The sequence below is a fragment of the Actinoallomurus sp. NPDC052274 genome (assembly GCF_040679475.1).
GTDB classification, from domain to species: Bacteria; Actinomycetota; Actinomycetes; order Streptosporangiales; family Streptosporangiaceae; genus Actinoallomurus; species Actinoallomurus liliacearum.
Genome location: NZ_JBFAUT010000040.1, coordinates 1 through 80,947, shown reverse-complemented (window position 1 = coordinate 80,947; position 80,947 = coordinate 1). Strand labels below are relative to the sequence as shown.

The 80,947-nt window shown below is 70.2% G+C and carries 76 protein-coding genes and 2 pseudogenes; 50 read left to right on the top strand and 28 right to left on the bottom strand.

The window, feature by feature from the left end; translation table 11 throughout:
• Nucleotides 1–852, top strand: an 852-nt coding sequence (locus tag AB0K82_RS29185) for an MBL fold metallo-hydrolase (RefSeq protein ID WP_364403045.1), incomplete at its 5' end; no start/stop codon positions are given.
• A gap of 309 nt (nucleotides 853–1,161) precedes the next feature.
• On the opposite strand, the gene AB0K82_RS29180 is transcribed toward AB0K82_RS29185, so the two are convergent.
• A complete protein-coding gene (locus tag AB0K82_RS29180; protein ID WP_364403042.1) occupies nucleotides 1,162–2,160 on the bottom strand; it encodes an LLM class flavin-dependent oxidoreductase in 999 nt (332 codons plus the stop codon).
• A 128-nt stretch (nucleotides 2,161–2,288) separates the two neighbouring features.
• Here AB0K82_RS29180 and AB0K82_RS29175 point away from each other — a divergent pair, with 128 nt between their 5' ends.
• The 3 genes from AB0K82_RS29175 (at nucleotide 2,289) to AB0K82_RS29165 (ending at nucleotide 4,500) form a co-directional block, all read left to right on the top strand.
• A complete protein-coding gene (locus AB0K82_RS29175; RefSeq protein ID WP_364403039.1) occupies nucleotides 2,289–2,777 on the top strand; it encodes a nitroreductase family deazaflavin-dependent oxidoreductase in 489 nt (162 codons plus the stop codon).
• A 182-nt stretch (nucleotides 2,778–2,959) separates the two neighbouring features.
• A complete protein-coding gene (gene holA, locus AB0K82_RS29170; protein ID WP_364403037.1) occupies nucleotides 2,960–3,919 on the top strand; it encodes a DNA polymerase III subunit delta in 960 nt (319 codons plus the stop codon).
• Between the two features lie 77 nt (nucleotides 3,920–3,996).
• Nucleotides 3,997–4,500: a hypothetical protein gene (locus AB0K82_RS29165; RefSeq protein ID WP_364403034.1), complete on the top strand. Its 504-nt coding sequence runs from the start codon at nucleotides 3,997–3,999 to the stop codon at nucleotides 4,498–4,500.
• A 158-nt stretch (nucleotides 4,501–4,658) separates the two neighbouring features.
• Here AB0K82_RS29165 and rpsT read toward each other — a convergent pair whose 3' ends face one another.
• Nucleotides 4,659–4,928, bottom strand: a complete 270-nt coding sequence (gene rpsT / locus AB0K82_RS29160) for a 30S ribosomal protein S20 (protein WP_364403031.1) — start codon at nucleotides 4,926–4,928, stop codon at nucleotides 4,659–4,661.
• A 209-nt stretch (nucleotides 4,929–5,137) separates the two neighbouring features.
• Between rpsT and lepA the strand changes: the two genes are divergently transcribed.
• Together lepA and AB0K82_RS29150 are read left to right on the top strand one after the other, a co-directional pair.
• Entirely contained in the window at nucleotides 5,138–6,958 is a 1,821-nt protein-coding gene (gene lepA, locus AB0K82_RS29155; protein WP_364403028.1) for a translation elongation factor 4, read from the top strand.
• 67 nt (nucleotides 6,959–7,025) lie between these two features.
• Nucleotides 7,026–7,880, top strand: coding sequence for an LLM class F420-dependent oxidoreductase (locus AB0K82_RS29150; protein ID WP_364403025.1), 855 nt, complete (start codon nucleotides 7,026–7,028; stop codon nucleotides 7,878–7,880).
• 23 nt (nucleotides 7,881–7,903) lie between these two features.
• Here the strand turns inward: AB0K82_RS29150 and AB0K82_RS29145 are convergent, their stop codons facing one another.
• Complete coding sequence (locus tag AB0K82_RS29145; protein ID WP_364403022.1) at nucleotides 7,904–8,722, bottom strand: MBL fold metallo-hydrolase; 819 nt, start codon at nucleotides 8,720–8,722, stop codon at nucleotides 7,904–7,906.
• 88 nt (nucleotides 8,723–8,810) lie between these two features.
• On the opposite strand from AB0K82_RS29145, the gene AB0K82_RS29140 reads away from it, so the two are divergent.
• From AB0K82_RS29140 to hemW, 3 genes are all read left to right on the top strand, one after another.
• Nucleotides 8,811–9,368: an ABATE domain-containing protein gene (locus AB0K82_RS29140; RefSeq protein WP_364403019.1), complete on the top strand. Its 558-nt coding sequence runs from the start codon at nucleotides 8,811–8,813 to the stop codon at nucleotides 9,366–9,368.
• A 223-nt stretch (nucleotides 9,369–9,591) separates the two neighbouring features.
• A complete protein-coding gene (locus AB0K82_RS29135; protein ID WP_364403017.1) occupies nucleotides 9,592–10,053 on the top strand; it encodes an ATP-binding protein in 462 nt (153 codons plus the stop codon).
• Nucleotides 10,054–10,158: 105 nt separating this feature from the next.
• Nucleotides 10,159–11,367, top strand: coding sequence for a radical SAM family heme chaperone HemW (gene hemW / locus AB0K82_RS29130; protein ID WP_364403015.1), 1,209 nt, complete (start codon nucleotides 10,159–10,161; stop codon nucleotides 11,365–11,367).
• 9 nt (nucleotides 11,368–11,376) lie between these two features.
• On the opposite strand, the gene AB0K82_RS29125 is transcribed toward hemW, so the two are convergent.
• The 4 genes from AB0K82_RS29125 to AB0K82_RS29110 all read right to left on the bottom strand — a co-directional run bounded on the left by AB0K82_RS29125 (nucleotide 11,377) and on the right by AB0K82_RS29110 (nucleotide 14,785).
• On the bottom strand, nucleotides 11,377–12,267 hold the full coding sequence (locus AB0K82_RS29125; protein ID WP_364403012.1) for a DUF4870 domain-containing protein: 891 nt from the start codon (nucleotides 12,265–12,267) through the stop codon (nucleotides 11,377–11,379).
• Nucleotides 12,268–12,275: 8 nt separating this feature from the next.
• Nucleotides 12,276–12,902 (bottom strand): DUF4870 domain-containing protein, encoded by a 627-nt coding sequence (locus AB0K82_RS29120; protein WP_364403009.1) that lies wholly within the window; start codon nucleotides 12,900–12,902, stop codon nucleotides 12,276–12,278.
• Nucleotides 12,903–12,994: 92 nt separating this feature from the next.
• Nucleotides 12,995–13,816, bottom strand: coding sequence for a DUF3097 domain-containing protein (locus tag AB0K82_RS29115; RefSeq protein WP_364403006.1), 822 nt, complete (start codon nucleotides 13,814–13,816; stop codon nucleotides 12,995–12,997).
• 162 nt (nucleotides 13,817–13,978) lie between these two features.
• On the bottom strand, nucleotides 13,979–14,785 hold the full coding sequence (locus AB0K82_RS29110) for an MBL fold metallo-hydrolase (protein ID WP_364403003.1): 807 nt from the start codon (nucleotides 14,783–14,785) through the stop codon (nucleotides 13,979–13,981).
• 135 nt (nucleotides 14,786–14,920) lie between these two features.
• On the opposite strand from AB0K82_RS29110, the gene hrcA reads away from it, so the two are divergent.
• Both hrcA and dnaJ read left to right on the top strand, forming a co-directional pair.
• Nucleotides 14,921–15,934: a heat-inducible transcriptional repressor HrcA gene (gene hrcA / locus AB0K82_RS29105; protein WP_364403001.1), complete on the top strand. Its 1,014-nt coding sequence runs from the start codon at nucleotides 14,921–14,923 to the stop codon at nucleotides 15,932–15,934.
• On the top strand, nucleotides 15,935–17,065 hold the full coding sequence (gene dnaJ / locus AB0K82_RS29100; RefSeq protein WP_364402998.1) for a molecular chaperone DnaJ: 1,131 nt from the start codon (nucleotides 15,935–15,937) through the stop codon (nucleotides 17,063–17,065). It begins immediately after the preceding gene.
• 48 nt (nucleotides 17,066–17,113) lie between these two features.
• Here the strand turns inward: dnaJ and AB0K82_RS29095 are convergent, their stop codons facing one another.
• Nucleotides 17,114–18,676: an MFS transporter gene (locus AB0K82_RS29095; protein WP_364402995.1), complete on the bottom strand. Its 1,563-nt coding sequence runs from the start codon at nucleotides 18,674–18,676 to the stop codon at nucleotides 17,114–17,116.
• A 65-nt stretch (nucleotides 18,677–18,741) separates the two neighbouring features.
• Here AB0K82_RS29095 and AB0K82_RS29090 point away from each other — a divergent pair, with 65 nt between their 5' ends.
• A complete protein-coding gene (locus AB0K82_RS29090) occupies nucleotides 18,742–19,731 on the top strand; it encodes an Lrp/AsnC family transcriptional regulator (RefSeq protein WP_364402992.1) in 990 nt (329 codons plus the stop codon).
• Complete coding sequence (locus tag AB0K82_RS29085) at nucleotides 19,728–20,459, top strand: 16S rRNA (uracil(1498)-N(3))-methyltransferase (protein WP_364402989.1); 732 nt, start codon at nucleotides 19,728–19,730, stop codon at nucleotides 20,457–20,459. Before AB0K82_RS29090 ends, AB0K82_RS29085 begins: the two co-directional genes overlap by 4 nt.
• 8 nt (nucleotides 20,460–20,467) lie before the next feature.
• Here the strand turns inward: AB0K82_RS29085 and AB0K82_RS29080 are convergent, their stop codons facing one another.
• Nucleotides 20,468–21,115 carry a hypothetical protein gene (locus AB0K82_RS29080; protein ID WP_364402986.1) on the bottom strand — a complete coding sequence of 216 codons (648 nt, stop codon included), beginning with the start codon at nucleotides 21,113–21,115 and terminating at the stop codon, nucleotides 20,468–20,470.
• Complete coding sequence (locus tag AB0K82_RS29075; RefSeq protein ID WP_364402983.1) at nucleotides 21,115–21,654, bottom strand: SigE family RNA polymerase sigma factor; 540 nt, start codon at nucleotides 21,652–21,654, stop codon at nucleotides 21,115–21,117. The genes AB0K82_RS29080 and AB0K82_RS29075 overlap by 1 nt, the downstream gene beginning before the upstream one ends.
• Nucleotides 21,655–21,967: 313 nt before the next feature.
• Between AB0K82_RS29075 and AB0K82_RS29070 the strand changes: the two genes are divergently transcribed.
• The 8 genes and pseudogenes from AB0K82_RS29070 to era all read left to right on the top strand — a co-directional run bounded on the left by AB0K82_RS29070 (nucleotide 21,968) and on the right by era (nucleotide 27,974).
• The gene (locus tag AB0K82_RS29070; RefSeq protein ID WP_364402981.1) at nucleotides 21,968–22,318 is read left to right on the top strand and encodes a histidine triad nucleotide-binding protein; all 351 of its coding nucleotides are present in this window, start codon (nucleotides 21,968–21,970) and stop codon (nucleotides 22,316–22,318) included.
• Between the two features lie 116 nt (nucleotides 22,319–22,434).
• Nucleotides 22,435–23,142, top strand: a pseudogene (locus AB0K82_RS29065) (PhoH family protein); the annotation flags it as partial.
• A pseudogene (locus AB0K82_RS29060) lies at nucleotides 23,131–23,958 on the top strand (phosphate starvation-inducible protein PhoH); the annotation flags it as partial. The pseudogenes AB0K82_RS29065 and AB0K82_RS29060, both read left to right, overlap by 12 nt.
• Before the next feature lie 153 nt (nucleotides 23,959–24,111).
• Entirely contained in the window at nucleotides 24,112–24,564 is a 453-nt protein-coding gene (locus AB0K82_RS29055) for a PhoH family protein (RefSeq protein WP_364403053.1), read from the top strand.
• A gap of 4 nt (nucleotides 24,565–24,568) precedes the next feature.
• On the top strand, nucleotides 24,569–25,051 hold the full coding sequence (gene ybeY, locus AB0K82_RS29050) for an rRNA maturation RNase YbeY (protein WP_364402979.1): 483 nt from the start codon (nucleotides 24,569–24,571) through the stop codon (nucleotides 25,049–25,051).
• The gene (locus tag AB0K82_RS29045) at nucleotides 25,018–26,358 is read left to right on the top strand and encodes a hemolysin family protein (RefSeq protein WP_364402977.1); all 1,341 of its coding nucleotides are present in this window, start codon (nucleotides 25,018–25,020) and stop codon (nucleotides 26,356–26,358) included. Before ybeY ends, AB0K82_RS29045 begins: the two co-directional genes overlap by 34 nt.
• Nucleotides 26,359–26,660: 302 nt before the next feature.
• Complete coding sequence (locus AB0K82_RS29040) at nucleotides 26,661–26,999, top strand: cytidine deaminase (RefSeq protein WP_364403051.1); 339 nt, start codon at nucleotides 26,661–26,663, stop codon at nucleotides 26,997–26,999.
• Between the two features lie 51 nt (nucleotides 27,000–27,050).
• Nucleotides 27,051–27,974, top strand: a complete 924-nt coding sequence (gene era, locus AB0K82_RS29035) for a GTPase Era (RefSeq protein ID WP_364402974.1) — start codon at nucleotides 27,051–27,053, stop codon at nucleotides 27,972–27,974.
• A 177-nt stretch (nucleotides 27,975–28,151) separates the two neighbouring features.
• Here the strand turns inward: era and AB0K82_RS29030 are convergent, their stop codons facing one another.
• The gene (locus AB0K82_RS29030; protein ID WP_364402972.1) at nucleotides 28,152–28,787 is read right to left on the bottom strand and encodes a hypothetical protein; all 636 of its coding nucleotides are present in this window, start codon (nucleotides 28,785–28,787) and stop codon (nucleotides 28,152–28,154) included.
• 153 nt (nucleotides 28,788–28,940) lie between these two features.
• On the opposite strand from AB0K82_RS29030, the gene AB0K82_RS29025 reads away from it, so the two are divergent.
• From AB0K82_RS29025 to leuA, 3 genes are all read left to right on the top strand, one after another.
• Complete coding sequence (locus AB0K82_RS29025) at nucleotides 28,941–29,555, top strand: zinc-ribbon domain-containing protein (protein ID WP_364402969.1); 615 nt, start codon at nucleotides 28,941–28,943, stop codon at nucleotides 29,553–29,555.
• Nucleotides 29,556–29,836: 281 nt separating this feature from the next.
• On the top strand, nucleotides 29,837–30,604 hold the full coding sequence (gene ddaH / locus AB0K82_RS29020) for a dimethylargininase (protein ID WP_364402967.1): 768 nt from the start codon (nucleotides 29,837–29,839) through the stop codon (nucleotides 30,602–30,604).
• 297 nt (nucleotides 30,605–30,901) lie between these two features.
• Nucleotides 30,902–32,611 (top strand): 2-isopropylmalate synthase, encoded by a 1,710-nt coding sequence (gene leuA, locus AB0K82_RS29015; protein WP_364402964.1) that lies wholly within the window; start codon nucleotides 30,902–30,904, stop codon nucleotides 32,609–32,611.
• A gap of 84 nt (nucleotides 32,612–32,695) precedes the next feature.
• On the opposite strand, the gene AB0K82_RS29010 is transcribed toward leuA, so the two are convergent.
• From AB0K82_RS29010 to AB0K82_RS29000, 3 genes are all read right to left on the bottom strand, one after another.
• Entirely contained in the window at nucleotides 32,696–32,950 is a 255-nt protein-coding gene (locus AB0K82_RS29010; protein ID WP_364402961.1) for a protealysin inhibitor emfourin, read from the bottom strand.
• Entirely contained in the window at nucleotides 32,947–33,984 is a 1,038-nt protein-coding gene (locus tag AB0K82_RS29005; RefSeq protein ID WP_364402959.1) for a M4 family metallopeptidase, read from the bottom strand. Before AB0K82_RS29005 ends, AB0K82_RS29010 begins: the two co-directional genes overlap by 4 nt.
• A gap of 106 nt (nucleotides 33,985–34,090) precedes the next feature.
• A complete protein-coding gene (locus AB0K82_RS29000; RefSeq protein WP_364402956.1) occupies nucleotides 34,091–34,534 on the bottom strand; it encodes a hypothetical protein in 444 nt (147 codons plus the stop codon).
• Between the two features lie 117 nt (nucleotides 34,535–34,651).
• Here AB0K82_RS29000 and recO point away from each other — a divergent pair, with 117 nt between their 5' ends.
• Nucleotides 34,652–35,470, top strand: a complete 819-nt coding sequence (gene recO / locus AB0K82_RS28995) for a DNA repair protein RecO (protein ID WP_364402954.1) — start codon at nucleotides 34,652–34,654, stop codon at nucleotides 35,468–35,470.
• A 15-nt stretch (nucleotides 35,471–35,485) separates the two neighbouring features.
• The gene (locus AB0K82_RS28990; RefSeq protein WP_364402951.1) at nucleotides 35,486–36,310 is read left to right on the top strand and encodes an isoprenyl transferase; all 825 of its coding nucleotides are present in this window, start codon (nucleotides 35,486–35,488) and stop codon (nucleotides 36,308–36,310) included.
• 130 nt (nucleotides 36,311–36,440) lie between these two features.
• On the opposite strand, the gene AB0K82_RS28985 is transcribed toward AB0K82_RS28990, so the two are convergent.
• From AB0K82_RS28985 to AB0K82_RS28960, 6 genes are all read right to left on the bottom strand, one after another.
• Nucleotides 36,441–36,623, bottom strand: a complete 183-nt coding sequence (locus tag AB0K82_RS28985) for a hypothetical protein (protein WP_364402949.1) — start codon at nucleotides 36,621–36,623, stop codon at nucleotides 36,441–36,443.
• Between the two features lie 373 nt (nucleotides 36,624–36,996).
• Complete coding sequence (locus AB0K82_RS28980; RefSeq protein ID WP_252815575.1) at nucleotides 36,997–37,365, bottom strand: transcriptional repressor; 369 nt, start codon at nucleotides 37,363–37,365, stop codon at nucleotides 36,997–36,999.
• Nucleotides 37,362–38,183 carry a metal ABC transporter permease gene (locus AB0K82_RS28975; RefSeq protein WP_345362286.1) on the bottom strand — a complete coding sequence of 274 codons (822 nt, stop codon included), beginning with the start codon at nucleotides 38,181–38,183 and terminating at the stop codon, nucleotides 37,362–37,364. The genes AB0K82_RS28980 and AB0K82_RS28975 overlap by 4 nt, the downstream gene beginning before the upstream one ends.
• Nucleotides 38,180–38,935, bottom strand: a complete 756-nt coding sequence (locus tag AB0K82_RS28970; protein WP_364402947.1) for a metal ABC transporter ATP-binding protein — start codon at nucleotides 38,933–38,935, stop codon at nucleotides 38,180–38,182. The genes AB0K82_RS28975 and AB0K82_RS28970 overlap by 4 nt, the downstream gene beginning before the upstream one ends.
• Nucleotides 38,932–39,822, bottom strand: coding sequence for a metal ABC transporter substrate-binding protein (locus AB0K82_RS28965; RefSeq protein ID WP_364402944.1), 891 nt, complete (start codon nucleotides 39,820–39,822; stop codon nucleotides 38,932–38,934). The genes AB0K82_RS28970 and AB0K82_RS28965 overlap by 4 nt, the downstream gene beginning before the upstream one ends.
• A 59-nt stretch (nucleotides 39,823–39,881) precedes the next feature.
• Nucleotides 39,882–40,169 (bottom strand): DUF6703 family protein, encoded by a 288-nt coding sequence (locus AB0K82_RS28960; protein ID WP_364403048.1) that lies wholly within the window; start codon nucleotides 40,167–40,169, stop codon nucleotides 39,882–39,884.
• A 48-nt stretch (nucleotides 40,170–40,217) separates the two neighbouring features.
• On the opposite strand from AB0K82_RS28960, the gene AB0K82_RS28955 reads away from it, so the two are divergent.
• The 9 genes from AB0K82_RS28955 to AB0K82_RS28915 all read left to right on the top strand — a co-directional run bounded on the left by AB0K82_RS28955 (nucleotide 40,218) and on the right by AB0K82_RS28915 (nucleotide 46,941).
• Nucleotides 40,218–40,499, top strand: coding sequence for an antibiotic biosynthesis monooxygenase (locus tag AB0K82_RS28955; RefSeq protein ID WP_345362298.1), 282 nt, complete (start codon nucleotides 40,218–40,220; stop codon nucleotides 40,497–40,499).
• A gap of 123 nt (nucleotides 40,500–40,622) precedes the next feature.
• Nucleotides 40,623–41,801 carry a glycoside hydrolase domain-containing protein gene (locus AB0K82_RS28950; protein ID WP_364402941.1) on the top strand — a complete coding sequence of 393 codons (1,179 nt, stop codon included), beginning with the start codon at nucleotides 40,623–40,625 and terminating at the stop codon, nucleotides 41,799–41,801.
• 197 nt (nucleotides 41,802–41,998) lie between these two features.
• A complete protein-coding gene (locus tag AB0K82_RS28945; protein ID WP_364402940.1) occupies nucleotides 41,999–42,448 on the top strand; it encodes a hypothetical protein in 450 nt (149 codons plus the stop codon).
• 13 nt (nucleotides 42,449–42,461) lie between these two features.
• A complete protein-coding gene (locus AB0K82_RS28940) occupies nucleotides 42,462–43,799 on the top strand; it encodes a WXG100 family type VII secretion target (protein ID WP_364402939.1) in 1,338 nt (445 codons plus the stop codon).
• Entirely contained in the window at nucleotides 43,747–44,895 is a 1,149-nt protein-coding gene (locus AB0K82_RS28935; RefSeq protein ID WP_364402936.1) for a S8 family serine peptidase, read from the top strand. Before AB0K82_RS28940 ends, AB0K82_RS28935 begins: the two co-directional genes overlap by 53 nt.
• Complete coding sequence (locus AB0K82_RS28930; protein WP_364402935.1) at nucleotides 44,892–45,272, top strand: YbaB/EbfC family nucleoid-associated protein; 381 nt, start codon at nucleotides 44,892–44,894, stop codon at nucleotides 45,270–45,272. Before AB0K82_RS28935 ends, AB0K82_RS28930 begins: the two co-directional genes overlap by 4 nt.
• 13 nt (nucleotides 45,273–45,285) lie before the next feature.
• A complete protein-coding gene (locus AB0K82_RS28925) occupies nucleotides 45,286–45,960 on the top strand; it encodes a hypothetical protein (RefSeq protein WP_364402933.1) in 675 nt (224 codons plus the stop codon).
• An 18-nt stretch (nucleotides 45,961–45,978) separates the two neighbouring features.
• Entirely contained in the window at nucleotides 45,979–46,572 is a 594-nt protein-coding gene (locus AB0K82_RS28920; protein ID WP_364402930.1) for a hypothetical protein, read from the top strand.
• A 36-nt stretch (nucleotides 46,573–46,608) separates the two neighbouring features.
• Nucleotides 46,609–46,941 carry a hypothetical protein gene (locus AB0K82_RS28915; protein ID WP_364402928.1) on the top strand — a complete coding sequence of 111 codons (333 nt, stop codon included), beginning with the start codon at nucleotides 46,609–46,611 and terminating at the stop codon, nucleotides 46,939–46,941.
• Between the two features lie 535 nt (nucleotides 46,942–47,476).
• Here AB0K82_RS28915 and AB0K82_RS28910 read toward each other — a convergent pair.
• The gene (locus AB0K82_RS28910) at nucleotides 47,477–48,112 is read right to left on the bottom strand and encodes a hypothetical protein (protein ID WP_364402925.1); all 636 of its coding nucleotides are present in this window, start codon (nucleotides 48,110–48,112) and stop codon (nucleotides 47,477–47,479) included.
• Nucleotides 48,113–48,791: 679 nt separating this feature from the next.
• Between AB0K82_RS28910 and AB0K82_RS28905 the strand changes: the two genes are divergently transcribed.
• Nucleotides 48,792–49,013, top strand: coding sequence for a hypothetical protein (locus AB0K82_RS28905; RefSeq protein ID WP_364402922.1), 222 nt, complete (start codon nucleotides 48,792–48,794; stop codon nucleotides 49,011–49,013).
• Nucleotides 49,014–49,247: 234 nt separating this feature from the next.
• Nucleotides 49,248–50,636: a glycine--tRNA ligase gene (locus AB0K82_RS28900; RefSeq protein WP_364402919.1), complete on the top strand. Its 1,389-nt coding sequence runs from the start codon at nucleotides 49,248–49,250 to the stop codon at nucleotides 50,634–50,636.
• Between the two features lie 59 nt (nucleotides 50,637–50,695).
• On the opposite strand, the gene AB0K82_RS28895 is transcribed toward AB0K82_RS28900, so the two are convergent.
• Genes AB0K82_RS28895 through AB0K82_RS28885 form a run of 3 tightly spaced genes read right to left on the bottom strand, consistent with a single transcriptional unit; the run spans nucleotide 50,696 to nucleotide 54,424 of the window.
• Nucleotides 50,696–52,039 carry an MFS transporter gene (locus AB0K82_RS28895; RefSeq protein ID WP_364402916.1) on the bottom strand — a complete coding sequence of 448 codons (1,344 nt, stop codon included), beginning with the start codon at nucleotides 52,037–52,039 and terminating at the stop codon, nucleotides 50,696–50,698.
• Nucleotides 52,040–52,050: 11 nt separating this feature from the next.
• Entirely contained in the window at nucleotides 52,051–53,616 is a 1,566-nt protein-coding gene (locus AB0K82_RS28890; RefSeq protein WP_364402913.1) for an AMP-binding protein, read from the bottom strand.
• Between the two features lie 28 nt (nucleotides 53,617–53,644).
• Nucleotides 53,645–54,424, bottom strand: a complete 780-nt coding sequence (locus AB0K82_RS28885; RefSeq protein WP_364402911.1) for an enoyl-CoA hydratase/isomerase family protein — start codon at nucleotides 54,422–54,424, stop codon at nucleotides 53,645–53,647.
• 117 nt (nucleotides 54,425–54,541) lie between these two features.
• Between AB0K82_RS28885 and AB0K82_RS28880 the strand changes: the two genes are divergently transcribed.
• Together AB0K82_RS28880 and secD are read left to right on the top strand one after the other, a co-directional pair.
• On the top strand, nucleotides 54,542–55,435 hold the full coding sequence (locus AB0K82_RS28880) for a LysR substrate-binding domain-containing protein (RefSeq protein WP_364402909.1): 894 nt from the start codon (nucleotides 54,542–54,544) through the stop codon (nucleotides 55,433–55,435).
• Nucleotides 55,436–57,597: 2,162 nt separating this feature from the next.
• The gene (gene secD, locus AB0K82_RS28875; protein ID WP_364402906.1) at nucleotides 57,598–59,757 is read left to right on the top strand and encodes a protein translocase subunit SecD; all 2,160 of its coding nucleotides are present in this window, start codon (nucleotides 57,598–57,600) and stop codon (nucleotides 59,755–59,757) included.
• Between the two features lie 184 nt (nucleotides 59,758–59,941).
• Here secD and AB0K82_RS28870 read toward each other — a convergent pair whose 3' ends face one another.
• Nucleotides 59,942–61,825 carry a glycoside hydrolase family 15 protein gene (locus AB0K82_RS28870; RefSeq protein WP_364402904.1) on the bottom strand — a complete coding sequence of 628 codons (1,884 nt, stop codon included), beginning with the start codon at nucleotides 61,823–61,825 and terminating at the stop codon, nucleotides 59,942–59,944.
• Nucleotides 61,826–62,042: 217 nt separating this feature from the next.
• Here AB0K82_RS28870 and ppdK point away from each other — a divergent pair, with 217 nt between their 5' ends.
• The 6 genes from ppdK to AB0K82_RS28840 all read left to right on the top strand — a co-directional run bounded on the left by ppdK (nucleotide 62,043) and on the right by AB0K82_RS28840 (nucleotide 70,425).
• The gene (gene ppdK / locus AB0K82_RS28865; protein WP_364402901.1) at nucleotides 62,043–64,703 is read left to right on the top strand and encodes a pyruvate, phosphate dikinase; all 2,661 of its coding nucleotides are present in this window, start codon (nucleotides 62,043–62,045) and stop codon (nucleotides 64,701–64,703) included.
• A gap of 33 nt (nucleotides 64,704–64,736) precedes the next feature.
• A complete protein-coding gene (locus AB0K82_RS28860; protein ID WP_364402899.1) occupies nucleotides 64,737–65,702 on the top strand; it encodes a YdcF family protein in 966 nt (321 codons plus the stop codon).
• 39 nt (nucleotides 65,703–65,741) lie between these two features.
• A complete protein-coding gene (locus tag AB0K82_RS28855; RefSeq protein WP_364402897.1) occupies nucleotides 65,742–66,161 on the top strand; it encodes a PPOX class F420-dependent oxidoreductase in 420 nt (139 codons plus the stop codon).
• Between the two features lie 283 nt (nucleotides 66,162–66,444).
• Nucleotides 66,445–68,079 carry a cellulose binding domain-containing protein gene (locus AB0K82_RS28850; protein ID WP_364402895.1) on the top strand — a complete coding sequence of 545 codons (1,635 nt, stop codon included), beginning with the start codon at nucleotides 66,445–66,447 and terminating at the stop codon, nucleotides 68,077–68,079.
• 84 nt (nucleotides 68,080–68,163) lie between these two features.
• Nucleotides 68,164–69,744 (top strand): cellulose binding domain-containing protein, encoded by a 1,581-nt coding sequence (locus AB0K82_RS28845; protein WP_364402893.1) that lies wholly within the window; start codon nucleotides 68,164–68,166, stop codon nucleotides 69,742–69,744.
• Between the two features lie 267 nt (nucleotides 69,745–70,011).
• The gene (locus AB0K82_RS28840) at nucleotides 70,012–70,425 is read left to right on the top strand and encodes a hypothetical protein (RefSeq protein WP_364402890.1); all 414 of its coding nucleotides are present in this window, start codon (nucleotides 70,012–70,014) and stop codon (nucleotides 70,423–70,425) included.
• A gap of 106 nt (nucleotides 70,426–70,531) precedes the next feature.
• Here the strand turns inward: AB0K82_RS28840 and AB0K82_RS28835 are convergent, their stop codons facing one another.
• Complete coding sequence (locus AB0K82_RS28835; RefSeq protein ID WP_364402888.1) at nucleotides 70,532–72,172, bottom strand: M48 family metalloprotease; 1,641 nt, start codon at nucleotides 72,170–72,172, stop codon at nucleotides 70,532–70,534.
• A gap of 76 nt (nucleotides 72,173–72,248) precedes the next feature.
• Nucleotides 72,249–72,752, bottom strand: a complete 504-nt coding sequence (locus tag AB0K82_RS28830) for an NUDIX domain-containing protein (protein ID WP_364402885.1) — start codon at nucleotides 72,750–72,752, stop codon at nucleotides 72,249–72,251.
• Nucleotides 72,753–72,796: 44 nt separating this feature from the next.
• On the opposite strand from AB0K82_RS28830, the gene AB0K82_RS28825 reads away from it, so the two are divergent.
• The 4 genes from AB0K82_RS28825 (at nucleotide 72,797) to AB0K82_RS28810 (ending at nucleotide 76,892) form a co-directional block, all read left to right on the top strand.
• Complete coding sequence (locus tag AB0K82_RS28825; protein ID WP_364402882.1) at nucleotides 72,797–74,125, top strand: deoxyguanosinetriphosphate triphosphohydrolase family protein; 1,329 nt, start codon at nucleotides 72,797–72,799, stop codon at nucleotides 74,123–74,125.
• Nucleotides 74,126–74,204: 79 nt separating this feature from the next.
• A complete protein-coding gene (locus tag AB0K82_RS28820) occupies nucleotides 74,205–75,440 on the top strand; it encodes an FAD-dependent oxidoreductase (protein ID WP_364402879.1) in 1,236 nt (411 codons plus the stop codon).
• A 69-nt stretch (nucleotides 75,441–75,509) separates the two neighbouring features.
• Nucleotides 75,510–76,370 carry an RNA polymerase sigma factor SigJ gene (gene sigJ / locus AB0K82_RS28815; protein WP_364402877.1) on the top strand — a complete coding sequence of 287 codons (861 nt, stop codon included), beginning with the start codon at nucleotides 75,510–75,512 and terminating at the stop codon, nucleotides 76,368–76,370.
• A gap of 81 nt (nucleotides 76,371–76,451) precedes the next feature.
• Complete coding sequence (locus AB0K82_RS28810; protein WP_364402874.1) at nucleotides 76,452–76,892, top strand: carboxymuconolactone decarboxylase family protein; 441 nt, start codon at nucleotides 76,452–76,454, stop codon at nucleotides 76,890–76,892.
• 61 nt (nucleotides 76,893–76,953) lie between these two features.
• On the opposite strand, the gene AB0K82_RS28805 is transcribed toward AB0K82_RS28810, so the two are convergent.
• On the bottom strand, nucleotides 76,954–78,216 hold the full coding sequence (locus tag AB0K82_RS28805) for an ABC transporter ATP-binding protein (protein WP_364402872.1): 1,263 nt from the start codon (nucleotides 78,214–78,216) through the stop codon (nucleotides 76,954–76,956).
• Nucleotides 78,217–78,603: 387 nt separating this feature from the next.
• On the opposite strand from AB0K82_RS28805, the gene dnaG reads away from it, so the two are divergent.
• On the top strand, nucleotides 78,604–80,947 hold a 2,344-nt coding region (gene dnaG, locus AB0K82_RS28800; protein ID WP_364402869.1), incomplete at its 3' end, for a DNA primase.

Here is an 80,947-nt window from a genome sequence, read left to right as displayed (position 1 = left end):
CGGCCGGGCGCGCGCCGCGTCGCCGCGGCCACCGCGGTCGGCGCGGCGGTGGTGGTGATCGGCGGCCACGCCTGCGCGCCAGGCTGGCCGCCGCGCGGCTGGCTGGTCGTGACCTGCGACGTCGGCCAGGGCGACGGGCTCGTGCTCGCCGCCGGCCCCGGCCGGGCCGTGGTCGTCGACACCGGTCCCGATCCCCACTCGATCGACCGTTGCCTGCGCGCCCTGCGGATCCACGCCGTGCCGTTGCTCGTGCTGACCCACCCGCACGCGGACCACGTCGGCGGGGTGCCCGGCGTCCTGCGCGGCCGTGCCGTCGGGACCGTTCTGATCAGTCCCGACAGCGAGGGGGAGGAGCGGCGCCTGCTCGTCGGAAGACGCGTGGTCCCCGCCGGGATCGGCGACGTCTGGTCCGCGGGATCGCTGACCCTGCGCGTGCTCGGCCCGCTCATCACGCTTCCCGTGTCGACCCGCGACCCCGGAACCGAGGTGAACAACGCCAGCGTGGTGCTGTTCGCCCAGTGGCCGGGGCTGACGGTGCTCCTCGGCGGAGACGTCGAGGTCGAGGCTCAGCGGATGCTGCTCGCCGCCGGAGTGCCGCAAACGGACGTCCTCAAGGTCCCCCACCATGGCTCGTCGCACCAGGACCCGGACTTCCTGGCCGCCGTGCACGCGCGGATCGCGGTGACCTCGGTCGGCGCGCACAACGACTACGGGCATCCGGCGCCGTCGACGATGTCCCTGCTCGCCCACCTGCACTTACGCGCCTACCGCACGGACCGCGACGGCGACGTCGCCGTCGTCCGCTCCCGGAGCGGCCCCGCGGTGGTCACCCGGCACGCCGGTCATCGCTGACCGGCGCGTTGGCCGGGCAGCACGGCCGACCGCAGCCCACTGGTAAGGGCGCGCACGCTCAACGGCGGATTCGTCATACCGGTCGGTCGAGTCGGCGACCGGGAGGGCTTCCGGCCATGTCCGAGGCGTACCGAATGCTCGGCGATCGTGGTCCGGGGAAGGGCGAGAAGCCCACATGTCGGCGCCACGGGCGAGGGCCTTCCCGAGCATCCGGTACGGCCTGCACGACCATCCCGCGCGGAAACAACGGACAAATCGACCAGCTTCGCAGGATGCGGCGACCGGTGGCCTGGTCGGTCGGGTCGTTGGTCAGCCGGCCTGCAGGATCTCCTTGACCAGTTCGTACGAGTGGAGGCGGGCGGAGGGATCACCGACGTTGGTCGAGATCATCAGCTCGTCCGGCTGGGTGCGGTCCAGCAGGTCGAGCAGCCCCTTGCGCACCGTCTCCGGGCCGCCGATCACATGGGACTCGGTGATCGTGCCGATGGCCTCGCGCTCCTGAGGTGTGTACGGATACGCCTGTGCCTCCTCCGGCGTCGGCAACGGCCCGGGCTTGCCGGTCCGCAGCCGCAGCATGGACAGGCCCATGGGCGCGGCGAGCCGTTCCGCCTCCTCATCGGTGCCGGCGCAGACCACGGCGGCGGTCACCATGGCGTGCGGCCGGGACAGGGTCTCCGACGGCTGGAAGGTCGAGCGGTACAGCTCCAGGGCGGGCTCGGTGAACCGCGCGCTGAAGTGGTGGGCGAACGCGAACGGCAGACCGAGCGCGCCCGCGAGCTGCGCGCTGTAGCCGCTGGAACCCAGCAGCCAGACCTCCGGCGGGTTCTCGGCGGCGGGCACCGCCCTGATCCCGAGCGACGATCCGCCGAGGAACGCCCGCAGCTCGGCGAGGTGGCGCGGGAAGTCCTCGACGTTCAGGTCAGCGCTCCGCCGCAGCGCGTACGCGGTCGCCTGGTCCGTACCGGGTGCCCGGCCGATGCCGAGGTCGATCCGCCCGGGGTGCAGGGCCTCCAACATGCCGAACTGCTCGGCGACGACCAACGGCGCGTGGTTGGGCAGCATCACCCCGCCGGAGCCGACCCGCAGGGTCGACGTCGCCTCCGCCAGATGCGCGATCAGCACCGGGGGCGAGGAGCTGGCGATCCCCGGCATGTTGTGGTGCTCGGCGACCCACAGCCGGTGGTAGCCCAGGCGTTCGACGGCCCGCGCCAGGTCGACGCTGGCGCGCAGCGCGGCCCCGGGGGTCGTATCCGAGCTCACCGGGACGAGATCGAGCACGGAAAGCGGCAGTTCATGAAGTTCGGACACCTTCGAACAACCCGCGGCGGAAAGAAGGGATTCCCGCTGCGGCCCGGATCACACGGGGGACCGGCCGATCCCGATCGGGCGAGCCGTCCGGTGTGCGGGGACGTGCTGATCGGCGGCATCATTGGACAATGCCCCGAGGAATCTCCAGTGCCCCCCGACCGCACGGGTTCCTGCGCCGTGTGGTTCGCGCCCCTCTTTGGATCTATCACCGGAACCTCGGCTTCCTGCTCGGCAAGCGTTTCCTCTACCTCGCCCATCAGGGACGACTCAGCGGGCTGCGCCGCGAGACCGTCCTGGAGGTGGTGAAGCTCGACCATGAGGCGGGCGAGGTCATCGTCTTCTCCGGCTGGGGCAACCGCGCGGACTGGGTGAAGAACCTCCGGGCGGGCCGGGCGCTGGAGCTCCGGATCGGACATCTTCGGTTGCTGGAGCCGGAGCACCGCTTCCTGCCCGACGAGGAGCGGCGCGCCGTACTCGTCGAGTACAAGGACGCCCACCCGCTGGCCTGGCGGACCCTCGCGCGTCTGCTGGGCCTGCCGAAGGATCCCAAGAACGACGACATCGGTGATCTGCGGGCCGTCGCCTTCCGCCCGAGCGGCTGGGACCAGTCGCACTGAGCCCACCCGGCTTTGCCGCGAGCCCATCGAATTCGACGCGCGCCGAGCGGCGATGACGCGGGCAGCGGACGGCGGACCGGACGGACACCGGACCGGACGGATGGCGAATCGGACGGACAGCGGACCCGACGGACGGCGGCGGATGGGCGATGCCGGGTCTCAGGCCGTGGCATGCTGCATGCGTGTCTTCCGAACGCCTAACCCTGATCGTCGGCGACGAGGAACTGCTCGTCGACCGGGCGATCGGCGACGTCGTCGCCGCGGCCCGCGCTCGCGAGGCCGACGTCGAGGTCCATGAGCTGACCCCCGCCTCCCTCGCGCCGGGCGCCCTGGCGGAGCTGACCTCGCCGTCGCTGTTCGGCGGTGGGCGGGTGGTCGTCCTGCGTTCCGCCCAGGACTTCGGCAAGGACCTGGCCGCGGAGATCGGCCGGTACGCCGCGAACCCCGCCGACGACATCGACTTCGTCGTCGTACACGCGGGTGGTGCCAAGGGCAAGGCGCTGCTCGACGCGCTGACCAAGGCGGGTGCCCGCAAGGTCACCTGCCAGAAGATCACGAGGCCGGGCGATCGCGTCGGGTTCGTCCGCGCGGAGATCCGCCGGGCGGGCGGGAGCATCGGGGAGGACGCGGCCCGTACCCTCCTCGACGCGGTCGGCACCGACCTGCGGGAGCTGGCCAGCGCGTGCAGTCAGCTCGTCGCCGACACCGGCGGGAAGATCACCGACGAGGCGGTCGGCCGGTATCACCGGGGACGCGCGGAGGTCAGCGGGTTCACCGTCGCCGACCGGGCGGTGGAGGGCAAGCTCGCCGAGGCGCTGGAACAGCTGCGCTGGGCGCTGGCGACGGGCGTCGCCCCGGTCCTCATCACCAGCGCGCTGGCTCAGGGCGTACGGTCGCTCGCCAAGGTCGGTGGCGCGCCACGTGGCCTGCGCGGCGCCGGGCTGGCCAAGGAACTCGGCATGCCCCCCTGGAAGATCGATCGGGTGCGTGCGCAGCTGCGCGGCTGGGAGCCGGCGGGGGTGGCGCGGGCGCTGCAGGTCGTGGCCGAGACCGATGCCCAGGTCAAGGGCGGCGGCGCGGATCCGGCGTACGCGCTGGAGAAGGCGATCGCGCAGATCGTCGCCGCCCGCGCTGGACGCTGAGGCTCTTACCGGCCGGTCTTCCCCGCCGACGGGATAAATCGGTTTGATCTCATTCGCCGGTACTTCACCCTTGCTCCATGAACAAGACCAAGGAACCGCGCCTCGGCGTCGACTTCGGTCGGGTGATCCAGGGAGGCGTCACGGAAGCGGGGGAGGAGGACACGACCTTCCTCGGCGGCGGCCTCGAACAGGCGCTGCGCACGCCGGCCACGTCGGGGACGTTCGAGGTGCTGCCCCGGCTCGTCGCCCGCTTCGGCGGACGGGCGTGGGTGATCTCCGAGTGCGGCGAAGGCGTGCAGCGGCGGACGCTGCAGTGGCTCGACCACCATGACTTCTACCGGCGCACCGGCATCGCACGCGGCAACGTCCGCTTCTGCCGCCGCCGCGCGGACAAGGCCGGGCACTGTACGGAACTCGGCATCACCCACATGATCGACGACCGGCTGGGCGTGCACGCCGCGTTGCGCGACGTCGTGCCGCACCTCTTCCTCTTCGGGCCCCAGCCGGCCGAGCCGCCCGGCTGGGTACGGCACGCCCTGACCTGGGCGGACGTGGAGGCGATGATCGACGAATGCGACTGACCCCGGCGGCTCCCGTCCCGGATCGCGCGGCGAGGGCCGCTGCGGTGGCCGGTCGAGCCCGGCCGACGGGAGGAAAGCACGACAAGCCGACGGGAGGAAAGCACAACAACGCCGTGCCCCGGCGAGGGGACACGGCGTCGCTGACGCGTCGGTGGGCCTTACTTGGCCTGCAGCTCGGCGGCGCGCTTGGCGATCGCCGACTTGCGGTTGGCCGCCTGGTTCTTGTGGATGACGCCCTTGCTCACGGCCTTGTCGAGCTTGCGCGAAGCGTTACGCAGCTCGGCGAGGGTGGCCTCGGCGTCGCCGGACTCGGCGGCCTCACGGAACTTGCGGATCGCGGTCTTCAGCTCGGACTTGACCGCCTTGTTACGCAGGCGAGCCTTCTCGTTCTGCTTGTTCCGCTTGATCTGGGACTTGATGTTCGCCACGAAAGAAGCCTCAGGTCTTAAGTCGATGGATTGGGGGCGCGGGACCTGTCGCGCCCACACGCAGTGGAACAGCCTACCAAGGTTTCTCAGCGGCCCCAACACGGCCGTCCGGCGCCGCCCCTGCCGGAGCCCCGGGCCGTACGGCGAGAGCATGGCACGGGGCATGGGACCATGGAAGACGCTGAATCCGTCACGTCCTGAGGAACCCGGTGCCGCCCGTACCGAACCAGACCGATCCCGCGGTGATTCGCAACTTCTGCATCATCGCGCATATCGACCACGGCAAGTCGACCCTCGCCGACCGCATGCTGCAGCTCACCGGCGTGGTCGAGGAGCGTCAGATGCGCGCCCAGTATCTCGACCGGATGGACATCGAGCGCGAGCGCGGCATCACGATCAAGAGCCAGGCCGTGCGCCTGCCGTGGAAGGACCACGTCCTCAACCTGATCGACACGCCGGGGCACGTCGACTTCTCGTACGAGGTCTCGCGGTCGCTGGCCGCGTGCGAGGGGGCCGTGCTGCTGGTCGACGCCGCGCAGGGCATCGAGGCGCAGACGCTGGCCAACCTCTACCTCGCGCTCGAGGCGGACCTGCACATCATCCCGGTGCTCAACAAGATCGACCTGCCCGCCGCGCAGCCGGACAAGTACGCCGAGGAGTTGGCCGGCATCATCGGCTGCGACCCCGCCGAGGTGCTGCGCGTGTCGGGCAAGACCGGCGAGGGCGTCACCGAGTTGCTCGACAACATCGTCGCGACCGTTCCGGCGCCCGTGGGCGACTCGGACGGTCCGGCCCGCGCGCTGATCTTCGACTCGGTGTACGACACCTATCGCGGTGTCGTCACCTATGTCCGGGTGATCGACGGGCACCTGTCGCGGCGCGAGAAGAGCCTGATGATGTCCACCAAGGCGGCGCACGACACCCTCGAGGTGGGCGTGATCTCGCCCGAGCCCAAGCCGGTCACCGGCCTCGGCGTCGGCGAGGTCGGTTACCTGATCACCGGGGTCAAGGACGTCCGCCAGGCCCGGGTGGGCGACACCGTGACGATCGCGTCCGCGCCCGCCGCGGAGGCGCTCGGCGGTTACCAGGATCCGAAGCCGATGGTGTTCTCGGGCCTGTATCCGGTGGACGGCGACGACTACCCCGAGCTGCGCGACGCCCTCGACAAGCTGCGCCTGAACGACGCCGCGCTCGTCTACGAGCCGGAGACCTCTCTCGCGCTGGGCTTCGGGTTCCGCTGCGGCTTCCTCGGCCTGCTCCACATGGAGATCGTGCGCGAGCGGCTGGAGCGGGAGTTCGACCTGTCGCTCATCTCCACCGCGCCGAACGTCGTGTACCGCGTGGTCATGGAGAACGGCGACGAGCATCGGGTCACCAACCCGAGCGAGTTCCCCGAGGGCAAGATCGGCGCGGTGTACGAGCCGATCGTCAAGGCGACGATCCTGTCCCCGAGCGACCACATCGGCGCGATCATGGAGCTGTGCCAGGGCCGCCGTGGCGTCATGCTCGGCATGGACTACCTGTCCGAGGACCGCGTCGAGATCCGCTACACCCTGCCGCTGGCCGAGATCATCTTCGACTTCTTCGACCAGCTGAAGTCGCGGACCCGCGGATACGCCTCGCTCGACTACGAAACGAGCGGGGAGCAGGAGTCGGACCTGGTCAAGGTCGACATCCTGCTGCAGGGCGAGTCGGTCGACGCCTTCAGCCAGATCGTGCACAAGGACAAGGCCCGCGAGTACGGCCTGATGATGACGGCCAAGCTCAAGGAGCTCATCCCGCGCCAGCAGTTCGAGGTCCCGATCCAGGCGGCGATCGGCGCGCGGGTCATCGCCCGGGAGAATATCCGGGCGATCCGCAAGGACGTCCTGGCCAAGTGCTACGGCGGTGACATCTCCCGCAAGCGCAAGCTGCTGGAGAAGCAGAAGGAAGGCAAGAAGCGGATGAAGACGATCGGCCGGGTCGACGTCCCGCAGGAGGCCTTCGTCGCCGCGTTGTCGACCGGCACGGCCGCGGAGAAGAAGAAGTAACCGCGTCTCGGATCGTCTCCTCCGGGGCAGGCTGGATCTGAGTCAGCCGAGAATTCTGGAGGAGACGATGGTGGACGTCGGCCGGGTGGGGATCTGGAGCATCGGGTTCCGCAACGACGATCCGAGCGCCGCGAACGAGATCCGCGACGCGGCGGCCGAGCTGGAGGAGCTCGGGTACGGCGCGATCTGGCTGGGCGGCAGCCCCGGCGTGCACCACGCCGTGCCGCTCCTGGAGGCGACCTCCCGGATCGTGGTGGCGACCGGGATCCTCAACATCTGGGAGTACGACGCGGCCGACGTCGCGGACCGGCAGAAGGCGGTGTCCGCCGCGTACCCGGGCCGGTTCCTGCTCGGCCTGGGCGCGAGCCACCCCGGCCTGGTCAAGGCCTATGACAAGCCGTACTCCGCGATGACGCGGTATCTCGACGGCCTCGACGCCGCCGGCTCGCCGTCCGCGGAGCGGGTCCTGGCCGCGCTCGGCCCGCGCATGCTGGAGCTGGCCCGCGACCGTACGGCGGGCGCCCACCCCTACCTCGTGACCCCGGAGCACACGGCTCGGGCACGTGAGGTCCTCGGCCCGGATCGCCTCCTCGCCCCGGAGGTCAAGGTGGTGCTCGACACCGATCCCGAACGGGCACGCGCCACGGCCCGGCAGCACCTAGACTTCTACCTGAAGCTGCCCAACTACACCAACAACCTGCTGCGGCTCGGCTTCACCGAGGACGACTTCGCCGACGGCGGCAGTGACCGGCTCGTCGACGCGGTCGTCGCGTGGGGCGACGCCGAGGCGGTACGGCGGCGCGTCGCCGCCCACCGGGACGCGGGCGCGGACCACGCCGCCCTCCAGGTCCTGAACGGAGATCCAAACGGACTGCCCCGGGCGCAGTGGCGCGAGCTCGCCACCGCGCTCGACCTGCGCTGACCCGTAAGATCTACGCTGATCCGTCAGATCCGGGCCGATTCGCCCGGATGGAGCAGGACGAGCCGGTCGGTCAGGCCGACGCGGTCGAACGCGCCGGTCAGCGCCTCGGCGTTCTCGGTGAAGTGCCGCCAGCCGTCGAAGTGCACGGGCACGACTCGACGCGCCCGCAGGATCTCCGCGGCGGCCGCGGTCTGTTCGCTGTTCAGGGTGAGCAGCGCGCCGTCGAGCACTCCCGGACGCGCGGCGCCGGCGAACATCACCGCAACGTCCACCGGAGCGAACCGCGCGGCGATCCGTTCGACCAGCTCGAGCGAGGCGTTGTCGCCGCTCACGTAGACGGTCGGCAGGTCCGGGCCGGTCAGTACGAAGCCGGTGACCTCTCCGGTGACCGGCTCACAGCCGTCCGGCCCGTGCCTCGCCGGAACCGCCGTCACGGTCAGGTCGCCGGCGCCGGGCCGCCGGACGGTGTACGAGCTCCAGGGCGCGAGGCCGGTGGCGGTCCCGCCCAGGCGGGCGGCGCCGCTCGGAGTGGTGAGTACGACCGGCGCCGTCCGCAGGAACTCACGGCCGGAGTGATCGAGGTTGTCCGGGTGCTGGTCGTGTGAGAGCAGGACGAGATCGACCTCGCCGACGGCGGAGGCGCCGATCGCCGCAGGCGCGATCTTGGTGAGCGTCGCGCCGGACGGGCTGCGGTACTCACCCGGAGGGTCGAAGGTCGGATCGGTGAGCAGGCGCAGGCCGCCGATCTCCAGGACGGCCGTCGGGCCGCCCACGGCCGTGACCGCCAGACCGAAGTGCGGGCCGGACGCGGTGCCGCTCTGGACCGACCGTATGTTCGCCATTACTCCTCCTCATGGAAAAACCGGCAACTTGCCATGAGGTGGAGCCTAGAGGCTCTCATGGAGAAGTGCAACGGATACCATGAGATACATGAGCGACGATGGGATTCCCGGCGAGCGGCGCTTTCCTGCGTTGGCACTCGTCAACACCCGTATCCAGCGGTCCGGGGTGCCCGAGGACGTCCTGGCGGACCCGGCCGCCGTCCGCGACTGGCTCGCCGAGCGCGGCCTGATCTCCGTCGACGCCCAGGTGGACGAGACGCAGGCGGCCGCGGTGCGCGCGTTCCGGGAATCGCTGCGGGTCCTCCTGTCGGCGTGGGAGAGGCGTTCCGCGCCGCCGCCCGGGGACCTGGCGGTGCTGAACGCCGCGCTGACCGCTCCCGCGGTGGTGTGGGACGACGGCGGGCCGAGGCGCGTACGGCGGCCGGTTCCCGATGAGATCCAGGGCGCGCTGGCCGACCTGGCCGCGAACGCCGTCGACCTGCTCACCGGGGAGAAGGCGGCGTCGCTGGCCGCTTGCGGGGCCCACGGGTGCATCCGGTTCTTCGTCCGGGCCCACGCCGCACGCCAGTGGTGCTCCAACCGGTGCGGCGACCGGGTTCGTGCCGCGCGTCACTACGCCCGCCGCCGCTCGGCCGCCGGCTCCTGACCTACGACGCCGCGGGCCGTCTCGGCCGGCTGAGTCCGTCAGAAGGCGGGCGCGGCGCGTGAGGGAATTCACGGGGCAGCGGCCCGGCCGGTGCGTCGGCCGTGGCCGCGGCGGGTTCCGGGTCGTCCGAAGCCGCTGTCCGGAATCTCCGGCTTGTGGATGTTCGGGTTGCGTCATCCGATAAGGGGAATGGGTCGTGTCCGCGATGACCTAGGGAGGATCAGTGGACGCGGCCATGGCAGGGCCGGAGACGTGCGACGGCGACCCGCGGGGGCTCGACCGCGGCGCACCGGCCGAAATGACCATCATCGGGGCGATCACCCTTCCGGGTACGGAACGTTCGGTCGCCGACGGGCGCCGGTTCGTCCGGGAGACGCTCGGTGGGCGGCACCCCGCGGGCGACGCGGTGAAACTCAGCGTCAGCGAACTCGCCACCAACGCGGTCAAGCACACCGCGAGCGGTACGGGCGGCCAGATCACCATCAGGCTCGCCGCCGCCGACAACGCCGTCCGCGCCGAGGTGACCAACGACGGGGCCACCGGCCCGGAGCCACGGCTCGCGAACCGGCCGGAGGTGGACGCCGAGCACGGCCGGGGGCTGATCCTCATCGACACGGTCGCGGACCGGTGGGGCGTGACGCGAAGCGTCGACCGTACGACGGTCTGGGCGGAGTTCTCGTACTGACGACCGCGTCCGACGGTGACGCATCGCGGGCCTCCGGCCCGCTCGGCACCGGTAGAGCCCGGTGCGCCGTCAGAGGCACCCCCGCGCTGACGGCAGACTTGAGACGTGCCCTCGACCCTGCCCGACGGAGACCCGGTCCCGAACGACGGAGCGTTGCCCGCCAGTGCCCTCGACGGCCTCGGTGACCGCCCCTTCGGCTTCTACGTACACGTGCCGTTCTGCGTGACCCGCTGCGGCTACTGCGACTTCAACACCTACACCGCGACCGAACTGCGCGGCGCCTCCCGGGAGGCGTACGCCGACACGGCCATCGCGGAGATCCGGCTGGCCCGCCGCGTGCTCGGCGACGCCGACCTGCCCGTCCAGACGGTGTTCGTGGGAGGCGGCACGCCCACCCTGCTGCCCGCCGACGACCTCGGCCGGATCCTCGACGCGATCGACAAGGAGTTCGGCCTGGCGGCGGCCGCCGAGGTGACGACCGAGGCCAATCCGGAGACGGTCGATCCCGGCTACCTCGCGCGTCTCCGCCAGGCGGGCTTCACGCGGATGTCGTTCGGGATGCAGAGCGCGCGCCAGCACGTGCTGGCCGTCCTCGACCGTACGCACACGCCCGGCAGGCCGCAGCAGTGCGTCCGGTGGGCCCGGGAGGCCGGCTTCGAGCACGTCAACCTCGACCTCATCTACGGCGCGCCGGGGGAGAGCGCCACGGACTGGCAGGCCAGCCTGGACGCCGTCCTGGAGGCCGGTCCCGACCACGTCTCGGCCTACGCGCTGATCGTCGAGGAGGGCACCCGGCTGGCCGCGCAGGTCCGCCGGGGACAGGTCGCCGCGCCGGACGACGACGCCATGGCCGACCGCTACCTCGCCACCGAACGGACCCTGAGCGCCCACGGCCTGCACTGGTACGAGATCTCCAACTGGGCGGCGGACGAGGACGCCCGGTGCCGCCACAACCTCCTGTACTGGACCGGCGGCGACTGGTGGGGGATCGGGCCGGGCGCGCACAGCCACGTCGGCGGCACCCGCTGGTGGAACGTCAAGCACCCCGCCGCGTACGCCGACCGCCTCGCGTCCGGCGTCACCCCCGCGCACGCCCGCGAGGTCCTCGACACCGCCGACCGGCGGTTCGAACGCGTCATGCTGGAGCTGCGGCTGGCCGAGGGATGCCCGCTCGACCTGCTCGACGACGCCGCCGTCCGCCGCGCGGTCGCCGACGGACTCCTCGTCCCCGAGGCGTACGACGCGGGCCGCGCCGTGCTCACGCTGCGCGGACGGCTGCTGGCCGACGCGGTCGTCCGCGACCTGACCCCGTGAGGCGGACCGTCACCGGACGATGGGCCAGCAGAGCCACTTCGGGATGACGTACACCTCGCCTTTGTTCGCCCGCAGCGCGGCGATGATGAGAAAGACCACGTGCGCGACGCCGTACGCCAGCATCGCCGGGATGGCGACGATCGCGCCGATCCCGAGCGTCGCCAGGGAGACGACGAAGCCCGCGAGGATCACGAGGAAGCTGGTCACGGCGAGGTTCAGCGCCTGCGCGCCGTGAAAGCGCAGGTAGGGCGAGTGGTCCTTCCGCGCCAGATAAACGACGAGCGGCGCGACGAAGCCGACCGCGAACTGCCCGATGTAGGCGAGCATCGCCCACGTGGTCTCGTCGACCGCCGCGAAGCCCTGGCGCGGCGGCCCGTAGCCGTACGGGACCGGCGGTCCCGCGTACGGCGGCCCGGGTCGGTTCGGCGGCGCGCCGTAGGGCGGCGGTTCGGGCGGTCCGCCGTACGGCTGCGCCTCGGGGCCGGGCCGCGGCCCGGCCGGCGGGCCGTACGGGCCGGTGTGCGGACCCGGCTGTGCCCCGGCCGGTCCGCCGTACGAGCCGGAGTGGGGGCCCGGCTGCGGGCCGGTCGGCGGGCTGTACGGGCCGGGGTGGGGGCCCGGCTGCGGGCCGTACGGACCCGGCTGCGGCCCGGAACCGGGACCCGGCTGCGGCGACCCGTACCAGGGGCCACCGGGCGGCGGACCGTCCGGAGACGCCGGTCCGCTCATGAGCGGATCCGGCGGCTCGAAGGACGGCCGGGGGTCCCGCGGCTCGGGCGGGCGCTGGTCCTGAGGTTCGGATGGCCGGGAGTCCTGCGGCTCGGGCGGACGCGGGTCCTGAGGTTCGGACGGTTCGGAGTCTCGGGGCGCGGGCGGGCGCGGGTCCTGCGGCTCGGTCACGGGGTTTCCTAGCGGAAGATCGGCCAGGCGGCGATCGACGGCAGGCGGTACCACTCACAGCGGTTGGCGCCGATCGCGGCCTTGACGACGCAGAAGAACTCGACGGCGAGGACCGCCAGCAGGATCAGCAGCCCGGTCATCCCGATGAGGTACAGCGTCGAGAACGCGAGGAGGTTGCAGACGATCATCGCGATCGACAGGTTCAGCGCCTGGACGGCGTGGAACCGCGCGAATCGCGAGGATCGGCCCCTGGCCAGGTAGACGATGGCCGGGGCGACGATCCCGACGACGAACATCCCGACGTAGGCGGGAACGGCCCACCTCTCGTCCTCGTCGGTGACCGGCCCGCCGGGGGCCATCGGCTCGCGGTGCCGCTTCGCCGGCTTCGGCGGGGCGTGGCCCGCGCCATGCCCCGGGTGCCGCTGCGGCGCGCCGTACGGCTGCGGAGAGTATCCGCCCTGGTAACCGCCCTGACCGTACCCTCCTTGGCCGTAGCCGGCCTGGGGGTACCCCGGCTGCGGGTACGGCGCGTGCCCATGGCCTCCGTGCCCGGGACCGTACGCCTGGGCCCCGGGACCGGCAGGACGGCCAAGTCCGGAGCCGGGACGCCCGTGGCCCGGTTGCCCATAGGTCATCTGCCTGCTGCCCCTTCCGGCGGAACATGAGAATTTCGTGGCGAACGCGCAGTTTATGAGACGCACGCCGACGCCGGATGGTTTCGCGGACCTCAGCCCGATCGCGGCGCGGTGACGAAGTCGATGAGCTCCTCGACCCGCCCGAGCAGCGCGGGCTCGAGATCGGTGTACGCGCGGACCCGGCCGAGGATCGCCTGCCACACCTCGCCCGGCTCGCCCTTCCACCCGAGCGCGGCGATCACGCCTTCCTTCCAGGGTATCCCGCGCGGAACCCGCGGCCACGCGGGGATGCCCAGGACCGAGGGCTTGACGGCCTCCCAGATGTCGATGAAGGGGTGGCCGGTGACCAGGACGTACGGGGAGGAGACCTGGTCGGCGATCCGGCTCTCCTTGGATCCGGCCACGAGATGGTCGACGAGCACACCCAGCCGGCTTTCCGGCCCCGGGCCGAACTCCGCGACGATGTCCGGGAGGTGGTCGACGCCCTCGAGGTACTCCACGACGACGCCCTCGACCCGCAGGTCGTGCCCCCAGATCTTCTCGACGAGCTCCGCGTCGTGGCGGCCCTCGACGTAGATCCGGCTCTCCCGCGCCACCCGCGCCCGCAGGTTCGGCACGGCGATCGAACCAGACGCCGAACGGGCCGGACCCGCCGCCCGTACGGGACGGACGAGCGTCACGGGCTTGCCGTCGATGAGGAACCCGGCCTTCGCCAGCGGGAAGACCCGGCGCTTGCCGAACCGGTCCTCGAGGGTCACGGCGTCCTTCTCGCAGGCGACGACCGCACCGCAGAACCCGCTCGCCGGATCCTCGGCGACCAGGCCCGGCTCGGCGGCGACCTCGGGGATCTGACCCTTCCGCGGCCGGCGCCAGTCGCCGGACAGAACGTCGCGTCCATAGTCTTTGCTCCGCACGCGTCGCACCGTACCGGTCCGGCGGCGGGCGGGTCAGCCGCCCCGGCGCGCCCGTCCGGACGCGTGCCGGCCGGGGCGGCCGGTTCACCCCGCGTCGAGACGGCCACGCGTACGGGCGGGGGCCCGGGTGCGGCGCCGGGGGCGCGGAAACAGGGGCGGCGGCTATCCGGACCCGGATCGGCGGCCCAGGTGGTCGTGGCCGCGCCGGACGGCCTCCCGGAGCGTCTCGGCGGGGTAGGGCCAGCCGCCCGCGGCGAGGGCCTCCTCGACGTCCAGCCCGGCGGCGTGCGTCTCCCGCACCCGGCGGGCCACCATGTCGATCTCCTCCCGCTGCCGGACCGCGAACTCCCGATCCACCGGCGCGCCGTGACCCGGCACGAGCACGCCGTCGACGGTCCGCAGCAGGGCGGCGAGAGTGGCCGGCCACTCCAGCGGGAAGGAGTCGGCGCCGTACGCCGGCGGGCCGGACTGCTCGATCAGGTCACCGGTGAACGCGCACCGCGCGTCGGGCGTCCAGACGACCACGTCGCCGTCGGTGTGCCCCGGGCCGAAGTGCCGCAGCTCGACGACGCGGTCGCCGAGGTCGAGCTCGGCGCGGTCGGTGACGAGCCGGTCCGGCGCGAGCAGGAGATCGGTCTCGACCTTCTCCGCCCAGCCGGGGAACTCGCGCGCCAGCATGGGCCGCGCGGTCTCGGCCAGGTAGGCGGGCAGCGACGCGTGTCCCCAGCGCGCCCCGCCGGTGAACGCCGCGTTGCCGAAGCAGTGGTCGAAGTGGCCGTGGGTGTTGACGACGATGGGGTTCTGCACGCCGAGCTCCCGAAGGTCGTCGCGCAGGCGCACGCCCTGTGCCACACTCGCGCGGGTGTCGACGACGACGGCGTCCGCGGACCCGACGATGACCCCCACGGTCACGTCGAAGTCGGAATAACGACGCTGGAAACAGCGTTCCGCAATTTCGTGCCAGGTCACAGGAGTGACTCTGCCACGCTCGACGCGAGAACGTGATCCACCGGCGTCTCCTCCTGCGTGCCCCCGAGCCGTACACTTGGCACTCAGGGGAGAAGAGTGCCAGATTGAAGGGCTGTGGACACGGGAGGTGAGTGCGTGCTCGACGACCGGAAGCTCGCGGTGCTGCGGGCCATCGTCGAAGATTACGTGTCCACCCACGAACCGGTGGGCTCGAAGGCGCTGGTCGATCGGCACAACCTCGGCGTCTCGCCGGCCACGATCCGCAACGACATGGCCGTGCTGGAGGAGCAGGGATACATCGCCCAGCCCCACACCAGCGCGGGGCGCGTGCCGACCGACAAGGGATACCGGCTGTTCGTCGACCGGCTGTCCACGATCAAGCCGCTGTCCGCGGCCGAGCGACGCGCGATCGAGACGTTCCTCGCCAACGCCTACGACCTCGACGACGTCGTCAGCCGCACCGTGCGGTTGCTGGCGCAGTTGACGCGGCAGGTCGCGGTCGTGCAGTACCCTTCGCTCACGCGGTCGTCGGTGCGGCACGTCGAGCTGGTACCGATCGCCTCCGAGCGGCTGCTGCTCGTCGTGATCACGAACACCGGTCGGGTCGAGCAGCGGGCGATCGAGACGCACGGGCCCGTGTCCGACGAGGCCATCGCACACCTGCGGGCGCTGCTCAACGCGCGTCTGGACGGGTGCTGGCTGACCGACGTTCCCGACGCCCTCGCCGACCTGCCCGAGCAGGTGCCGGCCGGCGAGCGGGCGCTGGCGACGACGGTGCTGTCGGTTCTCCTCGAGAGCCTCGTGGAGAAGCACGAAGAGAAGATAATCATCGGCGGCGCGGCGAACCTCGCGCGCGCCGACTTGTCCCAGAGCCTCCGTGACGTGCTGGAGGCGCTGGAAGAACAGGTCGTCCTGATGCGGCTGCTCGGCGAGGCGGGGGACCCCTCCAGCCTCACCGTGCGGATCGGCACCGAGAACCCGCACGAGAGCCTGCGCACGACCTCGGTGGTGGCCACCGGGTACGGCGCCGGCGACCAGGCCGTGGCCCGGCTCGGCGTGCTCGGTCCGACGCGGATGGACTACCCCGGGACGATGGGAGCAGTACGCGCAGTGGCACGTTACGTCGGTCAGATTCTGGCGGGGTCGTAAGTGGCGAACGACTACTACGCGACCCTCGGGGTGCGCCGTGACGCCAGCGCGGACGAGATCAAGAAGGCGTACCGCAGACTCGCCCGTGAGCTGCATCCGGACGTCAACCCCGACCCTGCCACCCAGGAGCGGTTCAAGGAGATCACCCAGGCGTACGAGGTGCTCTCCGATCCGAAGAAGCGCGAGATGTACGACCTGGGCGCCGATCCGTTCGCCAGCGGCGCCGGGGCGGGAGCGGGCGGCTTCGGCGCCGGGTTCCCGTTCAGCGACATCATGGACGCCTTCTTCGGCACCGCGACCCAGCGCGGGCCGCGCAGCCGGGCTCGGCGGGGCCGCAACGGCACCGTCCGGGTGGAGCTCGACCTGTCCGAGACGGCGTTCGGCACCACGCGCGAGCTGACGGTCGACACCGCGGTGGTCTGCGACACCTGCTCGGGCTCCGGCACGGCCCCCGGCACGCACCCCGAGACGTGCGACATGTGCCACGGCCGCGGCGAGGTCCAGCAGGTCACCCGGTCGTTCCTCGGCCAGGTGATGACCTCCCGCGCCTGCCCGCAGTGCGGCGGCTACGGCACCATGATCCGCACGCCCTGCACGGAGTGCTCCGGTGACGGACGGGTCCGCACCCGCCGCACGATCAAGGTCCGCATTCCCGCCGGCGTCGAGAACGGCACGCACATCCAGCTCGCCGGCGAGGGTGAGGTCGGCCCCGGCGGCGGCCCGGCCGGCGACCTGTTCCTCGAGATCGTGGAGCTCCCGCACCCGATCTTCGAGCGGCAGGGCGATGACCTGCACTGCACCGTCCAGGTGCCGATGACGGCGGCCGCGCTCGGCACGTCGCTCACCGTCGAGACCCTGGACGGCCCCGAGGAGATCGACATCCGACCCGGCACCCAGTCCGGCCAGGTCATCCCGATGTACGGCCGGGGCGTCAAGCACCTCAACGAGAACGGCCGCGGCGACCTGATGATCCACGTGAACATCGAGACGCCCACCAAGCTCGACGAGGAGCAGGAGGAGCTACTGCGCAAGCTGGCGAGCCTGCGCGGCGAGGAGCGCCCGCCGGGCAAGTTCGCCCCGGGCCAGCAGGGCTTCTTCTCCCGCCTCCGCGACGCCTTCAACGGCCGCTGACCCTTCGCCGAGGCCCCCGCTCCCGATACCGGAAGCGGGGGTCTTCGCTCACCCGTCGGCCGACTGTGCCCGCTCCGCCGGTTCGGCCCGCCCTTCCGGTTCGGCCCGCTTCACCGGGGCGCGCATGAGCGCCGCGCCGCCGCCCGCCAGGACGATCAGCCCGGCCGCGAGCCCGAAGGCCGGCCCGGCCGCGTGCGGCGACGCGGCGCCGGACGTACCGCCCGCGCGGGTGCCGGTCGTCAGGGAGTGAAAGAACACGGTGCCGAGGAGCGCGACACCAAGGGTGCCGCCGAACTGCTGCACGGCGTTGAGCAGACCGGCGGCCGACCCGATCTCGTGCGGGCGCACCCGCGTGAGGGCGGTGGTGAAGAACGGCACCGTGAACAGTCCGTTCCCGACGCCGCACAGCGCGAGCGCCATCGGCAGGAAGACGGGGTACGCCCCCGCCCGCGCGGCGGCGTAGGCGGCGATGGCGGACACGAGACCGGCGAGCATGACGGCCAGCCCGACGAACATCATGCGCGCCCCGTACCGGGGCACCAGGCGCGTCCCCGACACCCAAGAGGAGACCGCCATTCCGCAGGACCACGGCAGCAACGTGAGCCCGGCGGTGAGAACGTCCTCGCCCAGGCCGACCTGCACCTGGAGCACGACGACCAGCATCAGCCCGTTCATCACCGCGAAGAACAACGTCGAGGTCGCCAGCGCCGCGGGAAAGCCCCGATCGCGGAAGAGACTCGGCTCGACCAGCGGCCGGCGGCCGCGCCGGGCACCGTACCGCTGCTGGACCCCGAACCCCACCAGGACCACGACCCCGGCCGCCAACGCGAGCCGGCCGCCGTCCGGCATGCCCGCGGCGCCGCTCTGGATCAGCGGGTGGACGACCAGTCCGGCGCCCGTGATCGCCAGTACCGTGCCCGGCAGGTCCAGGCGCGGTCGCACCGCCGCCCGGTCCTCGCGCAGGAGCGGGATCACGGCCAGCACGGCGGCGGCGAGCGGGACGTTGACGAGGAAGACCGCGCGCCACGAGGAGCCGAACAGGTCGGCGTGCGTGAGCACCGCGCCCAGCACCGGCCCGCAGATCGCCGCCAGACCCATGACCGGCCCGATGCTCCCCATCGCCCTGGCCAGCTCGGCGCCGTCGAACATGACGCGGATCAGCCCGATCGTCTGCGGGATGATCAACGCCGCGGCCGCCCCCTGGACCGCCCGCGTGGCGATCAGCGCGGCGGCGTCGGGCACCAGCGCACAGCACAGGGACGCAAGCGCGAAGGCCGTGACCCCGACCGCGAACACGCGCCTGCGCCCGACCATGTCGCCCAGCCGGCCGCCCGTGATCAGCAGCACGGCGAACGGCAGGGTGTACGCGGCGTTGAACCACTGGATGTCGGAGGCGGCGCCGCCCAGGTCGGCGTGGATGACCGGCGCGGCGACCTGCACGATCGTGGCGTCCAGCAGGTTCATCGCCTCCGCCGTGAGCAGGGCGGCCAGCGCCGCCCAACGCCACCGGTACGCCGAGCCCACGGCCACCGTGTCCCGTATCTCCATCGCCTGCTTCCCTTCGGTCGACTCGATGTCGCGGGTCAGCGTGGGGCGGCAGGGGTGAGTCATTCCATCTATGGCGCGGAATCGGCGGATAATTTCCATCGATACCGGATTCGGTGCAGGATTCGGCCATGCTCGACGACCTCGATCGCCGTGTCATCCACGCCCTGCACATCGACGGACGGGCGCCCTTCAGCCGGATCGCCCAGGTCCTCGGCGTGTCCACCCAGACCGTGGCGCGCCGCTACCGGCGGCTGCGCGCGGAGGCGGGACTGCGGGTCGTCGGCCTGACGGAGCCGGGCCAGGCCGGGCAGACCCAGTGGATGGTCCGGCTCACCACCACGCCGTCCACCGCCCAGGCCCTCGCGCGATCCCTCGCCCGGCGGCCGGACACCTCCTGGGTCAAGCTCGTCTCGGGTGGAACGGAGATCTTCGCGATCGTGCGCGCGCCGCACGGCGTGGAGGTCTCCCGCGCGCTGCTGCTGCGGGACATCCCGCGGAGGGCCGGCATCACCGCCGTCTCCGCACACTGCCTGCTGCACAGCTATCTGGGCGGCCCCACCGCGTGGCGCGGCACCACCCAGGCGCTCAGTGACCGGCAGCAGGCGCTGCTTCGGCCGGCCCACGCGCCGGCCGCCCCGGACGGAAACCGATCATGGGCCCCCGCAGATCACGCCCTCCTCGACGCGCTACGCCGTGACGGCCGCGCCTCGTACGGCGACCTGGCCACGGCGACCGGCTGGTCTCAGGCCACCGTGGCGCGCCGTCTCACCGACCTCCGCTCCCGAGGAGTGCTCTTCTTCGACGTCGAGATCGATCCCGTGCTCCTGGGCGCGACGACCCAGGCACTGCTGTGGATGGCCGTCGCACCGGCACGCCTGGACCACGTCGCGACCACCCTCGCCGGCCACCGCGAACTCGCCGTGGTCGCCGCCACGACCGGCCCCACCAACCTGCTCGCGCAGGCACTCTGCGCGGATCCGGCCGAATTGCACCACTACCTCACGCGGCGCCTCGGCGCCCTCGACGGGATCCACACCATCGAGACCGCTCCGATCCTCCACACGCTCAAGGCCGCGGGCTCGCTCGACTCCGCCGCACGCCTACGATCGGAGCCATGAGCCCACCCCTCTTCCTCAGCGACCCCGCACGCCTCGAGTCCGACCGGATCCTCCTCGACGGGCCCGAGGGACGTCACGCGGCGGCCGTACGCCGGCTGCGGCCGGGGGAGCGGGTCGACCTCGGCGACGGAGCGGGCGTTCTCGTCGAGTGCGTCGTCACCTCCGCCGAGCGGGACAGCCTGCGCCTCGAGGCCCGCGCGCGCCGGCGCGTCCCCCGCCCGGATCCCCGGATCGTGGTGGTGCAGGCCCTGCCCAAGGGCGACCGGGGCGAGCTGGCGGTCGAGACGATGACCGAGGTGGGCGTCGACGTCATCGTGCCCTGGACGGCCGCCCGCTGCGTCACCCAGTGGCGCGGCGAACGTCGCGCCAAGGCGCTCGCCCGGTGGCGCGGCGCCGCGCGCGAGGCGGCCAAGCAGAGCCGGCGTGCCTGGCTGCCCGAGGTGACCGAACCGGCCGACACGGCGACGGCCGCCGAACGCGTCCGCGGCGCCGCCCTCGCCGTCATCCTGCACGAGGAGGCCGACCGGCCGCTCAGCCGCGTCGACGTCCCGGCCACCGGTGACATCGTCGTCGTCGTGGGCCCGGAGGGCGGTCTCACCGACGACGAGGTCGCCGCGTTCGAGGCCGCAGGCGGCGTCACGACGCTCCTCGGCCCCACCGTCCTGCGCACCTCCACCGCGGGGGTGGCCGCGGCCGCCGTGCTCCTCAGCCGCGGCGGCCGCTGGTAATCCTCAGCTCACGGGGACGACTGGGCCGACGGCTGCTGCGCGCCGTTGGTCGGCGTGTCGGTCGTCGGCACCTGCGTCGGCGTCGTCGGCGGCGGCGGAGACGCCGGCTGGGTCGGCGGCGCCGACGTGGCCGTGTCCGGGCCGCACGTGACCTGCGGGGAAGGAGCCGGGCTCGCCGTCTGGTCGTCGGCCGAACCGATCGGCGGCCTGATCGGGTCCTCGCCCGGCGGGCACTTGTGCCCCGGGATGACGTGGGCGCCGGACGGGCCGGTCCTGGACGCCGACGGGTGCGGCACCGCGCTCACGTCCGGACGGGACGGATTCACCGGCGGCCAGGCGGTCACCACCTTCTGCCCCCCGGGCGCCGACGTGCCGTCGTCGTGCCGGTCCGCGGGGCTGAAGTGCCCCGTCTGCACGAACGTCTTCAGCGCCGGCGTCGTCGACACGGCGACCCCCGCGACCATGACCGCGGCGGCCACGGCCGCAAGCGGGCGCAGCCACGGGATCGCGAACCACGCGCCGAAGCGCCGCTCCTGCTTCTTCGCTATCTTGCCGCGGATCTGCTCAAGCCCCTCTGGAGAGGGCGTGACCGCTTCCGCTTCCGCCTGCAAGACACGGCGCAGACGCTCGCCGTACTCGTCGAAGGGTTCGGTCATTAAAGCTGCTCCAGAACGCTGCGTAGCGCGGCCATCCCGCGCGCGGTGTGGCTCTTGACGGCTCCCCGGCTGATCCCCATGGTGTTGGCGATCTCCGCCTCTGACAGATCACCGTAGTAGCGCAGCACCAAGGCCTCGCGTTGCCGGGTCGGCAGGCTCCCCAGGGCCTTGACCACGGCCGACCGCTCGAGCTCGACGATCGCGCCGTTCTCAGCGCTCGGCGCGTCCGGCAGGCCCTTGGGAGCGTACTTCTCGACGACCGCCCGGTGCCGCAGTACGGATCGTGACCGGTTGACCACCGACTGCCGGAGGTAGGAGAGGGCTTTCTCCGGGTCGCGCAGCCGCCGCCAGGCCCCGTGCATGGCGACGAACGCGTCCTGCACCACTTCCTCGGCCGTCGCCAGGTCACGCACCAGGAGTGCGCTGAGGCGTACGAGGGAACGGTAATGAGCGCTGTAAAGCGCGGTAACCGCCTGGTCAGCGTCCCACGCCACGGTCACAGCGCCCGTCGTTCCTCTGGCCACGAGGGTCTCGGTCACATCAGTAGGACGCGTGCCCTCGCCGTGAGGTTTACGAAAGGGCATTCCTCGTCTCGCCTTATCCGCCCGTCAGTGCCGTCGTCGGCTGTCGTCCTGATTGGACGCACGCCTTGACCCAGCAGGTTCGTGCGAACGTCACCCGGCCTCGGATTTACCGAAGGATCCGGCGCTGGGGGTTCGCGTGAAGGTAACGATAACCAGACAAGGGAGTGCCTTGGCCATAGTTACACGCCGGAGGCCGTAACGATTCGCGGACGGCCGCGACACCCCGTGGCGCGATAACATGCGCTGATCCTTGGCGAAGGAGAGCGCATTGACGGAACAGGACTGTTTGTTCTGCAAGATCGTGTCCGGGGAGGTGCCCGCGGACGTCGTTCGGGAGACGGATCGGACGATCGCGTTCCGGGACATCAACCCGCAGGCGCCGACGCATGTGCTCGTCATCCCGCGCGACCACCATCCGACCGCGGCGGCGCTCGCCGCCGAGGACGGCGACCTTCTCGCGGAGCTCGTCCGCGCGGCGCACCAGATCGCGGTCGCCGAAGGCATCGAGGAGACCGGGTACCGCGTGGTGTTCAACACCGGTCCCGGAGCGGGACAGACCGTGTTCCACGTGCACGCGCACGTGCTCGGCGGCCGCGGTCTGGGCTGGCCGCCGGGATGAGCGGGCGTCCCCGCGCGGTCGGAAATTGAGTGGCCCGGGCCGGTACCATGGGTGATACGCAGCCGAAGACCCGACGTGACCGGAAGGTAGGGGCGAAAAGGCCGCAAGGCCGCGCTATGGCCGAATCAACTCATACCGGGGCTGTGCCCGACGGCGCGCCCACGCAGATCAAGATCGTGATCCCCGACGATCACTCGATGGTCGCCCTCCTCGGCTCCCGCGACGAACTCCTGGAGGTCGTGGAGCGAGCCTTCGACAGCGACGTCCACGTCCGCGGCAACGAGATCACGATCACCGGTCGGCCGGAAGAGACCGACCTCGCCGCCAAGCTCTTCGAGGAACTGCTCGACCTGCTCAAGACCGGCACCCCCATCACGCCCGACGCGATCGAACGCAGCATCGCCATGCTGCGCGCCGAGACGTCCGAGCGGCCGGCCGAGGTCCTCACCCTCGACATCCTGTCGTCGCGGGGCCGCACCATCCGGCCCAAGACGCTGAACCAGAAGCACTACGTCGACGCGATCGACAAGCACACGATCGTGTTCGGCATCGGGCCGGCGGGCACCGGCAAGACCTACCTGGCCATGGCCAAGGCCGTGAAGGCGCTCCAGGCCAAGCAGGTCAACCGCATCATCCTGACCCGTCCGGCCGTCGAGGCCGGCGAGCGGCTGGGCTTCCTGCCGGGCACCCTCTACGAGAAGATCGACCCGTACCTGCGCCCGCTGTACGACGCGCTGCACGACATGGTCGACCCCGACTCGATCCCCCGCCTGATGGCCGCCGGCACCATCGAGGTCGCTCCGTTGGCATATATGCGTGGTCGTGCGCAGCCGACCTTTATGCCGGTTTTGACGCCCGACGGCTGGCGTCCCATCGGTGACCTCCAGGTCGGGGACCTGGTCATCGGGTCGAACGGCGAGCCGACGCCCGTCCTCGGCGTCTACCCGCAGGGCGAGAAGGACATCTACCGCGTCACCGCCCAGGACGGGGCGTGGACGCTGTGCTGCGGCGAGCACCTGTGGACCGTCCGCACAGCGTCCGACAAGCGGCGGGGCAAGCCGTGGCGGGTCCTGGAGACCCGGGAGATGATCGGCAACCTGCGCGCGGCGCACGCCCGGCGCTACGAGCTGCCGCTGCTCACCGCCCCGGTGCAGTACCCGGAGCGCGAGGTCCCCATGGACCCGTACGCGCTTGGCCTGCTGCTCGGCGACGGCTGCCTGACGGGCTCCACGACGCCGTCCTTCGCCACGAACGACCCCGAGCCCGCCGTCGCACTGGAAGATCTCCTGCACGGTGTCGAGGTCCGTCACAAGGGCGGCGTCGACTACATGCTCAACCGTGTCGCCGAGCCCGGCCAGGTCATCACCATCGTGAACCCGGTGACCGCGGTCGCACGTGAACTCGGGCTCTACGGCACCAGGTCGGCGACGAAGTTCGTGCCGGAGGTGTACCTCCACAACAGCGCGAACGTGCGTCTCGCCGTGCTCCAGGGGCTCCTGGACAGCGACGGCGGGCCGGTCATCCAGGCCGACCGTAGCTGCCGCATCCAGTTCACGACGACGTCGATCGTGCTCCGCGACGACGTCATCGCGCTCGTCCAGTCGCTGGGCGGTGTCGCCTACACGCGGCGGCGCCTGGCCGAGGGCCGCAAGCCCGGCCGGGCGAACGGCCGTGACGTCGGCTACCGGAGCGACGCCCACATCGTCGACATCCGCCTCCCCGAGGGCATCGAGCCCTTCCGCCTCGCCCGCAAGGCTGAGAAGTACCACGCGGCCGGGGGCGGCGGGCGGCCGATGCGGTTCATCGACGAGATCGAGCCGGCGGGCCGCGAGGAGTGCGTGTGCATCCAGGTGGCGGCTGAGGACTCGCTGTACGTCACCCAGGACCACCTGCTGACGCACAACACCCTCAACGACTCCTTCATCATCCTGGACGAGGCGCAGAACACCTCGCCGGAGCAGATGAAGATGTTCCTGACCCGGCTCGGGTTCGGGTCGAAGGTCGTCGTCACCGGCGATGTCACCCAGGTCGACCTGCCGTCCGGGCAGCAGAGCGGACTACGGGTCGTCCAGGACATCCTCGAGGGGCTCGACGACATCAGCTTCTGCACGCTGACCAGCAAGGACGTCGTACGGCACAAGCTGGTGAGCGCCATCGTCGACGCGTACAGCCGGTACGACGCACAGCCTGACCAGATCAAGCAGGGCGCGTCCGGTCGCGGCCCGCGCAAGCAACGAGGGCGCTAGGCCGATGAGCATCGAGGTTCTGAACGAGTCCGGCGCGGAGGCCGACGAGACGGCGCTGTCGGCACTGGCCGCGCACGTGCTGGAGAAACTGCGGGTCCATCCGCTCGCCGAGCTGTCGATCGTCCTCGTCGACGAGGACGCGATGAGCGAGCTGCACGAGAAGTGGATGGGCGAACCGGGCCCGACCGACGTGCTGTCCTTCCCGATGGACGAGCTGCGGCCGGGCCACGTGTCCGGGGGCACGGAGGACGCGCCGCCGGACCCGGCCCTGCTCGGCGACGTCGTGCTGTGCCCGACCGTGGCCGTACGACAGGCCAAGAAGGCCGGTCACAGCGCCGAGGACGAGCTGCACCTGCTCTGCACCCACGGCATCCTGCACCTGCTCGGCTACGACCACGCCGAGCCCGAAGAGCACAAGGAGATGTTCGGCCTGCAGGCCGAGCTGCTCGCCTCATGGCGAGCGGCGCGCGCCCGGCCCTCATCATGACCGCCGTTCAGGGCTGGCTGATCGTCGGTGCCGCCGCGCTGGTGGCGGTGGCCGGTCTGTTCGCGGGCGCCGAGACGGCGCTCGCCCGGATCTCCCGGGTCCGGGTGGAAGAGCTGGGGCGCGAGGAGCGGCGGGGGAGCCGGCAGCTCGCCGAGGTCGTCGCCGACCCGCCGCGCTACCTCAATCTCCTCCTGCTGCTGCGGGTGAGCTGTGAGCTGGCCGCGACGGTCCTCGTCGCGGACCTGTGCATCACCTGGCTGGAGGCGAACTGGCGCGCGTACCTCACCGCCGCGGCCGTGATGATCGTCGTCAGCTACATCGCGATCGGCGTCACGCCGCGGACGCTCGGCCGTCAGCACGTCGACCGGGTCGCGCTGGTCGGCGCGGCGGTGATCCATCCGCTGGCACGCGTGCTGGGGCCGCTGCCGCGGCTGCTGATCCTGCTGGGCAACGCGCTGACTCCCGGGCGCGGCTTCCGCGAGGGGCCGTTCGCGTCCGAGGCCGAGCTGCGGGATCTGGTCGACCTCGCCGAGCAGCGGCAGCTCATCGAGCCGGACGAGCGGCAGATGATCCACTCGGTGTTCGAGCTGGGTGACACGCTCGTGCGCGAGGTGATGGTGCCGCGGACCGACATCGTCTTCATCGAGCACGACAAGACGCTGCGGCAGGCGCTGTCGCTCGCGCTGCGCAGCGGGTTCTCCCGGATCCCGGTGGTCGGCGAGAACGAGGACGACGTGGTCGGCATCGCCTATCTGAAGGACATCGTCCGCCGCAGCCACGAGTTCCGCGAGGGCGAGTCGGTCGAGAAGGTCGAGTCGATCATGCGGCCGGCGACGTACGTCCCGGACAGCAAGCCGATCGACGAGCTGCTCCGCGAGATGCAGGCCCGGCAGATCCACTGCGCCATCGTCATCGACGAGTACGGCGGGACGGCCGGGCTGGTCACGATCGAGGACATCCTCGAGGAGATCGTCGGGGAGATAACCGACGAGTACGACCAGGAGCTGCCCCGGGTCGAGGAGCTGCCGGACGGTTCCGCGCGGGTGACCGCGCGGCTTCCGGTGGAGGACCTCGCGGACCTGTTCGACGTGGAGATCGAGGTGGACGACGTCGAGACCGTCGGCGGTCTGCTGGCGCACGCGCTCGGCCGGGTGCCGATCGCCGGGTCGCAGGCGACGGTGGCGGGGCTGCGGCTGACCGCCGAGAGCCTGGCGGGTCGGCGCAACCGCATCGGCACGGTCCTGGTGGAGCGGATCCCGACCAGGGATCCCGCCGCCGAGGAGGAGCGCGAGAACGCCGAGGCCTAGCCGGGACCTGTCCGGTGGATCTTGTGACAGTACGGAGACCAGGCTGATCACTGCCCGATAGCGGCGGGTTCGTCACCCCGGCCGACCGGGCCGGCACCCGGGCCGCCGCCCACGGCGTACCGAATGCTCGGCGACCGCAGTCCAGGACGACGGCGAAAGCCCGCATGTCACCATCATGGGTAGCGCCTTCGCCGAGCATCCGGTACGGCCCCGCACGGATCCCTCGCCGTCACAGATCGACCAGCACGTGATCCACCGGCCTGCCCCGCCCTGGCCTCGGCGGGCGGGCGGCGGCAAGTACGCTGGGGCGCGTGAGCGAGCTCGATCCGGAAGACGCGAAGATCATCACTTTGGCCCGGTCCACGCGGGCCCGTGCGGGTTCGGCGGAGGGCGCCGCCGTCCGGGACGAGACCGGCCGCACGTACGCCGCCGCGACGGTGGAGCTGCCCTCGCTGCGGCTGACGGCGCTGCAGGTGGCCGTGGCGATGGCCGTGTCCAGCGGGGCGGAGAGCCTGGAGGCCGCCGCGGTCGTCACCGAGGACGGCACCCCCGACGTCGCGGCCGTCCGCGACCTCGCCGCCAAGGCGCCGGTGCTCGTCGCGGGTCTGGACGGCGCCGTACGAGCGGTCCTGACAGACTGATCGCCGTACGTGCTGTCGGAGCGCTCCGCGGGATACGGGACAATCGACGGTGTGACCTCGCCCCAGACGCCGACCGGCACGCGCTTTAAATCAGGGTTCGCCTGCTTCATCGGGCGTCCCAACGTGGGCAAGTCGACGCTGATGAACGCCCTCGTGGGAACGAAAGTGGCGATCACCAGCAACAAGCCGCAGACGACGCGCCGGGCGATCCGCGGCATCGTGCACCGGCCCGACGCCCAGCTCGTCATCGTCGACACGCCGGGGCTGCACAAGCCCCGTACGCTGCTCGGCGAGCGGCTGGACAGCCTGGTCCGCTCCACGTTGAGCGAGGTCGACGTCATCGGCTTCTGCGTCCCGGCGAACGAATCGGTCGGGCCGGGCGACCGGTTCATCGCGGCGGAGCTCGCCCAGGTGAAGCGGACGCCGGTCGTCGCGATCGTGACCAAGACCGACCTCGCCGACCGGAGCCAGGTCGCCGAGCAACTGCTGAAGGTCTCCCGGCTGGGCGAGTGGGCCGAGGTCGTCCCGTGTTCGGCCGAGTCGGGCTACCAGCTCGACGTGGTCAGCGACCTGCTCGCCGCCCGGCTGCCCGAGGGGCCGCCGCTGTATCCCGAAGGCGAGTTGACGGACGAGCCGGAGCAGATCCTCGTCGCGGAGCTCATCCGGGAGGCGGCGCTGGAGGGCGTACGCGAGGAGCTCCCGCACTCGATCGCCGTGGTCGTCGAGGAGATCCGCCCGCGCGAGGACCGCGACGACCTGATCGACGTGCAAGCCTGGCTCTACGTCGAACGCCCCAGCCAGAAGGGCATCGTCATCGGGCCGAAGGGCGCTCGCCTCAGGGAGGTCGGCACCCGCGCCCGCAAGCAGATCGAGGCGCTTCTCGGCACGAGGGTCTACCTCGATCTGCGGATCAAGGTGGCGAAGGACTGGCAGCGGGATCCGAAACAGCTCCGCCGCCTCGGCTTCTACGACTGATCGCCGCGCGCCGTCCCGGCCGCTATGACCGCACTCCGTACGAGGGCGCGGCCGTCGGGACCGGCCTCCGCGCGGCGCCGCGGCCGCTCAGACCGCGTGATGCCGCGGCCGCTCAGACCCGCCTGCGCGTGATGCCGAGGCCGTTAAGACCCCCGCCTGCGCGCGACGGGGCGGTCGTTACGAGCGGGTCGGCTGGGTACCGCGTGCGAGCGCGGCCAGGCCGAGGGCCAGCACCGCCACCGAGGCGAGGACGGCGACCCAGAATCCCCAGGTGATCGACTCCGTCACGGATCCGTCCCCGAGGGTCATTCCGCGATGGAACAACGCCAGCAAGCTCAGCGCCCCCGGGATCGCGGAGTAGGGGATGAACCGCTCGTGCACGGCCCGGCCGGCGAGGGCGAGGCCGAGCGCGACCGTGCCGGCCAGCACGATGATGTCCCCGTACGGTGCCGCCAGTCCGTACGTGGTGTGTCCCTGGGATTCCGACACCCCGACGAAGATGGCCCGTCCGAGGTCGGGAGTGCGCCAGGTCGTCCACGGCAGGAAGACCGACAGGAGCAGGAGCGCGGCCGCCCCGATCACCAGCGCGCCGAGGTACTCGCCGAGGCTCTTGTGGGGCGCGGGTTCCGATGGCTCGGGCGTGGCCGGGACCTGAGGCGGTGTGAACCAGGCCTGGGGCGGTCTCGGGAGGGCCGTGCCGTCAGGGGGCGAGGCGGGGTCCGGGGCGGCGGCGCGCACCCTCTCGGCGTCGGATCGCGGCGGCGGGACGGCGCCGCCGTCGGGCAGGGGATCGTCACCAGGCGGGGTCGTCATGCCGCGGCAGCCTAACGTCCGGCGGCCGGGAGGGCCGGGGATTCGGGCAACTTCGCCTCCGTGGGGAGGGAAGTGCAGCCCCGGCCGCTCTGCCGGAGGGGACGACGGGCTGGATATTCTCCGATATCAGGTTGATACAGGAGGAGGCCGCCCGTGTTGCTGATCTTCGGGTTCGCCGTTTTCTTCCGGACGGTGGGTCATGGTGACTTTCACTGCCCGCGCTGCGGAGGCGACCGGCGCTACCGGCGTCGGTTGGCCCGCCGGTGGTTCACGCTGTTCTTCCTGCCGGTGATTCCGCTGACCAAGGCCGGTGAGGTCGTCGAGTGCACCGCCTGCCGGGGCCGCTTCGGCCTCGGCGCCCTCCGTCTGCCGACGGCCCAGCAGATGGAGGCGGCCCTGCCTCTGGCCATGCGCGCCGCCGCGGTGCTGGTTCTGGCCGCGGGCGACCGGGACGACACGGGCGCGCGGAGCCGCGCGGTCGAGGCGGTCCGCGGATACGGCGCGGCCGACTTCGACGACGACGCGCTTCAGGCCGCCATCGACGAGCCGCCGCGGGACGCGGAAGAGGTGATCGCCACCGCCGGGGCACAGCTCACCGCGGAGGCCCGGGAGTGGTTCCTGGCGCAGGCGGTCCGCATCGCCCTGGCCGACGGGGCGCTCAGCGACGTCGAGCGCCAGGCGCTTCGCCTGGTCGCCGACCGGCTGGGTCTCACGCCGGCGCACGCGTTCGGCGTGATCGCCACCACGGAGGGGGCCGCCCGCGAGTGAGCGCGGCTCGACCGGCAGGATCGCGGGCCACGCGCGCGTGAACACGGCTCGAGCGACAGGAGCCGTGGGGCCGTGTGCGCGTGAGGGTGGTCTGATCGGCGGGATCCGGGGGCCGCGCGTGCGCGAGGACGGCCTGTCCGCCAGGATCGAGGGGCCGCGCGTGAGTGAGCGCGGCCGGTCGGTCCGACCGAGGGACCGCGCGCGTCGGCGCGGCCGCGACAGCGCAGTGACCGGAAGGCGTCTCCGACACGGGGATCGCCGTGACATGGCAGGAGCCCTCCGTGAAACCCGAGAAGCGCACCGCCCTGGTTCGGCGGCCGAGCCCGCGCCTGGCCGACGGGCTCGTGACCCACATCGACCGGACCCCGGTGGACGCAGGGTCGGCCGCGCGGCAGCACGAGGCGTACGTCGAGGCCCTGCGGTCGGCGGGCTGGCAGGTGCGTGAGCTCCCGGCGGCCGACGACCTCCCGGACGCCGTGTTCGTCGAGGACACCGTCGTCGTCTGCGACGGCCTCGCCCTGCTCGCCCGGCCGGGAGCGGCGGAGCGCCGTGCGGAGGTGACCTCCATGGAACGGGTGGTCACGGAGCTGGGGCTCGAGGTGGCCCGGATCGACGGCGAGGCCACTCTGGACGGCGGTGACGTGCTGCAGGTCGGAACGACCGTCTACGTGGGCCGCTCGGGCCGTACGAACGAGGACGCCATCTGCCTGGCGGCCCGGATCCTCGGCGCCCGCGGCCGGCATGTCGTCCCGGTCCAGGTGGAGGGCTGCCTGCACCTGAAGACGGCGATGACGGCCCTGCCGGACGGCACGCTCATCGGCAACCCCGAGTGGGTGGACACCTCGGTCCTGCCCGGCCTCCGCGTGGCGCCGGAGCCCTCCGGCGCGCACGTGGTCGTGCTGGGGGAGAAGCGGGTCCTCATCGCCGCGTCCGCGCCGCGTACGGCGGACCAGCTCCGGGACGAGGGGTACGAGGTCTCGGTCGTGGACATCAGCGAGTTCGAGAAGATGGAGGGCTGCGTGACCTGCCTGTCCGTCCTCGTTCCCTGACCGGCGAACCACCGCGGAAGTCCCCCGGCGCGCTCCACGGCCCCCGGCGCGCTCCACGTCGCCCGGCCGCGGGCCACGGCGGTGGACCGACGTGTCGACGGGGAAACACCTCGGCCGTCTCACTGAATGGGACCGATTGGGACGATGCGGATGCGATCTGTTACCTTGTACGACGTGCTGCGCGAGCTGCTCCTCCTTAGCGGCCGCGGCGGGGGCCTGTAACAGGTCGGCTCCCTCGCCGCGGGGCTTCGACGTGACCGTCGGCCGCAGGCACCTGTCTCGGGAGCATCCCTTTCCATGAATCCTCGTATCAAGCAACAGCCCAGTCCCATGCCCTTCGGCCGGTACGCCCCTTTCAAACCGGTCGAGCTGCCGGACCGCACCTGGCCGAGCAAGACGATCACGAAGGCCCCACGGTGGCTGTCCACCGACCTGCGTGACGGCAACCAGGCGCTCATCGACCCGATGAGCCCGGCGCGCAAGCTGGCCATGTTCGAGCTGCTGGTCCGCATGGGCTACAAGGAGATCGAGGTCGGCTTCCCGTCGGCCAGCCAGACGGACTTCGACTTCGTCCGCCAGCTGATCGAAGAGGACCGGATCCCCGCCGACGTGCAGATCTCCGTCCTCACCCAGGCACGCGAGGAGCTGATCGACCGTACGGCCCAGGCGCTGGCCGGTTCGCCCCGCGCGACGATCCACCTGTACAACGCGACCGCGCCGCTGTTCCGGCGCGTGGTCTTCGGCATCGACCGGGACGACTGCAAGGCCCTGGCCGTGCAGGGCACCCAGCACGTGATGAAGTACGCCGAGAAGTACCTCGGCGACTGCGACTTCGGCTACGAGTACAGCCCGGAGATCTTCATCGACACCGAGCTGGAGTTCGCGCTCGAGGTCTGCGAAGCGGTCATGGACGTCTGGGAGCCGGGACCCGACCGCGAGATCGTCCTGAACCTGCCGTCCACGATCGAGCGGTCCACGCCAAACGTCTACGCCGACCAGATCGAGTGGATGAGCCGCAACCTGTCCCGCCGCGAGCACATCGCGCTGTCGGTGCACCCGCACAACGACCGCGGCACCGGTGTGGCCGCCGCCGAGCTGGCGGTGCTGGCCGGCGCCGACCGTGTCGAGGGCTGCCTGTTCGGCAACGGTGAGCGGACGGGCAACGTCTGCCTGGTGACGCTGGGCATGAACCTCTTCTCCCAGGGCGTCGACCCGCAGATCGACTTCTCCGACATCGACGAGATCCGCCGTACCGTCGAGTACTGCAACCAGATCCCCGTACACGAGCGTCACCCGTACGCCGGCGACCTCGTCTACACCTCCTTCTCCGGCTCCCACCAGGACGCGATCAAGAAGGGCTTCGACGCCCTGGAGCGCGACGCGGCGGCCGCCGGTGTTCCGGTGGACGAGTTCCGCTGGGCGCTGCCGTACCTCCCGATCGACCCGAAGGACGTCGGCCGGTCGTACGAGGCGGTCATCAGGGTCAACAGCCAGTCCGGCAAGGGCGGCGTGGCCTACATCATGAAGACCGAGCACTCTCTCGACCTGCCGCGCAAGCTGCAGATCGACTTCTCCCGCGTCGTCCAGGAGCACACCGACGGCGAGGGCGGCGAGGTGACGCCCGAGCAGATGTGGGAGATCTTCGAGCGGGAGTTCCTGACGAACGGCCCGCGGGTCGGCCTGCTGGCCCACCGTGCCAGCTCCCGCGTCGACGAGAAGGACGTCCTCAACGTCGACCTGCGCATCAACGGTGAGATCCGGGAGATCGAGGGCATCGGCAACGGCCCGATCTCCGCGTTCATCGACGCGCTCGCCGCGGTCGGCGTCCAGGCGCGGGTGCTGGACTACACCGAGCACGCCCTGTCGGCCGGCAGTGACGCGAAGGCCGCGGCGTACGTCGAGTGCCAGGTCGGCGACGAGGTGCTGTGGGGCGTCGGGATCGACGACAACACGGTGACCGCCTCGCTCAAGGCGGTGCTGTCCGCCGTCAACCGCGCGGGTCGCTGACCCCTCTTCAGAAAGACGTGCCGTTCGGCCCCCTGAACCTGTGGGCCGAGCGGCCCGGCCGAGCCGCGCCCTCACAAAGGGCGATCAACGGCCGTGGGCCAGGACGTAGTCGACGAGTTCCCGGAGTGGTCCGCACAGGTCCGTCTCCGCGACCGGTACGCAGTGGTCGTCCATCTCGACCTCGTACACGAACCGGTCGGCGGCCGGGGTGGGCTCCGGCACGTCACCGAGGTCGATCTCGTCGATCAGCCTGGCCACCGTCGGATGGTCCGCCGAGTCGATCTCGGCACGGCGGACCATTCCGGCGAATCCTCCGCTGCGGGTGACGGCCACCTTCACGCGATCTCCACGCCCACGGTCGTCCACGCCCGGCGTACGGCGTCGCTCTCCGCGCCCTTCACGCCGAACAGTCTGCCCGCGCAGTCAGCCGTCATGCGGGCGAACGTCGCGAAATCCGCGTCCTTCGGCAGGTGACCACCGGTGAGCGTCTCGTACCAGATCCGACCGGCCTTCTCCCAGGCGTGACCGCCGATCGCGGCCGCGGCGAGGTAGAACGCGCGGTTGGGGATCCCGGAGTTGATGTGCACGCCGCCGTTGTCGCGGGTCGTCTGCACGAAGTGCGCCATGTCGGTGGGCTGCGGGTCCTTGCCGAGGTTCGGGTCGTCGTACGCGGTGCCGGGGGCCTTCATCGAGCGCAGCGCGACGCCGTGCACGCCGGCGGCGAACATGCCCTGGCCGATCAGCCAGTCGGCCTGGTCGGCGGTCTGGCCGAGGTGGTACTGCTTCACGAGCGAGCCGAAGACGTCCGACAGCGACTCGTTCAGGGCGCCGCTCTGCCCCGTGTAGTCCAGCCCGCCGGAGTACTGCGTGACGCCGTGGGTGAGCTCGTGCCCGGTGACGTCGAGCGGTCCGGTGAAGGTCGTGAAGACCTGCCGGTCGCCGTCGCCGTAGACCATCTGGGAGCCGTCCCAGAAGGCGTTGTCATAGTCGACGGCGTAGTGCACGCTCGCGACGAGCGGCAGCCCGGCGCCGTCGATCGAGTCGCGGCCGTACGCGCTGCGGTAGAAGTCGAAGGTGACGCCGAGCCAGTCGTAGATCTCGTCGGCGGATCGGTCGCCGGTCGCCGGGGCGCCCTCGGAGCGGACCGTCCTGCCGGGCAACTGGTCGCGGTGCCCGGCGTCGTGGATCGTCCGCTTCGCGACCGCGGGCCCGGTCGTCGGCTCGGCGGAGGCGATCAGCTGCGCGGCCGCGCGTGCGTCACGCTGCCCGCTGTCGATGACCAGCGTCCGTTGCGCGGACTCGCGCAGCCGTTCGTCACGGTGGTTCTCGGCGATGTGGTCCAGGACGTGTGGGGGGACGATTGCGCATCTCATGGAGCCACGCTCCCACGCGAATGCCCCTCCCACCACGCATTACCCGGACCGCATCCGGTCACGGACCGTCAAAGGCCGATTCCGCAGTGGAACTATCGGCGCTTCCTCACCAATCGCCCCCGTAGTCACCGTCGTAGTCGACGACGTCCTCGTGGACGACGTGCTCGATGACCTCGACGTGCTCATGCTCGTCATCGTCGTCGAGCAACTCGTTGACCACCATGCCGCCGACGAACCCGGCCGCGCCCGCCGCGGCGACACTGCCGAGACCGAACTGCCGCCGCTGGCGGTGCTCATGGTCGTGGTCGTAGTCCGGGTGGTAACCCGGCTGCTGGTAACCCGGTTGCTGGTAACCCGGTTGGTAGCCGTGTTGCTGCGGGTATCCGTGCTGGTACCCCGGTTGCGGATAGCCGCTCTGTGCCTGGAGGTACTCCATCCAGCGCTGCGCGCACGCCGCACAGCAGCGTACGGGGCGCGGCGCCCCCCACTGCGGTGTCCAGGTGATCTCCTGGGTGGCCATGCCGTGTGAGGCGTCGAAGAAACAGGTCAACGTTGTCTCCTGAGACGTCGGCTAGTACGAGGGTGAAGATCGGATCGTCAAGTCAACGACCTTGGACCGTAGTGGGTTCCTGCCGGTTCCACCCGGCGTCTGCGGGACAATGGACGGGTGAGTCTCTATCGTGACGAAGGCGTCGTCCTCCGCACCCAGAAACTGGGCGAGGCGGACCGCATCGTGACGATCCTTACCCGTCGCAGCGGACGGGTACGCGCCGCCGCCAAGGGCGTCCGCAAGACCAAGTCGCGGTTCGGCGCCCGGCTGGAGCCGTTCACGCACGTGGACCTGCAGTTGTACGAGCGCCGCTCCCTCGACCTGATCACGCAGGCCGAGACGCTGCGCCCGTACGGCGAGCGCCTCGTCTTCGACTATCCGCGCTACACCGCCGGCACGGCGATGCTGGAGACCGCCGAGAAGCTGACCCCGATCGAGAAGGAACCGGCGCTACGGCAGTTCCTGCTCGTCATCGGCGGGCTGCGGACCCTCGTGGAGGGCGGCCACGATCCCCGTCTCGTCCTCGACGCCTACTTCCTGCGCTCGCTGGCCATCGCGGGCTACGCGCCGGCGCTGGAGGAGTGCGCGCGCTGTGGCGAGCGCACCGGCCGGGCGTTCGCGATCGCGGCCGGCGGTATGGTGTGCGGATCCTGCCGTCCGCCCGGGTCCGCCAGTCCCGCCGAGGCGACGGTCGGCCTGATGATCGCTCTGCTGCGCGGCGACTGGGCGCGCGCGGACGGCAGCGAGCCGAGGCATCGGGTGGAGTGCAGCGGCCTCGTCGCGGCCTACCTCCAGTGGCATCTGGAGCACGGGATCCGCTCCCTCAGGCACGTGGAGCGCGAGAAGCCGGGTGCGACCATCGGAAACGAGCGCGAGGCGCGGGGCGAGCGGGCGGCGTTGTTCCACGGCACGACGCCGAACACGACCAACGAGTGAGGAGAACACCGGACCATGAGGGGCGTACAGCCGCCGGAGCCGCACAAGAGCGGCGCACGGCCGCCCGCGATCCCCAAGGATCTCATTCCCCGGCACGTCGCCGTCGTCATGGACGGCAACGGGCGGTGGGCGAAGGAACGCGGTCTGTCGCGCACCGAGGGCCACAAGATGGGGGAGTACTCCCTCTTCGACGTGATCATGGGGGCGATCGAGCTCGGCGTGCCGAACCTGTCGGCGTACGCGTTCTCGACGGAGAACTGGCGGCGGTCGCCGGAGGAGGTGCGCTTCCTCATGGGCTTCAACCGTGACGTGATCCGCCGCCGCCGCGACCAGCTGAATGCCATGGGCGTCCGCGTACGCTGGGCCGGCCGCCGCCCGAAGCTGTGGCGCAGCGTCATCAAGGAGCTCGAGGACGCCGAGCGCATGACCGAGCGGAACAACGTCCTCACCCTGCAGTTCTGCGTGAACTACGGCGGCCGGGCCGAGATCGCGGACGCCGCCGCGGCCATCGCCCGTGACGTCCAGGCCGGCAAGCTCCGTCCCGAGAAGATCAATGAGAAGGTCTTCGCGCGGTACCTGTACCGGCCGGAGATCCCGGACGTCGATCTGTTCCTGCGCCCGTCGGGTGAGCAGCGCAGCTCCAACTTCCTGGTGTGGCAGTCGGCGTACGCCGAGTTCGTCTACCAGGACGTGCTGTGGCCGGACTTCGACCGCCGCCACTTCTGGCAGGCCTGCGAGCAGTACGCCCGCCGCGACCGCCGCTTCGGCGGCGCGATCCCGAACGAGGTCACCGAGGCCGAGATCGGCGCCGACGACGAGGAGCCCGCCCCCGCCCGCTGAGCGATCCTGCCGGCGGCGCTTTTCAGCCGTGGCCGAAGACGGCACCGATGAAGCCGGCAGGCCGTTCATACCTGATCGAGAGCGAAGCGGCCCCTCAGCGAGGGGCCGCTCGTCTTGAAGGCTGCGGCCATCAGTTCTTCCGGCCGGAGTCCTCCGATGTCTCCTCGTCGGAGGGCTTCCGCGTCAGCTTGCCCCCCACCACGCCCACGAGGACGGCGGCGGCGGCCGCGGTGGTGTTGCCGGTTCCCGCCGCGAGCGTGACCGCGCTGGCTGTGACGGTTCGGTTGACCCTGGACGGGCTGGGCATTCTCATGGGGATTCCCTTCTGCGCTTCGTCCCGCGTCAGCGAGACAGCTCGCTCTCTCATGACCGAGCCGGTAAGGGACTGTACGGAATGTGGTCGATCGGCAACCGGGGAATCACGTGGTCACCGACCGGACATGACTCGGGTCGGCGTTTCGGGCCTGCGAGTAGTTCTTACCGAATCACCAGGGAAGGGGCCCCTTCGCCGCGGTCGCCGCTGCCTGCCCGGCGGGCTCCCGCTGGGCGGGAATCGGGTCGGAGAAGTGAGTCCCTGACACGAGTGCGGTTGTACGGCGCCACGGCGATGCGACGATGGTCGGCGACGTCCTCTATCACCGAGCTCGTGTGGATGGGCGGTAACGTGTCCGAGCTCGGATGTGAAATCAGTGCTCGGCGCAGGTGCCGAAGACCTCGACGGTATGGGTGACGTCCCGGAAGCCGTGCTCGGCGCCGACGGCTTCGGCCCACTTCTCCACCGCCGGGCCCTCGACCTCGACCGTACGGCCGCACACGCGGCAGACCAGGTGATGGTGATGCTCGTCCGTCCGGCACGCGCGGTAGATGGCCTCACCCTCGTCGGTGCGCAGCACGTCGACCTCGCCGGCCTCGCTCAGCGACTGCAGGGCGCGGTACACGGTGGTCAGGCCGATCCGGGAGCCGGCGGCCCGCAGGTCGGCGTAGATGTCCTGGGCGCTGCGGAAACTCTCACAGCCCGAGAGTGCCCGGCGCACGTCCTCCCGACGCCCGCTCACGTCACGTCCGTTCGGCGCATACGCACCAGTCTCCCCGTTCCGACCGCGGCCAGGAAGACGGCCATCGCCAGAAGAACGATCGTCGGGCCGGGGGCGAAGTCGGCGTCCACCGAGACCCACAGCCCGCCGACGGAGGCCACGACCCCCACCACGACGGCCAGCCCGATCGTCGCCTTGAACCCGCGAGTGAGCTGCTGCGCCGCCGCGACCGGCACCACCATCAGCGCACTGACCAGCAGCAGGCCCACCGCGCGCATCGCCACCACCACGGTCAGCGCCGCCACGATGGCGATCAGCAGCGACAGGAACCGGACCGGCAGGCCGCTGGCGCGGGCCACCTCCTCGTCCTGGCACAGGACGAACAGCTCCCGCCCGAACAGCGCCAGGATGACGATGACCGCGACGGCGAGGCCGGCGACGATGTACAGGTCGCCGGTGCCGACACTGCTGATCGAGCCGAACAGGTAACTGGACAGGTTCGCGCTGCCGCCGGACAGGTTCGCGAACAGCACGCCGCCGGCGAGCCCGCCGTAGAACAGCAGGGCGAGGGCGACGTCGCCGCCGGTGCGCGTCCGCACCCGCAGCAGCTCGATCGCGACCGCGCCCAGCGCGGACACCACGAGCGCGAGGATGGTGGGGGAGGTGCTGGTCAGCAGGCCGAGGCCCACGCCGGTCAGCGCGATGTGGCCGATGCCGTCGCCGAGCAGGGCCAGCCGCCGCTGGACGATGAACGTGCCGACCGCCGGGGCCGCGACGCCCACGAGGACGGCGGCGATCAGCGCGCGGCGCAGGAAGTCGTAGGACAGGAGTTCGATCATGACAGCAGGTGTGGTTCCTCGGCCGGGGCGTGCGGGTGGACGTGGTCGTGGCCGGGCCGGGCGCACTCGCCCTGCGGCTTCGGGGGAGTGCCCTCGTGCGTGATCAGCCCGTTCTCCAGGACCACGGAACGGGTGATCAGCGGCTCCATCGGTCCGAGCTCGTGGGCGACCAGCACGACCGTACGGCCCTCCGCGACCTGGCCGCGGAGCGTACGGGCGAGGGTCTCCTGGCTCGCGGCGTCGACGCCCGCCGTCGGCTCGTCCATGACGAAGACGTCCGGTTCACCGGCGAGGGCGCGGGCGATCAGTACGCGCTGCTGCTGGCCGCCGGACAGCTCCTGCGCCGAGTCCCGGGCACGGTCGGCCATGCCGACGGCCTCCAGGGCCCGGTCCACCGCGCGCCGGTCGGCGGCCGAGAACGGCCGGAACCGCGACTGCCGGGCGATCCGGCCCGACGACACGACCTCGCGCACGGTGGCGGGCACACCGCCGCCGACCGACAGCCGCTGCGGGACGTACCCGACGCGCTTCCAGTCCTTGAACCGGGCCGGCGGCACGCCGTACAGCTCCACCCGCCCGGCCGACAGCGGGATCAGGCCCAGCAGCGAGCGGATCAACGTGGACTTGCCGGAGCCGTTCGGCCCCATCACGGCGAGCACCTCGCCCGGCTCGACGGTCAGGTCGACGCCGCGCAGCACCGGGCGGCGGTCCAGCCGCACCTCGCCGCCTGTCATACGGAACGGAACGGTCATCGGCATCCTAGGGCGGGTCGCAGCGTCGCGAGATCACGGCGCATGATCGAGAAGTAGTCGTCGGAGGACCCCCGCTTCACACCTTCGACGGGGTCCAGGACCTCGGTGCGCACGCCCGCCTCGTTCGCGAGCGTGGCGGCGGTCTTGGGGCTGGCGAGCGTCTCGGTGAAGACGGTGGTGGCATGCGTACGCCGGACCAGCTGGGTCAGGCTCGCCAGGCGGCCGGGTGACGGCTCGGCCTCGGGGTCCAGGCCGGTCACGCCCACCTGGGTCAGGCCGTACCGCTCGGCCAGATAGCCGAACGCCGAGTGGCCCGTGACGATCTCCTTGCGGGCGCAGTCGCGCAGCCCCGTACGGAACTCTCCGTCCAGGGCGGTCAGCTTCGCGACGACCTGCGCGGCCCGCGCCCGGTACGCCGCCGCGTGCGCGGGGTCGATCGCGGCGAGGCGCTCACCGAGGGCGGTCGCGACGGTCGCGAACCTGTTCGGATCCAGCCACAGGTGCGGGTCCTCGGCGCCGTGGTCGGCCTCGTCCTGCGGGGCGGGTAGCGTCTTCACCAGCGAGGACGCGTCGAGGGAGTGGTGCTTGGCGTGTTCGCGCACGGCCTTGTCGACGGCCGGCTGCACGCCCTTGATGTAGAAGGCCAGCTTCGACTCGCCCACGTCGATCACCTGGCGTGGGGTCAGCTCCAGGTCGTGGGGTTCGGCGCCGGGCTTGGTGAGGTTCTGCACGGAGCCGTCGGGACCGGCGACCTGCTCGGCGAGCCACGCCAGCGGATAGAAGGCCGCGACGATCTTCGGGTCACCGTGGCCGCCGGTCCGCGCCCCGCAGCCGGTCACCAGCAGCACGGCGCCGAGCACGAAGGGCAGGAGTCGTCGGTATCGCACGGTCCGAGTATGGATGAATATGAAAATGATTGTCAAAACCGTACATGTCCGAATGGTGGTCAGCCCACCAGCTTCCCGACCGCCGCGACGAGGATGACCAGCGGCGCCACGAGCCTGACCAGGCGATGGGAGGCGCTGCGCACCGGCGCGGCCAGGAACGCGAACCACAGCAGAACGGCCAGCACCACCAGCAGCACGCCGCCGGCCACCCCCGGTACCGCCAGCCCCGCGATCAGCAGCGCGGGCAGGACCACCAGCGGAACCCAGCGGGGAAGCTGGTGGAGATAGACGAAGAACACGGCGCTGCGCTGCTGGAGTTTGGAAGCCACGCTCCCATCGTCGCGCATCGGCGTCCCGCGCGGGGAGATCGCCTCGCGTACCGGCATGATGGACGGGTGCTGGCCATCACCCGATACCGCGTCCCCGAGACCGAGACCGAGACGTTCGTCAAGACGGCGCACGAGGTGCTCCGCTCCCTCGCCGGCAGCCCCGGCCACCGCTCCGGCGGGCTCGCCCGCTCCGTCGACGAACCCGATCTGTGGGCGATGGTGACCTACTGGGACGGCGCCGGCTTCTACCGCCGAGCACTCGGCGCGTACGACGTCCGGCTGGCCCTGATCCCGCTCTCGACGCTTGCCATCGACGAGCCGGGCGCGTACGAGATCGTCGATCCCTGAGTAAAGAGCGGCCTTCCTGCCGTCGAAGACCTCCTCAGCCCCCCGCGCGCCCCACGCCCGTCCCGCCCGTCCCCCCGATCATCGTCGTACGGACGACGATCGGGGGACACCATGCGCCGTGCCATGCTGCTCGCCGGAATCCTCGCAACGTTGTTCCCGAGCCCTGTCCATGCGGACACCGACGTCCACTACCAGGGACTCCGCATCCCGGTGCCCGCCGGCTGGGAGGTCCACCACCTCGGCCCCCGTTCCACGGAGTGCCTCCGCTTCGACCGGCACGCCCTCTACCTGGGGCCGGCGGGGGAACACCAGCTCTGCCCCGCCCACGCCGTCGGCCGCACCACGGCGATCCATATCGAACCCCTCACCCCACAGACCAACGCCCTCGTCACCGGCCTCCTCGCGGGGCGAGCCGAGACCGGACACCCGCCGGGCCTCTGGGTACGCGATCCGGCGGCCCACGAGATCCGGATCGCGATGCCGCAGGCCGGCGCGTTCATCACCGGCTCGTACGGCCAGAGCGCCCAGGACCTCGAGCGCGTCCTGGCCCGCATCACCGTCGACCCGCCGCCCCCGGCCGAAGGCGCCGCCGAACGCCACAGCGGCGTCGCCCACCTCCGCCGCTGGGTGACAGGTGACGGCTTCGACACCTGCCACGCGCCGTCCCTCGACGCCATGCAGGCCTGGCGCAAGGACTTCGTCGCCGCGAACGTCTACATCGGCGGCGTTTCCCGCGCCTGCCCCGACGGCAGACTGTCGCACGACTGGATCGCCGCCGTACGGGCCATGGGCTGGCGCCTGATCCCGACCTACGTCGGCCCACAGGCGCCCTGCGGCCCGCACCGCGTCAACTTCACTCCCGACAGCGCCCTCGACGACGCGCGGGCCGCGGCCAAGGACGCCGTCGGCCGCGCCCGCCTCCTCGGACTGCGCCGGCACACGCCGATCTACTACGACATGGAGGCGTACCACCGGCACGACCCCGTCTGCCGCCACGCCGTCCTCGACTTCGTCGACGCGTGGACCAGGCGGGTCCGTGCGCTCGGGTACGTCCCGGGCATCTACAGCAGCGTCACCTCGGGCATCCGGGACCTGGCCGCGGCGAAAGGCATCAACAAGCCCACCGCCGTCTGGTTCGCCCATTGGGACAAGGAGCCCGACCCGTGGGGCGACCGGTACGTTCCGCGCGGCTGGTGGCCCGGCCACCGCCGCATCAAGCAGTACCGCGGCGACCACCGCGAGACCCACGGGGGCTACACGCTGAACATCGACAACGACGCCGTCGACGGTTACGTACGCTGACCGAAACAGTCAACGCGACCAACCGAAACTCGACCAGACCTGATGATGCAGGGTCCACCTGCGAATCCGTGATGGCATATCCGACACGGTGGAATCTTTCGGTTATTCGGCCCTCGACATGACAGCCGGTGATTCTGTAGCTTGACAAGCCTTGAGCAGGGCACGGGGGTGCACAAGTCAAGAAGGGGGACGGCCGCATGCCGCCGCTGAACGAAGGGGGCGCACAGCCGGGGTCGCAGTACCCCAAGGTCTGGGTCGGGGGCGGTGACCCGGACATCAAGTGGGACCCAGCCAAGCTCAACCGCGCCGCCTCGATCCTGGAGGGAGCGCTGCGAACGCTGGCGAGCACCGGCACCATCGACAAACTCCAGACTCAGGGTCCCGTCACCGCAGCCGACATCGGAGATTGGGACGCGGGACAAGCCCTGGCCGACACAGCTCAGAAGGCGTACGACAACATCACTTATGTCACTGAGCGGTTCGTCACTGAATACACCGCAGCCGCTCAGATGCTGCGCAAGATGGCCGCCCACTACACAGGCACTGAACAAGGCCTGACCAGCCATGCTCGACAGATCGGCGCTCAGGGGCGGCGGCAGATACCCACGGACAATCCGACCTGGCCCAACGTGCCCTCTGCCGACTAACGCGGGACTCATCATGGGAGTTGACCACCACACCTACGTCATCAAGAGCGGCGGACGTCCGCAAGGCGCCGGCTCCTACGGCAGTCCGGACGACATCAGGGAACTGATCGCCGGTACTCATCCGGGCAGCATCACTGATGCGGCCCAAGCCTACGATGCCATAGGCAATGCAATCATCGAAGCGCAGAATGCGCTCTGGGATGCGGCTAAGGTCCTTGCCGACTACTGGAGCGGTCCGGCAGCCGAGGCCGCCCAGTTGGTGCTGCGTCGTTTGTACGGGACGGCAGGAGAGCTTGTCGTCCGTAGCAACGAGACTGCCAAGACTCTCCAGTGGTATGGCGGCTCGATTCTTCCGATGTACAGAAGCATCAACTGGCCGAAGAAGAACACCGACTCCCCGGCCGCGATCGCCGCAGCGGACCAGGTGATGCGGAACCTCAACGAGCGTATCGCCCAGACCTGGGACGGCATGCCGTCTCAGATCGAGAAGAACCTTCCGCAACTGTCGGAGCGAGGAGATCAACCGAGCGGCGACATCCCATCCGAGAATCCTGGTGGCAAGGGCGCAGGTGAACACGGAGACGCTGGAAGCGTCCGAGTACCGCGCGGGCACGTGTCGCTGCCTCACACGGGTAAAACTCACTATGGATCGCCGAACACTCCCGGAGGCCCTTCAACGCTTCCGGAGCCTGGTGGTGCAGACCTCGCGGGAGGGACGCCTCCGCCCTCCGGTTCCCTCAGCAGCGGACTCGGCCCTGCCAGTAACTCACTACCTCCCGGGATCCCTGGTGGCCCGGCTTCGGGCCCAGGACCGTCGGGGATCGGCGACATCGGACTCGGCGGAGTCGGCGGATCTTTCAGATCTGGCGACTTCAGGCCAGGTGTGGGGAAACCGGGCACCCCCGGAGAAACGGAGGCGCTCGGTTCCAGCCGGAGCGCAGGCGGTCGGCCCAGCGTCGGCGTGGGCCGGAGCAATGAGATCGGAACTCCTGCGCCATCTGGAGGTGGACGGTCGGACGAGAAGGAACGCGAGCGAACGGCCTGGCTCGCCGAAGACCGCGATCTCTGGACCGTCGGCGCCGACGCTGTGCCTGGTGTGATCGGTGACGCACCGAACCTTCTGCGGCAGAGCGCACAGGATGAGGACGAGTTGTTGACCGTAGACGAGTTGCAGGAACTACTCGATCTCGTCGACGAGCCGGCGAAGGAGACCGGTGAAGAGTTCAGCCAGCCATCGACGGTTCATTCCGTCGGCGATCCCAACGCGTACATGGGCGAGCAGGATTTCATCCATCTTGATGGTGATCTCATCGATCCTGATCACGGCACCCCCGGCATACAGCGCGCCTAGACCACGCGCGGAGGAGTGGTGGTTCGGTACCTGGGACATCCAGGACAAGGTCTGGCCGATCAGTACCGGTCGAGGAGTCACGGTGGCGCTGCTCGACAGCGGGGTCAATGCGAAGCTGCCCGATCTGCGTGATGCTGTATTGCCAGGTGCTGATATTGATGCCGGCAAGGGCGACGCACGTACCGACTCCGACGATGAGGAGAACGGTCACGGAACTGCGATGGCAGCTCTGATCGCTGGCCGGGGAACGGGCACGGGGATGGTAGGGGTAGCTCCTGAAGCGAAGATTCTGCCGATCCGGGCTCAGGGCGGTAACGCAGAAATCGTAGAAGGCATCAAATACGCAGTCAATCATGGTGCGAAGGTAATCAACATCTCTCAAGGGGCCCCGAGTCCCGAGTGGCTCGGTTGTGACGTAATCACCGAAAAGGCTGTCACATATGCCCTCGATCGAGATGTTATCGTTGTCGCTTCGGCGGGTAATGATGGCCACGAGTTCAATAGTCCGGAATACCCGGCATTGTGCCCGGGTATCCTTACTGTAGGTGCGGTCGATTACCTTTTCAAGCCATGGTTCAAGACGCAACGACAGCCATATGTCGCAGTAGCGGCCCCAGGAGTACAAACAGGATCGATCAATAGAGCGGGTCGGTTCGTCCCAAAGTGGAACGGGACTAGTCAGGCGGCGGCGCTGACATCGGGAGTCGTTGCGTTGGTAAGGGCAAAATTCCCGCGAATGTCCGGACGAGAGCTCGTGCAACGAATCATCGCAAGCGCTCGCGACGTCGGCCCATCCGGTCGAGATGACGCTACCGGATATGGTTTGGTGCGCCCGTATCACGCTCTGGTCGATAAGGTCGCAGCTGATGCGCCGAATCCAGTGTTCAGCGCTTGGGAAAAAGCGAATGCGGCCGCGACGCCAACAGCACCTGCGGTATCGCCGTCGCAGAGTGGACGTTCACCGCAATCCGCTCACAGCGCTAAGCGAAGCGCCGTGCCAGCGATCTTCGTGGGAGTTGGGATTGTGGCGGTCATGGTAGCGATAGCGATATATGCTTTCATTAAGCGGAATAATCGAAGGCGGGTGGTTCGGTGACGAGTCCTAGTAACGAGAATGTTCCTCTCGGTGCTCGAGCGCAGGCGCGGTTGGCGGAGATAGAAGAGGTTGAGCGCCGGACTCAAGTTACCGTCGATGCCGTCGAGCGGTATGCTCAGCAGCTCCGGTCCCTCAAGGAGTCTTTTGGCCGGCTCGGGATCAAGCAGGGCATCAATCCGAACCTAGGTTACGTCGTAATGAACGGCAATGGCGACCTAATGAAGATACAATTGGATCCTGCCGCCATGAAGACCGCCGATCCTACGCTTGTGGGTCAACGCATCCTAGATGCGATAAGAGCTGCGCAATCTCGCATTTCGCGCGTTCGTGAGCAGAAATTCGCGGAAGTTGCAGAGTCGAACCATCTGTACGGGTAAGGGGAATCCGTAGATGTCAGCTAAGTCGGGTGGTTCGAAGGGTGCGGGGGCAAAGGCCGCTGCGGCGAAGGGAATAAAGTCTTTTCCCGCGGGTGCGGCGAGCGATCTTATAAATATTGGAGCAATGGTTGCCCAAGCAACCGAGGTCAAGCAGGCAACTGAACTTGCCCGGAAGCTCAAGCCTAACGGTCCTGCGATCTTGGGTGTAGCGCAAAAGTGGTATGCGGCCTCTGAACGCATCGGAGGATCCTCTAGGGTGCTCAACAGCGCTTACAAAGGCCTGGATATCTACTGGGATGGTGATGCGTTCGACGCTTTTTCAAGTTTGATGGGAGATGTCACGGATGTCGCTTCCCGCAATAGTGACGTCCTGTTCGACATCGGCAACAACGTCGTCGATCTATACAACACCGCAGCGCAAAGCTACAACGAGGCGGTGCTCGCAATCGGCGAGACGCTTCAGAAAGTAGCTCCACTCGACCCGGATAAGCAGGACGAGGAAGTGTTGCATACACTAACAACGTTCGTTGCCGATATGAAGACGCGAAAACAGAATCTAGAGAACGATCTTTCTGTTAAGCAGGGTAAAATAGTTCAACTCCACGGCCAGATCTTGCGAATACAGGCCCCCGATGATGTCCCTTCCGGTGTTACTGATAAGCGGAAGTGGAAATTCAGTCCCCGCTGACAGGAGTCTGAAGAGATAATGTCACCTCTAAAGAAGTTCCTGCTGGCCGGGATGAGTGTGTGTCTGCTGATCTCTGGCTGTTCCGGTCATGGCGATAGCAGAGATCATCCTTCTAAGCTTCCAAAGAACTTTATTCGGACTGACGCGAAGATTCCTGATCCTTGCGGCCTGATCAGCCCGGCGCTTTCTGAGGAGCTAATCGGCCTAAAAGTTGGCCGTCAGACGAACACTCCCGAACCTAATGATGCGTCAACTGATGTGGAGTGTCGATGGGATAACGGTGGCCTGAAGGGTGAGCACAGAAAGCAAGGAACTATCAATCTCAGCGCCCACGTAGATCTCATGCGTGTTGTTGGTGGGGATCCGTACTCAGGGGCCAAGATTCATTATCGAAGCTACACGGCCGGCAAAAAGTGTAATGCAATACCTGTAGAAGCGCCTGAGACATGCTGGTATGTGGAGTCGGGCGTCTCTCTTGGAGTTGTGCTGCAGAAGAACTACAGCACTATTTGGCTCACCTGTGACGCGTCTGATTCGCCATCTCTGGCCAGCAAAAATCTTTCGATGGTTGCAAGTCGGGCTGCCACAGAGATTCTTGCCAAGCTGGGTTAATTTACCGGGCCTGGTAGTTGAGCATTTAGGAGTCCGATGAGTGACAAGACGGTGAAATTCCAAGTTTCTTCTCTGAGGGGGTGTGGAGATCGTATTAATGATGCCGTGAACATGTGGAGTGAGGCGGTATCGCAGTTGGACAATGCGTGGTTTCCTATGAATGCTCTAGGGGTCGCAGGGGAATCGGCGCGAGCGGGGTATGAGGCCAATCGCAGAGAGGCCATGGCGAGGTTGAACGACGCTACGAATGGTCTAATCTCCTTCAGGGAAGCGATATATCAGGTTGCGGATAAGTATGCCGGGACGGAAGTTAAGAACGCCGAGGCTGCTAAAGAATCAAGAGGACTGACTCATAGGCCGGATATCTGATCGGCGTGACCGTGGGGAATTCTCGTCGGACGTTGTCAGAGCACTGCCCTGAAGCTGATTGCGGGAAGCGGGTGCTTGCGCGCCTAGGGCGGTGAGAAACCTTTGGGGGGCGTCAGGCGACGCTCTTCAACGGTCAGTCTCAATGCGCCCGTAGGCATGAAGACTTTCCACATTTGGAGAGCATTACCGGACGACTCAACGCTTACAAAAAGTAGCGAGTCGCGGGCTACGTTTATTTCTTGCGAAGGGCTACCGCTCCAGTCCACGCGCGCCCGTATCACATGCCTGCCTGGCAGGACATCAAAAGAAAACTCTTCGCCTGGCCGCAACTTGCCCTGCGGGCGTCCGTCCACATCGATGACGTACGACCGAAAAACGTCGCGAAAGCGCCATCTAGGGCGCTGGAAGACAATCTTCGAGTAGTTACTCACGATCCAACACTCTCATCATCGTGCACGGCAGTATACAAGTGATCCATCCAGAGAAAATGTATGGCTCTCTCCGCGAGGGGCGCGGCAGAATGTCGGAGCGGCTCCTACTGTGCGAGTCCGGTGATCGAGCGGGTCAATTCCGTGGCGGCCCGCCAGGCTCGGCGGTCTTCCTCCGAGACGGAACGCGGATCCGGGTCGGGGATGTCCGCGCTGACTGCCATCATGACGTTGCGGATCCGCAGTCGGATCCAGCTGGCACCGGCGGTTTCCGCTCGCAGTGCTTCATCGCCCAGTTGGGCAGGAGCCCACTCACTGCCCAAGACCTGCCTGTACGAGGCGAAATCCCTGGTGGTGAACTCCGTCGCGTCCTGGGTCGGAGTCGGGTGGTGCACTTCCACGTACACGGCCAGCAGCTCAGTGTCCTGTAGGCGCTTACGCGGGGTGAACAGGTAGCAGGCCCACCCGTCAATGTACTCGTTAGCCTTGTCCTTCTTGCATTCCGAACCGTGGTACGCATCGAACCGCAACTCTTTGCGCAGGGCCGGGCTGAACAGCGTCCGAGGATCCGGGACCGACCGAATCTCGCCCGGCCGAAAGACTGGAAACGGCGACGATGTGGAGCCGACCAATGCGGTTGAGCTGACGCTCGGCGATGTGTCCCCGTGAGAACTGGTCGCGCACCCACCGGTCGCGATCAGAAGCGTGGCGCTCAACACGATACGGACGCGCCGACGCATCATGGCGGTCCCTTCCTCTAGAGTCGCAGACCTGGCGGCCGTACGGATTACCCGTCGAAACGCCTTTCTGTATCGACATCCTACGGGCTCTTTTGCATCGGTGAGCGTTGTTACCGCTTTGGAACGTCGACGTCGCGGTGGCCCACGCCGTTGAGAAGAAGGGCACCTGGGTATAAGTGGCACGTACGGCGGTTGATGCGGCTTGGGATGCTTGACGGCCGTGCACTTCCGTTGACTGGATAGTACGGCCGGTGGTTGATGGTCGTCAGTCCTTATCCGGGCGGCGGCCGTCGACGGCGGTCATTCTCTTGACGGTTGGGTTGCCTTGCAAGATCATCCGGTGATATCGGGGTGGCAGGAATGATCGCGGGGTGGTGTTGTGGCCGGACGGAGGTTCGTTGCCGGGCTCGGCCTCGGGGCCGTGGCGATAGGCGTCATTCTGGGCGGCTGTGGGGACAAGTACGAGCGGACGACCGTGTCGGATCCCTGTAAGTTGCTCGACCGGTCGCTCGTGCGGCAGCTGACCGGTGAGGGCCGGGGGACGGGTGACGCATCAGGCGGCGGGGCCTGGGGATGTCAGTGGAACGCTGATCAGAGAGTCGCGCTCTCCCTCGATCTGCGTGTCTTCAAGTCACGGCGCTATCGCCAGGACGTTCGTACCGCACGGCGTACGTACGACGGGATGGTCCGGCCGGCGGCCGGAAACGCGAGGTTCACCCCGATCAAGAACGTCGACGGGTTGGCGTGCTGGCGGGAGGACTCGCGGGGGATGGAGGTCTTCGTCCGCCGGTACGAGGTGGTGGCGCGGATCTCCTACTCGGGGAACCGGCCGGCGGCGCGGCGGCACGTCAACAGTCCGGAGATCGCGCGGTTGCTCGCCGAGAACCTGATGCATCACCTGTGACCGTTGGGGCCCGCGTGGTTCCGGACACCGGCGGTTCGCGCGCTCCCGGCGGGGTCCGTATCGGGTGCTCGGAGGCGGTGCGGCGGGGCGTGGCGGCGTATTGGAGCGCGGGGCTCACCGTCCTGTCGCTAAGCTGATACCCGGGCGCCGTGGTCAGACTCGCAGGTCGACCGCAGGCGCCGTACCTCATATACGCGGAGAACCCGCCGACCGCCAGCCGGATGGAGATCACTCATGGCCCGTCGTTCCGAATTGATGGAGACCATCGTCAACCTCAGCAAGCGCCGAGGCCTGGTCTTTCCGTCGAGCGAGATCTACGGCGGACTCCGCGCGTCCTGGGACTACGGCCCGCTCGGCGTCGAGCTGAAGAACAACGTCAAGCGCCAGTGGTGGAAGTCCATGGTGCAGGGCCGCGACGACGTCGTCGGCCTCGACTCCTCGGTGATCCTCGCCCGTGAGGTGTGGGAGGCCAGCGGCCACATCAAGGAGTTCGTCGACCCGCTGACCGAATGTCAGTCCTGCCACAAGCGGTACCGCGCCGACCACCTGATCGAGGCGTACGAGGAGAAGCACGGCAAGGCGCCGGAGAACGGCCTGGCCGGCCTCGTCTGCCCCAACTGCGGTACGCGCGGCGCCTTCACCGAGCCGCGGATGTTCAACGGCCTGCTCAAGACCTACCTCGGCCCGGTCGAGGACGAGTCCGGCCTGGCGTACCTGCGGCCGGAGACCGCGCAGGGCATCTTCATCAACTATGCCGCCGTGCAGCAGGCGGCCCGGCGCAAGCCGCCGTTCGGCATCGGCCAGATCGGCAAGTCGTTCCGGAATGAGATCACGCCGGGCAACTTCATCTTCCGTACGCGCGAGTTCGAGCAGATGGAGATGGAGTTCTTCGTCGAGCCGGGCACGGACGAGGAGTGGCACCAGTACTGGATCGACACCAGGCTCCAGTGGTACGTCGACCTCGGCATCTCCAAGGAGAACCTCCGGCTGTTCGAGCACCCGAAGGACAAGCTGTCCCACTACTCGAAGCGGACCGTGGACGTGGAGTACCGCTTCAACTTCCAGGGCAGCGAGTGGGGTGAGCTGGAGGGCGTCGCGAACCGCACCAACTACGACCTGTCCACGCACGCCAAGCACTCCGGCCAGGACCTGTCGTACTACGACCAGGACAAGGAGCAGCGCTACGTCCCGTTCGTCATCGAGCCGGCGGCCGGTGTCGACCGCTGCGTGCTGACGTTCATGATGGACGCCTACACCGAGGACGAGGCGCCGAACGCCAAGGGCAAGATGGAGAAGCGTACGGTCATGCGCCTGGACCACCGGCTCGCGCCGGTCAAGGTCGCGGTGCTGCCGCTGTCGCGCAACACCGACCTGTCGCCCAAGGCGAAGGACCTCGCCGCGCAGCTGCGCCGCAACTGGAACGTCGAGTTCGACGACGCCGGCGCGATCGGCCGTCGCTACCGCCGCCAGGACGAGATCGGCACCCCGTACTGCGTGACCGTCGACTTCGACACGCTCGAGGACAACGCGGTGACCATCCGGGAGCGGGACTCGATGGCCCAGGAGCGCATCGGTCTGGACCAGGTCGAGGCGTTCCTCGCCACCCGCCTGCTCGGCTGCTGACGAACGAGGCTCACTACGCCGGTGACCGTCTCCTGGGGCGGTCACCGGCGTAGATCGTCTCAGGCCGAGACGGGTTCGGTGCCCGACGGCTCCTCGCGTACGGTGTCGCGGCCGAGGGGCAGGTGGCGGGTCTCGCGGAAGGCCAGCAGCACGACCAGAGTGGAGACCACCGCGATGGACATCAGGTACACGCCCGGGGCGAGGGAACTGCCCGTGGCCGAGACCAGCCCGGTCGCCACGAACGGCGCCGTGCCGCCGCAGAGCACGTACGCCGCGGTGTAGCCGATCGCCGATCCGCTGGCCCGCAGCCGGGCGGGGAACATCTCCACCAGCGCCGGGACGTTCGAGCTGCCGATCACCGCGACCAGTACGGCGAGCAGGGACGTGCCGATGACCGCTCCGACGAAGCCGGTCTTCATCAGCCAGAACGCCGGAAGCGGCGCGACCACGAACCCGGCGCAGGCGACCAGCAGCAGCGGCTTGCGGCCGTACCGGTCACTGGCCGAGGCCGCGAACGGGCAGGCGACGCTGTAGGCCAGCATCGACACGACGTTCGTCAGCTGAGCCTCGCTCTTGGAGTAGCCGAGCTCCTCCGACATGTACGCGATCATGTAGCTGCTCATCAGGTAGTACCCGATCGCGTTCGTGATGCTGTACCCGAACAGGGTGGCGATCTGCCGGCCGCACTTCCGTACGGCGTCGCGCAGCGGGGTCTGCGCGATGTCGTCCTTCCGCTCCAGCGCTCGGAACACCGGCGTGTCCTCGACGCGGGATCGCAGGTACAGGCCGATCAGGCCGAGCGGCGCCGCCAGCAGGAAGGGGATCCGCCACCCCCAGCTCTGCAGCGCGGGCGTGCTCAGCGTGGAGGTGAGCAGGAAACCGAGGCCGGAGCCCGCCACGCTGGCCAGCCCGACGGTGACCGGGACGGCCGACGCGAACCGGGCGCGCCGGCCCTCGGGCGCGTACTCCATGATGAACGCCGACGCGCCGGTGTACTCGCCGCCGGTGGAGAACCCCTGCACGCAGCGCAGCAGGAACAGCAGGATGGGCGCCGCGACGCCGATCATCGCGTACGTCGGCAGCAGCCCCACGAGGAACGTCGCGCCGCTCATCGCCAGAACCGTCAGCGCCAGCATCCGGTTGCGGCCGATCCGGTCGCCGTACCGCCCGAAGAACGCGGCGCCCAGCGGGCGGGCGACGAATCCGCCCGCGAAGATCGCCCACGTGGCCAGCAGCGCCGCGGTCCGGTCGTACGTGGGGAAGAACCGTCCGGCGATCGTCGCGGACATGACGGCGTAGGCGGCCGAGTCGAACCACTCGACGAAGTTGCCGATCGCGGAGGACAGGATGACCGTACGGCGGACCGTGCGCGGGTCCGCCGGGGGAGCGGGGGTCGCGGTCATGGGCATTCTCCTCATCCGATGCCGGGGCGGGGACCGGCGTCGCGCTGACGCAGTTCGGCGCGCCGGATCTTCCCGGTCGCCGAGCGGGGCAGGTCGGCGACGAACTCCACGAGCCGCGGATAGGCGAACCGCGAGTGCGTGGCCTTGGCGTATTCACTGATCTGCCGGGCGAGTTCCTCGCTCGGCCGGTGGCCCGGCGCGAGCTGCACCCAGGCCTTGACGGCCTGGCCGCGCACCGGATCGGGCACGCCGACGACGCCGACGTCCCGCACCGCCGGGTGGGCGCGCAGCGCCTCTTCGACCTCGTACGGCCCGACCCGGTAACCCGAGGTCTTGATCACGTCGTCGGTGCGGCCGAGGAACCAGTAGTAGCCGTCCTCGTCGACGACCGCCTGGTCCTTGGTGTGGAACCACGCGCCGCCGAAGACCTCGGCGGACGCCTCCGGCCGGTTCCAGTATCCCAGGGGGAACTGCGGGTTGCTGCGGGCCCGCAGGCAGATCTCCCCGGCCTCCCCGGCGGGCACCGGTTGTTCGTCCTCGTCCAGCAGCGCGACGTCCCAGCCGGGCAGCGGACGGCCCATCGAGCCTTCCTTGACCGGAACGCCGGGGAAGTTGCCGATGAGCGGGTACGACTCGGTCGATCCGTAGTAGTCCAGCGGGGTGACGCCGAACTGATCCCGGAACCAGGAGATCAGATCCACGGTGAGCGGCTCGTTCGAACAGCAGACCACCCGCAGCGACTGCGGGTGACGCCGCCCGGCGTCGGGCACGTCGGCCCGCATCTTGCGCAGGAACGTCGGGTTGACCAGCGCGGTGGTGACCTTGTTCCGGGACATGGCGGCCAGCAGGCCGGCCGGGTCGAAGCCCTCGGCGGGCCGGTAGACCAGGTGGGTCGCGCCCGCCCGCAGCGGGCCCATGAGCTTGGCCATCGACCAGGCCCAGTCGCCGGCGCCGTAGAAGACGTCGCCGGGCCGCAGGTCGTGGCAGTAGCGGAACTCGTTGTGGCCGAGCAGCGTGCGATGCGCGTGCACGATCCCCTTGGCCGCCCCGGTGGTGCCGGACGTGTAGAAGATCAACGCCGGATCGTCGGCGGCGGTGTCGGCGTCGTCGAAGGCCGGGGGCAGCGCCTCGATCGCCGGGTCGTCCACGTCGACCACCGCGCCGCCGAAGTCGCCGGCGCGGTGCACCGCGCCCGACTCGGTGATCAGTACGCTGGTGCCCGAGTCGGCGAGCCGGTAGCGGATCGGCTCGTCGGCCCACAGCAGCGACATCGTCACCAGGACGGCCCCGGTCCGGAATACGCCGAGGTAGGTCGCCGGCGTGTCCGGCCGCTGCGGCAGCATGACGGCGACGCGGTCGCCGGGCCGTACGCCCAGGGCCCACAGGTGGGCGGCGACCCGCCGTGACCGGTCCTGCACCTCCCCCCAGGTGACCTCCTGGCGCGCCCCCGTGTGGTCCTCATAGATCAGCGCGACGTTGCGGCGGTCGTGCCGGTCGGCGACGTCGACGGCCATGTTGTACCGTTCCGGCACCTCCCAGCGGTGCCCGTCCCGCATGCGGGTGTAGGTGTCATTCATCGGTGACGCTCCAAAAGGTCGGTGGCGGTCAGCGGCGGCGGCCGGCGAGGAACCTGGCCATCTCCCGCTGCGGCTCCCCGGTGGCGTACGCCGCGGCGTGCACCTTCTTGGCGGCCCGTACGGCGGCGGTGAGCGCCTCATCGTCCAGTTCGCGCAGCCGTCCCTTGGTCAGGGCGAGCGCGCCGGGTGGGAGTTCGGCCAGTTCGCGGGCCTGCTCGACGGCGGAGTTCAGGACCCGGTCGGCGGCCACGAGCCTGGTCAGCAGGCCGAGCCGCGCGGCCTCCTCGCCGTCGACGAGCCGGCCGGTGAGGGCCAGCTCCGTCGTCTTGGCCCGCCCGAGGACGTCCCACATCGCCCAGATCCCGGTGATGCTCGGGATCCCGGACAGCACCTCCGGCTGCCCCATCCGCACCTCCCGGTGCCCGACTCGCAGGTCTGCCAGCAGCGCGAACTGGAATCCCGAGCCCGCGGCCACCCCGTTCACGGCCGCGATGGTCGGCTTGTCGATGTCGCGGACGGCCCGGTACAGCCGGTCGAACCCGTCGATCCAGGCGTCGGAGGCCGCGTGGTCGTCCGGGTCGATCGCCGTGGTCTCCTGCAGGTCCTGGCCCGCGCAGAAGGCGCGGCCCGCCCCGGTGAGCACGACGGCGCGCACGTCCGGGTCCACGGCGGCCGCACCGAGCAGTTCGATGAGCCGGTCCCGCATCGCCGCGGTCCAGGCGTTCAGCTTCTCGGGCCGGTTCAACGTGATGATGGCGACCGGGCCGTCACGGTCCAGCAGGACGGTCTTGGCCGGATCTTCGTTCATGGGGGTTCCTCCCGGCGTCGTCGTGGAAGACATTTGCCGGGATACAAACAGGGGAGGTGCCGAAGAGGCCAACATCAATAACGACCGGCCGTCATATCGGAACGATATGGTTCATCAGTGGAGCTGCGGCACCTGCGCTACTTCGTCGTCCTCGCCGAGGAACTCCACTTCGGCCGGGCCGCCGAACGCCTGCACATGGCCCAGCCCCCGCTCTCCCAGCGAATCCGCGATCTCGAACGCGAACTCGGCGTCACGCTCTTCGACCGGACCCGGCAGCGGGTCCGGCTCACCGAGGCCGGGGCGCTGCTGCTCGAACACGCCCGCCCGATCCTGGAGGGCAGCGAGGCGGCCCGCGAGGCGATGCGCCGCATCCGTCCGGGCGCCGCCGGGGTGCTCCGCGCCGGGGTGCCGCCCGACACGGTGCCGCTGGCGCTGCGAACCCTCGTCACGACGTTCGCCGAGCGCGTCCCCGACGTCCTGCTCGAACTGCACGAGCTGACCACCGAGGCGCAGCTCGCCAAGCTGCGCGAGGGCGAGCTGGACGTGGGCCTGGTCCGCCACCCGTGCGACACGGTGGGCCTGACCTCGGGCCCGGTCGTGCACCGGAGACTGGGCGTGATCCTCCCGGAGCGACACCACGCGGCCGACCACGAGGTCGTACGGCTCCGCGTCCTCAGTGGTTCACCCTTGGTGATCTTCCCTCGGGAGATGGCGCCTCGGCTGTACGACCACATGCTGGCGACCTGCCGCGACAACGGCTTCCTCCCGGGCGCGATCCGTCACGCCCGCAACCCGCAGTTCGTGCACGGCCTGGTCCTGGCCGGCCTGGGGGTCCACCTGAACGAGCCTCCCGCGGGCGCGCTGCCGCCGGGCCTGGTGTGGCGGCCGATCGACGAGCCGCGCCTCACCTGGTCCACCTCGGTCGTCTGGCGCCCCGCCCACTCCGACGACGCGATCACCGCCTTCGCCGACGCCGCCCTGACCGGCCTCCGCGCCGCCGACCACACCTGATCCCTATCCATGCGAAGAGCCCCTGTCCGGTATGGACAGGGGCTCAACGGGCCGGCGCGAGGTCACCTCGGCTCGGGCTTCAGGCGACCGACGAGGGTCAGAGCGGTGACCTCGACGCAGTCGCCTCTCGTGTCGGTGCTGCGGCCGCTCTTTCGCCAGATTCGTCCGGCTGATCGCGGCCGTGCTCGTCACGCATGCGATGGAGGTCGGTGACGCGGTCGACATGACCCTGTCACGTCAAGACGGCGCCGTGCTGATCGAGGTGTGGGACGCCGGCGAGACATCACCGGATCGCCAGGCCGCTCGGACGAACGGACGGAGCCTTCAGCTCGTCAGAAGCCCGCTCGGACGGCTGGGGCTGGCGGCTGCGCGGCGGCGGCGGCGGCGGCAGGACGGTATGGGCCATCGTCGGCGACCGCGACCCATCCGCGTCCGATGGGCGCGCAGAACGCTCGGCGAGCGCGGCGCGTTCGGGGGGCCGATCGGGTGAAGCGCAGTGAAACGGGCGGCGGCCTGGGTGTTCTCCGAGACTTCCGTACGCCACGCCCTCCCCGCTTCGGCGCGCGTCGATCCTCCACGCCACTCGGGTGGAAGGTGGCCCGAGGTCGGGTGGTGGGCGGCGTGGGCGAGAGAGCGTGCAGAACGCTCGGCGATTGCCGTTAACCAATGGAGCGAATCCTGACAAGCCCGGCCTTGCCGAGGTTGTTGCCCGAGCCTCCTGCACACTGCAGGAGTCGGGCTCGCTGGTCCTCCTCCTGAGGGTCCTTACATTCGCCGGCGATCCCCATGACGGCGGCACGCGCGTCCGTGACCGCCCCGGCGGCTGTCACCACTTGGCGTTCGTCGCCCGCCGTGCCGCACCCTGCCGTCGCCGTTGACTGGTTGCCGTCGGTGTGCCCGTCCGGCGTCCGGATAGCCGGATTTCGCCGGTCAACGGCGGCGGCAAAGTCCTGCGCTGCCCGCACTGGTGGCGGGGTGCCCCCTGTGAGCGTGCAGAACGCTCGGGGAATGCGGCGTGTTCGGATGCGCGGATACCGGTAAAGAGCGATAAGTCGGTCTGGGGCGGAGATGTTTTCCGAGCCTTCTGCCGGTGTCATGAGGTCCGGGCTGAGGAAACATCGCGGCATCTACGCGGCCGAAGCGGGCCTGACGGGCCGATCCGATCGTCGGTGGCGGTCCGCTCGGGGCGGCCGGACAGGGACGTCAGGGGAGCGGGCGTCGGTTACGGTGGGCGCGGGAGATCACCGGCAGCGGAGGGGCGGGCGTGAACGAACGCATGACCCGCGGCCTCCGAGTACTGGTCCTTCTCCTCGGCGTTCTGGGGTTCGCCGTCGACCCCGCGACCGCCGCGCACGCGTCCGCGGCCATCCCGACGTCGGCGGTCTCGGCGTCGGCGGCTGATTCGAGCATCTTCACCGCGGCGGCCGGTTCCCAACGGGCAGCCGGCACCCAACCGGCGGCCGGTCCCCAACGGGCAGCCGGCATCCAACCGGCGGCCGATGCCCAGGCGGCGGCCAAAGCTCGATCGGCGGCTGATCACCGGCCGGCGGCGGGCACCCAACGGGCAGCCGGCCCCCAACCGGCGGTCGGGACCCAACGGGCGGCCGGTGCCGAACCGGCGGCAGTTGTCCGGCTGGCAGCGGACTTCCGGCCGGCGGCCGATGTCCAACCGGCGGCCGATGTCCAACCGGCGGCTGATCGCCAGTCGGCGGGCGGGGCTCGGTCGGCTGATGTGCCCCGAGGCGTTACGGCGGCCGGTGTCTCTGGGGCCGGGTCCGTCATGGTCGCGGCCGTGTCCGGGTCGGCGTATGCCACGGCGGCGACCGTTTCCAGTGGCGTCGTGCTCAGCGCCAAGAGCGGCGCGCCGCGGGCTCGGGTCGGGACGAGTGTCTCGTCGGCGGCGCATACGGCGGTGGACGGTCCGGCGGTTCTCGCCGGGCGGATGGCGGCCGGGGGCGACCGGCGCCTGGTCGGGACGGTCGTCGATGCGGTGCGGGCGCCCAGCGGGACGGCGCCGCTCACTCCGCGCGGGCGCGGGCCGCCCTCCATCACGGGTTCCCGATCCTCATCCCGCCGCGCCTGACGGGCACGGCGGGGTTCCACCATGGCCCGGTCATCCGGGCCGGCCCGTATGGAGGCATTCCATTTCTCGTGCCACGGCGGTGCGAGCGCTCCTGGCGTTCGCCATCATCGCCGCCTCAGTTCTCATCGCCCTCACCACGTCTCCGCGTCTCGGACTGGACCTGCGCGGAGGCACTCAGATCGTGTTGCAGACCCACGACTCCCCGTACGCGAAGGCCGATCGGAGGGCCACCGACCGTGCCATGGAGGTGCTGCGCAAGCGGATCGACGCCCTCGGGCTGTCGGAGCCGACGCTGACCCGCTCCGGCGACCAGCGCATCATCGTGGAACTGCCCGGCGTGCAGGACGCCCGGCAGGCCATGGAGGTCATCGGGCGTACCGCGCAGTTGTCCTTCCGGCCGGTGGTGTCCAGCGCCGGCCAGGCCATGACCGACGAGATGGGCGAGCCGCTGCGGGTCGGGCCCGTCGCGCTGACCGGGGAGGAGGTCGGCAGGGCGCAGGCCGGGTTCGATCCGCAGGACCTGCGCGGCTGGTTCGTCTCGGTCGGCTTCCGCCATGACGCGGCGTGGCAGAAGCTGACCGCGAAGGCGGCCTGCGCCGCGCCGGGTGATCCCGCGCGGCGGGTCGCCATCCTCCTCGACGACAAGGTCATCTCGTCGCCGCAGGTCGACCCGGGCGTGCGCTGCGGGACCGGCATCACCGGCGGATCGACGCAGATCACCGGGCGGTTCGGGGAGAAGGAGGCCAAGGACCTCGCGGCGCTGATCCAGGGCGGGGCGCTGCCGGTGCCGGTCGGCGTCGTCGAGCAGCGTACGGTCGGGCCAAGCCTCGGGGCGGAGGCGATCGACGCGAGCGCCCGCGCCGCGGTGCTCGGGGTCCTGCTCACGGCGCTGTTCGTGATCTGGATGTACCGCCTGATGGGCGTGGTCGCCACGGTGGCGCTCGCCTCGTACGCGCTGATCTCGTACGCCGTGCTCAGCGCGATGGGCGCCACCCTCACGCTGCCGGGGCTGGCCGGCTTCGTGCTGGCCATCGGCATGGCGGTCGACGCGAACGTGCTGGTCTTCGAGCGGGCCCGAGAGGAGTACGCCGCGCTGCCGCGCAGGGGCGTGCGGTCCGCGCTGACCCGGGGGTTCCGCAACGCCTGGTCGGCCATCGCGGATTCGAACATGACGACACTGCTCGCCGCGGGCCTGCTGTTCTACCTCGCCTCGGGGTCGGTCCGCGGGTTCGGCGTCACGCTGTCGATCGGTGTGCTGGCCTCGTTCGTGTCGGCGCTGCTGGTCACACGGGTGCTCGCCGAGTGGGCGACCGGCCGGCGGGCCGTCGCGGCGCGCCCGTCGCTGACGGGACTGGCCGGTGCCGGGCGGGTGCGGCGGTGGATCGAGCGGCGGAACCCGGACCTGATGCGGCGTCGCCGTCTCTGGCTGTCGGTCTCGGCGGTCGCGGTGCTGCTGGCGATCACCGGGATCGCCGTACGCGGACTGAACCTCGGGGTGGAGTTCACCGGGGGCCGGCTCGTCGAGTACTCCACGAGCCGGCCGGTCGACGCGGACACCGCGCGCCGGGTCGTGTCGGACGCGGGGTTCCCGCACGCCGTCGTCCAGGCGTCCGGCAAGGACGGCGTGTCCGTCCGTACGCAGAACCTCAGCGACCAGCAGGAACGGCGGATCGAGGCGGCGCTCCGGCGCGACGGCGGGACCGTGACCAAGCAGCGCGACGAGAAGGTCGGGCCGAGCATGGGCAGTGAGCTGCGGAACAAGGCGGTGATCGCGCTGGGCGCCGCGCTCGGCGGCCAGCTCGTCTACCTGGCGATCCGGTTCCGGTGGACGTTCGGGGCCGGCGCGGTGCTGGCGATGCTGCACGACGTCGTCATCGTCACCGGGCTGTTCGCCTGGACGGGCAGGCCCCTCGACGGGATCTTCCTCGCGGCGCTGCTCACGATCATCGGCTACTCGGTGAACGACTCGGTCGTGGTCTTCGACCGGATCCGGGAGCTGCGGGCGGCGGAGCCGGAGGCCCCGTTCGCCCGGGTCGCGAACCGCGCCGCGCTGCAGACCGTGCCGCGTACGGTCAACACCGGCATGGGCGCGATCTTCATCCTCGCGGCGCTCGCCCTGTTCGGGGGCGACTCGCTGACCGACTTCGCGGTGGCGCTGCTGGCCGGGATCCTCGTCGGGACCTGGTCGAGCGTGTTCACGGCGACGCCGGTCGCGCTCGTCCTGGAGAGGGCCGACTGACCTTGGCGTCACCCGGTGCCGGGAGGGGGGAACCGGCACCGGGTTCCGCGGGGGCCTGGCGGGGCCGTTACTGCACGGTAGGGTTCGGCGTCCCGCCGGTCAATGCCCGCTTATGGCCGCAACTCAGGCCTTTCTCGCTATTTGCTGTGTCTGTTATGTTCGGTGATTCGGCTTTTCTGGGCGGTCAGATCCGTGGCACCTCGCGCAGCTCCTCCTCCGCGCGGATGACGTGCATCACCGCGTTGATCAGAGCCAGGTGGGTGAACGCCTGCGGGAAGTTGCCCAGGTGCCGGCCGCTGTGCGCGTCGATCTCCTCGGCGTACAGCTGAAGCGGGCTGGCGTAGGACAGCAGCTTCTCGCACATGGCCTTGGCACGCTCCAACTCGCCGATCAGCACCAGCGAGGACACCAGCCAGAACGAGCAGATCGTGAACGTGCCCTCCTCGGAGTCGAACCCGTCGTCCGTCTCCGTGGCCCGGTAGCGCAGCACGAGGTCGTCCTGGGTCAGCTCGTCGGCGATCGCGAAGACCGTCTCGCGGACCCGCTTGTCGTCCGGGGGCAGGAAGCCGAGCATGGGGATGAGCAGCACCGACGCGTCGAGCGACTTCGTGCCGTAGTGCTGGACGAAGACGCCGCGCTCGTCGACGGCGTTCTCGAGGATGTCGGCGTGGATCTCGTCCGCGGCCCGCTGCCAGCGCTCCGCCCGCTCGTGGTCGCCGCGGATCTGGGCGAGTTGGGAGCCGCGGTGGGCGGCGAGCCAGCAGAAGAGCTTGGACGAGGTGAAGTGCTGCGGCTCGCCGCGTACCTCCCACATGCCGCGGTCGGGGAAGCGCCAGTGCTCGAGAGCGGCCTCGACCTGCTTCACGATTATCGTCCAGAGCCGGTCGTCGAGCCGGTCGCGCTTGCGGACGTACAGGTAGATGGAGCCGATGATCGCGCCCCACACGTCGTGCTGCTGCTGGACGTACGCGCCGTTGCCGATGCGCACGGGACGCGCCCCGTCGTAGCCGTGGAGGTGGTCGAGCGTGGACTCCTCCAGCTCGGCGCGGCCGTCGACGCCGTACATGATCTGCAGGTGGCCGCCCGCCGCCTCGGCGACGTCGGTGATGAAGTGGAAGAAGTCGTTGGCCTCCCAGTCGAAGCCCAGCGAGTAGAAGGCCCACAGGGCCATCGTCGAGTCGCGGATCCAGGTGAAGCGGTAGTCCCAGTTGCGGTCACCGCCCGGCGCCTCCGGCAGGGAGGTGGTCGCCGCCGCCGCGACCGCGCCCGTCGGCGCGTACGTCAGGCCCTTGAGCGTGAGCGCGCTGCGCTGCAGGTGCGCCCGCCAGGGGTGGTCGGGGAAGCGGCCCCGGTCGAGCCAGTGCTGCCAGTGGTGGACGGTCCAGGTGAGCCGCTCCTGGGCCTCCTCGCACGACTGCGGCGGTCGGTGCTCGCTCCACGACAGCGCCACGAACCGGCTCTCGCCCTCTTTCAGGAGCGTACGGGCGGTGGCGAGGGAGCCCTCGAACCCGATGTTCAGGTCGCTGGTGAGCCGCAGGTCGATGCCGTTGCCCCTGGCCACGGCCTCGTGGTAGCCGGCGCCGGTGTGCTCCCACTTGGCGCTCTTCCGGCCGTAGTCGAAGATCGGCATGCAGTCGAGGCGCACCTGCGCCTGGCCGTTCTCGCAGCGGATGACGCGCAGCAGCACATGGTCGGCGTCATAGTCGGTCGGGGTGCGGCGGTGGGTGTGGGATCGCTGGTCCTCGTGATGCCACGGGCCCATGAGCAGGGCGTCGAGCACGACGAGCCAGCCGCCCGGTGTCCACCAGGTGGTCTCCAGCACCATCGTGCCCGGAATATAACGGCGGGCGGCGGGCACCTCGATGCCCGCGGGCCCGACGCGGAAGTATCCGGCGTCGCGGTCCAGTAGCGAGCCGAACACGCTCGGGGAGTCCATGCGCGGCAGGCACATCCACTCGATATTGCCGCTCGGGGCCACCAGCGCGGTGGTCTCGGTGTCGGACAGGAACCCGTAATCGGCGATCGGCGCGAACGCCTCACCAGCCCCGGGATTGGTCACAGGCCTCATCCGCACATCATCCCGCAGCCGTGGCGGGGTCCGCACCTGGCGCGCCCCCTACCGAGGGCTATTGGGGTGGAATGGGGGGAATGTCGGTATTGGAATAGACCACTACACCGGTGCTGACCTGCGCAAAGCTCGATGAGCGCTGACAGTGACGATCGTTTCACCGAGAGCTGGGTAGAGTCGCCGCATTCAGCGTGGACCGGAGGGAAAAGAGTCTCCCATGCCGAAGTACGTGTTCGACTTCACCGAGGGCAACAAGGACCTGAAAGATCTGCTGGGGGGCAAAGGCGCGAACCTGGCCGAGATGACCAATCTCGGGCTCCCCGTTCCGCCGGGATTCACCATCACGACCGAGGCCTGCCGGCACTACCTCGAGCACGGAGCCGTTCCGGACGGCCTCGACGCGGAGATCGACCGTTACCTCGACGCGCTCGAACGGCAGATGGGCAAGCGACTCGGGCAGGCGGACGACCCGCTGCTGGTCAGCGTGCGTTCCGGCGCCAAGTTCTCGATGCCGGGGATGATGGAGACCGTCCTCAACGTCGGTCTCAACGACGAGTCCGTGCACGGGCTCGCCGAGCGCGCCGGGGACGAGCGGTTCGCCTGGGACTCCTACCGGCGGCTCATCCAGATGTTCGGCAAGACCGTTCTGGACATCGACGGCGAGCACTTCGAGGACGCCCTCGAGGACGCCAAGCGCGCGAAGGGCGTCGACGACGACCTCGACCTGGACGCCGCCGACTTCAAGGATCTCGTGAAGACGTTCAAGGGAATCGTCCGCGAGCAGGCCGGCCGCGACTTCCCCACCGATCCGCGCGAGCAGATGGACCTGGCGGTCAAGGCGGTGTTCGAGTCCTGGAACGCCCCGCGCGCCATCCTCTACCGCCGTCAGGAGCGCATCCCCACCGACCTGGGCACCGCGGTCAACATCGTCGCGATGGTGTTCGGCAACCTGGGCATGGACTCCGGCACCGGCGTCGCCTTCACCCGCGACCCCGCGAGCGGCCACCAGGGCATCTACGGCGACTACCTGCAGAACGCCCAGGGCGAGGACGTCGTCGCCGGCATCCGCAACACCGTGCCGCTGGCGGAGCTGGAGCAGATCGACAAGCGCTCCTACGACGAGCTCCTGCAGATCATGGAGACGCTGGAGAACCACTACCGCGACCTGTGCGACATCGAGTTCACCATCGAGCGCGGCAAACTGTGGATGCTGCAGACCCGCGTCGGCAAGCGGACCGCCGCCGCGGCGTTCCGCATCGCCTGCCAGCTCGTCGAGCAGGGGCTCATCGACGAGGACGAGGCGGTCAGCCGGGTCACCGGCGACCAGCTCGTCCAGCTGATGTTCCCGCGCTTCGCCGACGACGCGACGGCCGAGAAGATCGCCCAGGGCATGAACGCCTCGCCCGGCGCGGCGGTCGGCAAGGCCGTCTTCACCTCCGCACGCGCCGTCGAGCTCGCCGAGCGGGGCGAGGACGTCATCCTGATCCGCCGCGAGACCAACCCCGACGACCTCGACGGCATGATCGCCGCGCGCGGCATCCTCACCTCCCGCGGCGGGAAGACCTCGCACGCCGCCGTCGTCGCCCGCGGCATGGGCAAAACCTGCGTCTGCGGCGCCGAGGAGCTCGAGGTCGACGTACGGGCGGGAAAGGTCACCGGGCCCGGCGGCGTGACGATCTCCGAGGGCGACGTCCTCTCGATCGACGGATCCTCCGGCGCCGTCTACCTCGGCGAGGTCCCCGTCGTCGACTCCCCGGTCGTCCAGTACTTCGAGGGGACGCTGTCGGTGGAGGACGGCGACGAGCTGGTCGGGTCCGTGCACCGGATCATGACCCACGCGGACACGCGCCGCCGTCTCGACGTACGCGCCAACGCCGACACGGCCGCCGACGCCTCGCGGGCCCGGCGGTTCGGCGCGAAGGGGATCGGGCTGTGCCGCACCGAGCACATGTTCCTCGGGGACCGGCGGCAGCTCGTCGAGGACCTCATCCTCGCCGAGACGGAGGAGGACCGGCAGGCCGCCCTCGACGCGCTCAAGCCGCTGCAGAAGCAGGACTTCGCCGAGATCTTCGAGGCGATGGACGGCAGCCCGGTGACGATCAGGCTGATCGATCCCCCGCTGCACGAGTTCCTACCGGACCTGACCGAGCTGTCGGTCAAGGTGGCCACCGGCGAGGCCTCCGACGACGAGCGCCGCCTCCTGGACGCCGTTCGCCGGTTGCACGAGGAGAACCCGATGCTCGGCCTGCGCGGCGTACGGCTCGGCGTCGTCATCCCGGGCCTGTTCGCCATGCAGGTCAGCGCGATCGCCGAGGCGGCCGCGGAGCAGAAGGCCGCCGGCCGCGACCCGCACCCGGAGATCATGATCCCGCTGGTCGTCGCCGTCCAGGAGCTCGAGCTCATCCGCGACCAGGCCGAGGAGGTGCTGCGCGAGGTCGGAGTCGAGGCGCCGATCGGCACCATGATCGAGCTGCCGCGCGCGGCGCTCACGGCCGGGCAGATCGCCGAGGCGGCGGAGTTCTTCTCCTTCGGCACCAACGACCTGACCCAGACGACGTGGGGATTCTCCCGCGACGACGTGGAGGCGGCGTTCTTCAGCCGCTACCTGGAGCTGGGCATCTTCGGCGTGTCCCCGTTCGAGACCCTCGACGTCGACGGCGTCGGACGGCTCGTCCGGGTGGCCGCCGAGGAGGGCCGCAAGACCCGCCCGGACCTCAAGCTGGGCATCTGCGGCGAGCACGGCGGAGACCCGGACTCGGTGCACTTCTTCCACGAGGTCGGCCTGGACTACGTGTCCTGCTCGCCGTTCCGGGTCCCGGTCGCGCGGCTGGAGGCGGGCCGGGCGGCTATAAAGTCATCAGAGAGTGACAGCCGCTGAACCACCGACCCGGCCGACCGCGTCTAACGGGTCGTGCGAGACGGAGGAGCGATCACCGAACGACCTGACCGTGGCGAGCCCACGGTCGAGCTAGGCCGGGGCACCTCGGGTGTCCCGGCCGAACCGGCGCGTACCCGCAGCGACCTGCCGCAGTGGCGCCCCGACCCCACGCGACAGGACCTGCCCCGTCGCGGACGCGACGGCGAGGACTCCGAGGACTCCGAGGACTCCCAGGACGACCGGACGAGCGTGCTCGAGCGGCCACGGGAGTACACGGACCGGCGCGCCGCCGACGACTCCGGCGGCGGCGGCCCGGACGCCGACGAGCGCGGCGGAGGCCCGGACGCGGACGAGCACGGCGCCGCGACCGGCCGCCGGCCGCGCCGGCGTTCCGGATGGCGGTGGGTGCGGCGGGTGGTCTACCTGCTGCTCGTCCTGATCATCGGTACGCCGCTGTTCGCCGGGTTCCGCGTCTGGTACGTCGCCCGGCAGGACGACCGCCGGCACTCCGACGCGATCATCGTGCTCGGCGCGGCGCAGTACAACGGCAAGCCCTCGGCCGTGCTCGAGTGGCGGCTGACGCACGCCCTGAAGCTGTACCGCGCGGGCGTGGCCCCGCACATCGTCACGGTCGGCGGCAACCGGCCCGGGGACAACTACACCGAGGCCGGCACCGGCAAGGCGTGGCTGAACCAGCACGGCGTGCCGAACAACCGGATCGTGGCGGTGCGCAGCGGCAGCGACACCCTGCAGAGCATGATCGACGTGGGCAGGGAGTACAAGCGGCAGGGGTGGCACACCGCCGTCATCGTCACCGACCCCTGGCACGCGCTGCGCTCCCGGACGATGGCCGACGACAACGGGATCAAGGCGGTCACCTCGCCGACCCGCAGCGGGCCGACCGTCGGCACCAGGGACACGCAGTTCCACTACATCGTCCGCGAGACGGGCGGCTACCTCTGGTACGTGTTCATCGGCCGCTGGCGCGGCGACTCCTGATTGACCTCAACCTTGGTCGAGGTCCTAGCCTCGGGAGTCATGATCTTCACTGACAGGGAACGCGCGTATCTGGCCGGACAGAACCTCGGCCGCCTGGCGACCGTCGCCGCCGACGGGGCCGTCCAGGTGCGACCGGTCGGCTTCCGGCTCAACGAGGACGACACGATCGACATCGGCGGGCCGAACCTGAGCGCCAGCCAGAAGTACCGCAACGTCCGGGCCAACCCCGTGGTGGCGTTCGTCGTCGACGACATGACCCCCGACGAGCCGGGGGCGGTCCGGCCCGGCTGGGGCCGCGGCGTCGAGATCCGGGGCCGCGCCGAGACCCTGGCCGTCGAGGAGCCGCCGCTGGCGCCGGGCTTCTTCAGCAATGAGGTGATCCGCATCCACCCCCGGCGCGTCAACAGCTGGCACCTCGATCCGGACCATCCGGGACTGAACACCCGGAACGTCGACTGAGGAGCCGGGTTTCGGGCCACTCGAACCGCATTTACGGTCAAAACGGGCAACGCGTGGTCTATGCACTGACGAGCGGTCCGCCGGAGTCGCGATCTAATTAACAAGAAAGCTTCTTAAGAATATTGACGGCTCCGGTTCACATCGGGCTTACTCGGATCGACTGCCGCTTCAGGTAAGGCGCAGGCGAAAGCCTCCGGGGGCTCGCCCGACGACAGCGACAGGGTTCTGACCGCCGGACGCGACCCCGCCCGCGCCTGTGCGCGGGTGCCCGCAAGGAGGACCCGTGCGTGTTCGCCCGCGTGCCCTGACCATCCTGACCGCCTGCCTCCTCGCGCTCGGCGTCCTGGCCGCCGGGCGCGCCCACGCCGCCGGCCCGCTCACCGCCACGTTCGCCAAGACGTCGGATTGGGGGAGCGGTTACCAGGGCCAGTTCACGGTCACGAACAACGGTTCATCGGCGGTCAGTGGTTGGACGGTGGCGTTCGATCTGCCGTCGGGGTCGTCGGTGGGTACGTACTGGGACGCGTTGTTGACGCAGTCGGGGTCGCGTTACACGTTCAAGAATCGGGACTACAACGCGTCGGTCCCGGCGGGTGGTTCGGTGTCGTTCGGGTTCGTGGTGTCGGGGAGCGGGACGCCGTCCGGTTGCACGCTGAACGGCGCCGCCTGTGACGGCGGGGGAGGCGGCGGTGGCTCGGACACGCAGCCGCCGAGCACGCCCACCGGGCTCACCGTCACCGGGCACACCTCCTCCAGCGTCTCCCTGTCCTGGAACGCCTCGACCGACAACGTTGGGGTGACGGGGTACGAGGTGTACCAGGGGTCGTCCCTGGCCACGACGGTGTCGGGGACCAGTGCGACGGTGTCGGGGCTGGCCGCGTCGACCTCGTACAGCTTCAAGGTGCGGGCCAAGGACGCCGCCGGGAACGCCTCGGCCTTCAGCGCCACGGTCAATGCCACCACCGACAGCAGCGGCGGTGGGACCCCGCCGCCGTCCGGGGACCTGCGCGCGGCGCCGTACTTCATGCCCCTCGACAACGACCCGCAGCCGATCTCCGGGATCGTCTCCGGCAGCGGCGTGAAGTCGCTGGTCCTCGCCTTCGTCCTCGCGCCGAACGGCGGAGGCTGCACCCCGACCTGGGACGGCGACACCGCGCACCCGGTCTCCTCGGACACCGCCGTCAAGGCGCAGGTCGACGCGGTACGCGCGGCGGGCGGCGACGTCGCGGTCTCCTTCGGCGGCTACAACGGTCTCGAACTCGGCGCCGCCTGCTCCGACGCCGCGTCCCTCGCCCAGGCGTACCAGCAGGTGATCGACAAGTACGCCCTCACCCATGTCGACTTCGACATCGAGGGTGACGACCTCGGCGACGTCGCCGGGGAGACGCGGCGGTTCCAGGCCATCAAGATCCTCAAGCAGAACGCGGCCGCCGCCGGGCGCACTCTCCAGGTCTCCCTCACCATGCCGGTGACGACCGTCGGCCTCAGCGACCTGGACAAGGCCGAGATCCAGCGGGCCAAGGACAACGGGGCCGACATCGACCTGTACGCGGTGATGGCCTTCGACTACGGAGGCCCGGCGGCGTCCATGGCCGCCGACGTCCAGAAGGTGATGGAGGCCGCGCACACCCAGCTCGCCGCGCTGCGCCCCGACCTGTCCGACGCGAACCTCTACGCCCGTACCGGCCTGATCCTGATGAACGGCCACACCGACCAGCCGAGCGAACTGTTCACCCAGGACACCTTCCGCGCGCTGCTCGGCTACGCGCAGCAGCACCATCTCGGTCGGCTGTCGTTCTGGTCGCTGAACCGGGACCGGCAGTGCACCGGAACCACCGGCTGGGCGGACGGCAAGTGCAGCGGCGTCACCCAGCAGCCGTACGACTTCGCCGCGATCATCGGCCAGTTCACCGGTTGAGCCCCGGCTCCCGGTCGTTCCACCCGCCGGCGCGGCCGGGAGCCGGTCCCATCGAGAGCCGGCCCCACGAGAGAGGTCCCCGCCTTGAAGAGATCCAGGATCGCGTCCCTGCTCGTCGGGATGCTGCTACTGCCCCTGGCCGTCGTGCTGACCGCGGTGTCGGCGTACGCGGCGGCGAACACGGCGACGTTCGCCAAGACGTCGGATTGGGGGAGCGGTTACCAGGGCCAGTTCACGGTCACGAACAACGGTTCATCGGCGGTCAGTGGTTGGACGGTGGCGTTCGATCTGCCGTCGGGGTCGTCGGTGGGTACGTACTGGGACGCGTTGTTGACGCAGTCGGGGTCGCGTTACACGTTCAAGAATCGGGACTACAACGCGTCGGTCCCGGCGGGTGGTTCGGTGTCGTTCGGGTTCGTGGTGTCGGGGAGCGGGACGCCGTCCGGTTGCACGCTGAACGGCGCCGCCTGTGACGGCGGGGGAGGCGGCGGTGGCTCGGACACGCAGCCGCCGAGCACGCCCACCGGGCTCACCGTCACCGGGCACACCTCCTCCAGCGTCTCCCTGTCCTGGAACGCCTCGACCGACAACGTTGGGGTGACGGGGTACGAGGTGTACCAGGGGTCGTCCCTGGCCACGACGGTGTCGGGGACCAGTGCGACGGTGTCGGGGCTGGCCGCGTCGACCTCGTACAGCTTCAAGGTGCGGGCCAAGGACGCCGCCGGGAACGCCTCGGCCTTCAGCGCCACGGTCAATGCCACCACCGACAGCAGCGGCGGTGGAGGCGGCGGCACGGGCGGCGGCCGGTTCTCGCCCTACATCGACATCACGATGGCCAGCCCGACGCTGAAGGACGTGGCCACGGCGACGGGCCAGAAGCACTTCACCCTGGCCTTCGCGCTCGCGGACAGCACCGGGTGCAACCCGTCGTGGGGCGGCACCATCCCGCTGAACGACTCGCGCGTGATCGGCGAGGTCAACGACCTGAAGAGCGTCGGCGGCGACGTCACGGTGGCGACCGGCGGCGCGACCGGGCCGTACCTGGAGAACACCTGCGGCAGCTCGTCCGCGCTGCTCGCCGCCTACGAGAAGGCGCTCGACGCGGTCGGCAGCAACCGGATCGACGTCGACGTCGAGGCGTCCATCCCGGTCGCGCAGGTCAACACCGCGCTGAAGCAGTTGCAGACCGAGCGCGGCACCACGGTCACCTACACGCTGCGGGTGCAGTCCTCGGACTACGGCGTCGACCCGTTCTCGGTGCAGATCCTGCAGGACGCCGCCTCCCGCGGTCTGAACGTCACCGTCAATCCGATGCTGATGGACTTCGGGTACTCGGGATCGTGGGGGGACGCCCTGATCGCCGCGGCGAACTCCACGCTCGGGCAGATGAAGCAGGTCTGGCCCGGCAAGAGCGACGCCGACCTCAAGGGCATGCTCGGCCTCACCCCGATGATCGGGAAGAACGACACCGGGCCGACCACCACGCAGGCCGTCGCCAGTCAGCTGCTGAGCTACGCCCAGACCAACCACGTCGGGTACATCGGCTTCTGGTCGGTCGGCCGCGACAACGGCGGCTGCCCGAACGGCTCCGTCTCGCCGACCTGCAGCGGCATCAGCCAGAGCACGTACGAGTTCACCAACATCTTCAAGGGCTTCACGGGCTGACACCCTGACCGGCCCCTGGAGGGGGAGCCGCGGGCCGTTCCCGTCCGCTGCCCGGACGGGAACGGCCGCCGGCGGTTCGTCGCAGGCGGGACGGCACCGCCAGGCCCAGGGGTCGGGCCTCGTGCGAAGCCGGAGCCGGAGCCGGAGCGTGAGCGACGAGTCAAGGCCCTTTCCAGGAACCGAAAACTAGGTGACTCGTGTCGTATGACGAGGGCAGGGGCGGGGAACGACGGCTGCTGTAGAACTCCTGTCGACCAGAGGACTGTCATGCCGGGCTCCGCGGGAAGTCATGCTTCCCGACAACCGACCACATCGGGCTGGTTGGCATTCGCCGGCCTGCTGGTCTGCGTGGTGGGCTTCTTCAACATCCTGGACGGGCTCACCGCTCTCCTGAAGGACCATTACTACCAGGTCGGGTCGAGCAGGCTGCTCATCTTCAATTACACCGCCTGGGGCTGCATCTGGCTCATTCTGGGAGTCGCGCAACTCGTCATAGGTGGTGCGATCCTCGCCAGGAAGGCATGGGCCAGAACACCGGGCATCGCGCTCACCGCGCTGGTGATCCTTGGCCAATTCGCCTTCCTGAACGCCTTCCCGCTGTGGTCGACGATCGTGATCGCCCTGTGCGTCGTCGGCATCTATGGCTTGATGACTCCGACCTCAGGTTCGGTCGCGCTCTGACGGCAAGACCTGCTGCGGCCGATCGTGACGAGTCGGTCGTCGAGCGGTGGTCGTCCGGCTCCGCGGTGCGGTCACCGAGCGTCCGGTACGGCCCTGAGAGCACGGATCAGCGCGGAGGGGGTGCCATTCCACCCGGGGGAGGGACCGCGCCGCCGGTACCAGGCACCACACCGCCCGCACCTGGCACCGCGCCGCCAGGACCTGCGTACATGCCGCCCGCACCTGGGACGGTGCCGACCGGAGCCGGGGCCGCGCCACCTGGGGCCGGCGCGGGGGCGAGGGCGGACGCCGGGGTGATGCCCAGGCGGAGCAGGTGCTCGTACAGGGAGTTGACCTGACCGGGGTCGTCGACCGCCCTGCGGACGAGGTCGGACAGGTCGACCTCGGCGCCGTCGCCGTCGACCAGGCGGGCGACGTCGGACCAGGAGAAGGTGTAGCGGGCGCGGCCCGCCTGGATGAGCAGGCCCTCGAAGGCGCGGGCGACGACGCGTGCCACCAGCGCGCGGGTGTCATCGCCCTGCCAGCCGGCCATCCGGAGGCGGTTGCCGAGGTCGCCGGCGCCGCCGCCGGCGAGGATCCGCAGGACCGTGTCGACCGTCGGCTGCGGCGTGTTCGTCGCCTGGCCGGCGGCGGTGAACACGTCCTTCATCGCCTCGGCGTTCGCCCCGGCGTACAGGCCGCGTTCGACGATCTGCGGCCATTCCAGGACCGGCAGGCGGAGCGCCTCGTCGGTCAGCATCGACGCCTGCGTCGCCAGCGCGGCGCGCTGCGGGTCGGCGAGCAGCGCCAGGGCCGGCCGCGGGTCGGGACGCGCCGCCGGCTCCGGCAGCGCCGCGATCGCGGCGAGGCGCTCGGCCAGGCTCGGGTGGGAGTCGTACGGCGAGCGTTCCTCGGGCGCGCTCACGACCTTGGCGAGCTCCTCCTGCCGGCTCGGTTCGCGCAGCAGTGTGTAGAACCCGGCGAACAGGTCCGCCGGACGGGCCTGCGCGGGGCCGATCAGCGAACAGTAGGAACCGAGGTAGAAGTTCCAGGCCGCCGCGCTCGCGCGTACCTTCCGGAGGGCCTCGCCCATCGGCCGCCGCCCGGAGACGGCGACCGCCGCGGCGTCGGCCTCCAGCTCCTGCCGCCGGGACACCGCCTGCGACACCCGCAGGTACAGCTTGGCGTACAGCAGGAAGATGGTGCGGATGATGGCGTGGTCCCGGAGCCGCTCGATCGTCCTGATCAGCGACGTACGTCCCCGGTAGGTGATGCCGCCCAGGCGGGTGTGCGATCCGCTGTAGTGCCCGAGCTCGTGGCAGAGCACCGCGCGCATCTCGTCGGCGGTGAGGCTGAGCATGAGCGGGATGCCGATGTACATGTACCGCCGCCCGGGGATGAGGCCGAGGAGCCGGGTGTTCTCGCTGACCGCGGCGTTCACGTCGGGGACGAGGCGGATCTCGTCGGGCACCCGGGTCTGGACCTGGTGGGCGAGCTCGGTGACCGTGCGCCACAGCTCCGGCTCGTCGTGGGGCGTCACCGCGACGCCGGGCTGCTCCTCGTCCTTGCGGCGGCCGACGACGAAGACGCCGCGCAGCATCGCCAGGACGCCGAAGGTGGCCAACGCCGCGACCTTGAAGCCGCCCGCGTGGCCGTACTTCACCGCGTAGAAGTCGAAGAAGACCGTACCGGCGGTGATGGCGGAGACGAGCACGTAGAAGCCGGCCAGCAGTACGACGGCGACCGCGGCGCGGAACGTGGTGAGCATGGGCGGCCCTCGAGACGTACGGACAGAGCGGTGAAAAGGACCATAACCTGCCGCGGTGACGTTTGGCACGGCCGGTTCAGTGGTGCCAGGGCAGCAGGACGGGCTCGGCCGGGCGACAGCCGGCGGGGAGGTCGCGCAGCAGCGGGACCAGCCCGAACGGGTAGACCGCCTCCGTGGTGGCGGCCAGCTCGTCCACGGTCCACCACCGGTGCCCGCTGACGTGCTTCAGCTCGTACGGCTGGAGGCCGCCGGTGTCGACCTCGTGCGCGGTGACCCGGTGCAGGAAGAAGTCGTCGCGGAACGTTCCCTTCGCCCAGCTGAACTCCGCGTACCCGGAGGTCGTCGCCACCGGCGTCCCGAGGTCCTCCGGGGCGACGATGAGGCCGATCTCCTCGCGCAGCTCCCGGGCCGCCGCCTCGTGGAGCGCCTCGCCGTCGTCGACGCCTCCTCCGGGCGTCAGCCAGTAGTGACCGCGTGCGCGGCGGCGGTGGTCATGGAGCAGGCGGAGCAGGAGGACGCGGTCGGCGTCGTCGATGAGGAGCACACGGGCGCTGCGGCGTCGGTACGGTCCATCGGGCATGCCCGCACTCTAGGGCCTGCCTACATGGATACGCTCGGACTCCGATGACCGGTTACACCGAGCAGGACACGGCGCGCTGGGCGCCCGAGCCGCCGAAGCGGCGCGAGCGCACGCCGTTCGAACGGGACCGGGCGCGGGTGCTGCACAGCGCGGCGCTGCGCCGGCTGGCGGCCAAGACACAGGTGGTCGAGCCGGCGGCGGGCGACCAGCGCGGTCAGCACAGCCCGCGGACCCGCCTCACCCACTCCCTGGAGTGCGCGCAGATCGGCCGGGAGCTCGGGAAGGCGTTCGGCTGCGACCCGGACCTCGTGGAGGTCGCGTGCCTGTCGCACGACCTCGGTCATCCGCCGTTCGGCCACAACGGCGAGACGGCGCTCGACGAGGTGGCGGCCGCGTGCGGCGGGTTCGAGGGCAACGCGCAGAGCCTGCGCCTGCTGACCCGGCTGGAGGCCAAGTCGTTCGCGCCGGACGGTCGCAGCGTCGGCCTGAACCTCACCCGTGCGGCGCTCGACGCGGCCGTGAAGTACCCCTGGCCGAGGAGGACGCCGGTCGGTGACGGCGCGAAGTACGGCGTCTACGAGGAGGACCGGCGGGTCTTCGCCTGGCTGCGGGACGGCGCTCCAGGGAGCGGACCCGACGCGGCGAGCGGACGAGGCGCCCGCGGAGCGGGTGAGGAGGGCGGGCGGCCGGGCGATACGCCTCCCGCCGGCGGGGCGCGGCTCTGCTTCGAGGCGCAGGTCATGGACTGGGCCGACGACGTCGCCTACTCCGTGCACGACCTGGAGGACGGGCTGCACGCCGGGCACATCCGGCTGGAGCGGCTGGCCGACCCGGCCGAACGCCGGGCCGTCTGCGAGCTGACCGCCCGGCTCTACTGCGAGGCGGAGGTCGCCGAGTTGGAGGAGCGGTTCACCGGACTGCTCGCCGAGCCGTACTGGCCGCGCGCCTACGACGGCACGCTGCGCGCCGCGGCCGCGCTGAAGAACCTCACGAGCGAGCTGATCGGCCGGTTCTGCCGGGCCACCGAGCGGGCCACGCACGAGGCGTACGGCACCGGTCCGCTCACGCGGTACGCGGCGGACCTGGTCGTGCCGCGCGCGCGGCGGCTGGAGTGCGCCGTGCTCAAGGGCGTCGCGGCGCGCTACGTGATGGGGCGCGCGGACCACGGCGCGCTGCAGGCCCGGCAGCGGGAGCTCATCGCCGAACTCGCCGACGCGGTCGCGCGGCAGGCCCCGCGGGTCCTCGACCCGGTGTTCCGCGGGTTCTACGCCGAGGCCGCCGACGACCGCGCGCGGCTGCGCGTCGTCGTCGACCAGATCGCCTCGCTGACCGACACGTCGGCGCTCGCCTGGCACCGCGAACTCCTCGGCTGACGCTTCGCGCGCTGCGCCCTCCCGAGACGGGCGCGCGGAGGATACTGGGCTGACGCTGATCCAGAAAGTGGAGGTGCCCATGCCCGTTTCCGAGACGTACGTCATCGTCGGAGCCGGCCTGGCCGGCGCGAAGGCCGCGCAGACGCTGCGGGAGGAGGGCTTCACCGGGCGCGTGGTCCTGATCGGCGAGGAGACGGTGCGGCCGTACGAGCGGCCGCCGCTGACGAAGGGCTTCCTGGCCGGCAAGGACCCCTTCGACAAGGCGTACGTCCACGAGGAGTCCTGGTACGCCGACAACGACGTGGAGCTGCGTCTCGGCGTCCGGGTGAGCGGACTGGACCGCGCCGCCCGCGAGGTACGGCTCGCCGACGGAGAACGCGTCGGCTACACCAAGCTGCTCCTCACCACGGGCGCGTCCGCCCGGCGGCCGGCCGTTCCCGGCGCCGACCTCGGGCACGTCCACTACGTACGGGACGCGCCCGACTCCGAGCGCTTGCGCGCGGCTCTGGAGCCCGGGGACCGGCGGGTCGCGGTCGTCGGCGCCGGCTGGATCGGGCTGGAGGCGGCGGCGGCCGCTCGCGCGTACGGCAACGAGGTACGGATCATCGCGCCGTCCACGCCGCTGCGCCGCTCCCTGGGCACGGAGCTCGGGGAGGTCTTCGCGGCCCTGCACCGCAGGCACGGCGTGGAGTTCGTCACGGGCGAGGTCGCTAAGATCACCGAGTCGTCCGTCCTCACGACGGACGGCACGGAGACGCCCGCCGACGTCGTGATCGTCGGCGTCGGCGCGGTGCCCGGCACGGCGCTCGCGGAGGAGGCGGGCCTGGAGGTGGACGACGGCATCGTGGTCGACGCGTCGCTGCGCACCTCCGACCCGGACGTCTACGCGGCGGGCGACGTCGCGAAGGCGGACCACCCGCTGCTGGGCCGGCGGATCCGGGTCGAGCACTGGGCGAACGCCCTGAACGGCGGGCCCGCGGCGGCGCGCTCGATGCTGGGACGACCGGTCGTCTACGACCGCGTCCCCTACTTCTACACAGACCAGTACGAGCTGGGCATGGAGGCGTCCGGCGCCTGGGTCGGCGGCTATGACCAGGTCGTGTACCGCGGGACCGACCCGGCGGCGTACGTCTCGGGCGACACCGACGAGCTGGAGTTCATCGTGTTCTGGCTGTCGGGCGGCAGGGTCGTCGGCGGGATGAACGTCAACGTCTGGGACGTCACCGGGGACATCCAGGCGCTGATCCGGTCGGGCCGTCCGGTGGACGCCGCGCGGCTGGCGGACCCCGCGGTACCCCTCGCCGAGCTGGTGTAGGCGCTCCGCCCGGCGGGCCCGGTGCACCCCTCGCCGAGCCGGTGCGGGCGTGCCGGGTACCGTCGGCCCGTGACCGACGAGGAGTGGGCGGAGCACCGCCCGGCGGTGTTCGGGGTGGCGTACCGGCTGCTCGGCACCGTCGCCGACGCGGAGGACGTCGCGCAGGACGTGTGGCTGCGCGCGGCGGCCGCCGACCTGTCCGATGTCGTGGACGTACGCGCGTGGCTGGTGACGGTCTCGGCGCGACGGTCGTACGACATCCTCCGCTCGGCGCGGGTGCGCCGGGAGGCCTACGTCGGTCCCTGGCTGCCGGAACCCCTGCTGACCGGGCCGGACGCCGCCGAGCCGGTGCTGGTCGACGAGTCGGTCGCCACCGCGATGCTCCTCGTCATGGAGGAACTGACGCCGTCGGAGCGGGTCGCGTTCGTCCTCCACGACGTCTTCGAGGTGCCCTTCAACGAGGTGGCGGGGGTGCTGGGCAACACTCCCGCGGCCAGCCGGCAGCTCGCCTCCCGGGCGCGCCGCCGGGTGGCCGCCGCCAAGGAGCGGCCGCGCGCGACCCGGCCCGAGCGGGAGCGCGTGCTGACGGCCTACCGCGCGGCGTACGAGACCGGTGACCTGGAGGGACTGGTCAAGCTGCTGCACCCCGACGTGGTCTACGTCACCGACGGCGGGGGCAGGGTCTCGGCGGCGCGCAAGCTCATCGTCGGCGGCAGGAAGGTGGCCGAGGTGCTGCAGCGGGTCCGCGTTCGCTGGGCGCTCGGCCACGCCGTCCCCTGCGAGATCGGCGGCGAGCCCGCCCTGGCGATCCTCCGGGACGGCGCGGTCGCGGTGATCGACACGTTCGACATCGCCGCCGACGGCCGGATCCTGGCGATCCGGCGGGTGCTCAATCCGGAGAAGCTGACGCACGTCAGCGTGGCATCCTGAAATTCCTTCCGGAACCCGTCACACCGGCCGGTGCCGTCTCGTCTCCCTGGCGAAGAACCACCACCGAGAAGGGTTGACGCGATGTCGCGCTTGAACGTCGCCGAACTGGCACCCGACGTCTACAAGGCGTTCCTCCAGGCCGAGCAGGCGATCCGCAAGGGACCGCTGACCGCCACCGTCCGCGAGCTCGTCAAGATCCGCGCCTCGCAGCTGAACGGCTGCCTCTTCTGCATCGACATGCACACGCACGAGGCGCTCGAACTCGGCGAGAACCTGAACCGGATCATTCAGCTGCCCGCCTGGCGGGAGTCGCGGCTGTACACCGACGCGGAGCGGGCCGCGCTGGCCTACGCCGAGGCCGCCACCAGGGGACCCGAGGAGGTCTCCGACGAGATCTGGACCGCGGTGACCGACGCGTTCAAACCGGACGAGGCGGCGTTCCTCGTCGCCCAGGTCGCCCAGATCAACATGTGGAACCGCGTCGCCGGGACCATGCACACCCAGCCCCCGAACCGGGACTGACGCGTACCCCGCGAGGTCGGCGCGCCGTCCACGCGACGGCGCGCCACCGGGTCCGCAGCGGTCAGCGGCGTACGGGGTCGACGCGGCGGCCGTCCTCGCCGAACAGCAGCATCCGGTCGGTGTCGACGGCCAGCCGGATGGCGTCGCCCACCGCCACGCCGGACCGCGACTCGAGCCGGAACACCACGTCCGACCGGCGGTGATGGCCGTCGTGCCGGCCCGGTTCGGGCAGGGGGTCCTCGGCGACGATCCCGGCGGACCGCAGGATCCGGCGCAGCACGCCCCCGCCGGAGCTCGGTTCCGGGCTCGCCCACGGCGGGTCGTTCTCGTACGGGGCCTCCGGATCGACGTGCGGGAGGCCGGCCTCCGCGTAGGCGAGCCACTCGGAGCCGTGGAACTCCAGCGCCCGTACCCGGCCCGCGATCAGGCCGTCCGCCGCGGGCCGCAGGGCGTCGGCGCGGACGCCGACCGTCACGTATTTGCCGTGGTGCGACACCAGCGTGGGCGCGCGGGGATCGGACCAGGGCAGGACCAGCCGCTGGTTCCCGAGGCCGAGGATGATCCCCTCCTCCTGATCCGCCCAGACGCCCGTCCTGATGAGGTTGATCGGCGGGGCGCTCAGGAACGCCGCCACGAACATCGTCGCGGGGTCGTCGTACACCTGCTGCGGGGTGCCGACGTCCTGCAGCACGCCCTGCCGCATGATCGCCACCCGGTCCGCGAGCGTGAGCGCCTCGGTCTGGTCGTGGGTCACGTACAGCGTGGTGACCTTGAGGCTGCGGACCAGGGCGCTGATCTCCATGCGGAGCTCGGTGCGCAGGCCCGCGTCCAGGTTGGACAGGGGCTCGTCCATCAGGAAGATGCCGGGTTCGCGGATCAGCGCCCGCCCCATCGCGACGCGCTGGCGCTGGCCGCCCGACAGCGTCGAGGGCAGGCGGTTCAGGGTCTCCTCGATGCCGAGCGCCCGCGACAGCTCGACGATGCGCTCCTGGTCGGCCGACGACACGTCCCTGGAGATCTCCAGCGGGAAGGCGATGTTGCCCCGGACGTCGCGGTGCGGGTAGAGCGCGCCGCTCTGGAACACCATCGCCAGGTCGCGGTCGCGCGGCGGGAGGTCGTTGGCGTATCTGCCGCCGAGCCACAGGTCACCGGAGGTGATGTCCTCCAGGCCCGCGACCATGCGCAGCAGCGTCGACTTCCCGCAGCCGGACGGGCCGAGCAGCACGAACAGCTCGCCGTCGGGTACGCGCAGGCTCACGTTCCGCACGGCGTGGAAACCGTCCGGGTAGACCTTGTTCACCGCGTCGAGGACGACTTCGGTCATGAGGCCTCCTTCGTCGGCCTCATGACCAAGGTGCTGTGCCGATTGGTGCCCTCGCTTCGCTCGGTCACGGGACCTCCTTCGTCGGCCTCATGACCAAGGTGCTGTGCTTATTGATGCCCTCGCTTCGCTCGGTCATGGTTCCACCTTGTGTCGCCGGGTCGACCTATGGCGGCCCTCCGTCGCTCGCGCGGGTTCATCGCGGCCCCCGAAACCACTCGATGCAGAGTGACGGCGGCATCCGCCATCGCCGCCGAAGTTGAGTAAGTACATCGCGCCTTTCCGTGATTTGTCCAGACTGCTGACGCGCCAATTGATCAGGTCACGCGGCCCTCTCCGGGGGTGCCCGGTACGGCCCGCGGTGTCCGAGGTCAGGACTAGACTGCCGACGTGGCAGGCCGGATCCGTGATGAAGACATCGCCCTCGTACGTGAACGGTCGCCGATCGACGCGGTCGTGGGGGAGTACGTCCAGCTCCGTAACGCGGGCGGCGGCGCGCTCAAGGGCCTCTGCCCGTTCCACGACGAGAAATCGCCGTCCTTCAACGTCTCGAACGGGATGTTCCACTGCCTGGCGGGTGAGACCCGAGTGCTCACGTGGGAGGGACTGCGACCGATCCGCGAGCTGGCGGGCGGCACCCACCGCATCCTGGGGCGGGACGCGCAGTGGCATGACGCTCCGTTCTACTCCTTCGGCGTCCAGCCCCTGATGAAGGTGGTCCTGGGGCGAAACGGTCAGACCAAGGAGCTTTACGCCACCGCGGAGCACCGTTGGTTCGTGCGTGCGGGCCAGAGGCGTGACTGGAATCGCGAAGTCGTCACCCGTGACCTCAACCAGGGGCATCGACTCGCCTGGGTGTTCCCTGGTTCGCGCGTCAAGCGCACGACACCATCACCGTTCGGTATCGCCCACGGCATCACGTTCGGTGACGGCACTTTCAATGGCACCGGAAGTGTCGCCACGCTGGATACCATCAAGGACCACCAGCTACTGAAGTGGTTCCCCCTCAACCACGTGACGGTCGATGACGCGGCGGGATCCAGTGGCTGGCGCGGTCGGCTTCTCGTTCACCACCTCCCCCGGTTCTTCCGGGAGCTTCCGTCGCTCGACGAGTCGACGCCGTACCTCTACGGGTGGCTGGCCGGTTATGTGGCCGCAGACGGCCATGTGGCCAAGGACGGTACGGTCATGCTCCACTGCGCTGATCGAGATGTTCTTGAGTATGTGCGTACGCTCTGCGCTCGACTGGGCATCGGGACTTACGGGATCACCGAGCAGGTCAGGGAAGGGTTCCCAGGGCGGGAGCCGAGTTCGATCTTTCGAGTTCACTTCGCCAACGAAGATCTCACCGACGACTTCTTCCTGATCGACGAGCACCGTTTCCGGTTTGAATCGACGGCGAAGAAGTTCGCCCGTCGAGGCTGGGTGGTGAAGTCTGTAGAGGAGACCGGCCGAGTCGAAGAGGTCTTCTGCGCTGTAGTGGACGAGGGGCATGCCTTCGTCCTCGAAGACAATATTTTGACGGGGAACTGCTTCGGCTGTGGGGAAGGCGGTGACGCGATCTCCTTTGTGCAGAAGATCGAGCACCTGTCGTTCGCCGAGGCGATCGAGCGGCTGGCCGCGAAGGCCGGCGTGCAGCTCCGCTACACCGACAGCGGCTACGTCCCCAATCGGCAGAAGGGCGAGCGCACCCGGCTGATCGAGGCGCACCGGGCCGCCGCGGAGTTCTTCGCCGAGCAGTTGCTCACCCCGGCGGCCGAGCTCGGCCGCCGCTTCCTCGCCGAGCGGGGTTTCGGCCGGGAGGACGCGGAGCGGTTCGGCGTCGGTTACGCGCCGAACGAGTGGGAGGCGCTCGTCCGGCACCTGCGCGGCCGGGGCTTCACCGACAAGGAGCTCGTCACCGGCGGGCTGGCCAGCCAGGGGCGGCGCGGGCCGATCGACCGGTTCCGCGGCCGGCTGATCTGGCCGATCCGCGACCTCACCGGCGACGTCATCGGGTTCGGCGCGCGCCGGCTGGAGGAGCGCGACGACGGCCCCAAGTACCTCAACACCCCCGAGACGCCGCTGTTCAAGAAGGGCTCGGTGCTGTACGCCGCCGACCTGGCGAAGAAGGACATCGCCAAGCGGCGGCAGGCGGTGATCGTCGAGGGCTACACCGACGTCATGGCCTGTCACCTGGCGGGTGTCGGCACCGCGATCGCGACCTGCGGCACCTCCTTCGGCGACGAGCACATCAAGATCCTGCGCCGGCTGCTGCTGGACCAGGACGAGGCCAGCGGTGAGGTGATCTTCACCTTCGACGGCGACGCCGCCGGTCAGAAGGCCGCGCTGCGCGCCTTCGAGACGGAGCACCGGTTCGCCGCCCAGACGTTCGTCGCCGTGCAGCCGGACGGCCTCGACCCGTGCGACCTGCGGCTCCAGCACGGTGACGCGGCAGTGCGCGACCTGGTCGCCGCCCGCGTGCCGCTGTTCCGGTTCGCGATCCAGGCGACGATCGCCAAGTACGACCTCGACACCACCGAGGGCCGGCTCGCCGCGATCGACGCCGCCGCGCCGATCATCGCGGGCATCAGGGACCGGGGCATGCGCGAGCGCTACGCCATCGACCTGGACAAGTGGACCGGCTTCCTCGACGAGCAGTTCGTCCTCCGGCGGGTGCGCGAGCACGGCTCCGGCCGTCCGGGCGACGGCCGGCGGGGTGAGGGCCGGCGGGGCGACGCGCGCGGGCGGCGGC

What these genes read in the sequence shown, in the direction of transcription:
- AB0K82_RS28920 (WP_364402930.1), top strand. Translation starts at nt 45,979, where the DNA reads ATGTCACCTCTAAAGAAGTTCCTGCTGGCCGGGATGAGTGTGTGTCTG.
- AB0K82_RS28885 (WP_364402911.1), bottom strand. Translation starts at nt 54,424, where the DNA reads ATGAACGAAGATCCGGCCAAGACCGTCCTGCTGGACCGTGACGGCCCG.
- AB0K82_RS29145 (WP_364403022.1), bottom strand. Translation starts at nt 8,722, where the DNA reads ATGGCGAACATACGGTCGGTCCAGAGCGGCACCGCGTCCGGCCCGCAC.
- AB0K82_RS28895 (WP_364402916.1), bottom strand. Translation starts at nt 52,039, where the DNA reads ATGACCGCGACCCCCGCTCCCCCGGCGGACCCGCGCACGGTCCGCCGT.
- AB0K82_RS28940 (WP_364402939.1), top strand. Translation starts at nt 42,462, where the DNA reads ATGGGAGTTGACCACCACACCTACGTCATCAAGAGCGGCGGACGTCCG.
- AB0K82_RS28890 (WP_364402913.1), bottom strand. Translation starts at nt 53,616, where the DNA reads ATGAATGACACCTACACCCGCATGCGGGACGGGCACCGCTGGGAGGTG.
- AB0K82_RS28950 (WP_364402941.1), top strand. Translation starts at nt 40,623, where the DNA reads ATGCTGCTCGCCGGAATCCTCGCAACGTTGTTCCCGAGCCCTGTCCAT.
- AB0K82_RS28960 (WP_364403048.1), bottom strand. Translation starts at nt 40,169, where the DNA reads ATGCGCGACGATGGGAGCGTGGCTTCCAAACTCCAGCAGCGCAGCGCC.
- AB0K82_RS28830 (WP_364402885.1), bottom strand. Translation starts at nt 72,752, where the DNA reads ATGCCCGATGGACCGTACCGACGCCGCAGCGCCCGTGTGCTCCTCATC.
- AB0K82_RS28820 (WP_364402879.1), top strand. Translation starts at nt 74,205, where the DNA reads ATGCCCGTTTCCGAGACGTACGTCATCGTCGGAGCCGGCCTGGCCGGC.
- AB0K82_RS28840 (WP_364402890.1), top strand. Translation starts at nt 70,012, where the DNA reads ATGCCGGGCTCCGCGGGAAGTCATGCTTCCCGACAACCGACCACATCG.
- AB0K82_RS29120 (WP_364403009.1), bottom strand. Translation starts at nt 12,902, where the DNA reads ATGACCTATGGGCAACCGGGCCACGGGCGTCCCGGCTCCGGACTTGGC.
- AB0K82_RS29005 (WP_364402959.1), bottom strand. Translation starts at nt 33,984, where the DNA reads ATGAGATGCGCAATCGTCCCCCCACACGTCCTGGACCACATCGCCGAG.
- AB0K82_RS28975 (WP_345362286.1), bottom strand. Translation starts at nt 38,183, where the DNA reads ATGATCGAACTCCTGTCCTACGACTTCCTGCGCCGCGCGCTGATCGCC.
- AB0K82_RS28805 (WP_364402872.1), bottom strand. Translation starts at nt 78,216, where the DNA reads ATGACCGAAGTCGTCCTCGACGCGGTGAACAAGGTCTACCCGGACGGT.
- AB0K82_RS28825 (WP_364402882.1), top strand. Translation starts at nt 72,797, where the DNA reads ATGACCGGTTACACCGAGCAGGACACGGCGCGCTGGGCGCCCGAGCCG.
- AB0K82_RS28900 (WP_364402919.1), top strand. Translation starts at nt 49,248, where the DNA reads ATGGCCCGTCGTTCCGAATTGATGGAGACCATCGTCAACCTCAGCAAG.
- AB0K82_RS28855 (WP_364402897.1), top strand. Translation starts at nt 65,742, where the DNA reads ATGATCTTCACTGACAGGGAACGCGCGTATCTGGCCGGACAGAACCTC.
- AB0K82_RS29140 (WP_364403019.1), top strand. Translation starts at nt 8,811, where the DNA reads ATGAGCGACGATGGGATTCCCGGCGAGCGGCGCTTTCCTGCGTTGGCA.
- AB0K82_RS29045 (WP_364402977.1), top strand. Translation starts at nt 25,018, where the DNA reads ATGGCGAGCGGCGCGCGCCCGGCCCTCATCATGACCGCCGTTCAGGGC.
- AB0K82_RS29055 (WP_364403053.1), top strand. Translation starts at nt 24,112, where the DNA reads ATGCGGTTCATCGACGAGATCGAGCCGGCGGGCCGCGAGGAGTGCGTG.
- AB0K82_RS28970 (WP_364402947.1), bottom strand. Translation starts at nt 38,935, where the DNA reads ATGACCGTTCCGTTCCGTATGACAGGCGGCGAGGTGCGGCTGGACCGC.
- AB0K82_RS28870 (WP_364402904.1), bottom strand. Translation starts at nt 61,825, where the DNA reads ATGAGGCCTGTGACCAATCCCGGGGCTGGTGAGGCGTTCGCGCCGATC.
- ybeY (WP_364402979.1), top strand. Translation starts at nt 24,569, where the DNA reads ATGAGCATCGAGGTTCTGAACGAGTCCGGCGCGGAGGCCGACGAGACG.
- AB0K82_RS28835 (WP_364402888.1), bottom strand. Translation starts at nt 72,172, where the DNA reads ATGCTCACCACGTTCCGCGCCGCGGTCGCCGTCGTACTGCTGGCCGGC.
- AB0K82_RS28945 (WP_364402940.1), top strand. Translation starts at nt 41,999, where the DNA reads ATGCCGCCGCTGAACGAAGGGGGCGCACAGCCGGGGTCGCAGTACCCC.
- AB0K82_RS28990 (WP_364402951.1), top strand. Translation starts at nt 35,486, where the DNA reads ATGAGGGGCGTACAGCCGCCGGAGCCGCACAAGAGCGGCGCACGGCCG.
- AB0K82_RS28910 (WP_364402925.1), bottom strand. Translation starts at nt 48,112, where the DNA reads ATGATGCGTCGGCGCGTCCGTATCGTGTTGAGCGCCACGCTTCTGATC.
- AB0K82_RS29030 (WP_364402972.1), bottom strand. Translation starts at nt 28,787, where the DNA reads ATGACGACCCCGCCTGGTGACGATCCCCTGCCCGACGGCGGCGCCGTC.
- AB0K82_RS29165 (WP_364403034.1), top strand. Translation starts at nt 3,997, where the DNA reads ATGAACAAGACCAAGGAACCGCGCCTCGGCGTCGACTTCGGTCGGGTG.
- ppdK (WP_364402901.1), top strand. Translation starts at nt 62,043, where the DNA reads ATGCCGAAGTACGTGTTCGACTTCACCGAGGGCAACAAGGACCTGAAA.
- AB0K82_RS28935 (WP_364402936.1), top strand. Translation starts at nt 43,747, where the DNA reads ATGGTGATCTCATCGATCCTGATCACGGCACCCCCGGCATACAGCGCG.
- AB0K82_RS28905 (WP_364402922.1), top strand. Translation starts at nt 48,792, where the DNA reads ATGGTCCGGCCGGCGGCCGGAAACGCGAGGTTCACCCCGATCAAGAAC.
- AB0K82_RS29175 (WP_364403039.1), top strand. Translation starts at nt 2,289, where the DNA reads ATGCCCCGAGGAATCTCCAGTGCCCCCCGACCGCACGGGTTCCTGCGC.
- AB0K82_RS29080 (WP_364402986.1), bottom strand. Translation starts at nt 21,115, where the DNA reads ATGACCGAACCCTTCGACGAGTACGGCGAGCGTCTGCGCCGTGTCTTG.
- leuA (WP_364402964.1), top strand. Translation starts at nt 30,902, where the DNA reads ATGAATCCTCGTATCAAGCAACAGCCCAGTCCCATGCCCTTCGGCCGG.
- AB0K82_RS29095 (WP_364402995.1), bottom strand. Translation starts at nt 18,676, where the DNA reads ATGACTCACCCCTGCCGCCCCACGCTGACCCGCGACATCGAGTCGACC.
- AB0K82_RS28985 (WP_364402949.1), bottom strand. Translation starts at nt 36,623, where the DNA reads ATGAGAATGCCCAGCCCGTCCAGGGTCAACCGAACCGTCACAGCCAGC.
- AB0K82_RS28810 (WP_364402874.1), top strand. Translation starts at nt 76,452, where the DNA reads ATGTCGCGCTTGAACGTCGCCGAACTGGCACCCGACGTCTACAAGGCG.
- AB0K82_RS29150 (WP_364403025.1), top strand. Translation starts at nt 7,026, where the DNA reads ATGGTGGACGTCGGCCGGGTGGGGATCTGGAGCATCGGGTTCCGCAAC.
- AB0K82_RS29090 (WP_364402992.1), top strand. Translation starts at nt 18,742, where the DNA reads ATGCTCGACGACCTCGATCGCCGTGTCATCCACGCCCTGCACATCGAC.
- AB0K82_RS29085 (WP_364402989.1), top strand. Translation starts at nt 19,728, where the DNA reads ATGAGCCCACCCCTCTTCCTCAGCGACCCCGCACGCCTCGAGTCCGAC.
- AB0K82_RS28915 (WP_364402928.1), top strand. Translation starts at nt 46,609, where the DNA reads ATGAGTGACAAGACGGTGAAATTCCAAGTTTCTTCTCTGAGGGGGTGT.
- AB0K82_RS28925 (WP_364402933.1), top strand. Translation starts at nt 45,286, where the DNA reads ATGTCAGCTAAGTCGGGTGGTTCGAAGGGTGCGGGGGCAAAGGCCGCT.